The 115,343-nt window shown below is 61.7% G+C and carries 104 protein-coding genes, 1 tRNA gene and 1 other RNA gene (1 of these 106 cut by a window edge); 43 read left to right on the top strand and 63 right to left on the bottom strand.

Annotated elements, in window-relative coordinates:
* A protein-coding gene (locus tag LVD10_RS08695) for a TonB-dependent receptor (RefSeq protein ID WP_237063128.1) crosses the window boundary here: on the top strand, positions 1–457 show its final stretch. It extends 1,922 nt beyond the left edge of the window; the window shows 457 of its 2,379 coding nt (coding positions 1,923–2,379); the start codon falls outside the window, past its left edge; it ends in the stop codon at positions 455–457.
* Between the two features lie 69 nt (positions 458–526).
* Positions 527–1,996: a tetratricopeptide repeat-containing sulfotransferase family protein gene (locus LVD10_RS08690; RefSeq protein ID WP_233006642.1), complete on the top strand. Its 1,470-nt coding sequence runs from the start codon at positions 527–529 to the stop codon at positions 1,994–1,996.
* Positions 1,997–2,053: 57 nt separating this feature from the next.
* Here the strand turns inward: LVD10_RS08690 and LVD10_RS08685 are convergent, their stop codons facing one another.
* Positions 2,054–4,786 (bottom strand): M1 family metallopeptidase, encoded by a 2,733-nt coding sequence (locus LVD10_RS08685; protein ID WP_237063126.1) that lies wholly within the window; start codon positions 4,784–4,786, stop codon positions 2,054–2,056.
* Between the two features lie 255 nt (positions 4,787–5,041).
* On the opposite strand from LVD10_RS08685, the gene LVD10_RS08680 reads away from it, so the two are divergent.
* Positions 5,042–6,718: a serine hydrolase domain-containing protein gene (locus LVD10_RS08680; protein ID WP_237063118.1), complete on the top strand. Its 1,677-nt coding sequence runs from the start codon at positions 5,042–5,044 to the stop codon at positions 6,716–6,718.
* Positions 6,719–6,903: 185 nt separating this feature from the next.
* Here LVD10_RS08680 and LVD10_RS08675 read toward each other — a convergent pair whose 3' ends face one another.
* A complete protein-coding gene (locus LVD10_RS08675) occupies positions 6,904–8,454 on the bottom strand; it encodes an alpha/beta fold hydrolase (protein ID WP_237063116.1) in 1,551 nt (516 codons plus the stop codon).
* A 325-nt stretch (positions 8,455–8,779) separates the two neighbouring features.
* Here LVD10_RS08675 and LVD10_RS08670 point away from each other — a divergent pair, with 325 nt between their 5' ends.
* Positions 8,780–10,357 carry a collagenase gene (locus tag LVD10_RS08670; protein ID WP_237063114.1) on the top strand — a complete coding sequence of 526 codons (1,578 nt, stop codon included), beginning with the start codon at positions 8,780–8,782 and terminating at the stop codon, positions 10,355–10,357.
* A gap of 65 nt (positions 10,358–10,422) precedes the next feature.
* Here LVD10_RS08670 and LVD10_RS08665 read toward each other — a convergent pair whose 3' ends face one another.
* Positions 10,423–10,746, bottom strand: coding sequence for a DUF4242 domain-containing protein (locus tag LVD10_RS08665; RefSeq protein WP_233006637.1), 324 nt, complete (start codon positions 10,744–10,746; stop codon positions 10,423–10,425).
* Positions 10,747–11,298: 552 nt separating this feature from the next.
* On the opposite strand from LVD10_RS08665, the gene LVD10_RS08660 reads away from it, so the two are divergent.
* The 3 genes from LVD10_RS08660 to LVD10_RS08650 all read left to right on the top strand — a co-directional run bounded on the left by LVD10_RS08660 (position 11,299) and on the right by LVD10_RS08650 (position 15,533).
* A complete protein-coding gene (locus LVD10_RS08660) occupies positions 11,299–12,231 on the top strand; it encodes an alpha/beta fold hydrolase (protein WP_233006636.1) in 933 nt (310 codons plus the stop codon).
* Positions 12,232–12,275: 44 nt separating this feature from the next.
* Positions 12,276–13,139 carry a hypothetical protein gene (locus tag LVD10_RS08655; protein ID WP_233006635.1) on the top strand — a complete coding sequence of 288 codons (864 nt, stop codon included), beginning with the start codon at positions 12,276–12,278 and terminating at the stop codon, positions 13,137–13,139.
* Between the two features lie 171 nt (positions 13,140–13,310).
* Positions 13,311–15,533 carry an MltF family protein gene (locus LVD10_RS08650; protein ID WP_233006634.1) on the top strand — a complete coding sequence of 741 codons (2,223 nt, stop codon included), beginning with the start codon at positions 13,311–13,313 and terminating at the stop codon, positions 15,531–15,533.
* A gap of 15 nt (positions 15,534–15,548) precedes the next feature.
* Here the strand turns inward: LVD10_RS08650 and LVD10_RS08645 are convergent, their stop codons facing one another.
* From LVD10_RS08645 to aptA, 12 genes are all read right to left on the bottom strand, one after another.
* Complete coding sequence (locus tag LVD10_RS08645) at positions 15,549–16,445, bottom strand: Nmad3 family putative nucleotide modification protein (RefSeq protein ID WP_233006633.1); 897 nt, start codon at positions 16,443–16,445, stop codon at positions 15,549–15,551.
* Between the two features lie 209 nt (positions 16,446–16,654).
* Positions 16,655–17,521, bottom strand: coding sequence for a DUF4261 domain-containing protein (locus LVD10_RS18050; protein ID WP_237063112.1), 867 nt, complete (start codon positions 17,519–17,521; stop codon positions 16,655–16,657).
* 223 nt (positions 17,522–17,744) lie between these two features.
* The gene (locus tag LVD10_RS08635) at positions 17,745–18,635 is read right to left on the bottom strand and encodes a transglutaminase domain-containing protein (RefSeq protein ID WP_237063110.1); all 891 of its coding nucleotides are present in this window, start codon (positions 18,633–18,635) and stop codon (positions 17,745–17,747) included.
* A 302-nt stretch (positions 18,636–18,937) separates the two neighbouring features.
* On the bottom strand, positions 18,938–19,387 hold the full coding sequence (cynS, locus tag LVD10_RS08630) for a cyanase (protein WP_233006630.1): 450 nt from the start codon (positions 19,385–19,387) through the stop codon (positions 18,938–18,940).
* A 10-nt stretch (positions 19,388–19,397) separates the two neighbouring features.
* The gene (locus LVD10_RS08625; RefSeq protein WP_237063108.1) at positions 19,398–21,188 is read right to left on the bottom strand and encodes a bifunctional protein-serine/threonine kinase/phosphatase; all 1,791 of its coding nucleotides are present in this window, start codon (positions 21,186–21,188) and stop codon (positions 19,398–19,400) included.
* Between the two features lie 17 nt (positions 21,189–21,205).
* Positions 21,206–22,045, bottom strand: coding sequence for a formate/nitrite transporter family protein (locus tag LVD10_RS08620; protein WP_233006628.1), 840 nt, complete (start codon positions 22,043–22,045; stop codon positions 21,206–21,208).
* 393 nt (positions 22,046–22,438) lie between these two features.
* Positions 22,439–23,056 (bottom strand): hypothetical protein, encoded by a 618-nt coding sequence (locus LVD10_RS08615; protein WP_237063106.1) that lies wholly within the window; start codon positions 23,054–23,056, stop codon positions 22,439–22,441.
* A gap of 112 nt (positions 23,057–23,168) precedes the next feature.
* Positions 23,169–25,868, bottom strand: coding sequence for an aminopeptidase N (pepN, locus tag LVD10_RS08610; RefSeq protein WP_237063104.1), 2,700 nt, complete (start codon positions 25,866–25,868; stop codon positions 23,169–23,171).
* A 126-nt stretch (positions 25,869–25,994) separates the two neighbouring features.
* Positions 25,995–26,414: a GNAT family N-acetyltransferase gene (locus LVD10_RS08605; protein WP_233006625.1), complete on the bottom strand. Its 420-nt coding sequence runs from the start codon at positions 26,412–26,414 to the stop codon at positions 25,995–25,997.
* Between the two features lie 17 nt (positions 26,415–26,431).
* A complete protein-coding gene (locus LVD10_RS08600) occupies positions 26,432–26,887 on the bottom strand; it encodes a protein tyrosine phosphatase family protein (protein WP_255701178.1) in 456 nt (151 codons plus the stop codon).
* An 86-nt stretch (positions 26,888–26,973) separates the two neighbouring features.
* Positions 26,974–28,467 (bottom strand): CoA-acylating methylmalonate-semialdehyde dehydrogenase, encoded by a 1,494-nt coding sequence (locus tag LVD10_RS08595; protein ID WP_237063102.1) that lies wholly within the window; start codon positions 28,465–28,467, stop codon positions 26,974–26,976.
* 70 nt (positions 28,468–28,537) lie between these two features.
* Positions 28,538–29,878, bottom strand: a complete 1,341-nt coding sequence (aptA, locus tag LVD10_RS08590; RefSeq protein WP_237063100.1) for an omega-aminotransferase AptA — start codon at positions 29,876–29,878, stop codon at positions 28,538–28,540.
* 143 nt (positions 29,879–30,021) lie between these two features.
* On the opposite strand from aptA, the gene LVD10_RS08585 reads away from it, so the two are divergent.
* Complete coding sequence (locus tag LVD10_RS08585; protein WP_233006622.1) at positions 30,022–30,948, top strand: LysR family transcriptional regulator; 927 nt, start codon at positions 30,022–30,024, stop codon at positions 30,946–30,948.
* Positions 30,949–30,998: 50 nt separating this feature from the next.
* Positions 30,999–31,090, top strand: a tRNA-Ile gene (locus tag LVD10_RS08580).
* Between the two features lie 66 nt (positions 31,091–31,156).
* Here the strand turns inward: LVD10_RS08580 and LVD10_RS08575 are convergent.
* The 6 genes from LVD10_RS08575 to LVD10_RS08550 all read right to left on the bottom strand — a co-directional run bounded on the left by LVD10_RS08575 (position 31,157) and on the right by LVD10_RS08550 (position 38,354).
* Positions 31,157–32,632 (bottom strand): serine/threonine-protein kinase, encoded by a 1,476-nt coding sequence (locus LVD10_RS08575; RefSeq protein WP_237063098.1) that lies wholly within the window; start codon positions 32,630–32,632, stop codon positions 31,157–31,159.
* A gap of 539 nt (positions 32,633–33,171) precedes the next feature.
* The gene (locus tag LVD10_RS08570; protein WP_237063088.1) at positions 33,172–33,435 is read right to left on the bottom strand and encodes a hypothetical protein; all 264 of its coding nucleotides are present in this window, start codon (positions 33,433–33,435) and stop codon (positions 33,172–33,174) included.
* Positions 33,436–33,913: 478 nt separating this feature from the next.
* A complete protein-coding gene (locus LVD10_RS08565) occupies positions 33,914–34,495 on the bottom strand; it encodes a phosphoribosyltransferase (protein WP_233006619.1) in 582 nt (193 codons plus the stop codon).
* 14 nt (positions 34,496–34,509) lie between these two features.
* On the bottom strand, positions 34,510–35,865 hold the full coding sequence (locus LVD10_RS08560) for an NCS2 family permease (RefSeq protein ID WP_233006618.1): 1,356 nt from the start codon (positions 35,863–35,865) through the stop codon (positions 34,510–34,512).
* 27 nt (positions 35,866–35,892) lie between these two features.
* Positions 35,893–36,702 carry an outer membrane protein OmpK gene (locus tag LVD10_RS08555; protein WP_237063086.1) on the bottom strand — a complete coding sequence of 270 codons (810 nt, stop codon included), beginning with the start codon at positions 36,700–36,702 and terminating at the stop codon, positions 35,893–35,895.
* A gap of 248 nt (positions 36,703–36,950) precedes the next feature.
* Entirely contained in the window at positions 36,951–38,354 is a 1,404-nt protein-coding gene (locus LVD10_RS08550; RefSeq protein WP_237063084.1) for a MutS-related protein, read from the bottom strand.
* Positions 38,355–38,630: 276 nt separating this feature from the next.
* Here LVD10_RS08550 and gst point away from each other — a divergent pair, with 276 nt between their 5' ends.
* Positions 38,631–39,332 (top strand): glutathione transferase, Atu5508 family, encoded by a 702-nt coding sequence (gene gst / locus LVD10_RS08545; protein WP_233006615.1) that lies wholly within the window; start codon positions 38,631–38,633, stop codon positions 39,330–39,332.
* A gap of 110 nt (positions 39,333–39,442) precedes the next feature.
* Here the strand turns inward: gst and katG are convergent, their stop codons facing one another.
* Positions 39,443–41,662, bottom strand: coding sequence for a catalase/peroxidase HPI (gene katG, locus LVD10_RS08540; RefSeq protein ID WP_237063082.1), 2,220 nt, complete (start codon positions 41,660–41,662; stop codon positions 39,443–39,445).
* A 431-nt stretch (positions 41,663–42,093) separates the two neighbouring features.
* Between katG and LVD10_RS08535 the strand changes: the two genes are divergently transcribed.
* Positions 42,094–42,510 (top strand): VOC family protein, encoded by a 417-nt coding sequence (locus LVD10_RS08535; protein WP_233006613.1) that lies wholly within the window; start codon positions 42,094–42,096, stop codon positions 42,508–42,510.
* A 75-nt stretch (positions 42,511–42,585) separates the two neighbouring features.
* Here the strand turns inward: LVD10_RS08535 and LVD10_RS08530 are convergent, their stop codons facing one another.
* Together LVD10_RS08530 and LVD10_RS08525 are read right to left on the bottom strand one after the other, a co-directional pair.
* Positions 42,586–43,176 carry a YdeI/OmpD-associated family protein gene (locus tag LVD10_RS08530; protein WP_237063075.1) on the bottom strand — a complete coding sequence of 197 codons (591 nt, stop codon included), beginning with the start codon at positions 43,174–43,176 and terminating at the stop codon, positions 42,586–42,588.
* 170 nt (positions 43,177–43,346) lie between these two features.
* Positions 43,347–44,552, bottom strand: a complete 1,206-nt coding sequence (locus LVD10_RS08525; RefSeq protein WP_237063073.1) for an APC family permease — start codon at positions 44,550–44,552, stop codon at positions 43,347–43,349.
* A gap of 189 nt (positions 44,553–44,741) precedes the next feature.
* On the opposite strand from LVD10_RS08525, the gene LVD10_RS08520 reads away from it, so the two are divergent.
* Positions 44,742–45,107 carry a hypothetical protein gene (locus tag LVD10_RS08520; protein ID WP_233006610.1) on the top strand — a complete coding sequence of 122 codons (366 nt, stop codon included), beginning with the start codon at positions 44,742–44,744 and terminating at the stop codon, positions 45,105–45,107.
* 228 nt (positions 45,108–45,335) lie between these two features.
* On the opposite strand, the gene LVD10_RS08515 is transcribed toward LVD10_RS08520, so the two are convergent.
* Positions 45,336–45,806 (bottom strand): DUF6942 family protein, encoded by a 471-nt coding sequence (locus LVD10_RS08515; RefSeq protein ID WP_237063064.1) that lies wholly within the window; start codon positions 45,804–45,806, stop codon positions 45,336–45,338.
* Between the two features lie 92 nt (positions 45,807–45,898).
* Positions 45,899–46,360: a GFA family protein gene (locus LVD10_RS08510; protein WP_237063062.1), complete on the bottom strand. Its 462-nt coding sequence runs from the start codon at positions 46,358–46,360 to the stop codon at positions 45,899–45,901.
* A 299-nt stretch (positions 46,361–46,659) separates the two neighbouring features.
* On the opposite strand from LVD10_RS08510, the gene LVD10_RS08505 reads away from it, so the two are divergent.
* Positions 46,660–48,417 (top strand): ABC transporter transmembrane domain-containing protein, encoded by a 1,758-nt coding sequence (locus tag LVD10_RS08505; protein ID WP_439651228.1) that lies wholly within the window; start codon positions 46,660–46,662, stop codon positions 48,415–48,417.
* A gap of 23 nt (positions 48,418–48,440) precedes the next feature.
* On the opposite strand, the gene LVD10_RS08500 is transcribed toward LVD10_RS08505, so the two are convergent.
* From LVD10_RS08500 to LVD10_RS08480, 5 genes are all read right to left on the bottom strand, one after another.
* Positions 48,441–48,743 carry a putative quinol monooxygenase gene (locus LVD10_RS08500; protein ID WP_237063051.1) on the bottom strand — a complete coding sequence of 101 codons (303 nt, stop codon included), beginning with the start codon at positions 48,741–48,743 and terminating at the stop codon, positions 48,441–48,443.
* 344 nt (positions 48,744–49,087) lie between these two features.
* The gene (locus tag LVD10_RS08495; protein ID WP_233006605.1) at positions 49,088–49,297 is read right to left on the bottom strand and encodes a cold-shock protein; all 210 of its coding nucleotides are present in this window, start codon (positions 49,295–49,297) and stop codon (positions 49,088–49,090) included.
* Between the two features lie 259 nt (positions 49,298–49,556).
* Positions 49,557–51,164 carry an ABC-F family ATPase gene (locus tag LVD10_RS08490; RefSeq protein WP_237063049.1) on the bottom strand — a complete coding sequence of 536 codons (1,608 nt, stop codon included), beginning with the start codon at positions 51,162–51,164 and terminating at the stop codon, positions 49,557–49,559.
* Positions 51,165–51,346: 182 nt separating this feature from the next.
* Positions 51,347–52,075, bottom strand: a complete 729-nt coding sequence (locus LVD10_RS08485) for a polyamine aminopropyltransferase (protein WP_237063041.1) — start codon at positions 52,073–52,075, stop codon at positions 51,347–51,349.
* A gap of 65 nt (positions 52,076–52,140) precedes the next feature.
* Positions 52,141–52,509, bottom strand: a complete 369-nt coding sequence (locus LVD10_RS08480) for a PH domain-containing protein (RefSeq protein WP_237063039.1) — start codon at positions 52,507–52,509, stop codon at positions 52,141–52,143.
* Between the two features lie 555 nt (positions 52,510–53,064).
* Here LVD10_RS08480 and LVD10_RS08475 point away from each other — a divergent pair.
* On the top strand, positions 53,065–53,508 hold the full coding sequence (locus LVD10_RS08475) for an SRPBCC family protein (protein ID WP_233006597.1): 444 nt from the start codon (positions 53,065–53,067) through the stop codon (positions 53,506–53,508).
* Between the two features lie 49 nt (positions 53,509–53,557).
* The gene (locus tag LVD10_RS08470) at positions 53,558–53,908 is read left to right on the top strand and encodes a YciI family protein (protein ID WP_233006596.1); all 351 of its coding nucleotides are present in this window, start codon (positions 53,558–53,560) and stop codon (positions 53,906–53,908) included.
* Positions 53,909–53,999: 91 nt separating this feature from the next.
* On the opposite strand, the gene LVD10_RS08465 is transcribed toward LVD10_RS08470, so the two are convergent.
* The 9 genes from LVD10_RS08465 to LVD10_RS08425 form a co-directional block, all read right to left on the bottom strand.
* The gene (locus LVD10_RS08465; protein WP_237063037.1) at positions 54,000–54,539 is read right to left on the bottom strand and encodes an adenine phosphoribosyltransferase; all 540 of its coding nucleotides are present in this window, start codon (positions 54,537–54,539) and stop codon (positions 54,000–54,002) included.
* A 222-nt stretch (positions 54,540–54,761) separates the two neighbouring features.
* A complete protein-coding gene (locus tag LVD10_RS08460) occupies positions 54,762–55,004 on the bottom strand; it encodes a VF530 family protein (protein WP_237063035.1) in 243 nt (80 codons plus the stop codon).
* A gap of 97 nt (positions 55,005–55,101) precedes the next feature.
* The gene (locus LVD10_RS08455; RefSeq protein WP_237063033.1) at positions 55,102–56,637 is read right to left on the bottom strand and encodes a cryptochrome/photolyase family protein; all 1,536 of its coding nucleotides are present in this window, start codon (positions 56,635–56,637) and stop codon (positions 55,102–55,104) included.
* A gap of 17 nt (positions 56,638–56,654) precedes the next feature.
* Positions 56,655–57,959, bottom strand: a complete 1,305-nt coding sequence (locus tag LVD10_RS08450; protein WP_233006592.1) for a DASH family cryptochrome — start codon at positions 57,957–57,959, stop codon at positions 56,655–56,657.
* Positions 57,956–58,144, bottom strand: coding sequence for a DUF2256 domain-containing protein (locus LVD10_RS08445; protein WP_237063031.1), 189 nt, complete (start codon positions 58,142–58,144; stop codon positions 57,956–57,958). The genes LVD10_RS08450 and LVD10_RS08445 overlap by 4 nt, the downstream gene beginning before the upstream one ends.
* A gap of 16 nt (positions 58,145–58,160) precedes the next feature.
* Positions 58,161–59,366, bottom strand: coding sequence for a CaiB/BaiF CoA transferase family protein (locus LVD10_RS08440; protein ID WP_237063029.1), 1,206 nt, complete (start codon positions 59,364–59,366; stop codon positions 58,161–58,163).
* Positions 59,367–59,704: 338 nt separating this feature from the next.
* Positions 59,705–60,850: an acyl-CoA dehydrogenase family protein gene (locus LVD10_RS08435; RefSeq protein WP_237063027.1), complete on the bottom strand. Its 1,146-nt coding sequence runs from the start codon at positions 60,848–60,850 to the stop codon at positions 59,705–59,707.
* Positions 60,851–60,982: 132 nt separating this feature from the next.
* A complete protein-coding gene (locus LVD10_RS08430; RefSeq protein ID WP_237063019.1) occupies positions 60,983–63,136 on the bottom strand; it encodes a 3-hydroxyacyl-CoA dehydrogenase NAD-binding domain-containing protein in 2,154 nt (717 codons plus the stop codon).
* Positions 63,137–63,164: 28 nt separating this feature from the next.
* The gene (locus LVD10_RS08425) at positions 63,165–64,385 is read right to left on the bottom strand and encodes an acetyl-CoA C-acetyltransferase (RefSeq protein WP_237063017.1); all 1,221 of its coding nucleotides are present in this window, start codon (positions 64,383–64,385) and stop codon (positions 63,165–63,167) included.
* A gap of 258 nt (positions 64,386–64,643) precedes the next feature.
* Between LVD10_RS08425 and LVD10_RS08420 the strand changes: the two genes are divergently transcribed.
* Entirely contained in the window at positions 64,644–65,909 is a 1,266-nt protein-coding gene (locus LVD10_RS08420; RefSeq protein WP_237063014.1) for an OmpA family protein, read from the top strand.
* A gap of 96 nt (positions 65,910–66,005) precedes the next feature.
* Here the strand turns inward: LVD10_RS08420 and LVD10_RS08415 are convergent, their stop codons facing one another.
* The 3 genes from LVD10_RS08415 to LVD10_RS08405 all read right to left on the bottom strand — a co-directional run bounded on the left by LVD10_RS08415 (position 66,006) and on the right by LVD10_RS08405 (position 69,670).
* Positions 66,006–68,024: a DUF2939 domain-containing protein gene (locus LVD10_RS08415; protein WP_237063012.1), complete on the bottom strand. Its 2,019-nt coding sequence runs from the start codon at positions 68,022–68,024 to the stop codon at positions 66,006–66,008.
* 192 nt (positions 68,025–68,216) lie between these two features.
* Positions 68,217–69,251, bottom strand: a complete 1,035-nt coding sequence (locus tag LVD10_RS08410; RefSeq protein WP_233006584.1) for an AraC family transcriptional regulator — start codon at positions 69,249–69,251, stop codon at positions 68,217–68,219.
* Positions 69,252–69,475: 224 nt separating this feature from the next.
* Positions 69,476–69,670 (bottom strand): DUF2061 domain-containing protein, encoded by a 195-nt coding sequence (locus LVD10_RS08405; RefSeq protein WP_237063010.1) that lies wholly within the window; start codon positions 69,668–69,670, stop codon positions 69,476–69,478.
* Between the two features lie 217 nt (positions 69,671–69,887).
* Between LVD10_RS08405 and LVD10_RS08400 the strand changes: the two genes are divergently transcribed.
* Entirely contained in the window at positions 69,888–70,199 is a 312-nt protein-coding gene (locus LVD10_RS08400) for a helix-turn-helix domain-containing protein (RefSeq protein WP_233006582.1), read from the top strand.
* A 34-nt stretch (positions 70,200–70,233) separates the two neighbouring features.
* Here LVD10_RS08400 and LVD10_RS08395 read toward each other — a convergent pair whose 3' ends face one another.
* From LVD10_RS08395 to rpiA, 3 genes are all read right to left on the bottom strand, one after another.
* Entirely contained in the window at positions 70,234–70,611 is a 378-nt protein-coding gene (locus tag LVD10_RS08395) for a DUF4168 domain-containing protein (protein ID WP_233006581.1), read from the bottom strand.
* 233 nt (positions 70,612–70,844) lie between these two features.
* The gene (locus tag LVD10_RS08390) at positions 70,845–71,498 is read right to left on the bottom strand and encodes a transglycosylase SLT domain-containing protein (RefSeq protein ID WP_233006580.1); all 654 of its coding nucleotides are present in this window, start codon (positions 71,496–71,498) and stop codon (positions 70,845–70,847) included.
* Between the two features lie 8 nt (positions 71,499–71,506).
* On the bottom strand, positions 71,507–72,181 hold the full coding sequence (gene rpiA, locus LVD10_RS08385; protein WP_233006579.1) for a ribose-5-phosphate isomerase RpiA: 675 nt from the start codon (positions 72,179–72,181) through the stop codon (positions 71,507–71,509).
* 252 nt (positions 72,182–72,433) lie between these two features.
* Between rpiA and ilvA the strand changes: the two genes are divergently transcribed.
* Entirely contained in the window at positions 72,434–73,948 is a 1,515-nt protein-coding gene (gene ilvA / locus LVD10_RS08380) for a threonine ammonia-lyase, biosynthetic (RefSeq protein WP_233006698.1), read from the top strand.
* Between the two features lie 251 nt (positions 73,949–74,199).
* The gene (locus tag LVD10_RS08375) at positions 74,200–74,343 is read left to right on the top strand and encodes a hypothetical protein (protein ID WP_233006578.1); all 144 of its coding nucleotides are present in this window, start codon (positions 74,200–74,202) and stop codon (positions 74,341–74,343) included.
* An 88-nt stretch (positions 74,344–74,431) separates the two neighbouring features.
* On the opposite strand, the gene LVD10_RS08370 is transcribed toward LVD10_RS08375, so the two are convergent.
* From LVD10_RS08370 to LVD10_RS08355, 4 genes are all read right to left on the bottom strand, one after another.
* Positions 74,432–75,010: a 5-formyltetrahydrofolate cyclo-ligase gene (locus tag LVD10_RS08370; RefSeq protein WP_233006577.1), complete on the bottom strand. Its 579-nt coding sequence runs from the start codon at positions 75,008–75,010 to the stop codon at positions 74,432–74,434.
* Between the two features lie 26 nt (positions 75,011–75,036).
* Positions 75,037–75,216: non-coding RNA, 6S RNA (gene ssrS / locus LVD10_RS08365), on the bottom strand.
* A gap of 80 nt (positions 75,217–75,296) precedes the next feature.
* The gene (locus LVD10_RS08360; protein ID WP_233006576.1) at positions 75,297–75,617 is read right to left on the bottom strand and encodes a cell division protein ZapA; all 321 of its coding nucleotides are present in this window, start codon (positions 75,615–75,617) and stop codon (positions 75,297–75,299) included.
* Entirely contained in the window at positions 75,617–75,820 is a 204-nt protein-coding gene (locus LVD10_RS08355; RefSeq protein WP_233006575.1) for a TIGR02449 family protein, read from the bottom strand. The genes LVD10_RS08360 and LVD10_RS08355 overlap by 1 nt, the downstream gene beginning before the upstream one ends.
* 292 nt (positions 75,821–76,112) lie before the next feature.
* Between LVD10_RS08355 and LVD10_RS08350 the strand changes: the two genes are divergently transcribed.
* The 8 genes from LVD10_RS08350 (at position 76,113) to LVD10_RS08315 (ending at position 83,802) form a co-directional block, all read left to right on the top strand.
* Positions 76,113–76,694, top strand: coding sequence for a UPF0149 family protein (locus LVD10_RS08350; RefSeq protein ID WP_233006574.1), 582 nt, complete (start codon positions 76,113–76,115; stop codon positions 76,692–76,694).
* A complete protein-coding gene (locus tag LVD10_RS08345; RefSeq protein ID WP_237063008.1) occupies positions 76,694–78,025 on the top strand; it encodes an aminopeptidase P N-terminal domain-containing protein in 1,332 nt (443 codons plus the stop codon). Before LVD10_RS08350 ends, LVD10_RS08345 begins: the two co-directional genes overlap by 1 nt.
* Positions 78,022–79,263, top strand: a complete 1,242-nt coding sequence (ubiH, locus tag LVD10_RS08340; protein WP_237063006.1) for a 2-octaprenyl-6-methoxyphenyl hydroxylase — start codon at positions 78,022–78,024, stop codon at positions 79,261–79,263. Before LVD10_RS08345 ends, ubiH begins: the two co-directional genes overlap by 4 nt.
* 54 nt (positions 79,264–79,317) lie before the next feature.
* A complete protein-coding gene (locus LVD10_RS08335; protein WP_233006571.1) occupies positions 79,318–80,553 on the top strand; it encodes a UbiH/UbiF/VisC/COQ6 family ubiquinone biosynthesis hydroxylase in 1,236 nt (411 codons plus the stop codon).
* A 56-nt stretch (positions 80,554–80,609) separates the two neighbouring features.
* Positions 80,610–81,557 (top strand): rhomboid family intramembrane serine protease, encoded by a 948-nt coding sequence (locus tag LVD10_RS08330; protein WP_237062998.1) that lies wholly within the window; start codon positions 80,610–80,612, stop codon positions 81,555–81,557.
* A 6-nt stretch (positions 81,558–81,563) separates the two neighbouring features.
* Positions 81,564–82,718, top strand: coding sequence for a hemolysin family protein (locus tag LVD10_RS08325; RefSeq protein ID WP_237062989.1), 1,155 nt, complete (start codon positions 81,564–81,566; stop codon positions 82,716–82,718).
* Positions 82,719–82,835: 117 nt separating this feature from the next.
* Positions 82,836–83,135 carry a hypothetical protein gene (locus LVD10_RS08320; protein ID WP_237062987.1) on the top strand — a complete coding sequence of 100 codons (300 nt, stop codon included), beginning with the start codon at positions 82,836–82,838 and terminating at the stop codon, positions 83,133–83,135.
* Positions 83,136–83,235: 100 nt separating this feature from the next.
* On the top strand, positions 83,236–83,802 hold the full coding sequence (locus tag LVD10_RS08315) for a CBS domain-containing protein (RefSeq protein ID WP_233006568.1): 567 nt from the start codon (positions 83,236–83,238) through the stop codon (positions 83,800–83,802).
* A 41-nt stretch (positions 83,803–83,843) separates the two neighbouring features.
* On the opposite strand, the gene LVD10_RS08310 is transcribed toward LVD10_RS08315, so the two are convergent.
* On the bottom strand, positions 83,844–84,536 hold the full coding sequence (locus tag LVD10_RS08310; protein WP_233006567.1) for a 2OG-Fe(II) oxygenase: 693 nt from the start codon (positions 84,534–84,536) through the stop codon (positions 83,844–83,846).
* 267 nt (positions 84,537–84,803) lie between these two features.
* Here LVD10_RS08310 and gcvT point away from each other — a divergent pair, with 267 nt between their 5' ends.
* The gene (gcvT, locus tag LVD10_RS08305) at positions 84,804–85,898 is read left to right on the top strand and encodes a glycine cleavage system aminomethyltransferase GcvT (RefSeq protein WP_237062985.1); all 1,095 of its coding nucleotides are present in this window, start codon (positions 84,804–84,806) and stop codon (positions 85,896–85,898) included.
* Positions 85,899–85,991: 93 nt separating this feature from the next.
* On the top strand, positions 85,992–86,381 hold the full coding sequence (gene gcvH / locus LVD10_RS08300; protein ID WP_233006565.1) for a glycine cleavage system protein GcvH: 390 nt from the start codon (positions 85,992–85,994) through the stop codon (positions 86,379–86,381).
* Positions 86,382–86,467: 86 nt separating this feature from the next.
* On the opposite strand, the gene ptsP is transcribed toward gcvH, so the two are convergent.
* Together ptsP and LVD10_RS08290 are read right to left on the bottom strand one after the other, a co-directional pair.
* A complete protein-coding gene (gene ptsP, locus LVD10_RS08295) occupies positions 86,468–88,723 on the bottom strand; it encodes a phosphoenolpyruvate--protein phosphotransferase (protein WP_233006564.1) in 2,256 nt (751 codons plus the stop codon).
* Positions 88,724–88,800: 77 nt separating this feature from the next.
* A complete protein-coding gene (locus tag LVD10_RS08290) occupies positions 88,801–89,445 on the bottom strand; it encodes an RNA pyrophosphohydrolase (protein ID WP_369413275.1) in 645 nt (214 codons plus the stop codon).
* Between the two features lie 213 nt (positions 89,446–89,658).
* Here LVD10_RS08290 and LVD10_RS08285 point away from each other — a divergent pair, with 213 nt between their 5' ends.
* Together LVD10_RS08285 and LVD10_RS08280 are read left to right on the top strand one after the other, a co-directional pair.
* The gene (locus tag LVD10_RS08285; RefSeq protein ID WP_233006563.1) at positions 89,659–90,327 is read left to right on the top strand and encodes a histidinol-phosphatase; all 669 of its coding nucleotides are present in this window, start codon (positions 89,659–89,661) and stop codon (positions 90,325–90,327) included.
* 84 nt (positions 90,328–90,411) lie between these two features.
* Entirely contained in the window at positions 90,412–91,596 is a 1,185-nt protein-coding gene (locus LVD10_RS08280) for an imelysin family protein (protein WP_237062983.1), read from the top strand.
* A 111-nt stretch (positions 91,597–91,707) separates the two neighbouring features.
* Here the strand turns inward: LVD10_RS08280 and mepK are convergent, their stop codons facing one another.
* From mepK to LVD10_RS08255, 5 genes are all read right to left on the bottom strand, one after another.
* On the bottom strand, positions 91,708–92,241 hold the full coding sequence (gene mepK / locus LVD10_RS08275; RefSeq protein WP_233006561.1) for a peptidoglycan L,D-endopeptidase MepK: 534 nt from the start codon (positions 92,239–92,241) through the stop codon (positions 91,708–91,710).
* 377 nt (positions 92,242–92,618) lie between these two features.
* Positions 92,619–93,794 (bottom strand): L,D-transpeptidase family protein, encoded by a 1,176-nt coding sequence (locus LVD10_RS08270; RefSeq protein ID WP_233006560.1) that lies wholly within the window; start codon positions 93,792–93,794, stop codon positions 92,619–92,621.
* A gap of 2 nt (positions 93,795–93,796) precedes the next feature.
* Positions 93,797–95,032 carry a L,D-transpeptidase family protein gene (locus LVD10_RS08265; RefSeq protein ID WP_237062969.1) on the bottom strand — a complete coding sequence of 412 codons (1,236 nt, stop codon included), beginning with the start codon at positions 95,030–95,032 and terminating at the stop codon, positions 93,797–93,799.
* Between the two features lie 165 nt (positions 95,033–95,197).
* On the bottom strand, positions 95,198–97,102 hold the full coding sequence (locus tag LVD10_RS08260) for a L,D-transpeptidase family protein (protein WP_237062961.1): 1,905 nt from the start codon (positions 97,100–97,102) through the stop codon (positions 95,198–95,200).
* Positions 97,103–97,558: 456 nt separating this feature from the next.
* Positions 97,559–98,386, bottom strand: coding sequence for an NRDE family protein (locus LVD10_RS08255; protein WP_237062959.1), 828 nt, complete (start codon positions 98,384–98,386; stop codon positions 97,559–97,561).
* A gap of 129 nt (positions 98,387–98,515) precedes the next feature.
* Between LVD10_RS08255 and lgt the strand changes: the two genes are divergently transcribed.
* The 10 genes from lgt (at position 98,516) to LVD10_RS08205 (ending at position 107,058) form a co-directional block, all read left to right on the top strand.
* Positions 98,516–99,355 carry a prolipoprotein diacylglyceryl transferase gene (gene lgt, locus LVD10_RS08250; RefSeq protein WP_233006556.1) on the top strand — a complete coding sequence of 280 codons (840 nt, stop codon included), beginning with the start codon at positions 98,516–98,518 and terminating at the stop codon, positions 99,353–99,355.
* 30 nt (positions 99,356–99,385) lie between these two features.
* Positions 99,386–100,219: a thymidylate synthase gene (locus LVD10_RS08245; protein WP_237062957.1), complete on the top strand. Its 834-nt coding sequence runs from the start codon at positions 99,386–99,388 to the stop codon at positions 100,217–100,219.
* Positions 100,219–100,725 carry a type 3 dihydrofolate reductase gene (gene folA / locus LVD10_RS08240; RefSeq protein WP_233006554.1) on the top strand — a complete coding sequence of 169 codons (507 nt, stop codon included), beginning with the start codon at positions 100,219–100,221 and terminating at the stop codon, positions 100,723–100,725. The genes LVD10_RS08245 and folA overlap by 1 nt, the downstream gene beginning before the upstream one ends.
* A gap of 272 nt (positions 100,726–100,997) precedes the next feature.
* A complete protein-coding gene (locus tag LVD10_RS08235) occupies positions 100,998–101,780 on the top strand; it encodes a DUF3450 domain-containing protein (protein ID WP_233006553.1) in 783 nt (260 codons plus the stop codon).
* Entirely contained in the window at positions 101,777–103,147 is a 1,371-nt protein-coding gene (locus LVD10_RS08230; protein ID WP_233006552.1) for a MotA/TolQ/ExbB proton channel family protein, read from the top strand. Before LVD10_RS08235 ends, LVD10_RS08230 begins: the two co-directional genes overlap by 4 nt.
* A gap of 14 nt (positions 103,148–103,161) precedes the next feature.
* Positions 103,162–103,689 (top strand): MotA/TolQ/ExbB proton channel family protein, encoded by a 528-nt coding sequence (locus LVD10_RS08225; protein ID WP_233006551.1) that lies wholly within the window; start codon positions 103,162–103,164, stop codon positions 103,687–103,689.
* Between the two features lie 126 nt (positions 103,690–103,815).
* The gene (locus LVD10_RS08220) at positions 103,816–104,217 is read left to right on the top strand and encodes an ExbD/TolR family protein (protein ID WP_233006550.1); all 402 of its coding nucleotides are present in this window, start codon (positions 103,816–103,818) and stop codon (positions 104,215–104,217) included.
* 6 nt (positions 104,218–104,223) lie between these two features.
* On the top strand, positions 104,224–104,847 hold the full coding sequence (locus LVD10_RS08215; protein ID WP_233006549.1) for an energy transducer TonB: 624 nt from the start codon (positions 104,224–104,226) through the stop codon (positions 104,845–104,847).
* A gap of 11 nt (positions 104,848–104,858) precedes the next feature.
* Positions 104,859–106,196: a tetratricopeptide repeat protein gene (locus LVD10_RS08210; RefSeq protein WP_233006548.1), complete on the top strand. Its 1,338-nt coding sequence runs from the start codon at positions 104,859–104,861 to the stop codon at positions 106,194–106,196.
* Positions 106,197–106,473: 277 nt separating this feature from the next.
* Positions 106,474–107,058, top strand: coding sequence for an energy transducer TonB (locus LVD10_RS08205; protein ID WP_237062949.1), 585 nt, complete (start codon positions 106,474–106,476; stop codon positions 107,056–107,058).
* Positions 107,059–107,131: 73 nt separating this feature from the next.
* Here LVD10_RS08205 and ilvD read toward each other — a convergent pair whose 3' ends face one another.
* The 4 genes from ilvD to LVD10_RS08185 form a co-directional block, all read right to left on the bottom strand.
* Entirely contained in the window at positions 107,132–108,967 is a 1,836-nt protein-coding gene (ilvD, locus tag LVD10_RS08200) for a dihydroxy-acid dehydratase (RefSeq protein WP_237062947.1), read from the bottom strand.
* A gap of 142 nt (positions 108,968–109,109) precedes the next feature.
* Positions 109,110–110,423, bottom strand: a complete 1,314-nt coding sequence (gene argA, locus LVD10_RS08195) for an amino-acid N-acetyltransferase (RefSeq protein ID WP_233006545.1) — start codon at positions 110,421–110,423, stop codon at positions 109,110–109,112.
* A gap of 61 nt (positions 110,424–110,484) precedes the next feature.
* Positions 110,485–111,645, bottom strand: coding sequence for an acetylornithine deacetylase (argE, locus tag LVD10_RS08190; RefSeq protein WP_233006544.1), 1,161 nt, complete (start codon positions 111,643–111,645; stop codon positions 110,485–110,487).
* Between the two features lie 27 nt (positions 111,646–111,672).
* A complete protein-coding gene (locus LVD10_RS08185; RefSeq protein ID WP_237062945.1) occupies positions 111,673–112,554 on the bottom strand; it encodes a carboxylate/amino acid/amine transporter in 882 nt (293 codons plus the stop codon).
* Positions 112,555–112,596: 42 nt separating this feature from the next.
* Here LVD10_RS08185 and LVD10_RS08180 point away from each other — a divergent pair, with 42 nt between their 5' ends.
* Positions 112,597–113,061 (top strand): DUF6314 family protein, encoded by a 465-nt coding sequence (locus LVD10_RS08180; RefSeq protein WP_233006542.1) that lies wholly within the window; start codon positions 112,597–112,599, stop codon positions 113,059–113,061.
* A 161-nt stretch (positions 113,062–113,222) separates the two neighbouring features.
* Positions 113,223–114,494, top strand: a complete 1,272-nt coding sequence (locus LVD10_RS08175; RefSeq protein ID WP_233006541.1) for a M24 family metallopeptidase — start codon at positions 113,223–113,225, stop codon at positions 114,492–114,494.
* Between the two features lie 6 nt (positions 114,495–114,500).
* Here LVD10_RS08175 and LVD10_RS08170 read toward each other — a convergent pair whose 3' ends face one another.
* On the bottom strand, positions 114,501–115,298 hold the full coding sequence (locus tag LVD10_RS08170) for a PhzF family phenazine biosynthesis protein (RefSeq protein ID WP_237062943.1): 798 nt from the start codon (positions 115,296–115,298) through the stop codon (positions 114,501–114,503).
* Positions 115,299–115,343 lie beyond the last annotated feature (45 nt).

Below are 115,343 nucleotides of genomic sequence, written 5' to 3'. Positions count from 1 at the left end.
TTACGCCTACGTCAATGCGGAGCTGGATGCCGACCTGCTGGCCCCGGGTTACTCGACCCCGCTGGCCAGTGCCGGCACGCGCCTGCCGGGCACCCCGGAGAATACCCTGACCGCCGCACTGGATTACCGGGCGCCGCTGGGCAACGGCGGGCTGGAAATGATCGGGCGTATGGCTGCCTACTACCAGTCCTCCACCATGAACGCCGCCAGTGACAGCGAGCGGTTTGCCGCCGAACTCGATGGCTTCTCCCTGCTGGACGGTCATATCGGCGTTGCCGGCGACTGGTGGACTGCCACCCTGTTCGCCAAGAACCTTACGAACGAGGAAGGTACCACCGGCCTGTTCAAGGAAGAGTATATGGGGACGGATCCGTCGCAACAGTATTACGGCAACGGGGCCAAAAGCTTCCTGGTGCAGCCGCGCACAATCGGTGCCAACCTGAAGGTCAGCTTCTGATTTTATCCTTGATTGGGTACATTGGGGCGCATTGCGCCCCTTTTTTATGCCAGTAAAGCGAAACACATAGTGAATGCCAGTGAATCCGAAGCCGGAATACACGATGGAATAAAACGAGCCAATCACCTGCTTGGCCAGGGCCGGTTTCGTGAGGCTGATGGGGTTGTCGAACAACTTCGCTACAGCCATGCCGGCAATCTCGAGCTGTTTCCCCTGCAGGTACGCTGCCGGCTGTTCCTGGGCCAGCACCGTTCAGTGCGATCATTGCTGGCGGAATACCGCCATCATGCCGGACAGGATCGCCGGCACCTCGAACAGTGCGCTGAACTCTTTTCGCAGTGCCAGCGGCCCGCAGAAGCCGCGGAAATCTATCGCCGGCTGGCGCAGGCAGGTGACCGCAATGCGCGCTATAACCTGGCCGCAAACCTGCTGGCGCTGGGTGACCTGGAGCAGGCGGAGTCTATCCTCGGGAACCTCGTGCAGGAATCGCCAACCGATGGCCAGGCCCAGCAGGTACTGAGTGGTATCCGCCGCGTATCCCGTGATGCCAGCCATATCCCCACCCTGGAACAGCTGGTTACGCGAAGTGATCTCAGGCTCAATGACCGTATCCAGTTGCACTATGCGCTGGGTAAGGAATACGAGGATGTTGGTGAGTTCGACCGGGCATTCCAGCAGTTCAGCCGGGGGGCGGAGCTGCGTCGTGCGACGATGCGTTATCGCGTTGAGGGTGATCTCGAGGTGCTGCAGCTGATCGCCCGGGAACACGGGCAGCTGGAGGCTGGCGACGCGGATCGGCAGTGTGGTGAGCAGGCGGTTTTTGTCTTCGGCCTGCCCCGCTCGGGCACGACACTGGTGGACCGTATCCTGTCCAGCCACAGCCAGTGTGACAGTTTCGGCGAGATTACCGACCTGCCCCTTTCCCTGATGGTGGCTGCCGGTCGCAGCCTGCCGAAGGAAGAGTTGGTCAGGGCTACCGCACAATGGCCCGCCGGGAAAATTGCCGGCGGCTACCTGGCGCGTCTCGGGCAGTACGATTCACCCGCCCGCAAGCATATCGACAAGACACCGCAAAACTTTCTCTACGCCGGCCTGATCGCGCGCAGCATGCCCGGCGCCACCATGGTCTGGATGGATCGCCACCCGCTGGATGCCTGCTTCGCCATGTACAAGACCCTGTTCCGGATGGGGTATCCGTTCTCCTACAGCCTGCGGGACCTGGCGCGCTACTACATTGCCTACCACCGCTTGCGGGAAACCTGGCAGGAGTCGCTGGCTGGCCGCATACGCTTCCAGTCCTACGAGCAGTTGGTGGGGCAATTTGACCGGGAAGCCCCCGCCCTGGTCTCCGCTGCAGGACTTGAATGGGAAACCGCCTGTGGGGAATTCCACCGCAACAGCAGCCCGGTCGCCACCGCCAGTTCGGCCCAGGTGCGCCAGCCGCTGTATACACGCTCGGTGGGCCACTGGCAGCACTACCGCGAGCAGCTGGCACCGCTGGCGGAGGAACTGGAAAATGCGGGTATCGCCGTAGGGTAGGTCCGGCAGGGATAGCCGGGTCCCGTACAGTGCCGGGACCCGGTCATGCAGAGTGGGTCAGCGGGACAGGGCGCGGATAAACTCCGGTGCCTGCTCGCGCTGCGCCATGCACAGCTCGATGGTTTCTTCCGTCTGCTCCATGCTGCGCTGGTAACCCGGCGTCAGTGCACTGTGTTGCTCAAACAGTGCCTGAAGCTGGTCCAGCCGGTCGCTGGTGCAGAAGGTGCGGGCAAATGACGGGGTGCGGCGGCGCCACTGGCCCGGAATTTTCTCCACCACGGTGGGGAAGTTATCCCGCAGCCATTGCCAGTGTTGTTCCTGTACCGCCGGTTGTGCGATGGCGGTGGCGATCAGGCCGAAGGCCTCGCGCGGGCCCATTTCCTCACTCACCGCCAGGCGCTGGACATCCTGCACCTGTTCGGGATCGTTGGCCGCGCCGATGGCATTGGCGCTGGCATTCTCAAAGCGCGGGTCGTCCAGCTCGCCACGGACCTTCACCAGGTGCGGCAGGAACTCCCGGCCGGCATCCTGTACCGCCACTACCAGGGCCGCTTCATAGAGGTCGGAGTCCAGTGCCGCGGCATCGCGCTCACGCTTGAAGCCGGTAAAGGCAATGGCCTTGTCGGCGAGGGCCTTGCGTGCCTGCGGGTCCTCGGCCACCAGTGCCATAAAGGCCAGCAGCTCGCTGTACAGCAGCTTCTGCTCCGGGGCGTCGCTGCCGGCGGTGCGCTCCAGTACCGGCTGGTAGAGTCCCTGCAGGAAGCGGGTGAAGTCCGGCAGGGCTTTCTCCGGCAGGATGCTGCGACGGTATTTTCCCAGGTACTGCAGTGGCGCAGTGATTACCTGCCGCTGGCTGGCGACAGCGGATTCGCGCACCACGTCGAGCACCGTGGCGATGGGCAGTTCACCGGCCTCGAAGGCCGCAAAGGCGCTGTCGATAATGGAGAGCTGCTCGGTCGGGGTGAAGTCGGCGAATCTCTTCACCAGTGCCTGCCACTGTTCCCCGGCAAGGTTCCAGCGATAGTAGCCACTGCCGTCGGCATTGGGCAGCAGCCATTGCGGGCACTGTTCACTCTCCAGCTCGACGGTCTGCTCGCTGTCCGCCAGCATCAGGCACTGGCGGCCCTGGTCGCTGCGCAGGCACAGGGGAATGGTCCACTGCTGGCCGCTCAGCTGGATCGGTGAGCCCAGCGGCTTGTAGCGTCCCTGGCGGATGGTGACCCGGGGCTTGTCGCCGCTGTCACAGTCCAGGTTGACTGTCAGTTCCGGTACGCCTTTCTGCTCGACGAAGCTGCGGAAGGTGTCGGTCAGTTCCGGGGTGTTGGTCTCCTCGCCGATGACACGATAGAAGTCGTCCGAGTCTGCCACGCCGTCGGCAAACGTCTCGATATAGCGGCCCAGGGCGGGGCGGAAACGGTCCGCGCCGAAGTACTGGTCCACCATATGGATCACGCCCAGGCTCTTGGAGTAGGTGATGGAGTCGTAGGCGTTGCGGATATCGTCATTCTTGTCGATGGGTTCGCGAATGGCGCGGGTGCTCGCCAGTGAATCCAGCTGCATGGCGCTGATGGCGCGCACCGCGGCGTTGAGGTCGTGGCCACCCTCGGGCTCAAAGATTGTCAGGGTGAGCGGGGTGCCCCAGGTGGAGAAGCCTTCCTTCAGCCACAGGTCGTCCCACCAGGGCGGGGTGACCAGGTTGCCGAACCACATGTGTGCGATCTCGTGGGCATGCACACCCAGCAGTGCCAGCCGTGCCCCCGGTGCCGGCTCATCCCCTTCCACCAGGATACGCTGCTCGCGGTAGGTAATGGCCGCGGACAGCTCGGTGGCGCCACTGGGCCACTGTGGTGCGGCGATGATGTCCAGTTTCTTGAACGGGTAGGGACGCTGCAGTTCTGTCTCAAATATCTCCAGCATGCGCGGCGTGACATCGAGGATATAGTCCAGGTCATCTCCGCGGCCCTTGCGGGCAAAGCCGCGCAGCGGGATGGGTTCCTTGCGGTACTTGTTAGGCGGGATGGCGTCGCGCTCCACCACATCGAACGGCCCCACTGACAGGGACAGCAGGTAGGTGGGGGTAGGCCGGGTGGTGGCGAAGGTGACTTTTTCCAGCCCCTCGCCCGCCGGTTCGCGCTTCAGTTCCGCGCCATTGCTGATGGCGGCATAGCCCTCGGGCACCGTCAGGCTGATATCGAACGGTGCCTTCAGGCCGGGCTCATCGAAGCCGGGCAGGTACTTGCGCGCCTGGATCGACTCCGACTTGGCCAGGGCGTAGGAATCACCCTGTTCCTCCACCTTGAACAGCCCCGACAGGTTGCGATCGAAATCGGCGCTGTAGGCCAGGCTCAGGGTGAATTCGCCGGCAGGCAGCGGCTCGGCGAAGCTGACCCGCACCACGCCGCTGTCGAGCACCTGCTGGTAGTCGGCGGCAACCGTCTTTCCGTCGGCACTGGTGGCGGTAGCCTCGTTGACGCGGATGTCCTTGCCGTGCATCCAGATATGGTCGGCGGACTCGTCCAGCTCGATATCGATTTCCACGGTGCCGGAAAAGTCGTCACGGCGCGGGTCCAGCAGCAGGTCGAGGCGGTAGGCGGTGGGGCGGACGCCCTCCGGCAGGCGGCCGTCCGGTGCCTCTTTCTCCGCATCGCCGGAGATCTTCACCAGCTGGGAAGTGGGTGGCTTGCCGCTGGATTCGGCACGCTCGCCGTCCGCGGGCTTTTCTGACGGGCTGCAGGCGGCCAGGGCCAGAAGTGGCACTACCAGCAGGCTGCGCAGGGTTATCTTTCTCATAAGCTCCCGATGCTTGGCAAAACCGGCATTGTAACGGACCAGCGGCGGCTTGGCCCGTGGCTGGCCAGTGGTCGCCATTGATGGTTGCCGGAACAGCTGGCGCCACATTGCTCAGTAATGTGCCTACGTGTAATTGACGCCATTGCGGCACGCCGCCCGGGCCGTGGTAACGTGGATGCTCTGGGTATCGTGGTAGTGGTTTGCGTGGCTTGTTGATGGCCGCACGCAGGTTTGCAATCAACACAGGGAATCACCATGAATAAGGTCTTCGGTAACTGCATCGCCTTCTCCATCTCGCTGTGCGGGCCAGCCGCAATGGCTGGTGAGCCCACGCCAGCCGATATCGACGCAGTGTTCGCTGCATACGATAGTGAGGAGGCCCCGGGTTGTGCGCTGGGGATTTACCGCGGTGGCGAAATCGCCTATGCCCGCGGCTACGGCATGGCGAATCTGGAGTACGATATTCCGCTTACTCCCGATTCAGTATTCCGGATGGCATCCACATCGAAGCAGTTCGTGGCTACCGCCATTGCGCTGTTACATGAGTCGGGGGATCTCGACCTGGACGATCCGGTCCAGAAATACTTTCCACAAATGCCCGATTACGGCAGCCCGGTGACCCTGCGCCAACTGGTGCATCACACCAGCGGTATTCGCGATTACCTGGACCTCGCCGAGCTTGCCGATATGGGTGACTCGTACAGCACAGAATCAGCATTGCGACTGGTTACCGGGCAACAGGCATTGAACTTCGAGCCGGGGTCACAGCACCTGTATTCAAACTCGGGGTACCTGCTGCTGGCCCAGGTGGTAGAAAAAGTCACAGGACAATCCCTGCGCGAATGGACTCACGAGAATATGTTCGAGCCGCTGGGTATGGAGCAAACCCACTTCCATGATGATCACACCCACGTTGTCCCGCGCCGGGCCGATGGTTATGCGCCGGGAGAAGACGAGAAATGGCGGATCAGCATGACGCAGCTGGATATGGTGGGGGATGGTGGCCTCTATAGCACCATCGGGGACCTGAAGCGCTGGGATGACAACTTTAGTGAGAACCGGCTCGGAAAGAAGCGGCAGGAGTTGATTCATGAGCTGGAGAAACCGGGTCGCCTGGAAAATGGTGAGGAGCTGGATTACGCCTTTGGCCTTTTTGTCGACGAGTTTCACGGTGCGCGGGAAGTGGCCCACGGGGGGACTTTCGTGGGCTTTCGTACGGAAATTGCCCGTTACCCGGGGGCCGACCTGGGCCTGGCAGTGCTCTGCAATCGCGCCGATGCCGACCCGAGGTCCCTGGCGAGGCAGGTCGCTGCACTCTACCTGGCAGAGAAGCAAGCCACAGGAAGCCGGGCGCCATCTCCGGTGCAAGCGGATGGTAAATCTCCCGCTGCCGTAAAGCGGTTCAAGGACACTGACGAAAAGTTGCAGCAATATGCCGGCCATTACTGGCATGAGGATAAAATGATGGTGCAGGGTTCCATCACTGAAGAAGATGGGGATTATTACCTTGTATTCAGTGGCTGGGGCCGTTTCCAGCTGGATCCGGGCTCAGCTAGCAGTTTCCGTGCCTCAATTTTCGGCTCTCCCGCACAGGTGTCATTCACGGGCGCCGCCATGAAAGTGGCAATCCAGGGGTGGACCGAGATGGAGTTCGAGCGCTATGCCCCGGATTCTTTCGACACCGGGGAGATCAAGGCACTGGCCGGGAACTATTACAGCCCGGAGCTGGATCACTTCCAGCGACTTGAGCAAACCGGTGACCAACTGGTAGCAAGACGACGAACGGGGGATGAGGAGCTTTTGCCGGTGCCTGGTGATCGTTTTATCAGTGGGCGCGCAGTGATCGAATTCGAGCGCGATGCCAGGGGACGTGTCGTCGGGTTCTCAGCCAGTACTGAACGGGTGAAAAACCTGAAATACAAGCGTCTCTGATTCACCGTGCGAACCGGGGCGAATGGCCAGGAGCGCCGCGCAGCGGACCCGGCTATGCCCCGGGAGTTGCCATCACTTCCGGGGCAACTGGATCCCGGCCTGCCCGGGGTAACGAATCGCTGGGCGGAATCCCTGTGCTACCGGTCACCCGAGTGCCACGCGGAATATTGCCGGGTGGAAATGGCCTACAGCACGGGCACACTCAGCCTGGACACACGGCTGCCGCGGTAGGGAATCTCGACGGTGTAATTGCGGTCGTCGAGTTTCTGGTACAGCAGGCCCTCGGTGTCGATGGCCAGTGACAGGAAATGGCCGGCGGGCAGGTCGTAGCTGGTGGTGAAGAAGTCCACTTCCACCCGTTGCTCCTGGCCCACCTCCAGGCCCCGCAGGGTGATTGGTGCGTGGGTGACCAGCCGTCCCAGGCCGAGCATGTCGGTGTCGTAGAGGTGCAGGTGCAATTGCACGTCCGGTTTGCTGGGGCGGATCCAGAGCTCCAGGCTGGGGGTGCCGCGGATTCTCATTTTGCGCCACTGGATCGGCGAGTGGTATTCAATCGCGTGGTAACCGTTGATCCCCAGCATGTTGGTGTACACCGGGATACCCAGGCCCTCAAGTGCATCCGAGACCAGCGGGATACCGGTGCCGGCCCTGGTGTCGGCACCACCGTGGAACTCATTGCGCCAGCTCCAGCCGCCGTAGGCGTAACCCTTGAGGTCACCACTGTCGAGATAGCCGTAGCGCGGGTGCAGGTACCACTGCTGGCGCTGGTTGGTCACCGGGAAATCCTCGAATTGCTCCAGCCGGTTGTCGATGCGCACGGTCATATCCACCCGTGGTTCGCTGTCGATGCCATTGGCCGCACCCCTGAGATAGCGATCGAACCAGCGGAATGTGGTCTGCCAGATATGGCCGTTGTTGCCGCCCAGGAACTCGGTGATGGCGTGGGTGCCCGGGTTTAACAGCAGTTTTTTCGGGCCCTCGAGCAGCGTATACAGGTCAGTCATGCTGTTGGGCTTGAACAGGTAATCGGCGAAATTATTCGACATCAGCACCGCGGTGCCGTTGTCGTTCAGCGCGTCCACCATGGCGAGGGCCGAGCGCGCGGCACCGAATTCGCGTACACCATCGATGTTGACCCCGTTGCGCAGGTCCGACCAGACGTTGTCCACCACCGGCTCGCGGTGAAAGGCGGTGTTGACAAGCAGGGACCCCCAGACCAGGTTGACGGTCTCGTTGGGATACAGGGCCTCGACCACATCGGCCCAGCCGGATAGCGCCGCCACGGCATCCACGCGCGGATCGGCGGCAGCGGTCAGCAACGAGATGCCGGCGCCATAGGAAATACCCGAGAGCGCCAGCTTGCCCACCGGGTAATTGGCTTCCAGCCAGTCGATCAGTACCCGGGTGTCGCGGATACTGTTGTCCCCGGCAACATCCACCAGCCCGCCGGACTTGCCGAAGCCGCGGGTGGAGTAACTCATCACCAGGTAACCGTCTTCCGCCAGCGCCTCGGCCTGCAGCAGGTATTCGTTCTTGTCCAGCACCCAGCTGTTGGTGAACAGCACGGTGGGGTAGCCACCGGGCGGGGGCGCGCTATCCGGCACAAACAGGTTGGCATCCAGCTCGGTGCCATCAAAAGTGGTGATATCCAGGTCGGGAATAAACTGTGGCGCAGCCAGGCACTGGAACGACAGCAGCGCCCCGCCCAGCAGCCCCAGCAGGGGAGTGGTTTTCATAGATATCTCTCTCATCATCGCAAATTATTATTAGTTATCGTGACCGCTTTATTTTTATGGGTCACATGGAGACTTTAGCGCTGATTCGCAGCTTTTAGGGGTGCCTTGGCGGCAGTTTGCGAGCAGGTTCACCTGACTGGCGGTTCTATCTGCGAGTTTGGCGGCCAGGGCTGACCGGGAGTCGTTCCCGGGTCCCAATCAATCCGACGGATGCCCGGTTCTGGTCTAAAATTGTTCTTTTTTTGATCAATGAAAACCGGTAGGGTGTGAGGCTGTTATTCCCGCCACGGAGGGCCCGAGTAAAACTCACCAAGTGGCCAGAACTATGTTCCATCGCACACTCGCCCTGTTGGTAATATTTTCCAGTTTCGTGTTGTCCGCTTGCAGCGCCCAGCACAACCTGGGGGAGGAGACCTGGTACCAGGTAGACAGCACCAACTTCCGGATTGTCACCAATGGTGATCCGGAGGCAGTGGAAACCCTGGCGCGCGACCTGGAGCGCTATCGCGCGGTCGCCCTGAAGCTGCTGGGGACCGAGGGCGCCCGCCAGGAGCAGCACAAGCTTACTATTTACGCCACCGCTGACCGCCAGACCTACGCCGGCCTGGTTGGCCCGGAGCTGGCGGAAATGACCAATGGCCTGTTCGATACCACGGCCCAGGGCAGCTATGCGCTGGTAAACCTGGATGGCCGTACCGGCGAGCGCCAGCTGCAGGCGCGGGAATTCCTGTTCCACGAATACACCCACTTCCTCAGCTATAACCGCAACACCACGCACTACCCCTACTGGTACAGCGAGGGCTTTGCCGAGTTCATGTCCACCATGACATTCCCGACCCCGGGCCGTTACAAGCTGGGTGCCGTGCCGGAAGAGCGGGCCATGACGCTGATTTACACCAGCCCCATGCCGCTCGAGGAATTGCTGCGTGCCACGGTCATCAACACCCCCGATGAGGAGAAGCCGCGCGTGTACGCCAGTGGCTGGATGCTGGCCCACTGGCTGATCATGGAGAGCGGCAAGGTGGACCAGTTCCGGGATTACGTGCGGGCCTACAACAACGGTGCCGACCCGGTGGAGTCCCTCACCAGCACCTTCGGCGTCAAACTGGAAGACGTTCAGGAACGCTATGCGCAGCTGTTCCAGGAAGGCGAGTTTGAGATGGTGAGCGGCATTGTGCCGAAGGAGTTCCGCGAGGTGTCACCCGGCGTGCAGCAGCTCTCGCCGCAGCGTGCCATCGCCGAGGTGGGGCACTTCCTGGTGCTGTCCGGCTATAACCTGGGTGGACTGGGTTCCCTGCTGCAGTATGCGCACGCCAACGGCCTGATGAGCGCGGAGCTGATATCCGTACAGGCAGATGCAGAAACCCGTATGGGTAACTACGAGGCTGCCGAAGAGCTGCTGGCCTCGGTGCCGCTGCAGGACCGCAGCCAGTTCCGCTACCAGAATGTGGACGCCTGGCTGGGACTGACCCGGCAGGCCAACACTCCCGGGGCGGAGCGCGACCGGGAAGAACTGAAGAAGGTACGCGACAAGTTCGTGTACCTCGTCAACAACGATGAAGACACGGCCTCCCACTGGTACGGCCTGGCGATGAGCATGCAGATGCTGGACTACCCGCAGGAGAAGTACCTGGAGATGCTGGAGCAGGCTTACCTGCGCGCTCCGCGCCAGGTGCACATTGCCCAGTGGCTGGCCCAGGAGCTCTACAACAAGCGCGATGCCGAGTACTTCGCGCGCGTGGCACAGCCGCTGCTGATGGAACTGGATGATGAGGAACAGCACCAGCAGATGAAGCTGATGCTGGCGGAAATGAAGGCCGAGCAGGAGCCCGGCGTCAAGGCCCGGGTCAACAAGACCCTCGCCAGCAAGGAGCGTTCGGGCAACGAGAATAACGAGGGCTGACGCCTTACCGCCCGTGCAGCCAGGAAGCCCCCTCCGTCCGGAGGGGGCTTTTTTATGGGGCGGGATTAAATCGTGGCCCCGCCGGCGGCATCCAGTGACTCGCCGGAACCGGTGTGGTGCTCGGCGGTAGTGGGATCGATGATATTGCGGACTTCCGCCACCGAGTCGGCGGGGAAGCCACCCATCTCTGCGTGCTTGAGGATGGATTCCCGATCGGGCGCGATATACACGCAGTACACCTTGTCATCGGTGACATAACTCTGCACCCACTGCACCTGTGGCCCCAGCTGGTGCAGGACATCGCAAGATTTCTGTGAAATTCCCGCCAGCTCCTGCTGGGTGAGCTTGCCGGCATCGGGGATTTCCCGCTCGATAACAAATTTAGGCATAGCCTTTCTCCCTGCTTGTACCCCTTGCTCCATTGACGTTGTCTCTCCCGGGCGAGACATCCGCCGGGTATTCCCGAGAGCAGAACTATAGTCGCGTACGCGCTACTGAGGGTGACCGGTAGGGAAATTTACCGCAGAAATCCACCGTTGCCCGGTGGCTGCCCCAGCGGCGCTATAAATGGCTAAAAACTCGCGGCGGATACTGGCTACAGGTTCCCAGGGGGACAGCACGCCACAATCGCTCGGGCCGAGGTGCTCAGCGTGGGGCGGTCCCGGGCGGGTTAAGGCTGTTCTCCTGCAGGTGATCGCACGCTATAGCAGGCTACCTGTGGGGTTGGTGGCAATTGCTGGTAACCGGCCGGAGCCATTGCCTGCGGGTGATAATCGCGAACTAGTGCGAAGATGCATGGTCGTAGCGTCTGGAGCGTCGCGGAGTTACCCGGCTCGCCGGGGCTGCTGCCGGGTTTGTGGTGACAGCGTGGCGGGCTGATTGGATAATTTGGTCTTGGCGGGGTGCGCGCAGTAACCCCGGTAGTGAGTCAGGCCTGGCATATGATTAGTTTACAAGATTGGCGCAATGGCGCCGGCATTTTTGCGCACGGCGACTGGCCGGTGGTGACGCGCACCGGTGGCAATCCCGCGGGACCGGCGCTGTTGATGATCCACGGTTTTCCCACCTCTTCCTGGGACTGGAACCGGCTCTGGGATGCGCTGGCTGCAAATTTCAGCCTCTATACGCTGGATATGCTCGGCTTTGGTGATTCACCCAAGCCCCGGAGGTTTCGCTACCGTATCGCAGACCAGGCCGACCTGCTCGAGTCCTGGCTGAACCTGCAGGGTGTGGGTGAGTACCATATCCTCGCCCACGATTATGGTGATACGGTGGCCCAGGAACTGCTGGCACGGGATGCCGAGCGCCGGGCCGGTGTGCGTCCGGAGGATGATACCGGCCTGCGCATTGCCAGTGCCTGCCTGTTAAATGGCGGGTTGTTTCCCGAGAGTCATCGTGCAGCGGGAATCCAGAAACTGCTGCTATCGCCCCTGGGGCCACTGGTGGCGCGCTACAGTAACCGGGACAGGCTGGCGGAGAACATGCAGCGTATTTTCGGCCCGCAGACCCAGCCCAGTGAAGAGGAAATCGATAATTTCTGGAAGCTGCTGCAGTGGCGGGGCGGACGGCGGGTGATGCACCGGCTGATTCGCTATATGCCCGAGCGCAAGCGCCACCGGGCACGCTGGGTGGGTGCCCTGTGTGAAACACAGGTGCCAATAAAACTGATCAATGGCCTGCACGACCCCATTTCCGGTGCGCACATGGTGGATCGCTATCGGCAACTGGTTCCCGAACCGGACATTACCGGGCTCGAGGGAATCGGCCACTACCCACAGCTGGAGGCGCCGCAAGCAGTACTGGATGCGTTTCGGGCCTTTATGCACCGGCATGATTTCGCCCGCTATCCGGCCCAGGTCCTGGCCGGCGCCTGACCGGTGAAGCCGGGTAACTGAATTGAACTGAAACGGAGGCACCGATGGACTGGTTCAGCCGTCACTGGAAGCTGCTGCTGGTAGGCGCAGTGATCGCCGGCATGGTCGCGCTGCAGTGGCTGGGGCGGCGCGGGGAGAATCGTATAGCACCGCCTGGACCTGATTCCGCAGCAAAGACTATCGAGGGCCAGCAAAGTCCGGCCCGTTTTGTCGGTGCTGGTGCCGCAGGACGAAACCCGGCTGCGGCACCTTCCAGCGATGCCGCATCCACAGCGGTAACGGCTAGTGATATCGAGTCGCAGCAGCGTGCCTTCAAGGACTGGATGGCGGAGCGCGGCTTTTACTCTGCCGCTGACCTCCAGGCCTATGCCAGTTACGACCTGGCAACACTGCAGCAACTTGCCGCGGGTGGTGACCTGTTGGCAAACACGGTGCTGTATTCGCGCTATGTGAGGGATGGCGCGGAGGAAGCAGCCCTGGAGACCGCGTATAACGGTGCGGTAATGGGTTCCCTGCTGGACCTGCGTAACCTGGCCGGGCCACACCTGGGGCGGGCGCGGGAGTTCCGCGACAGCAACGGGCCAGCCACCGAGCGCGAGTTGCTGGATGTGCTCACCTGGTACCAGGTGGCACTCATGCGTGGTGACCAGTGGGCCCTGCGCGATGGGCTGCGTATGATTGAGGAATACGACCTGCAACTCGATGAGGGTGAGTTGCGGGTAATCGAGGGTCGTGCCGCGGCCATTTACGAGGGGCTGGAAAATGCGCGCATGGAGCGTGGCCTGGCACCCTTCGACAACAGTGCCCTGCCGGTGCAGTTTGTGGAATTTGGCGACGAACCCCCGTCAGGCTGGGGGCGTAGCTATTACCAGCAATTCAATTCTGGCGCGCAAAATAACGCCGATTGACCGGTCTTTTGCGCCCTAACAGTCCTTTCCTGATCTTTCCTGCCTTTTGCCGCCAGAGCAGAGTGGGTGTGACGTGTTTCTCAATCCGCTCGCTTGGTATAGTCGTAGCCGTGTATGAACGTTGACCAGAGTTCGGTCGCCGCAATCCATAACTACGCAAAAGGCCCCGTCGTGAAAACCAGACTCTACCGTGTAATCCCTGTCCTGCTGTTGCTGCTCACCCTGGGCGCCTGCGGGCCGGGAAAAGACCCGGGCAGCGAAACGGGTGCTGCGCCAGCGGAGGATGCTGCCGTGGCAGATACCGTGGATGCAACAGAGCCCGAGGTGCCGTCATTCCGCAATTACACTGAACGCGGTGACCTGCCCGCACTGGCCGAGCATGGCGTACTGCGCTTGCTGGCCCCGCGCGGGGAAACCAATAACGCCCTGCCGCGGGATGGCCTGCCGGGAAGTGCCTGGCGGCAGCTGGCAGAAAAGTTCGCCCACAGCCGGGGTTTGGATCCGCAGTGGGTGTACGTGGAATCTTTCTCCGACCTGGTACCGGCGCTGCTGGAGGGGCGGGGCGATGTAATTGCGATCAATTTCTCCCGCACCGACGGGCGCGCCGAGCAGGTGGCATTTACCCGGCCCCTGCAGTTTGTGCAGGAGCTCCTGGTCACCCGCAGTGACACCGCGGAAGGCGGGGCCGAACCGATGATGGTGGCGGTGCGCCGGGGCAGCGCTTTTGCGCGTACCCTCGAGGCGGAAAACGCGATGGTCGCCAGTGCTGCGGACCCGGTTCCGGGCGCGGGCACGGAAGCTGCCGGCGGTACACAAGCCCGTTTTGATATCACCTACCTGGATGAACCCGTCAATCACGACACGTTGCTCACTGCAGTGGTGGATGGCGAGTACCAGGCCACAGTGCTGGACAGCAACCTGGCGGATGCCCTGCTGCCAGATTACCCACAGTTGCAGGCCAGTGACAGCCTGGATTCGCAGCGCGCCATCGCCTGGGCGGTGCGCCAGGACAACCCGCAACTTGAGCGCGCGCTGAATGAGTTCCTGACCTCGGAACACGTAGTCGCGCGGCAGATGGAACAGCGTCCCCTGCGGGACTGGGCCGAGATCCAGTCCAGCCGCACACTGCGGGTGCTCACACGTAACCACCCCGCCTCGTATTTCATGTGGCAGGGTGAACTGATGGGATTCGACTACGACCTGCTCAAGCAGTTTGCCCGGGAAAATAACCTGCGCCTGAGCATGGTGGTGCCGGGGCCGGATGTGGACCTGGCCGAGGCGCTTGAATCCGGACTCGGCGATATGGTGGCGGCGTCGATGACTGTCACCGACAAGCGCCGTGAGCAGGGCATTGAGTTCACCCGCTACTACCTGAAGGTGACCGAGCAGCTCATTGCCGCCGAGCCGTTGCCGGAAAGCGAGGCCGACAAGCCGGTGGCCGAGCTGCTGGCGGGAAGCGAAGTGGCAGTCAACCCGCTGACCAGCTTTTACGCCAACCTGCGCACGCTGGCAGCCGGCCAGGAGCAGCCGATGAAGGTGATACCGGTGAAGGGCGCGGCCACCGAGCACCTGATCGACGCAGTAGTACAGGGCAAATATGCCTATACCATCGCAGACTCGCACCTGGTGGATATCGAGCGCACTTACCGGCGCGATTTCCATGTGGTGGGTGAACTACCGGGCGAGCAGGAGATTGCCTGGGGAGTGCGCCAGGACCAGCCCGTGTTGCTCAAACAGCTGAACAGTTTCCTCAACAAGCACTATCGTGGGCTGTTTTTCAACGTCACCTACAACAAGTACTTCAAGCAATCCAAGCGCACCAGAACCCAGATTGCCGAGCGGCTGCGCAGTACGGACCAGTTGTCGCCCTACGACTCACTGGTGAGAGAGCACGCCGCACGTTCGGACCGGGACTGGCGTATGGTGGTGGCGCAGATGTACCAGGAGAGCCAGTTCGATCCACAGGCACGCTCTTTCGCCGGCGCGCGCGGCCTGATGCAGGTGCTGCCGCGCACCGCAGGCCAGATGGGCATCAGCGACCTGTTTGTGCCGGAAAACAATATCCAGGCGGGCGTCACCTACCTGGACTGGCTGGAGGATCGCTTCCCGCGGGACCTGGATTTCGATGAGAAAATCTATTTCACCCTGGCCGCCTACAACGCCGGCCACGGCCATGTTCGCGATGCGCGCCGGCTGGCTGAGGCCATGGGTAAAGATCCGGATCGCTGGTTCGGTCATGTGGAAGAGGCCATGCTGAAGCTGTCCGAGCCGGAGTACTACCGCAAGGCGCGATTCGGTTATGTGCGCGGGCGGGAGCCGGTCAACTACGTGCGCCAGATCCGCAGTCGCTACCTGGGCTACCTGGCGGTAGCGCGCAACGACAGTGGTGAATGAGACTGGGATAATGTATTAACCCTGGCCCGGTGTGGGCATAAGCCCCGGGGCCAGGTCGCGAATCAATGTGGCAAGCCATTCGGTTACCCCCGGGTATTGCTGTGTATCCAGCACGAATTCCTGGCCGCGGGCGGCACTCTGCAGTTGGCAGTAGCCTGTCCCTGCTTCTGCCGCACGCTGCCAGCGGTCGCGGTTGGCGTGGTAGCTGAGCGGGCTGCGTCCCGGTTCCGGGTAGAAACTGGCCGGCAGGCGCCAGGCCGACGGGCGCGGTGAATCCGGCCGGGTCAGGACCAGCCGCTGGTCCAGTTGTGGGAATATACCGGCACCCGGGAGGGGGCCCTCAAGCCCGGGCAGCGACAGGCGCTTGCCGGAGATGTACAGGGTGTTATTGCTGTCCGGGCCGATATTGAAGTGGGGGTGGTAGCGCGCCCAGCCCAGCGCATCTTCTGCCAGGCTGTCCACCGGCGCTATCTCCCCGACCGACATCCAACCCCAGATTATATGCTGCGCCGGGGCATGCCTGACAAAGCGCCAGCGCCCACCGGAATTTTCCACCGGGCGGAATAACCCGAAGTAAAGGAACAGGTCCCCCTGGGTAACGCCCTGGCGCCGCAGGTGGCCCTGGGCCGACCCGGTCTGCCCCAGTAGCGGCCGCCAGTCCCGATGGCGTGGCAGTGCGTCGGCGTGCATGTCCGGGTCCAGGTGTGCGCCCTCATCGCCACTGTGCCGCCCCCTTGTCAGGTCCTCCACCAGGTTGCCGATATTCTGCCCGCCGAACGCCAGGGCATTGAAAGGAATCGAAGACTGGCGATCGGGTATCGGCAGTGCATACAGGGAGCCATCGGGAAAAATCGGGCTGGGACAGCCGCCGGCGGAGGAATCGAAGCCCTTGCGACTGAGGATCAGGCGCATGGTTCCACCTGTGGCTGGTGGAGGTGAAGTTCGTTGGGAACGCCAGGAGATTTGGGGGAGGTGAAGGAGTTATCCATGAGGCGGAGTGATTGGTTGTTGTATGCGTGTTTAAGGCCAGTTACGCGCGTTTTGCCTTTGCCCGTTACGGAGGGTTTTCCCCGGGGTCAGGCATGGCGTCAATCCAGCGATGTCGGTGCTGCCCGGGCTCTTTATCGCCACCCGGGGTACTCGAGCTGAAACACCCAGCCGCTGTTAACTGTCTCTGATGGCCGTTTACGCAGAAAGACTGTCTCCTCGCTATCTTTGCCTACGGTATCGCCATTTTGCAAGTCGCAGCCATTGACCAGTGCGTACCCGGCCAGGCCAATAAGGCGGCCGCGCAAAGCATCCGGTTCCTCCGGGGCATCCAGGGCTTCGAACTCGGTCCTGCCCAACAGGGCCAGTCCCTGTGTATAACCGACAGTTCGGCCATCGGTATCCCGGAATGCCTTGGCTGAGATCCACAGGCCCAGGGGCAGCTGTCGGTCAAAATCCTGGCTGAGTTCGCTCAGCAATGTTGCCCTCGATACAACATGGGAGGCCGTAGCCCAGAGAGCACCGATTACCTGGGGGCAGGTTGCCACCATTGCCCCGACCGCCTGCGATAATGCTATGGAGTGATCGAGCCCCATACCGCCCACCCGGGCTGAAACGACAATACACCACTCATGGGACCCCACCATCTCCCCCGCTTCAGGCCAGAGTGCGTTGTGTTCCAGGGCCTGACCAAGCCCTCCGGATATTGGTGTCGCGCGAGTCAGCTCAAACTGCAATTGCCCGGAGCTGGTAGCCAGCTTTTTTTCGCTGCCATAGCCTGGCGTCTCCGCCACAGGTTTCAAGTTGGGCCAGTGCCGTTCGAGATATGACTTGACCTCCTGGAGTGAAAGCCGGGGCGAACCGGTGCCGAACAGGATGGAAAATTGCGCACCCTGTTGTCCCAGCTCCTCGATGACGGTAGAACAATCCCGCAACAGGCTGAAGTCGACCGGGGGTGCGTGTTCCCGGTGTTCAGCCGGGACTGGCGTCGACCGTCTCACACCGGCAAAAACCAGTCCGAATAAGATTATCCCGCCGAGCAGATATACCAGGAGCATACCGATATCCGAATTTTCTGTCAGAACCAGCGAGTATAGCTGCCCTGCCGGAGGTGGCCATGGTGGGGGAGCGCCATGGGCACCATGGGTTCAACTGGTGAGCAGGCGCAGGAAGCCCCCGCTGTGAGAGTGGTGCCGGGATGCACCGCGGAATTGCGGGCCGGGCTCAAATGGGCGGCTGAACCCTGTCAGGTTTCACCTCCAGGGCGTAATCATCCGGCCCGCTTGCGCGTTGCCGGCGAAGGATGCGCAGGTTATTGCGTGCGACGCTGTCCTCCCCGTTAAGGGCCAGCGCATGCAGGTAACTCTCTTCAGCGAGTTCCAGCTGGCCGTTGCGACGGTACACTGTGCCCAGGCCTGCCCAGAGGTAGCTGGCATCCTCGTCGTGCAGGATTGCCTCACGGCTGTAGTGAAAGGCATCCCCATAGGCGTTGCGCCGCATCGCCTCCATGGCAAGGTTGTTGAGGTAGATAGCGTAGGCTTCCCGGTCACTGAGCTGGGAGAGCAACTTGCCGGCAAAGATGCGGAAATCCTCCTCGATGACATATGGCTTGTTGTCTGAAATAACGACGGCATTGATATGGCGGATATTCTGCACATAGCCCGCTTCTGCGCTGCCTGTCGCCAGTTGCTGTCGCACTGGAATGGTTGCCTGGTTAAGGCGTGCTTCTGCTCCCAGGTAGCGCGCCATGCTGACAATCATGGCAGCAAAAGAGACACAGTTACCCCGTCTTTGGGAAAAGGCCTGGGCTGCAGAGGCGGTCTGGTTCAGGTCATAGTGGAGGCGGAATTCTTTTTCCTTCAGGTCTTTCAGCACCGCGTTAAGCCGGTTGATTGGCGAGTTCCCTATCCCCACCCGGTCCAGGTAGCTACGCATTTCCTCGCTCACGATAAACAGGTCACGACCCGTGATCCGTTGCCCCTGCCGGTGTTCCGTCAGGGACGGGTGGCCCTGTAGCAGTCGGCTGGTGTTGATCCCGGGTCCGCTTTCCGGAGTGGTTGTCGTTTGTGTACAGCCCGTCGTTATGACCGCGAGCAGTAAAATCATCCATCGCATTGTTCACGCACCTCCCTGTTCCACACGTAATAGGATTACAGCGAGAGCGGAAATAGTTGCGCGGCTGAGATGAGCTACAGCGCTAGGGCGGTGAGTGGAAAACCGAGGGAATTACAGTGCCAGGCGGTTAAATACGACGAATAATCCATTCGTCCTGAAGCGCTGTTATTTCGTCGCGCCCCCGTGAGTTCCTGCCCTTTTAAGAGCCATAGGGGCGCACATCTTGCTTGATAAATGCTTGCGGCGTGCTAGCACGGTTGGTGTTCGGCCAGGCGGCCGTGATGCCAGCCTGGCTCGCTAACTCAGTACTCCTTGTAGGGCAGGAATTTTCCCGAAAGTACTACCTTCACCCGGTCGCCCTTCGGGTTTTCCTCCCGCTCGATATCAAGCGAGAAATCGATGGCGCTCATGATGCCGTCGCCGAACTCCTCGTGGATCAGTTCCTTGATCGTGGTTCCATAAACGTTGACCACTTCATACCAGCGGTAAATCAGCGGGTCGGTGGGAATGGCAGTGGGCAGGGAGCCCTTGTAGGGTACCGCCTGGAGCCAGGTAATGGCTTCATCGGGCAGGTCGAAGATCTCCGCAACCACCCTGGCCTGGGCTTCGGTCATTGCCATCTGCCCGAGACAGGCGGCGGTGGTCCACTCCCTGGACAGGCCGATGGCATTTGCCACCTGGGTCCATTGTATATCCTTGCGAACCTTTGCGGACTGGATCAGCCGGGTTACCTCTTCGCGACTGTTAATCATGGTTTTCTCCTTAAGTGGGCTGGTTGAGCAGGTACAGCAGGGTCAGGATCAGAACAAACTGCAGCGCGGCAAGGCCCCGCCAGAACGCGACTGGGTTTCGCTCGATCAGCGGCGGGCGCTGGCCGGACAGCAGGCTGTGGTTAGGGGTGCGCAGATCGTGGACGAATTCCGACAGGTGGGCATAGCGCCTGAATGGATCTGGGTGGACAGCCTGGCGGATAGCCGCATCCACCCAGCGGGGGACGGCGCTGTTGTCGCTAGCCAGGCTCCCGTAGCTGAGTCGCCTTTGCTCTGTGACTGTGCGCGCCCGTGCCATCCTGGGGCCATAGGGGAAGGCACCGGATAACATGTGATACGTGAGTACGCCGAGGGAGTAGAGGTCAGAGCGAGTGGTGGGGCACTCCCCAAGCAGGCACTCGGGGGCTGCGTACAGCGCAGTGCCCAGCAGCTCGTTGCCGCCACTGGCGCCGGCCAGCTCCTCCAGCCCGGAGATTCGCACGGCACCAAAATCAATGAGTTTTACTGTGCCACTGCGGTCGAGCATGATGTTCTCGGGTTTCAGGTCCCGGTGCAGCATTTCCATCCGGTGCAGGGCCCGCAGGCCGCGTGCCACCTGCTCGGTAATATCCCGCACACGCTCGAGGTCTGGCCGCTGGTTGTCCCGTAGCCACTGGGCCAGTGTCTGGCCGTCAATATACTCGCTGACGGTATAGAGATAGCGCCGCTGCCGGTCGATCGCTGCGGCGGCCAGCAGGTGCGTACTGCGCACCCGGCGCGCAACCCACTCTTCCATCAGCAGTCGCTCGAGATAAGCCCGATCCCCGCCAAGTTCCGTTGAGGGCGTCTTGAGGAATACGTGAGCGCCTGACTTGAGGTCTGTGGCCAGGTAGGCGTGACTACGCGCGGATATCTGCAGTTGGCGCTCGATGCGGAAGCCATCCAGTTGCTCCCCCGGTCCCAGTATGGGGGGTAATGGCAGTTGTTCTGCCTTTTCCCGTAACAGTCTGGCGCCCTCGCCGGGCAGTTGGTCGATACGGGCTATCTGGATGGTCAGGTTATCTGCGCTGCCATTGAGCTGCGCGGCGTCGACCAGCGCCTGCGCTACCTGGTCCAGGTTGGCCTGCGGGTCGGACAGCCGCTCGATAACCTGTTGTGGCGATATATGCTCATAGAGGCCGTCGGTGGCCAGGATGTAATGCTGGCCCTCCTGCAGCGGTAACTGCCGGTAGTCCGGCTGGTCCCGGTCTCGAGCCCCAAGGGCACGGCTCAGGTGGCGTTCCCCGCCAGCTGCCCACTTGCAGTGATCACTGGTGAGCAGTTCCAGGGAACCCTGGTGCAGGCGGTAAATCCGGCTGTCACCAAGGTGGAACAGGTGTGCCGACCGCCCTCGCAGTACCAGGGCGGCAAAAGTGCAGACATAGCCGTGGTCGCGTTGGTAGCGGAACTGCGTTGCACGGGTCTGGGCATCGAGCCACGCGTCAATGGCGGAGATCACGCGGGTCCCGGCTGCGCGCACAGACCAGGCCTCCGAGGTGCAGTAGTAGTCGGCCAGGAACGCTTTTACTGCGGTCTCGCTGGCAATACCACTTACTCGGCTGCTACTGATGCCATCCGCCAGGGCCAGTGCAATTCCCTTGACCACCAGTTGCGCGGCACGGGGAACGGTTGCGCCGTGGCAGTCCTGGTTATGCGCTTTCCTCCCGGCGCTGCTGTACTGGCCGATCGCGACCTGTAGTTGGCCGGGGGTATCCCTGTGGGAGTGCCCGGCCGCTGTTGGCGGCCGGGCTTTCAAGCTTTCCATAGTAGAGCAGCAGGGAATCAGCTGGCGGCGGCCGGCTCTGGACTGGAATCAAGGCTGCGAGCCGGGGCCGTGCGTACATGGGTGCTGTAAAGCGTGAGCCCGGTAAAGGCGAGGCCACCCACCAGGTTACCCAGTGCAGTGGGGATCTCGTTCCAGAGAAAATAGTCGGCTACAGAAAAGCCACCACCCATGATAATGGCCGATGGAAACAGGAACATGTTTACCACCGAGTGCTCGAAGGTCATAAAGAAGAACAGCATGATCGGCATCCACATTGCCAGCACCTTGCCGCTTACGTGGGTGGAGATCATCGCGCCCACCACGCCCATGGAGACCATCCAGTTACACAGCATGCCGCGCAGGAAGATTGTAAACCAGCCGGCGGCACCGTATTCCGCATAGCCCACGGTGCGGGACTCACCGATGCCGGCAATCTTCTGCCCTACTGCACCGGGCTCGACTGAGAAGCCGTAGGTAAACACGAAGGCCATCATAAATGCCACGGTCAGCGCCCCGCCAAAATTGCCCAGGAACACCAGTCCCCAGTTGCGCAGGATCCCATTGACGGTCACCCCGGGGCGCCGGTCCAGCCACGCCAGGGGGGTCAGCACAAACACCCCCGTCAGCAGGTCAAAGCCCATCAGGTAAAGCATGCAGAAGCCCACCGGGAACAGCACCGCGCCGATCAGCGGGTTGCCGGTCGTCACCGTAATGGTAATGGCGAACACCGCTGCAAGTGCCAGGATGGCCCCGGCCATATAGGCCCGGATCAGGGTGTCGCGGGTGGACATGAAAATTTTAGCCTCGCCAGCGTCGACCATTTTGGTCGCAAATTCGGTTGGAAGTAGATAAGCCATGTTTTTGCCCCTGGAATCTGGTTATGGGTGTTTCCACTTAAAGCCATGGGCTGATTCTGCAGGCCAAAAAAAACGGCGCCTTCACCCCGTGGGGCCAAGAGGCCCGGGGAGAAGACGCCGTCGTCTGTGGAAACTGGTTGTTACAGCAAGCCGCGGAATCACGGCGAGCCTGGCAATACCAAAGCAAGCTCTATGCCAATACCTTCCAGAAAGCGTGGCCGGCCAGGAAGTGCAATAGCTGATTTACGAACTCACTTGCCCCTGGCCGGTCTGTGCGTATTTATAGTGTTTCTGGCGCACCGAGTTGGTGCGCACCTGTCCTCTGAGATTCATTCAGTCCTTGCAGTCTTCAGAACAGGTTAGAGCCGAGGAGGTTCGATTTGGCTACAGGCACTAACTTACTGTGTAAAGTTGAGCCTTCTTCTTGGTAGAGAAGCTTTTCTTTACGCGGTCGAAAATCTCATTGGCCTCCTCTCCGGAAAGGGCATCGGTTGAGAGCAGAAGCTCCAGGGCTTGTTTACAGGCGAGAATCTTCTGCTCGGGACTCGCTTCCGGGTTTAGTTTCAGTTTATCTATCTCTGTCTCAAGGGACTCCAGGAAGTTTTCGCAGGCTTCCCTGCTGGGTGAGTTTTGCCACAATATAATTGCCGGTGCGCCATTATGCCTGTTTTTCACAATGACCAGATTTACCGTCTTGTAAAAGAATGCGGCCAAAAACATCGACGCGGGAAACAGTACCGAGAATAGCGCAATATACTCCCCGGTCAGGTCGTTGGGGGTGGTGTCTTTAGCAAGTATGAATATCCCCAATGCAAACAGGATCAAGCTCAGGACCAGGTAACGGTAGGGTCTTTGCATGTACCTGTCGTATTTTGTGTCAAGGTCGAAGAGGTTGAAGGTCTCCTCTTTACTTGCCCTGAGGGTTCTGTATTTAACCCGGACCCTGGATTTGTCCAGAATTTCAACTTCTCGACTTCCCTGTAAGAACTTGCGTTGTCTGATTTTTTTCATTATTTAATTCCTTGTATTCAGTGTGCAAAGTTTCCATTGATCATTATGGTGGGAGACCCCAGGCATGATCCATGGTGAGGGGGTCTCAGTATCATAAGCACTGTTGGGTATTCTAGAATTTCATCGCGATGCAGCGCTGGCTTTGTTGTTGGCGGTTCATTATTACCTTTTTCAGTGTTGGCATAAGACCGGGATTGCTGTCCAGCGCCCTGCGGTACTTCTCTGCGCCGGCTTCATTACAGAGTATCGGGAATACCTGGGCGAAGGCCTTGTTATACAGCGTATCCGCTTCCGCGTTCACTCCGGGGACTGCTCCGAGGACACGTTGGCTTAATCTGTCGAAGATTTCCAGCTGCTCTGCCGGGAAGAGTGCCCCCGTCGCGGCCTTGATCTGGCTCAACTTGTACTGGTCACGCTGCCCGAGGATATTATCCAGCCATCGCTGCTTTGTGTCTTCAGTGGGTCGTATGGCTTCCGCGGTAATCGCGCTATTGCGGGCCCGGTCCGTGTTGTCCCTTTCCAGTTCGGACTTAACCAATGCTTCGTAATTACCGTGCAGGTGGCGGTTCAGCAGTACGATGAGTTGCCAGCGCTTGTCCTGGTCGATGGTGAGCCCATCGATGGCCAGCTCGCCATCAAGGAGCTTGCGGGCGTTGTCGAGGGCGGCCTCGGTGTGGGCGACCCGGGTAAAGGTACCGAGCCAGGTTTTCTGTTCGTCGCTGCCGGCGGGAGCATCATTCAGTTGCTCCCAGGCGAAATCCTCGATTGCGGCAAGTTGCTGGTCACGTTCTTCGCGGGGAATATCGAGGCGATGCAAATAATCCCGGGCGGATGCCAGGTGGCCGCTGATGGCCCGGATCACATTGATATCCTGCTCGGCCGCGGCATTTTCCAGGGCGAAGCTGATCCACTCGCCCAGGGGCATCTTGCCGGACAGTACGCTGCCATAGAGGTTCTGCCACAGCATCAGGCGGGTGAAGGGGCTCTCTATCGCATTGATATGTTGTGAAAGCTGCCCGACAGACTGCGGGTCCAGCTCCACCTTTACATAGCCCCAGTCCTCGTCGTTGGGGTTGAGAATCTGCGGGCAGGGCAGGCCCTCGGCAGCCTCTACCCGGGTCGAGGCGCCGCTATAGGTTACGGGTATGGCTTCCACGCGGCTCATGGTGCCGTCCTGCATCCGGTAGATGCCCAGCTGGATGCGCTGGTCCCGCAGTACCGGGTACTCGTCCGGCGCTGTCTGTTCCAGGGTCAGCCCGGTGATCCTGTCGTTTTCGCACTGGAAGCTGGCGCTGAGGGTGTTAACCCCCGGCTGGTATAGCCAGGCGCGGGTCCAGTCCCCGAGGTCCTTGTCCGCCGCTTTGCCCAGGCTGCCCATAAAGTCCTGTAGCGTGGCATTGTCGTAGGCATATTCATTCAGGTAATTGCTCACTCCCTGCTGGAACTCTTCCTTGCCCAGGTAGAATGGCAGCTGCTTCAGGACCGAGCCGCCCTTGCCGTAGGTAATGCCATCGAAGTTGGAAAAGGCTTCTGCGGTGTTAGCCACTGGCAGCTCGATCGGGTGCGTGGTAACCAGCTCGTCCGAGTCGTAGGCCCATTGTTTGGTGCGCAGGTAGAAATTCTCCCACACGTCATCGAACTCACTGTTCTCCGCCAGCGCCAGGTAGGCCATATAAGTGGCGAAGCTTTCCTTCAGCCAGAGCCCGTTCCACCAGTCCATGGTGACCAGGTCACCAAACCACATATGGGCCATTTCGTGCGCGATCACATTGGCCAGGCGCTGTCGCTCGGCCTGGGTTTTCTCCCCGCGGGAAACATAGGCCTCGTTAAAGGTGACGGCGGCCACATTCTCCATGGCACCGATGGTGAAATCCGGCACGATTACCTGGTCGTATTTGCCGAATGGATAGTCGATGCCGTAGTAGTCCTGGAAGAAGTCGAATGACTGTCTGGTGAAGGTGAACCAGTCTTCCGGTTTTACATTCGGTGCCAGTGTCTGGCGTGCCATCAGGCGCAGGGGGATACCGTTCGCGTCGTCTTCCCAGACTTCGTAGGGGCCGGCATGCAGCGGGAAGATATAGGAGGAAAACTTCTTCGTCTGCGGGAAGTGCCAGAGCCTGTGGCCATCTGCGGTGTTCTCGACCTTGTCCTCGCGGGCAGTGGTCACCACCTGCCAGTCGGCCGGGGCTTTGACCTGCACGGTATAGCGCGCTTTCAGGTCGGGCTGGTCAAAGTGTGGGAAAAAGCGATTGGCCTTGTAGGGCTCAAAGTGGGTGTACAGGTAGACATTACCGTCTTCCGGGTCCTGGAAGCGGTGCAGGCCGGAACCATCGGTGGAGTATGGGTGGTTGTAAGTAATGGCGATGCTGTTCTCGCCAGCCTGCAGGCGCTCTGGGGCAATGCTGATAAAGTAGTCGTTGTAGTCGAAGGGAATTTCCTTACCTCCGACCGTCACTTTCTCCACGTTGCCACCGGTGAAGTCGATAGTCAGGGGCTGGTCCGGAACTTGCGCCAGCGTGGTGTCGGCTACCACGGTGCCGGTAAAAGTCTCTCCCTCGTTATCCAGTGCCACAGAGATGCTGTAGTCCACATCGGCAATCTGCTGTTTGCGCCACTTGGCATACTCGGCCGTCAGCTCCGGGCCATCAGCGCGCGAAACCGCATTACCATCGCTTTGCTGTGTGCTGGCTGCGGCGGGACGGTCCGGGGATTGACCGGACGCGACCGGGTCATTGCCCGCGCTGTCCTTTCCACAGGCGGTGAGTATGGCTGCGGATAACAGTGTTGCCGTAAACAGGGGTAGCTTTCTCATGGGGAACTCCGGTGTTCGCGCCGGTCGGGATCGCGGATTGTTATATATACATATCCAGGCGGGCTGTGCGCCGGGCTTTAAGTGAGTTATACCACGCCGACGCAGCCGCTTCGAGGAACAGGATATTCAGAGAGTGGTGGCAAAATGGTGGCTTGTGATATCGAACCCTTCGCGCAGGTAGAAGCGGTGTGCGGCGAAGCGTTGCACGCCGGAATCCAGGTGCAGTTGTTCGCAGTTGTTCTCCCGTCCGTAATGCTTCAGCCAGCTGACCAGAGCCTTGCCGGCTCCGCTGGAGCGGTGATTCTGGTCCGTAACCAGGTCGTCCACATAGATATGCTTACCCCAGGCGAGCTTGCGGTTGATGACGAACCCTGCAACGGCAACCGGTATGCCGTCGACCAGCGCGATGGCTACCTGGTAACCGTCCTCCTGCTGGGCCCTGATTTGACGGAGCAGGGCTGCGTGGCTGAATTGGGGCCGCAACTGCAGCAGTAGTTCCGCGGCAGCCGAGAGATCGGTGTCGCTGGTGGCCAGTCGGATTTCCATTGATGCATTTCTCCGGTTCAGTTGCCTGTGTTTGCCGCTTCATTCCTGGATTGCAGGACCTGTTCGATAAAGTCTGCCCAGACCGGGTCGGGCTCCCAGACCTGCAGCAAAAGTTCCCGCGCACGGCTCTCGGGCCAGTCCTGCTTCACGGTGTGATAGAGGTACATAAATGCAGAGACGCGCATATTCATGGCGCAGTGCACCCAGACCCGGCTGCCGGCCTGTTGGCGCAGTACAGCCGCGAAGAGTTCAAACTGGCTTACCTGTGGCCGGTCGAAACGCACCGGGATATGCACATAGCTCATGCCGTGCCCGGTCACGACATCGCCCTCGTGTTCGATGGCGTTACTGGCGGTACTGAGGGCAAGGTTGATTACGCTGGTATAGCCGAGTTCGGCGATCTGCCTGAAGTCATCGGCGCTGGGTTGGCCGGATGTGGCAATGTGGTCGGAGACCCGTAGGAAATTGGTGATATTGATAGCGATTCCCTCCGTGGAAGTGGGTCGCCTTTATAACATGCCCCGCCCGGCACTGTGGCCGGGCGGAAGCGGGCGGGGAATCAGTTGCTCGGGAACGAGAACTGGGCACCTTCGCGTACCCCGCTGGACGGCCAGCGCTGGGTGATGGTCTTGCGGTTGGTGTAGAAGCGCACACCGTCCGGGCCATAGGCGGACAGGTCGCCGAACAGGGAGCGCTTCCAGCCGCCGAAGCTGTGGTAAGCCACGGGTACCGGCAGCGGTACGTTGATGCCCACCATGCCGACCAGGATATTGTCGCTGAAGTAGCGCGCCGCTTCGCCGTCACGGGTGAAGATGCAGGTGCCGTTGCCGTACTCGTGGTCGTTGATCATCTGCATGGCCTCTTCCATGCTGTTGGCGCGCACCACCAGCAGTACCGGGCCGAAGATTTCCTCCTCGTAGCAGGTCATGCCCGGCTTGACGTTGTCGATCAGGGTGCCGCCGACAAAGAAGCCGTTCTCGCCGCCGTCCACTTTCGGGTTGCGGCCATCCACCACGATGCTGGCACCCTGCTCGGCGGCGCTGGTGATATAGCCGTTGACCTTGTGCATGTGTGCCTCGGTGATCACCGGGCCAAAGTCATTGCTGCTGTCGGTGTAGGCGCCGACCTTCAGCTTGCCCATCTCTGCGGTCATTTTCTCGACCAGGGCATCGGCGGCTTCATCGCCGACACACACGGCAACCGACAGGGCCATACAGCGCTCACCGGAAGAACCGAAGGCGGCACCGGTGAGGGCGGCCACGGCGTTGTCCATATCGGCGTCGGGCATGATGATGGCGTGGTTCTTGGCCCCGCCCAGGGCCTGGCAGCGTTTGCCGTGGGCGCTGGCTGTGGCGTAGACATATTCGGCGATCGGGGTGGAGCCCACGAAGCTGACCGCCTGTACGCGGTCATCGGTCAGCAGGGTGTCGACGGCTACCTTATCGCCGTTCACCACATTCATGACGCCGTCCGGGAGGCCGGCCTCCTGCAGCAGCTGGGCCAGGTATAGTGAGGCGGACGGGTCGCGCTCGGACGGCTTCAGTACGAATGTATTGCCGCAGACGATGGCCAGCGGGAACATCCACAGCGGCACCATGGCCGGGAAGTTGAACGGGGTGATACCGGCGCAGACGCCCAGCGGCTGCATCTCGCTCCAGGAGTCGATGCCCGGGCCCACGTTGCGGCTGTGCTCGCCCTTCAGCATCTGCGGGGCGCAGCAGGCGAAGTCCACATTCTCGATGCCGCGGGTCAGTTCGCCCATGGCGTCGTGGGAGATCTTGCCGTGCTCCTCGCCGATCATCGCGCAGATCTGTTCGGCATTCTCTTCCAGCAGCTGCTTGAACTTGAACATGACCCTGGCGCGCTTGGCCGGTGGCGTGTTTCGCCATTCCGGGTAGGCGGCCTGGGCGGCAGCGATGGCTTCCTCGACGGTGGATTTGGCCGCGATGGCCACCTGCCTGGTGACCTCACCGGTGGCCGGGTTGAATACGTCCTGGGTGCGCTCGGCGGCCTCGCTGACCTGGCCGTTGATGTAATGACCCACAATGCTCATGTGTCTTCCTCTCTATTTTTTTAACTATCAATTCTCTGGCCGTCATCCGGCGGGATGACGGCATTGTTTGTTATTGGCTGTCCGCCACTTGCTTGATGGCATCGCCCAGCGCGCTGACCAGGCTGTCGATCTCTTCCGGCTGGGCCACGAAGGGCATACCCAGCTGTACGGTGTCGCCACCGTAGCGCACATAGAAGCCTTTCTCCCACATTTTCATCGCAATCTGGAAGGGCCGCAGTAACGGTTCGCCAGGCGCCGCCTCGATGGTGAAGCCGGCGGCCACGCCGCAGTTGCGGATATCGGTGACCAGCGGCAGGCCCTGCAGCTGGTGCACCCGGTCCTCCAGCACGACGGCCAGCTCGCCGGCGCGGGCGAACAGGTTTTCCTTCTCGAGGATGTCCAGCGATGCCAGTGCCGCGGCGCAGGCGACCGGGTGGGCGGAGTAGGTATAGCCGTGGGGCAGCTCCAGCAGGTAGTCGGGGCCACCCTGTTCCATAAAGGTGTCGTAGATCTCCTGCCTGGCGATAACCGCACCCATGGGCACGGCGCCGTTGGTGAGCTGCTTGGCGGTGTTGATGATGTCCGGGGTCACGCCGAAGGCCTCGGCACCGGTGGCGGCCCCCATGCGGCCGAAGGCAGTGATCACCTCATCGAAGATCAGCAGGATATCGTGCTGGTCGCAGATCTCCCGCAGGCGCTGCAGGTAGCCCCTGGGCGGCGGCAGCACGCCGGCGGAACCAGCCATGGGCTCGACAATCACCGCGGCGATGTTGGAGGCATCGTGCAGCGCCACCAGCTCCAGCAGCTCGTCGGCCAGGTGGGCACCTTCCTCCGGCATGCCCCGGCTGAAGCGGTTCTCCGGCAGTACGGTATGGGCCAGGTGGTCAGCGTCCACCGCAGCGCCGTAGAGGGCGCGATTGGCCCCGATGCCGCCAACACTGATGCCGCCGAAGTTCACCCCATGGTAGCCCTTGGCACGGCCGATCAGCTTGGTCTTGGACGGCATGCCTTTCTTGCGCCAGTAGGCGCGGGCGATCTTCAGGGAGGTTTCTGCGGACTCGGAGCCGGAACCGGTAAAGAACACCCGGTTCAGGCCCTCGGGCATGAACCGGGTGATGCGCTCGGCCAGCTGGAATGCCTTGGGGTGGCCGAACTGGAAGGCCGGGGCGTAGTCCAGGGTGGTCAGCTGTTTGCTCACTGCCTCGGCGATCTCCGCCCGGTTGTGGCCCGCACCGCAGGTCCACAGGCCCGACAGGCCGTCGAAGATACGGCGGCCGTCGGCACTGGTGTAGTAGCAACCGTCGGCACCGGTGATGATGCGGGGGTCGCGCTTGAACTGGCGGTTGCCCGTGTAAGCCATCCAGTGGGCATCCAGCTGTGACTGGGTCAGCCCGGCGTAGTTGTCACTCATTGTTATTCTCCGGAAGACACGGATTGTTGATGTGGGATGCCAGGACTTTAGGTGAAGCTCAAAGTTGCATAAACTGCAATTTATCGATCTTTAGTTTCACTAATATGCAACTAAGGGGTGGCCGACTTTGAGTGAGGGTAACGATGGCGCGTAAACAGGCGGCCCTGCTGGGGCAGCTCTCCGATATCGACCTGCGCCTGTTGCGGGTATTCCGTGCCGTGGCCGAGGCCGGTGGCTTCTCGGCGGCGGAACTGGAGCTGAACGTGGGGCGCTCCACCATCAGCCGCCATATCAAGGACCTGGAGGTGCGCCTCGGGGTCACCCTGTGCCGGCGCGGTCGCGCCGGCTTTGCCCTGACCGATGAGGGCCGCCAGATCTACCAGGCCACGCTCAAGCTGCTGGCCTCCCTGGACGCCTTCCGGGGCGAGGTGGCGGACGTGCACCGGCGCATGACCGGCCATATTGCCATCGCCCTGTTCGACAAGATGGTCACCAACCCCGCCGCCCATATCGCCGACGCCCTGCGCCGCTTCGATGACCTGGCACCGGAGGTGAGCCTGGATATCCATATCGAGCCCATTAACGAGATCGAGCGCGGCGTGATGGAGGGGCGTTTCCAGCTGGGGGTGATCCCGGCGCACCGGGCTTCCCCCAGCCTCAGCTACCAGCACCTGTTTGATGAGCAGATGTACCTCTACTGCGGCTACCGTCATCCGCTGTTCGACACCGCGGATATCTCCATTGACGATACCGCGATCCGCGGCTGCAAATATGCCGGGCTGGGCTATCACTCCCCGAACATGGAGGTGGGCAACCGGCTGGGGCTGGAGCGGGATATCACCGTCAACGACCAGGAAGCCATCGTGCACTGCCTGCAGTCGGGCCGTTATATCGGCTACCTGCCGGATCATTATGCGGAGACGTTCGTGAAGAAAGGGGAAATCCGCGCGATCTGCCCGCTGCGCTACCAGTACCAGTGTGAGTTCGTGGCTATACAGCGGATCTCACCGAAGCCCTCGCGGATAGTGGCGACGCTGTGGGAATGTCTCGCTGACGTACATGACAGATAAGAAGGCAGGTGAGCATTGCCGCCATCATGGTGGCCCGGAAGGTGGTTGCCGGGGACGTAGCTCAACGGTATAGCAGCGGGTTTATACCCCGTAGCGCCAGATAAGCGGCAGGTTGTGGGTTCGATTCCCACCGTCCCTACCACAGGTTCCTGATATCCCCGCCGGCAATCGATATTTACCCCTGGGCGGATTTACCTGCGCGAAAGAATCAACCCTCTTCGCTGTCCACAGCCTCGCGCAGCTTGCCGAACACATCGCGAATAAATTTCTTTGCGGCCGGCATCCTCTTGTCCAGCTCTGATCGCATTGCCAGCAGCTCCCCGTTATCCGGACTGACGCGTAGGCCCCATTTCACGTTGTAGTCTGCACGCTCCAGGTCGTCTTCGAGCAGGCCGGCGCGGGCGCGGCGGATATATTCCGCGGTTACCTGCCCGATCCCGGCAGTGGCCTGGGGATTGTCCGGGTCCAGGGTCAGGGCCTCACGATAGTAGTGGATAGCATTGTCGTTCTTGGGGCGGTGCAGTCGATCATGCTCGATCGCCTCTGCGCCCATGATAACCAGGGCCTCGATACGTTTCTCTGTCACTGCCTGCAGTCCCCGGGCTGCTGCCGGGTTGTCGCCATCCAGCAGCAGGACCTGGCGGTAGTAGTAGCGCGCATTGTCCTCTTCCGGTGATATATAGCGGCCTTCCTGCAGGCCCCGCCCCGCGAGTTCCAGCAGTTTGCGAATCCGGCGGTCGGTCTCGCTCTCGTAAGTCAGCGCCATGATGACGGCGGCCAGTGCCAGCACGGCGGCGCCAGCGACGGGAGCTGCTTTCCCTTTCAGCCACTGGGGAGCCGTCAGTGCTGGCCCGCGGGCAGTGGCGATACGCGTTCCGGTCGGGCTATCGACCAATGTTGTAATGGCAGCAGCCAGTTCATGGCAGGACTGGAAGCGCTGCGCGGGTTGCTTTGCCAGCGTGCGTGACAGCAGCGGTGACAGGTAATCCAGCTCCGCGGGCAGGGTCGGGATCGGTTGCTGGATATGGTTGATGGCGGTGGAGGTGTGGCTGTCGCCCTTGAAGGGATTGTAGCCCAGCAGCAACTCCAGCAGGATCACGCCCAGGCCGTAAATATCGGTGGTGATATCCAGCGGCTGTCCCTGGGCCTGCTCCGGGCTGCTGTAGGACGGGCTGCCCAGACTGAAACCGGCCTGGGTCAGGTCCGAGTTGTTGTCGGCATCCTTGGCGATACCGAAATCCGTCAATACCGCCGTGCCATCGGCACGAAAGAGGATATTCGCCGGCTTCACGTCCCGGTGGATGATGCCCTTGTCGTGCACCACCGCCAGGCCCTCGGCAATTTGCCGGATCAGCTGCAGGATTGCACCGGGCTTCCGGAACCGTTCCTGGTTCTCGCTGAGATCACCACCGTCCAGGAGCTCCATGGCGATGTAGTAATCGCCGTTGGGGAGAGTCGAGATATCGTGGATGGTGATGATATGTGGGTTGGCCAGGCTGGCGATAAAGTGCGCTTCCCTGATAAAGCGCGCATTGAGCGACTCATCGGCACTTTTGCGCAGTACCTTGATGGCCACCTTGCGATTCAGGGATTCCTGGGTGGCCAGGTACACCGAGGCCATACCGCCATGGCCGATCTGGCCGTGGACCGTGTAACCGGGAATTTCGAGATCGGGATGACTCATCGGGGTGACTTACCAGGTGCGCGGATTTCCTGCCGTAGAACAGGGGCGCTTACTTTGTGAACACAGTCACAGGGCCCCATCACATTACCAGCTAGCGGCAAGGATACCGCTCCCGTGGGGCGAGATAAAGCTGGCCCGGAGCCTCGCGCTGGGGGTTTATGTCTTCAGTGCAACCAGCTGGCAGCGGTCGATGCCCTCGCCGACCTCACCCTCGCCGACCTCACCCTCGCCGAGGTCACATAGTGCCGAGAGATAAATATCACTGGCCGGGGAATAACCATTTTCGGACAGGTAATCGACGATTTAGGTAAAGAAGGAGGCATCAATATCCAGCGTATTCAGTGCGTAATCGAACATGGGCGCCAGCTTCTGGTGCTGTTCTGCCGATTGATATCCAGCTTAAACGGACGGCAAACAGCACTCAGTGAAGCCGTGACCAGCGGCAGCTGTTTGTATGTGAGAGTGGCCCGGCCGGGCAATATTAAAACGGTGCGGGTTCGGCGGGTGGGAAACTGGATCAGGCTGCGCCTGATAGAGGGTTAGCAGTCGCCACCATCACCACCACCACCACCGTCTGCACCATTGCTGGCGCTGGAGATGCCGGCTGCGTCGCCCCCGGAATACTGCCTGCTGCCACTGCGCTGGTCTTTACCGAAAGTGACAACCAGCCACAACAGGGACGAAACAAGAAAGAAGGTGAAAATCACCGGGGCAATACCCGACCGGAAAGTGCTTTCTGAAGAAATGTCTATCAGCTGCCAGGAGCCGAAAAGCCCCAGGGCGTTGATCAAAAATGCTTTCATCAATAATCCTTATCTTCGGTAGTGATAAACACTGCCCGGCAGCCCGATTCCCCGGGGACTGCTGCACTCCCAGCTCTCACTCTGGCGCGTTTTATAGCACCCGCTGGCGCCGCCTACGACCGGGTGTAAGATAATGTAATTGCAGTATGTACCAGAGTGCCATTTGGGTCGGAAAGCTATGTCGAACGTATTTTTTCTTTTCACGCAGAGCGGCATCGCTCTTATGGGAAGATAGTTGATTTTCAGGCAGGCGAAAGGCTGCGGCGAGAGTGTGAATCACACAGTGAGTTTGTGTGGGGTACTGCCCGGCTAAATCCTGGCTTACTGGGATTGCTCGCCAGAGCTATGACCATGGCGATTCATGCCTTGCAGGCCAGCTTGGGGATCTGGTGATGATGGTAAAGGGAGGAAAGAAGAGAGGGTCGGGCGTTGCCCTGAAAACAGGCGGGGGCATTCCTGCCCCCGATAATCATAAATGTCAGGCGGGGGCAGGCTCCGCATCGGCGGTGGCAATGCGGTCGATGTAGGGTGCCAGTTCCGGTTTGTTCTCCAGGATTTCCGCGCGGGTCAGGCCGTCGATCTCATGCGGGAACACCAGCCACTGGCTGGTCTTGTGGATAAAGTAATCCGGCTCGCGCTCGGTCTTGTTGTTCGCCGGCTTGTAGTATGGCGTCGCCACGCGGATCTGCGGGGTGTTCTTCTTGCAGGCCTTTTGCAGGTCCTTGATGGTCTGGTCGATGCTGAGGCCTGAGTCGTGCACGTCGTCCACGATCAGCAGGTTGTCGTGGGACTCCAGGCGCTTGATCAGGTAGGTCAGGCCATGCACCCGCACATGCTTGTCGCGCTGGCCAATACCGGTGTAGGACGAGGTGCGGATGGCAATATGGTCCGCGTCCACGCCCATCACGTGCAGCAGCTCCTGCACGGCGATACCCACGGGTGCGCCGCCACGCCAGACGCCGACAATGTAGTTGGGGCGGAAACCGCTCTGGAAAACCTGCTCTGCCAGTGCGTAGGAGTCTGCCAGCAGTTGCTGCGCGCTGATAAAATGCTTCTTCACGTTACTTCCCTACCTTAGAAAAATACAAACTTGGCAATGAACAGGGCCGCCAGCAGGTAAACACTGATGCTGACATCCCGCGAGCGACCGCTCAGGGTCTTGATGACCGCGTAAGCGATAAAGCCCAGGGCGATACCGTTGGCGATGGAGAATGACAGCGGCATCATTACCGCGGCGATGACCGCCGGAGCCGCCTCGGTAATGTCATCCCAGTCGATGGAGGACAGGCCCGAAGTCATCAGCACTGCCACGTACATCAGGGCACCGGCGGTGGCGTAGGCGGGCACCATACCCACCAGCGGCGAGAAAAACAGGGCCAGCAGGAACAGGCCGGCACAGACCACGGCGGTGAGGCCGGTGCGTCCGCCAGCGGCAACGCCCGCAGTGCTCTCGACATAAGTCGTGGTGGTGGAGGAACCCAGCAGGGAGCCCACGGCAGAGGCCGAGCTGTCGGCCATCAGCGCCTTGCCCATGCCCGGCAGCTTGCCCTCTTTATCCAGTAGCTTGGCCCGGTCGGCGGTGCTCAGCAGGGTGCCGGCGGTATCGAACAGGTCGACGAACAGGAAGGCGAAGATCACGCTGATCATGCCCACTTCAAAGGCGCCGGCAATATCCAGCTGCATGAATGTCGCTGCCATGCTCGGCGGGGCGGAAACCAGGCCGGCGTATTGCACCTTGCCCATCACCAGTGAAATCGCGGTGGTGACAAGAATGCCGATCATCACGGCACCCAGCATGCGCCGGAACGCCAGCGCGGTGATCAGGAAGAAGCTCAGCGCGGCCAGGATGGCATCGCTGGAGGTCATATCCCCCAGGGTTACCAGGGTGGCCGGGCTGGCGACCACAATGCCGGCGCTCTTCAGCGCGATAATGGCCAGGAACAGGCCCACGCCCGCCGCCAGTGCCTGCCGCAGGGACATGGGAATACTGTCGATAATCCACTGCCGCACCTTGAAGATACTCAGCAGCAGGAAAACCACACCGGAGATAAATACCGCCCCCAGGGCTACCTGCCAGCTGTAGCCCATCTCCCCGACGACCACGAAGCTGAAGAAGGCGTTCAGGCCCATGCCCGGTGCCAGTGCGAAGGGGTAGTTGGCGTAGAGCCCCATAATGAGGCAGCCGATGGCCGCGGCCAGGCAGGTGGCCGTGAACACCGCACCCTTGTCCATGCCGGCTGCGGCCATGATGTTCGGGTTAACAAAGATGATATAGGCCATCGTCAGGAAGGTGGTGACACCGGCAATTATTTCCTGGCGGACACTGCTCTGGCGCTCGGACAGCTTGAAGAGGCGCTCCAGCAGTGAGGCTTTCCCGGGCGACTGGGGTACTGCGGTCTTGTCGGTCGCAGAAGCGGGGGCTTGGTTCATGGTCTGGTTTAATCCCGAAAGTAATGCTTAAAAATGATACTTGAGCAGCAGGTTTATGTTGCGTTCATTGGAGTCGATACCGAAGGAGCCGTCCTTGATACCGAATTTATCGTTCCAATGCACGTACTCGATGCCTGCATACAGGGATTTCGGCTGGCCCCAGCGGGCGCCGACATCCCATTTCAGCTGGGATGCAAAATTCATGCTCGGGTGCGCGTCCGCCGACGCACTGGTCCAGTCGATAAAACCGTCGTAGAGGAAATCCGCGTTGCCAAGGGCAAACGGCAGTGCCCACACCAGGGTCAGCTGCTCGTTGTCCGCCCTGTCGTCATTGATGCGGTGGTAGATATTGGCCTGCACATAATTGAAGCCCGGCACTGCCAGGTCAAAGCCGATGCCCGCCAGCCTGTTGGTGAAGTGTGGGCCGGTGGCGGTGAGATGGTTGGGGTCGTCCATATTGCCGAACTCGAGTGTGCCGGCAGCCAGCACGTCCTTAACCGGCCCGAAGGACAGTTCGCGGCCACTGAGCTTGCCCAGGCTCAGGCGCGGTGACACCTCGGTGTAAAGCTCGTCGGAGCCCGCATCGGAGGCCAGGTAATCGGCGAACATGAACAGGTCGCCCCAGCTGTGGCCACTGGCGTGCTCGAAGGTCACCACGTTGCGGCTGGAATCGTCCGTGTCCAGGCTGTAGTCGACCTCGTAGTCATTGCCGTACAGATAGCTGAGGCTGTTGTCCTGCCACAGCATCTCGGCCTGGGCCAGGAACGGCAGTGATAGGGCAGCCAGGCCGGCGGCCAATCGGGAAGAAATTGACAGGGAAGACAGGGACAGCTGCATCGGGTACCTCTGGGTCAGCAAACCGCGGTAAAGCTCGCCCCGCGCTGGCGTCCGGCCGTCCTGTCCGGCATCTGGTTAAAAAATGAGCGCGGAATTTACCGGATTCATGACCGGATTTCCAACTTTTTACCGGGTGGATTGCATGCGTGGACATGCTGTGGGAATAGCGGTCCCGCATAAAGGGAAAAGCGGGAAAATAATTCCGGCATCGGGGTGGCTGGCCAGTCTGTAGGAGGCCGTTGCTGGACTCAGCTCTCCACAGTAGCGGCCCCGGGGGTATGGTTATCGACTGGAGTGGGAAGCGCGTCGAGCAATTCGAAAATGCCCTCTTCCCGCAGGACCCGCATGCCCAGCCGCTGTTCGGAAATGCCGCTACGCAACCGGTAGTCGAAGCGCAGGCGCCCCGCAGTCTCTTCCGCCTCGAAGTAACGGCAATCGACCTGGCCATTGGCGACGTGCAGGTGGTCCCTGAGCTCAATATGGTGGGAGGAGAACATAAACAGGCAGTTCTCCCTTGCCGACAGGCGCTCCAGGATGGCCAGCGAAGCATCGAAGGCATCCTTGACGTTGGTTCCCTTGAAAGGCTCGTCCATCAGCGCCACCACTTTGTGGCCGTCGGTCACTGCCTGTGCCACTGCCTTTACGCGCAGGGCCTCGGCACGGAAATAGCTGACGCCCTGGCGCAGGTCATCGGAGAGGGAGATGGAGCTGAACAGCCACTGTACCGGCACAAAGCGGAAACTGGTTGCCGGGACGCCCATGCCCAGCTGGGCCAGGTAGAGCGCGGTTGCGAATGCACGCAGGTAGGTTGTTTTACCGGCCATATTGGGACCGGTGAGGAAGAGCACGCGCTGGTCCTGGTTGAGTGCAACCGGGTTGGCCACCGGTCGCTCGAGATAGGGATGCACCAGTCCCTCCACATCCACCCGCGGCAGTCCCTGCTCTATAACCGGCATGTTGAATCCGTGCTTGCGAGTGGCCTCTGCTATGGCGAACAGGGCATCGATCTCATAGACCAGTTCCAGCAGCCGTGTGACGGTGTTTTTCTCCTGTGTCCGCAAGACCTGGTCCAGGCGCAGCATGCGCCACATGCCCCAGTGGCCGATTTCCTGGTCGGGAACGCGGGCCATGTGAGGGCGCCTAAGCAGTGAGCGCATCTCCCGGATAAGGGGAACCAGTTCGCCACGGAGCGACGCCAGCCCGGGCTGGACCAGGAAGGCGCGCAACGCCCGTATCATCCGGGCGGTGGCCTGCACGCCGCGCACAATACTGAAATAGTGGCTGTCCTGGTTGGTCCACATCTGCAGCGCACCCAGCGCGAACTCAAGCGGGTTGCGGTAATCCACGGCGGGCAGTATTTCGCGCATATAGGCCTCCGTGCTGACGATGACGTAGGCCGATGGCAATTTGGAAAATACCTGGGGGTGGGTGGCGATAAAGGTGACGGATTCCTGGGTGCTGCGAATCCGCACAGCAGTGGACCACGGTTGCTCCATGCGTCGGCGCAGTACCGCGGCACCGCCCTCGGTGCGCGACTGGTTGCAGAAATCGAACAGACTGGCCTGGCCGGCGCCGGCCTCAAAAATTTCCAGGTCCTTGAATGTATTGCTATCGAGGCCGAGGATTTCATCGGGGGCACAGCGATCGGTCATGGGCAGGATTCCCGTTCAGTAAGGAAGGCTGGCGTTACCTCGTGCCGGTATTATTGCCGTGTGTGGCAGAAGTGCGGGACCAGGGTTTCCTGCATCACCACAGGAAGCATCATGGCAAGTATTTATCCCGGCGTAAAATTATACGGAAAATTTACGCGCCATTATGGCCAGCAACTCTCGCCATGCACCACTTTGCTAAGCTTCAGGCTTCGAAGCGCATCGAGTGCTGGAAGCCGGTCATCCGTTTGCCGGATTCGTCCAGCCCGGGGAGGCACCTTGCTGGAATACAAACTCTATTACTGGGCGTTGCCGTTTCGCGGCAATTTTATCCAGCTGTTCCTCGAGGAGGTGGGGGCGCAGTATGAACGGCACGACGCCGGGGAGATTTACCCGGAACGCAGCCTGGGAATCCACAATCCCGGCATGGCGCCGCCCTATCTCTACGAATGCAAGAGCAAAACCTACTTTGCCCAGATGCCGGCCTGCCTGATGCACCTGGGCCGCGAATACGATTACCTGCCGAGGCGCGCCGAGACCCATACGCTGGCACTGAAGACAATCCTGGACTGCAACGACGTGTTGATGGAAATCACCAACAGCAACGGGCAGGTGATGTGGACAAAAAGCAACTGGGAGGCATTCCGCTACGCACGCCTGCCGGAATGGATGAAGGTATTCGAGAACACCGGCCTGCGACATGGGCTGAAAGATGGCGGCAGCAATGGCACGGGCTTCCTGCTGGGTTCCCGGCTGACGGTCGCCGATATTGCCACTGCAGCCCTGTTCGGCGCCATGGTGTATTCGTTCCCGGAGCTGCAAGGTGACCTGCAGGAGAACGCGCCCCATATCGCCGGCCTGTGCCAGCGGGTGGAGGCTCGCCCGAATATCAGGCGTTTCCTGGCGGAGCAGCGGGAGGAAATGGGCCGGGGCTACTGCGGGGGGCAGATCGAGGACTCCCTGCGCAAGATGATCGGGTAGCAGCTGCATGGCTGGGCATGCCGCCCGGTCAAGTCACATAAAAAAGGGGCGGCCAGTTGGCCGCCCCTTCTGGATTACCGCATTGTATTAGCGGTTCACCTTCGCCGGATTCAGGATTTCTCCAGGTCGAACCGGTCCAGGGTCATGACCTTGGTCCAGGCGTCGACGAAGTCCTGAACGAACTTTTCCTGGTTACCGTTCATGGCATACACCTCGGCCACTGCGCGCAGTTCCGAGTTGGAGCCGAAGATCAGGTCCACGGGAGTGGCGGTCCACTTCATTTTGCCGGTCTTGCGGTCATAGCCCTCGTAGAGGCCGTTCTCCTCGGCAGACTTCGACCACCTGGTGGACATGTCCAGCAGGTTCACGAAGAAGTCGTTGGTCAGTGCCCCCGGGCGGTCGGTAAATACACCGTGCTTCACATCATCGTGGTTGGCACCGATGGCACGCATACCGCCGACCAGTACCGTCATTTCCGGCACGCTCAGTGTCAGCAGGTTGGCACGGTCGACCAGCATATCCACCGGTGCGAAATGCGCATCCTCGGTGTAGTAGTTGCGGAAGCCGTCGGCCTTGCGCTCCAGGAAGCTGAAGGCCTGGACGTCAGTCTGCGCCTGGGTTGCATCGTTGCGGCCCGGGGTGAACGGCACCTCGATATCGTGGCCCGCTTTTTCTGCCGCCTGCTCAATGGCAGCTGCGCCACCGAGGACGATCAGGTCGGCCAGTGATACCTGCTTGTTACCGGATGCCTTGCGGTTGAAGTCTTTCTGGATGCGCTCGAGACGATCCAGTACCCGGTCCAGCTCCGCGGGATCGTTAACGGCCCAGTCGTTCTGCGGGGCCAGGCGGATCCGAGCACCATTGGCACCACCGCGCATATCGGTTCCGCGGAAGGTGGAGGCAGAAGCCCAGGCGGTGCGCACCAGTTCCGGTACGGACAGGCCGCTCTCCAGCACTTCGGCTTTCAGTTCACGGATATCGGCATCGTCTACCAGGGTGTAGTCCACCGCCGGGATCGGGTCCTGCCAGACCAGGGTTTCTTCCGGTACCTCGTCACCCAGGTACAGCGCCCGCGGGCCCAGGTCACGGTGAGTCAGCTTGAACCACGCCTTGGCGAAGGCCTGCTGGAATTCTTCCGGGTTGTTCTGGAAGCGCTTGGCGATCTTCTGGTATTCCGGGTCGAAGCGCAGCGACAGGTCGGTGGTAAACATCATCGGTGCGTGGCGCTTATTGGCGACGTGCGCGTCCGGGACGATTTTCACCTGTTCCGCATTTTCCGGCTCCCACTGGGTCGCACCGGCCGGGCTCTTGGTTTTCTTCCACTCGAAGCCAAACAGGTTATCCAGGAACTGTGAGCTCCAGGCGATGGGGTTGGCGGACCAGGCGCCTTCCAGGCCACTGGTTACGGTATCTTCCGCGTTACCCTTGCCGCACTTGTTCTTCCAGCCGAAGCCCTGTTCCTCGATGTCGGCACCGGCCGGGGCCGCGCCAACACACTCTTCCGGCTTGTGCGCACCGTGGGCCTTACCGAAGGTGTGGCCACCGGCGATCAGGGCTACCGTCTCCTCATCGCTCATTGCCATGCGACCGAAAGTCTCGCGAATGCGCTTGGCGGCAGCCTTCGGGTCCGGGTTGCCACCGGGGCCTTCCGGGTTTACGTAGATCAGGCCCATCTGCGAGGCGGCGAGGGGTTTTTCCAGCTTCTTGTCGCCCTGGTAACGCTTGTCGTTACCCAGCCATTCGCGCTCGGAACCCCAGTAGACCACGTCGGCTTCCCAGTCGTCCTCGCGGCCACCGGCGAAGCCGAAGGTTTCGAAGCCCATGGATTCCAGTGACACGTTACCGGCCAGTACCATCAGGTCGGCCCAGGAAATCTTGTTGCCATATTTCTGTTTAACCGGCCACAGCAGGCGACGGGCCTTGTCCAGGTTGCCGTTGTCGGGCCAGCTATTGAGCGGCTCAAAGCGCTGCTGGCCACCGCCGGCACCACCGCGACCGTCGTAAACACGGTAGGTGCCGGCACTGTGCCAGGCCATGCGGATAAAGAAGGGGCCATAGTGGCCGTAGTCTGCCGGCCACCAGTCCTGGGAGGTGGTCAGTACCTTCTCGATATCGCTCTTCACCGCATCCAGGTCGAGGCTCTGGAATGCTTCCGCGTAATCAAAGTCTTCGTCCATCGGGTTGGATTTGGCTGCGTGCAGGCGCAGCGGCTGCAGGTCGAGTTTCTCCGGCCACCAGTCCTGGTTGGACATGGGCGTGTCGTTGGCGCTGGCGCTGCCAGCAATGGCAACGGCAAGTGCCGCGGCTATGGGTAGGCTTTTCTTGAACATTGGGTTGCGTCCCTTATTGTCATCATCGATTACACGAGCGAAGGCTATAGAGGTACGCAATTCGAAGGAAATTAGACCTTGTTATCGCTTTGATAGAGGAGACCAATCTACAGTGATAGCGAAATTATATCTGGCTGATTGGTCCTTCCTATTAGTAGTAGCTGCTCCCAATCCGGATGCAGCGTAAAAGGCTTCCCGGCTTTTTGCCCGGCGCCGCTGCAGCGTCCCCTGCCAGCCGTGCGTACGCGTGAGCTCTATTTCCGGAGCAGGTTTGGCGCGTACATCATCTCGAGATGCGTTAACCGGCCTGAACTATGATTCGTGCGCCGACGAAGATATTATTAGGATGTTCATAACATTGTGATGATGTTTGGCGTGATTATTTATCTTCCGCCAAGCTATTCTAAAAAGAATAAAGTAATGGAGGCACCATGAAATCCAATTGTCTGCACCTGGCCATTCCCGCCGGTGACCTGGAAAAAGCCAAGGCCTTTTACTGCGACGTACTGGGATGCAAAACCGGTAACAGCGAGGAAGGCCGCTGGGTGGATATCGACTTCTGGGGCAACGAACTGACCCTGCACCAGAGTGAGGAGCAGCTGCCGAATGTGCGCCACGAAGTGGATATGGGTGCTGTCGCCGTCCCGCACTTCGGCATCCACCTGCCGGACGACGAGTTCCAGGCGCTGAAGGGCCGTATCGAGGAAGCCGGGCTCGAATACCTGGATAAACCTTACCGTCGTTTCGTCGGCGATGAGTACGAGCAGGAGACGTTCTTTATCAAGGACCCGAACGGCAATGTGCTGGAGATGAAGTCGATGGTGAACCCGGAATTGATGTTCAAGTAACTGTTACTGCCAACGCCCGGGGCCCTGTCCGGACGGCCCCTCTGTTACCCCTGCATCGCGCTGAGGGCGATCCTGTTACCGGTCATTCAGGCCCTTCCCGTCGAGTATATCCTGGATGCATTTCTCCACCCGGCTTGTCCGTGTCTCCGATTGCCTGGCGCCACCAAAGTGGAGCAGGTAGCCGCGCTGACGCCCGGGAGTCAGGGCCGCAAAGGCGGCCTTTAATTCAGGCATGGCGTCCAGTTTGTGCTGGAATTCCTCTGGCACGGGAAAGTCTTCTGTCTTCCTGAAGGCTACCTTTTTCCCGGACTTTTCAACCTCAATGGCATCCGCAATATAGCGACCGAGACTGCCTTTCATCCCATCAATCTGCTGCGCGCTGGTGAAAGGTATGCGGCGTGCCGATTGTGTGTTCTCACCGGGTTTTTCCAGTATGCGGTCCGGGTCCTGAAGCAGGGCGCCCTTCGTAAACAGGAGGGCGCAGAATCCCTTGAAGCCCTGCATGATGACTACATTACTGTCTCCCAGTGTGTAACAGGGCTTGCCCCACTTCAGCTGCTCGTCGAGCTCACTCTGCAGTAGCAAGGCGCGGAGGGCATTAAACTCCTCTTGCCATGATCTGGAAGACGTGAAGAAACGATCGGCGTGTGGGTTCTTTTTCGTCACAAGAGATGCCCCGGCAGTGAGAGATTCCAGGAAAGTGTTGCCAGTATATGGCGGCAACTTGCAGGCGGAATAGCGTTGCGCCTGCTTATTCACAGGTGTGTGACCTAAGCCTCACCGGGAGAAGGGGCAGCAGCACCGATTGGCTGCAGGAAAGCGTAACTGGAGCCTGCTCAGCCGAATGCGGAGAAGCTCATCAGGCCCAGGCAGGAAAGCAGGCCTACCACGGGTATCCAGGCGGGGTAGCAGATTACGCCTTCCTCGCGGCCGGCCCCGTGGGCCTTGATGGTGAGTAGCGCACTGTTCACCAGGCAAAACACCAGCAACATGATAAAGCTGGTGATCTTTGCCAGGGCGGTGAGCGGTAGCCACAGGGCGAAGGTGAGGATAAACGCCCCGATCAGCAGGGTGGCTATCACCGGCGTCCGTGTCCTGGGATTCACCTTGGCCAGGAACCCCGGTGCCATCTGCTTCTTTGCCATCCCGTACAGCAGGCGGGATGCCATGATGATCTGCACCAGTGCCCCATTAACCACCGCGAACAGGCTGATCACGCCGATAAATGCCGGTGAATAACCGGCATTGGTGACCATGGTGGCCAGGGGCGCTTCGCTCCGGGCCAGCTCTGCTACCGGCAGGGTGCGCACCGCCAGTGCGGCAATCACCATATACAGCACCGTCGACGTGCAGATGGCCAGCAGTATCGCCCGTGGCAGGGTTCTCCGTGGGTTCTTGACCTCCTCGGCAGTATTGACCATATCCTCGAAGCCGATAAATGCATAGAAGGCCAGGAAGCTGCCTACCAGTAGACCGGGCACGGCATCCCATTTGGGCAGCGCGGTAATCGAACTCCATGTATTGGCCGGGGTGGCATTGCGGCTGGCGTAAATCACAAACAGCAGGCCACCCACCTCGATCAGTGTGACCAGCATGACGGTGAGTGCGGACTCATTGATGCCCCACAGGGCAATCAGCGTCAGCAGTGTCACCAGCAGGGTGATGGCCAGTGCATCCGGAACCTGGACAAAGATCGCCAGGTAGCCGACAAAGCCGTTGGCAATTGTGGCCGCCGATACAATCCCGGTGAGTGCCACCAGCGCGGCCACAACCTGGGCCGGCCATCGCCGTTGCCACGCCTGCCAGATATAGGCAGCGGAGCCCGCGCTTACAGGGAATCGTGACGCCAGCTCCGCGTAAGACAGTGCCGTAAATCCGGCAATAATACCCGCCAGTAAAAACGCATACGGAAGTGCCATGCCCGCCGCCCCGCCCACTTTGCCTACCAGCACGTAGATGCCGGCACCGATAATGGTGCCGATGCCATAGAAGCTCACTACGGGCAGGGAAAGAGAGCGTTTTAGGGGAACTGTCCCGGGCATCTGTCTACATATCGGTTTGCATCAGGGTGGTCTAGGATTTTAGCGCGACTTGCCGGTAAGCGCGGTGTCTGCGGATAGGGCATGAAATGTAGGCCGGTGTTACCCGGGAGCAGTCCGGCGGGAATTTGGTTGAAACCAAGCCAAGCTATGTGTGAAGCCGTTCGATAACTGCAAGGAGAGGTGCGCCCGATGGGTAAATACCGGATATGTTTTGTAGCAGGATCTGCATTGGTTTTGGTCCTGGCGGCGATTCTCTTCAAGCCGCAGATTTCAACTGCGATTGAGAACCAGTATGTCCTCTGGCACCTGGATCGCTTGGATGCAGAGCGCTATCACGTGACGACTTTGCCAACCGTATTCCATGTGATACTGAATAAAGGCAGGCACAGGTTTGTCTTCTATTACCGGGGCGTGTCAGATATATCCCGGCAGGTTTCTGCGGCAAACGAATTTCTGTCGGGTTGGCCCGGCAATCGATCCCGGTGTGAAAACCGGGACTTGCCGGGGCAGGAGGCCTGCCTTATTGCGGGCAGTACGGCAGTGTTGGAGCACTGACCATAATTTATAGGGCCAATATCCGGGGTTTATTATCACAAACGGCGCAAACTTGTACCCGGGGATCAAGATGTAAGTTTGCCATTGTCCATATGGCTGTCGAATGATGGGCTACCTGCCGAGCAGCAAAGCTAGAAAAGAAACTGGTAAACGGCGCGCGTTGAGCAGTAAGGGGTGAGCGGGCAGGAGTTTGGGGCCGGTCCGCTGGCCGGACAAGGGAAAGCGGGGTCAGAATTGATAAAACCGGTAGCGCCCAAGCTCTGTGCGGATGTGGCTCACTACTTCGTTACTGAGCTGGCGGTAATCCGGGTAGGGCGTCAGTAACAATCGCTTCTCCGCATCAATGCGCACAGATGGACACCCGGGCAGCGGCTCCGCCGATTGCCCCAGGCTGCCAAAGCGCTGCAGGTTGTCCTTGCCGCCGATCCAGTGCCAGCAGGCGCTGTCAGATAATATGGACGTAAAGCAGAGTGCTGTATGGCGAAACAGCGCTTCATCCCTGAACTGGCGCCAGCCCTCGGCGTCCGGGCTCGCGACCTTGGCCAGCAGGTTGACAATCTTGCGCCAGTGGTTGGAGTTGGCGTCGATTAACCGCTGGCTGTCGGGGGCTGCAGCGAGTTGCGACAGGCCATTCGGGCGATGGGGCAGGTAAAGGGCGAGTCGCGGCTCGGGGCAACCCAGCGTATCTATTGATGTCATTTTTTTATCCCAGCAGCGATAGGTACCCAGGGGAGTCGACAGGTCTGTTTCACGGCCGGTATAGGCTTGCAGCTGGCTCGACAGTGCTGCAGTCATTCCCGGCGCGCGGCAAAGTAAGCCCGAATTGGATCGCGTACCACTCCCTCAGCAGGTCCCTCCGGCAGCTTGATGGTGTCCGGGTGGAATGGGTGCCAGGCCTCCGCGCGGGAAACCCATAGTTCATGGGTGGGGGCAAAGATACCCTGGTCATCGAGGCTGGCCACGGTCAGCATTTCCACCACCGGCGATGCGGGCCAGTGCGCCGATATCGGCGAACCGCACGCACTGCAGAACTGCCGGCGCAATTCGCGACCACTCTCCGCCTTTACATCGTAGTGATGCATCTTCCCGGAAAGGTAGGTGAGCCTGTCCCGCGGCACGAACACAAAGGCCGAAAAGGCACCGCCGCTGGCGTGCTGGCAATCGCGGCAGTGGCAGATAAACTGCACCAGGGGCCCTGCCGTGGATTCGTACCGCACCTGGCCGCAGGCGCAGCCACCTCGCAGTGGGGTCATTACCAACCTCCTCCAGGGAAAGTTTTATGGTTCAGTGCCCGGTTAACGGGGCGGCATCGCCAGTTCGGCGATTGACTCGGCCTGCGGTAACCGGCATTTTGTGCCGACTCATTGATCCCCACCGGGCGACTAAAGTCAATACCGCCACCGCCCGCCCCGATGGCAAGCCCTTCGTCCCGGCCGTGTGATTTGCCTTGTGGACTTGTCCGTGATCCAGCCAGCAGGAGCCTATGCCGAACACAGCAGAACCCAGCACCAGTGCACCAGTCGAGAAACCGGTAGTCCGGGGCTCATCCACGATGAGCTTCCGCGAGATGATGGCCGAGCTCTGGCAGTTTATGCGCCCGTATAAAAAGGTCCTGGTGGCTGCGGGGGTAGCGCTGGTGTTTACTGCGGGCATTACCCTCTCCATTGGCCAGGGAATCCGACTGCTGGTGGATGAGGGACTGGTGGAAAGCTCCGGTACCGCGTTGCGAACCGCGGTGCTGGTACTGATGAGCCTGGCCCTGCTGATGGCTGTGGGTACCTACGCGCGCCATTACCTGGTGTCCTGGCTGGGCGAGCGCGTGGTGGCGGACCTGCGCAAGGCGGTGTTCGACCATATCGTGACGCTGCATCCCAGTTATTTCGAGATGAACCGCAGTGGCGAGATCATGTCCCGGCTCACTACCGATACCACCCTGCTGCAACATATCATCGGTACCTCCTTCTCCATGGCACTGCGCAGCTCGCTGATGTTTGTCGGCGCGCTGGTACTGCTGTTGTTCACCAACCTCAAGCTGAGCCTGATGGTGCTGGTGGGCGTGCCGCTGGTGCTGCTGCCGATCGTGCTCTACGGCCGGCGGGTGCGGAAGCTGTCCAAGGCCAGCCAGGACTCGATTGCCGATGTGGGCAGCTACGCCGGTGAGATTATCCAGCATATAAAAACAGTGCAGAGCTACACCCGCGAGGAACACGAGAAACAGGCGTTCGGCCGCGAAGTGGAAACCGCATTCCGGGTGGCCAGGCGGCGCATACGCCAGCGGGCCCTGCTGATCGCGGTGGTGATACTGTTGATGTTCGGCGCGGTGAGCGCGCTGCTGTGGGTGGGGGGCAACGACATGATTGCCGGGCGCATCACCGCCGGGGACCTGGCCGCCTTTGTGTTCTACGCCATGCTGATGGGCTCGGCGCTGGCGACTATCTCCGAAGTCTACAGCGAGCTGCAGCGCGCCACCGGCGCCACCGAAAGGCTGGTGGACCTGTTGCAGGTGGAAGCGGAAATCCCGGTCAGTACGGGCGGTGACAGGCCAGTGCCAACTGTGGATGCCCGGGAAGGCCGGGTTGCCTTCGAAGGGGTCGACTTCAGCTACCCCTCCCGGCTCGAACAGCCCGCGATCCGGGCACTGGACCTGGTGGTGGAAGAGGGCAAGAGCCTGGCCCTGGTGGGCCCGTCCGGTGCCGGCAAATCCACCCTGCTGGAACTGCTGCAGCGCTTCTACGACCCGCAGGCGGGGCGCATCACTTTAGATGGCGTGGATATCCGGGAAATAGACACGAGCGTACTGCGTGGTGAAATGGCCGTGGTGCCGCAGCAGCCGGCCCTGTTCACCGCGGATGTCTGGTACAACATCCGCTATGGCAGGCCCGATGCCAGCGACGAGGAAGTGATTGCAGCGGCGAAGGCCGCCCATGCCCACGAGTTTATCCGGCAGCTACCGGCAGGCTATGACAGTCACCTGGGCGAGCAGGGCGCCCGGTTGTCCGGCGGGCAGAAGCAGCGCCTGGCAATTGCCCGCGCGATACTGAAAGACCCGAAAATCCTGCTGTTGGACGAGGCCACCAGTGCGCTGGATGCCGAGAGCGAGTACCACGTGCAGCAGGCGCTGCAGGAGCTGATGCAGGGCCGCACCACCATCATCATTGCCCATCGGCTGGCGACGATTCTGCATGCGGACAGGATTGCGGTATTAGACCAGGGCCAGGTGGTGGCACAGGGTAAGCACCTGGAGCTTATCGACACATCGCCGCTGTACAGGCGCCTGGCGGAACTGCAGTTCCAGGATTCCAGGGCCTAGGCTCCGGACGCCAAAAGACATTGTTATGGCTTGAGGTATTGCCAGTAACTCTCCGGTGCCGGTTTGACCAGGATACCTTTGGAGACAAAATCGGCTTCTGCTTTCTGTATATGTGGTGTGTTGACATGGGCCTGGAAGGCAGCCTCCGAGTCCCAGGTCATGAAAAGCAGAAAAGTTCTGGGGTCCTGGCGTGAGCGATACCAGCGATATTCCCGCATGCCGGATTCGCGGATGCTGGGCAAGTAGACATCTTTCACTACTTGTTCCATTTCTTCGACTTTGTCGCTACTTGCCTCAAAAACCACCGAAACCGTATAGCCGTCCATCCCGCTATCCTCTTCCGAAGTATACGTAACAAGGTCGTCCGGGCACTGCTCGTCGCACCATTTGGCGATTTTCCTTCGGCTGCCGGCGGGCACCCAGGCCATTCTAGACCAATATTCTGATCCGGGTTGTCCCGCAATACAGGCCTTGAGCTGCTCTCCGGGACGAAATCCGGGCCCCGCTGTATAAACAAGCGGAGGAGGTGCAGTTCTGACTATTTGGGAGGTCAGAAGCCCGTTGTGGGGTAGAGGGATAATGGGGAGGCGGCGGTGTTTCGAGGCGGGCTTCTACACGAAGCACAAACAAAAACGGGCCCCGCAGGGCCCGTTTTCACATCGATAGTGAGTTAGATCACTACGATGTTTTCAGCCTGGGGGCCTTTCTGGCCTTGAGTCACGGTGAACTCAACTTTCTGGCCTTCGATCAGGGTGCGGAAGCCGGAGCTGGAGATCGCGCTGAAGTGGGCGAAAACGTCCGGGCCGGACTGCTGCTCGATAAAGCCAAAGCCCTTGGATTCGTTGAACCACTTGACGGTGCCGGTAACTGTATTAGACATAACTAATTCCTGAAATTTAAACAGAGTATTGCCTACGGGAGGCGGGTGTTGCTTGGAGGTAAAGACTCTTGAAAACTGCAGGACGAGGTATTACGAGTAAAACAGCGAAGTAGCGGTATCAATAGAGGACTTTCTTTCTAGCAGCCGTCACATTACCCGCAAATGGCGGCGCTGTCTATAAATTGTTCAGCTTTTTTCCTGGCGCAGCTCACCGCCTGTGCCGGGGAGCCGCGCCAGTACTGTTAAGTCAGTCGAGCCGTCAGGCCGCGCGGGCTTCCGCTCGCGCCCGGTCCGCCAGGTACTCGTCGTAGGTGCCCTGGAAGTCATACAGCCGCTGGTCCTTGATCTCCAGCACCCGGGTCGCCAGCGAAGAGACAAACTGGCGGTCGTGACTGACGAAGATCAGGGTGCCCTCGTACTGGGACAGCGCTTTGTTCAGTGCCTCGATGGACTCCATATCCAGGTGGTTGGTGGGCTCGTCCATGACCAGCACATTGGTGTCCATCATCATCAGCTTGCCGAACAGCAGGCGGTTCTTTTCGCCACCGGAACAGACCCGGACCCTCTTGTTGGCGTCGTCTGCGGTAAACAGCAGGCGGCCGAGTATGCCGCGGACTATCAGGTCATCGTGCTTGGGTGTGCGCCACTGGGACATCCACTCGAAGATGGTGAGGTCGTTGTCAAAGTCCGCGCTGCTGTCCTGTGGGCAGTAACCAATGGCGGCATTCTCGGACCACTTCACCACGCCGTTGTTCGCCTGCAGTTCGTCCACCAGGCAGCGCAGCAGGGTGGTCTTGCCCACGCCGTTCTCGCCGATCACCGCCAGGCGAGCACCGGCTTCCAGCAGCATCTCACCGCCGGCAAACAGCTGTTCGCCGTCAAAGCCATGGCCGATGCCCTCCAGGGTCAATGCCTGCCGGTGCAGTTTCCTGCACTGCTGGAAGGTGATGTAGGGTTTCACCCGGCTGGAGGGTTTCACCTCGTCCAGCTTGATCTTTTCCATCTTCTTGGCCCGCGAGCTGGCCTGCTTGGCCTTGGACGCGTTGGCGGAGAAGCGGTTTACAAAACTCTGCAGCTCTTCCAGTTCCGCGGTCTTTTTTGCGTTCTCCGCGTGCAGCTGTTCCTGGATCAAGGTGGAAGCCGCGACAAAGTCCTCGTAGTTGCCCGGGAAGATGCGCAGCTCGCCGTAATCGATATCCGCCATATGGGTGCAGACGGAATTGAGGAAATGGCGGTCGTGGGAAATGATGATCATGGTGGAGCGGCGCTGGTTCAGCACTTCCGCCAGCCAATGGATCGTATGGATATCCAGGTTGTTGGTGGGCTCATCCAGCAGCAGGATATCCGGGTCTGCGAACAGTGCCTGGGCCAGCAGCACGCGCACCTTCCAGCCGGGTGCCACCTGCTTCATCAGGCCGAAATGCAGCGACTCCTCGATGCCCGCTTCCAGCAGGATCTCGCCGGCGCGGCTCTCGGCGCTGTAGCCGTCCAGTTCCGCGAACTGCACCTCCAGCTCCGCCACGCGCATGCCCTCTTCCTCGCTCATTTCCGGCAGCGAGTAGATGCGGTCGCGCTCCTGCTTGATCGCCCACAGGCGGGCATCGCCCATGATGACCGCGTCGACCACCGAGTACTCCTCGAACGCAAACTGGTCCTGGCTCAGGATGCCCAGGGTGCAGCCGGGTTCCATGGACACATTGCCAGAGGTCGGCGCCAGCGCGCCGCTCAGGATCTTCATAAAGGTGGACTTGCCACAACCATTGGCCCCGATCAGGCCATAGCGGTTGCCGTTGCCGAACTTGGCGGAGATGTTTTCAAACAGCGGCTGGGCACCAAACTGCATGGTGATGTTGGCGGTGGTGATCAAGAGCGTATTCCCGGGGGCTTGGAGGTGGGCGGTATCAGTGCGAGTCGCCATCGCGGATGCGTACGGCGGGCCGCGCACTATAGGGGGCCGGGGGCTGTCTGTCGAGGGATTTGGCTAAAAGGTATACAGTTGTTGTCAGGGCCCGGGCGACACCGTGCAGTCACTAATGCCCATGTCCCGCGTTAGGCCGCACCTTTCATGCAGACATAGACCGAATTGGTCGACTCGCCACTCAGGAACGGATTGTAGAAAGAGACCACATGAGAATTCACAGTCTCGAACACCGTCCGCAGCAACGCCTCAAATTTCTCCTCCGGCAGGTTCTGCGACCACATGGCGAAGACGCCCCCGGGCCTGAGCTGCTCTGCCATCAGCGCCAGGTTCCCGGTGGTGTAAAAGCCGGCATTGGCTTCATTCAGGTATTCGGTGGGGGAGTGGTCGATATCCAGCAGGATGGCGTCAAACTTCTTGCCCGGGGTGGCTGGGTCAAAGCCGGTCTGCGGGGCTGTGGCCAGGTCGAAGAAGCTGCCATGCACATAGCGATTGCGTGGGTCGGCGTTGAGGATCTTCCCCAGGGGCACCAGTTCATCCCTATGCCAGCCGATGACCGTCTCCAGGGCCTCCACCACCAGCAGCTCGGATATGCGCTCGTCCTTTAATGCCGCCACGGCTGTATAGCCGAGGCCCAGCCCACCCACTACCACATCGAGCCTGTCACCCCCCACCGCGGCCAGGCCAAGTGTAGACAGGGCCTCTTCGGCCTCAACAAACATGCTGGACATCAGGAATTCTTCGCCCAGCTTCACCTCATAGATGTCGCGGTCGCCCAGGGCGGGGATGCGGCGCCGGCGCAGGGATATTTCCCCGAGGGGGGAGGGCTGGCTGTCGATTTCTTCAAATAAGCGGGACATGGAAGCTGCGTCCTGAAGTTGCGAGTGGATTAGGGCCGTTACCCGATGCTTCGATTATATCGTGCCTAGAGTGCGTAGCGGCCTATATAGTGCGCGATATCCTTGATACGGGCCTTGCCGCTGAACTCAAACCTCACCCTGCCAACCTCGGAGAAATAGAGTTCCAGTTCGCTGTCGATATCGAGCGTACCCGAGGTCTCGATAGAGAAGGCGACGATATTCTTGTAAGGCAGGGACGTGAAGGCCTTCTTGCTGCCGGTAATGCCCTGGATATTGACCGCGATAATGCGTTTGCTGGTGAATACCACCCCGTCACGCATGGACTTGAACGCATCCAGCACTTCCTCGCCATCCATCAAAAGCTCGGATACTTTTTCAGCGTAGGAATGCTTCTGCTTGAGCTTGAAGATGGTCTTGTTTTCGAAATCGATCACGATGCCTTTCCCCCTTCTACATATGCTGACTGGCCAGGGGCCAGAATCTGGATGATTACATGGAATTGCGCCAATAGAAATGACCTGGGTCGCGGATATAACAGCCTGAAAATGAGGCTGCGCCAGACAGCGACTGCGCTTCCCCTTGGCGCACTCACCGACTACCGCCTGCCGCGCGCAAAGTCTGCCAGTTTCTACCGCCACTTGGAGTCGGAAAGATGAAATGCACGCCCCTGCCGGTGCATGCTGGAACCGGCACAGCAGGGCCCGGAACAGCGCTTCCGCGCACGGTGCCTGGCCGAACTGAAGGCCGGCTGAACCAGTCCGGAAAAAGCCAAAAAAAATTTCAGCCCATTGTCGAATACCAGCACTTCCGTTCGACTAACTATCAAGACGCATGAATTCAGCAGGGCAACCCGCAGTGCATCACAGTGGTCTGCTGCCCATTTGGGCACTATGGAGTTATTAATGAAAAGGCAAATAGATTGTTGACCCGCCTGCGCAAGCATGCACGCGACTGAGACAACCAACGGAACAAAGAACAGGGGAAACACCATGACTGGCACCGTAAATTTACATCGTATCCTGCGCGCCCCGACAGAGCGCGTGTATCGCGCCTTCCTGAATCCCCAGGCAATGGCCAAATGGCTGCCGCCGGATGGCTTTTACGCCAATTTCGACTACCTGGAGCCGGAGGTGGGCGGCACCTTCAGGGCCTCGTTTATCAACTTCAGCAATGGCCAGAGCCACTCTTTCGGCGGCGAATACCTGGAGTTGGTGGAGAACGAACGGATCCGCTACACCGACACCTTCGACAACCCGCATCTCCCCGGCACCATGCAGGTGACGGTGACCCTGAAGCCCGTGTCCTGTGGTACCGAGCTTAAGATCGTCGCGGAGGGCCTTCCCGCAATGATCCCGGTGGAAATGTGCTACCTGGGCTGGCAGGAGTCACTGCTGGCACTGGCCCGCCTGGTCGAACCGGAAATCAGTGAGTGATTTTTACCCGCTAAACATGCAATCGATACCACCAATGTAAGGAACGACAATGAAAAACTACCTCGCCATGTACCTCGGCACTCCCGGCTCAATGAAAGGATGGGAGCACCTGTCCGAAGAAGAGCGCCAGCAGCGCATCCAGGAAGGCATGGCCGCCTGGGGCGACTGGATGGAAACCCATAAGGACATCCTGGTGGAGTCCGGTGGACCGCTGGGCAAAACCAAGCGTATTGACTCCGCCGGCATCACCGACACCAGTAATAACATGACCGGCTATGTCATTATCAAGGCGGACAGCCACGACGCCGCGGCAAAGCTATTTGAGCACCACCCGCATTTCAGTATCTTTCCCGGTGACTGCGTGGAAGTGATGGAGTGTATGCCGATTCCGACCCCATAGAGCCTCCCGCTTTGGGGTCATGAGTTTAAAAGGGGCCACTGTTATTGCAGGAGTTCGAATGCGGTGGCCAGCCTGAAACCAGGCAAGGGGGTTATTCGCCCCGATACTGGCAAAGGGAAAAAACCTTCAATCCCTGTTGCCCGAGCTTTTCACTGCCCCCCAGGTCCGGCAAGTCAATAATCGCACAGGCCTCGACGACTTCCGCCCCCAGTCTGCTGATCAGGCTGCTGGCTGCCAGCAGGGTGCCGCCGGTGGCAATCAGGTCATCCACCAGGATAACCCGGTCCCCGGCCTGCAGGGCATCGGCATGCAGTTCAACTTCGGCAGTGCCGTATTCCAGCTGGTAGCTTTCGGTAATGGTGTCAAAGGGCAGCTTGCCCTTCTTGCGCACAGGAACAAAGCCGGTTTTCAGTTCATAGGCGAGTGGGGCACCCAGGATAAAGCCCCTGGCATCCACACCGACCACCGCGCTGATATCGGCGTCAAAATAACGCTGCACGAGGGTATCTATCACACAGCGGAAGGCCCGGGCATTTTCCAGCAGGGTAGTAATATCCCGGAACTGCACACCGGGTTCGGGCCAGTCGGGGATGGTGCGGATATACGATTTTGGGTCAAAGCCCTGGCTCATAAGTAACCTTCGATATGCAGAGAATGATCAGGGAAGGACTAACTGTACTGGCTTGGCGGGTAGGGTCAATATGGACGGGAATGTCCTGGCCCATTGCCTCGCCTGGCTTGCTATTATTGAGCCGGTTCTTGCGGGGGGAGTATTCAGGCCGGGATTGTGCCTATTTCGCCAGGGAGGCAGGCCGTTGATTTGGCCAGGTTAATTCTTTCCCCGGTGTTGTTGTCAGCTTTTTCCCCAGGGATTGTCGCGGCTGAAGGTGGCCAGGTAGAGCTGCTCCACTTTAGTCCGTGCCCAGGGGGTCCTGCGCAGGAACTTGAGGCTGGACTTCACCGACGGGTTACTCTTGAAGCAATTGATATCGATGCGTTCGGCCAGCCCCTCCCAGCCATAGTGCTCTTCCAGCTCCTCGACGATAGTGGCGAGCTTGATGCCGTGGAGGGGGTTGTTGGGCTGGGATTGCTGCATAGGGATTTGGTGACGATCCTAGCTTATCGGGTGGTTTGCCGTCTTTCGGGTAGAGTGCTCAGTATAGACAGCCGGGCCCTTAACGCGAAATACAAGGTCAGTAATCGTGCGGGCTGCGAATCACCTGACGGGCCCGGGAGCGCAGGCCTTCCAGGTCGTCCGGGTCCATTCTGTCCAGGGTACTCAACATCATCGCCATCCGCTGGTTCCCCGCAAAGTGTTCCCGCTTCTCAGCCAGGAAATTCCAGTACAGGCTGTTAAATGGGCAGGCGTCCTCGCCGGTCTTTTCCTTCACGTTATAGCGGCAGCCCTTGCAGTAGTTGCTCATCTTGTCGATATAGCTGCCGCTGCTGACGTAGGGCTTGGTGGCTACCAGGCCGCCATCAGCGAACTGGCTCATGCCGCGGGTATTGGTGATCTCCACCCACTCGATGGCATCGATATAGATGCCCAGGTACCAGGCGTCCACCTGGTCAGGGTGCACACCCAGCAGCAGGGCGAAGTTGCCGGTGATCATCAGGCGCTGGATATGGTGGGCGTAGGCGTGGTCCAGGCTGTTTTTGATGGCGTTGTGCAGGCAGTTCATGTCGGTCTCTGCTGTCCAATAGAACTCGGGCAGGTTCCGTTGGTTATCCAGCCGGTTGCAGCGGGCGTAACCGGGCATCTCTTTCCAGTAAATACCTCGCATATACTCGCGCCAGCCCAGGATCTGCCGCACGAAGCCCTCCACCTCGTTCAGCGAGACAGTGGACTTGTGGTTCTGCCAATGGTCGATCACCGCCTGGATCACTTCCATCGGATGCAGCAGCTTGCTGTTCATGGCGAAGCTGAGACGGCTGTGAAACAGATAGGTCTCGTGAGGGTCCATGGCATCCTGGTAGTCACCGAAGTGGACTAAAAGATGCTCGCAGAAGTAGCGCAGTACCTTGAGGCAGTCTGCGCGGGTTGTGGGCCAGTTGAAGTTCTGCGGGTCGATATTGCCGAAGGTTGTTACCCCGGCGGTCTCGATGCGCTTCAGGGTCTTGCGTACGTCCTTGCGAAAGCCCTTCTCGTGGGGGATCTGCGGCTGGCCCTTCCACTTCCTGCGGTTGCTCTGGTCGAAGTTCCACTTGCCACCTTCAGGCTTGCCGTTGTCCGTCATCAGCACATCGTGCTTCTTGCGCATATGCCGGTAGAAGCTCTCCATCAGCAGCGACTTTTTATCCTCGAAGAACTCCGCCAGCTCATTGCGGCCGGTGATGAAGTGCTCGGTATCGAAGGCTTCACACTCGATGCTCAGGTCGTCCGCCAGCTGTTTCAGTTGCTGGTCCAGGCGGTATTCGTCCGGCAGCTGGTATTCGAACTTTTCGATAGCGCGCTCCTCCACCAGCGCGGCGATATTGGTGCCCAGCTTCTGGGTATTGTTCTTGCCGTCCAGCTTGTAGTGCACCACCTTCTTGCCCTGGTCCCGCAACCGGTTGGCGAAGGCCTCCATGGCCTCGAAGAAGGCCACCACTTTCTGGATATGGTGCTTGGTGTAGTCGGTCTCCTGGCGCATCTCGGCGATGAAATACAGGGTGTCGTCATCGTCGTTCCTGTACCAGCTGTGTTTGTGATTGAGCTGGTCACCCAGGATCAGTCGCAGTCTTTTCATGCTTGCCCTGTGTGGGGTTAGTCGTTGCCGGGTAGCCACAGCCGGCGATAGTCCCCGTCCGGGTCGTAGCGGTCTGCCTGGCTGTCGATATTGAAGTGGCGGTCGCGCGGGTCGTTGCCAACGCCGCTGTTGTACATCCAGTTGCCGTAATTGCTGTGCACGTCGTAGTCCAGCAGCAGGCTCTCGAAGTAGGCGGCGCCGATGCGCCAGTCCTGCTGGCGCTCGCGGGCAAAGTAGCTGGCCACATTCTGCCGGCCGCGGTTACTCATCCAGCCGGTGGTGGCGATTTCGCGCATATTGGCATTGACGAAGTCGTACCCGGTCTCGCCGTTGATCCAACGCTGTACCTCTTCCGGGTCGCGGTGCCAGTCGTACTGTTCCTGCAGGATGCCGCCCTGCTGGAAGATGCGGTCGCCGTGCTTCAGGCTCACGTAGCGGAAGAAGTCCCGCCACAGCAGTTCGAATACCAGCCAGTAGGTATCCTCGTTGGCAGTTACGTCCCGTTCGAACTGTTGGACCTGTTGGTATACCTGCCGCGCCGACAAACTGCCGTTGGCGAGCCAGGGGGACAGCTTGGAGCTGTACTCGGTGCCGATCATGCCGTTGCGGGTGTGCTTGTAGCGGGCCAGGTTCTCGGTGTCCCAGAAGTATTCCTGGATGCGCTGGCGGGCGGCCAGCTCGCCGCCATCGAAGGGAAATGCGCTGCGCGGGTCGGGGGTAAAGTCCTCGAGGCCCAGGTCAGCCAGGGTGGGCAGCGGGGCCCCGGCGGCTGCCTGGTTTTCCCGGGGCATCGGCGTCGGGCGGGGCAGGCAGTCGCGCACCTGCCAGTCCGCTTCGCAGGCCTTGCGGAACCCGGTAAACACGCGAGGAAGTTCTTCCGTAGCGAAGGGCACGTCGTCCGGGTGCAGCAAGAACTGGTCGAAGTATCGGTGTGGCGTGACCAGGGCCATACCCTCGGCTCGCATCACTGCGGTTTCCACCCGCCGGTCGTCCCGGGTCCACTCATGCTGCAGGTACAGGTCGGAGACACCGGCCTTGCGTACCAGTGCCGGGATCACGGCTTCCGGGTAATCGTCGCGCACCAGCAGGGTGATATTCAGGCTGGCCAGCTGTGCGCGCAGTTCGGCCAGGGTCTGCAGGAGGAAGCGCGCGCGGAATTTTTCCGTGCGCCGGAAGCCATACCGGTCGCGCTGGAACTGGCGCGGGTCCAGGCAGTAGACGGCCCGCACCTGCCGGCCCCGCCGCCGGGCGTCGTTACAGGCGGCGGTCAGTGCGGCGTTATCCGCGGTACGCAGGTCGTTGCGGAACCAGACCAGGTTCACTCGGGGTCGGCCTCCCTGCCGTCGCTGTCTTGCCTCGTTCGCTGTCCCCGCTGGCGTTGGCGGCGACAGCGCTCACTGCAGTATTTCACCTGTTCCCAACAGTTGGCCCATTTCCTTCTCCAGCAGAACCGCAGCCCGCACACCGGGCAGGTCTTCTCCGGCAGGTGGGGTTTGCGGTGGGCCATGGCGATGTGCCCAGGCTCAGGCGATCACGCCCTGGCTGCGCAGCGCCTCGATCTCCTCACCATCGTAGCCCAGGTCACGCAGCAGCTCGCGGGTATGGCTGCCGAGCGGGGCGCCGGCTACATGCCGGCGGGGTTTGGCGCTGCCGAATGACAGTGGTGTATTGACCTGGTGCAGGGTCTCGCCGTTGGGGAGTTCCGCGTCGCACAGCATCTCGCGTTCCTGCATCAGGACGCTCTGGGATGCCTCGAGGAAACCCAGCACCGGCTCCACGCAGGCGTCACAGCCCTCAAACACCCGCATCCAGTGGTCCAGCGGGCGGCTGGCGATAACCTCGCTGATATCGCGTTTCAGGGCGTGCTGCTGGTCCGGCTGTAACACCCGCTCTATCCACTCCCCGTAGCCGATGCCGTGGAAGAACTGCTCGGCGAACTGGGGCTCGAGGCTGCCCACCGACAGGTAGCGGTCGTCGGCAGTGCGGTAGTAATCGTAGTAGCTGCCGCCATTGAGCAGCTCGCCACCCAGTTGTGGTTCACCGGCACCGGCAAGGGCATTGGCGGCGCTGATGGCATTCAGGGCGAAGGCGCAGTCGGTCATGCTGATATCCACATGGCTCCCCTTGCCGGTTTTCTCGCGCTGGTACACGGCGGCAAGGATGCCCATCACCGCGTGGTGCGAGCCGCCAGCGATATCCGCCAGCTGGGTACCGCTGAGCGTGGGGCCGCTGTCGGCGCGGCCCGAGTAGCTCGCCAGTCCCGACAGGGCCAGGTAGTTGATGTCGTGCCCGGCACGGCCCTTCATCGGGCCGGTCTGGCCGTAGCCGGTGACGGAGCAGTAAACCAGGTCCTTGCGCATCTTGCGCAGGGTACTGTAACCCAGGCCCAGTCGGTCCATCACGCCGGGGCGGAACTGTTCCAGCACCACGTCAAATTCGGTCAGCAGGCGCCGGATGATTTCACCGGCGCGCTCACTCTTCAGGTCCAGCGCCAGGGATTTCTTGTTGCGATTGATACTGGCATGGGCGGCAGAAACCTTTTCCGCTCCCGGGCCATTGCCCCCCACCATCGGAGGCAGTCCGCGCAGCATGTCGGGGCGGCTGGGTGACTCGATTCGCAGCACCTCGGCGCCCATGTCCGCCAGCAGCATGCTGGCGTAGGGGCCCGGCAGCAGGGTGGAGAAATCCAGGACTTTCAGGCCGTTCAGGGGGCCGTCAATTTTATGCATGGTTTTTCCCTTCGGGGGTTGCCCGGGCCGGTGTGTATTGATTCTCTGCGGAGAATTGGCTGTCGCTATTTCCAGCCTGGTCATTCGTGCGTCCGGTTCCGGTTTTCTTTCCGGGCAGGGCGAACACAAGGTTCGCCCCTACGGTGAATGGAAACCACCGGGATTTTCGGGTGGTATGTACGCCGTAGGGGCGGATCTTGTATCCGCCCGGTTCCGTCGTTCCTACCGGGCAGGGTGAACACAGGGTTGCCCCTACGGTGAGTGGAAACCACCGGGATTGCCCGGTGGTATGTGCGCCGCAGGGGCGGATCTTGTATCCGCCCGTTTTGCGATTCCCGTCAGTTTTTCACCAGGTCGCGGCCGATAATCAGTTTCATGATTTCGTTGGTGCCGGCGTAGATGCGCTGTACGCGGGCGTCGGCCCAGGCGCGCGCGATGGGATATTCCCACATATAGCCGTAGCCGCCGTGCAGCTGTACGCATTCGTCCAGCAGCTTGCACTGGAAATCCGTGGCCAGCAGCTTGGCCTTGGCAGCGGTGGGCACGTCGAGTTTTTTCTCGTAGTGCAGCTCCAGGCAGCGGTCCACGAATACCCGCAATGCAGTGAGTTCGCTGGACAGCTCCGCCAGCTTGAACTGGGTGTTCTGGAAGCTGGCAATGGGCCGGCCAAAGGCCTTGCGCTCACGTACATAGTCAATGGTCCACTGCAGCCCCGCCTCGGCATTGGCGATGGCGCCGATGGCCACGCCCAGGCGCTCCTGCGGCAGCTCCTGCATCAGGTAGATGAAGCCCTGGCCCTCGCCGCCCAGCAGGTCCTCTGCCGGCACACGCACATCGTCGAAGAACAGCTCCGAGGTGTCCTGGGCTTTCATGCCGATTTTTTCCAGGTTGGTGCCTTTCTTGAAGCCGGGCAGGCTGGTGTCCACCAGCAGCAGGCTGACGCCACTGGCACCCTCGTCGGGATTGGTCTTGGCCACCACGATCACCAGGTCGGCATGCTGGCCGTTGGTGATAAAGGTCTTGGAGCCGTTCAGCACATAGTGGTCGCCGTCGCGGATGGCGGTGGTGCGCACATTCTGCAGGTCGGAGCCGGTGCCGGGTTCGGTCATGGCAATGGCGGTAACAATTTCACCGCTGATGCACTTGGGCAGGTATTTCTGTTTCTGTTCCTCGGAACCGTAATTGGCGATGTAGGGCACGGCGATATCCGAGTGCAGGCCCCAGCCGATGCCGGTGAGGCCCAGGCGCGAGATCTCTTCGTCGATAATGGCGTTGTAGCCGAAGTCCAGTTCCAGGCCGCCGTAGGCCTCGGGCACCTGCGGGCACAGGAAGCCCATTTCGCCGGCCTTGTTCCACAGGACGCGGTCCACCTGACCTTCTTTTTCCCATTGGGCATGGTGGGGCACGGCCTCGTTTTCGAGGAATTTGCGCACGGTATCGCGGAACTGTTCGTGCTCGGTGTTGAAGACTGTTCTCGGGATCATTTTGTTTCTCCGCCTTTGTTAAGCGTGATCTGTCTCTTTGTGTAGGAGCGGCCGCTGGCCGCGATTAATCGTGCAACCTGCCTACCTATCGCGGCCATGGGCCGCTCCTACAACAAGGGAATCCTGTCTGGTTTATTCGTCGGTGATGGGCTGGTTGGATTGCGCCATTTCCCGTAGCAGGGCCGGCGGGGCAAAGCGATCGCCGTACTTTTCCGCCAGCGTGTCGGCCCGCTGGCAGAATTCTGTCGGCCCATACTGGTTGATGTACTGCAGCGCCCCGCCGGTCCAGGGGGGGAAGCCGATACCGAAGATGGAACCGATATTGGCATCGCGCACACTGCGCAGTACCTGCTCCTCGTAGCAGCGCAGTGTCTCGATGGCCATGATAAACAGCAGCCGCTCTTTCACGTCTTCATAGGGCGGCTGTTCGCCCTGGGGGTATTCGCCGGCCAGGCCGGTCCACAGGTGTTTCCTGCCCTCCTCGGGATAGGCATAGAAGCCCTTGCCCGCGGCCTTGCCGGCACGGCCCAGTTCCAGCATATGGTCGATCACCTTGTCCGCCGGGTGCGAAGGTGGTGTCTTGCCCTCGCGCTCCAGGTCGGCAATGGTCTGCTGGCGGATCTTGCCCATCAGGGTGAGCGACACCTCGTCGCTCACCGCCAGGGGGCCCACCGGGAAACCGGAGAAGCTGGCGGCGTTCTCGATGGTGGCCGGGTTCACACCCTCGCCCAGCATGGCGATACCCTCGTTGGTAAAGCAGCCGAATACCCGCGAGGTGAAAAAGCCGCGGCTGTCGTTGACCACGATGGGGGTCTTGCCGATCTGCAGCACGAACGCAAAAGCGCGGGCCAGGGTCTCGTCGCCGGTCCGCTCGCCGCAGATGATTTCCACCAGTGGCATCTTGTCCGCCGGCGAGAAGAAATGCAGGCCGATAAAGTTCTTCGGCCGTGCGGAGGCTTCCGCCAGCCCGGTGATGGGTAAGGTGGAAGTGTTGGAGGCAAAGACCGCGCTGTCTGCCAGTACGGATTCCGCCTCGGCGGTGACACTGGCTTTCAGTTCCCGGTTTTCGAAAACCGCCTCGATCACCAGCTCGCAGCCGTCCAGGTCGGCTGCCTTTGCTGTGGGATGGATGCGGTCGAGGATGTCAGTCATGCGCTGCTCATCCATACGGCCGCGCTCGACGCGCTTGCGCAGGGATTTTTCCGCGTAGCCCTTGCCCTTGTCGGCAGCCTCCTGCGAGACATCTTTCAGTACCACCTCGACGCCTTTCATCGCGCAGGCGTAGGCGATACCCGCTCCCATCATGCCGGCACCGAGGATGCCGACCTTTTTCACCGGTTCGGCCTTGATGTCGCGCGCCGCCGGCGGCAGGGATGCGCCGGCCTTGACCGCGTTGAGGCCGAACCAGAAGGTGCCAATCATGTTCTTGGCCACCTGGCCGCAGGTGAGCTCGACAAAATAGCGCGACTCGATGCGGGTGGCGGTGTCGAAATCCACCTGGGAGCCTTCGACCACCACCGACAGTATCGCCTCAGGCGCCGGGAAAACCCCCTTGGTTTTCTGTTCCAGCATCGCCGGTGCGACAACGAGCAGCTGCGCATTCTTCGGGTTTTTGGCGTCGCCGCCGGGCATACGGTAGCCGGGCTGGTCCCAGGGTTGCTGGACCGGCTCGTCGCGGTTGGCAAGGATAAAGTCGCGGGCGTGAGCCAGCAGCTGGTCGGGATTTTCGGCCAGCTGGTGCACCAGCCCGGCATCCAGCGCCTGTTGCGGTCCCACCTGCTTGCCTTCCATCAGGAATGGCAGGGCGGCCTGCATGCCGAGCAGGCGGGGCATGCGCACGCAGCCACCGCCGCCGGGCAGCAGGCCCAGGGTGACTTCCGGCAGGCCGATCTTCACCCTGCGGTCGTTGAGAGCAATACGGTGGTGACAGGCCAGGGCCAGTTCCCAGCCGCCGCCCAGCGCGGCGCCGTTGATGGCGGCCACGACCGGCTTGCCCTGGGTCTCCAGCCAGCGCAGGTCGGCCTTCAGCTGCTGGCAGCCATCGAAGAATTGCTGCGCCTCTTCCTGCCTGGCGGCGTAGAGGCCGTTCAGGTCGCCGCCCGCGAAGAAGGTGTTTTTTGCCGAGCGCAGGATGATGCCGGCGAAGTCCTCGCCATCCAGTTGCTGCACGGCTTCATGCAGCGAATCGGTGAAGTCCCCGTCCATCACGTTGGCGGATGCGTTGGGGTTATCCAGGACCAGGTGGACAATATTGTCGTTGTCTCTCTCGATGCGGATAGATTTCATTGTTCTTGTTCTCCCTTGTGTCCCAGGCTTAAACACGCTCGATGATGGTGGCCACACCCATACCGCCGCCCACGCACAGTGTGGTGAGGCCGTAGCGGAGCTGGCGCTGTTCCAGTTCGTCCAGCAGTGTGCCGATCAGCATCGCGCCGGTGGCACCCAACGGGTGACCCATGGCGATGGAGCCACCATTGACGTTGATTTTTCCCGGGTCGATATCCAGTTCGCGCTGGAAGCGCATCACCACTGCGGCGAAAGCCTCGTTCACCTCGAACAGGTCGATATCATCGGCCGACAACCCGGCTACCCGCAGGGCCTTGACCGTGGCCGGTGCCGGCCCGGTAAGCATGATGGTGGGATCGGTGCCCACCACGGCGGCGGACACGATGCGCGCGCGTGGCTTGAGCCCCAGGTTTTTACCCGCCTGCTCGCTGCCCACCAGTACGGCGGTGGCGCCGTCGACGATGCCGGAAGAATTACCCGCGGTGTGCACATGATTGATGGCTTCCACCTGTGGGTAGCGTGCCTTTGCCACCGTGTCGAAACCGAACTCGCCCATGCCGGCGAAGGAGGGTTTCAACTGGCCCAGGCCTTCCATGGAGGTGTCCGGGCGCACCAGCTGGTCGCGATCGAGGATAGTGAGGCCGTTCTGGTCCCGTACCGGGATCACGGATTTGCCGAAGGCGCCGCGTTCCCAGGCGGCAGCGGCTTTCTGCTGTGAGTGCAGCGCAAAGGCATCCACGTCCTCGCGGCTGAAGCCGCCCAGGGTGGCGATCAGGTCGGCGCCAATACCCTGCGGCGCGAAGCCGGTATCCAGTGCCGTGCGCGGATCCGCCGCCCATGCACCGCCGTCGCTGCCCATGGGCACCCGCGACATGGATTCCACCCCGCCTGCCACCACCAGCTCTTCCCAGCCGGAGCGCACCTTGGCCCCGGCCAGGTTGACGGCCTCGGCGCCGGAGGCGCAGAAGCGGTTCAGGGTCACGCCGCCAATATTCCAGTCCCAGCCGGCGGCCAGGGCGGCGGTCTTGGCGATATCCGCGCCCTGGTCGCCGACGGGGGTGACGCAGCCCATGACCACATCGTCCACGGCGGCGGTGTCCAGGTCGGTGCGTTGCTGCAGTTCCCGCAACAGGTCGGAAAGCAGGGTGACCGGCTTCACTTCGTAGAGTGCGCCGCCGGGCTTGCCCTTGCCGCGGGGGGTGCGGATGGCGTCGTAGATAAAAGCTTCGTTCATCGTTTCGCTGGGCATAGTGGGTGCCTCTTTATTATTGGACTGCCTCTTACATTAGCCCCATCCCGGTGGCGCGCAATGATAAAAAGCGTCAGGGGGCGTGACTGCCGCGACACCAGCGCCGGATTCTTCACCGCAGTCGGAATCGGCGGGCCGGGACCATGGGCGCACCTGGCGCTCCAGGCATTTTGTTATTCAAAATCGAACTAATGTAGAACGTTAGCTGCTTTACACTCATGGGAGACGTTAAGTTGTTTTTGACGACGAGGTTCTGCTATGGCTGACAACCTGCTGGATATGGCCGTGCGCCAGCTGGGCACTTCCGGGATCGATGCGCTCAGGGGGGCCCTGGGGCTACCGGAGGACCAGGGGGAGGCGGCGGTCAACACCGGAGTCTCGTCCGTGCTGGCGGGCATGCTGAACAAGGGTGAAAGCAAGACCGGTCTGACCAGCATGTTCAACCGGGTGACAGAAAGTACCGGGCTGGACCTGTCGGCCTTGCCGGATATCCTCCGTGACTCGTCGCAGATGGGCAGCCTGCTGGAGACCGGCGGTAACATGGCGGATTCCATCTTCGGCTCCAAGGCCGGGGATGTGGGTGGTGTACTCGGCAGCTCGCTGGGTGTCGGCGGCGACAAGGGCAGCAGCCTGCTGAAAATCGCCGCACCGATCGTGATGTCACTGATGGGCAAGCTGGTGAAGGGCAAGGGCCTGGATGTGGGTGGCCTGGCCGGGCTGCTGTTTGCGCAGAAATCCCATATCAAGGGCCACCTGCCGGATGGCCTGCTGAAAACCATCGGCGTGCACGATTTCGAGGACCTGGGCCAGCACCTGGAGAGCCACGGCCACGCCGAGCCCCAGACCTCACGCCCGCACCACAAGAAGGTCGAGAAAAAACGCGGTGGCTTCGCCAAGTGGTTCTGGCCGTTGCTGATCGCGCTGGCGGTGCTTTACACACTGAACATGTGCTCGAAGAAAGAGCAGATGGAGGAGTCCCCGGGCGAGGGCGTGCTGGATGAGGAGATCATCACTGAAGAGCCGGATACCTCCGGGCAACCGGAGGACCAGCCGGATACCACTCCGCCCGGAGCCGCTCCGCAGCAGGATGGTGACCAGGCTGGCACCATGGGAGCCGCTGCCGACGAGGACCTGGGTAGCAGCATGGAGCAGTACCTGGGCAATACCTCCCGCGACCCGAACCGGGAATTCCGCCTCAGGATCGAGTTCCAGCAGGACAGCGCCGAGGTCACCAGTGCCTCGGCACCGGATGTGCAGGCACTGGCTACCATCCTCACCAAAAACCCGGAACTGACCATCGCCATCGAGGGGCATACTTCCAGCGACGGCGATGAGAACCGCAACAAGGCGCTTTCGCAGCAGCGCGCCGATGCGGTGAAGCAGATGCTGGTGGAAAAGGGAATCGATGAGAGCCGTATTACCAGTATGGGCATGGGCTCCGCCAAGCCCCTGGCCGACAACGCCACCGAGGCGGGCAAGCAGCAGAACCGGCGTATCAGTGTACGGGTGGTGAAATTCGAGTAAGAATTCTTCCGTGTGCCTTATCAACACTGGCGCAAAGGTAAATCCCCGCTGCGGCGGGGATTTTTGCGTTTTGTTTTTGCAGGCAGAAAGTCACGGCTAGCCCTGTGAATCGTCGGCTCCCTTCAGGTCGTCCAGAGACAGGTTCACCGGTATCTCGGTTTCAATCCACTCGGTGACTGTTTTCAATTCCACATGGTCGGGCTCTCCCCAGAAGTAGAGCGAATATGAGTCGTCGCCCCAGGAATCGCTGCCGGGTAAGTAGGCGATACGGCGCCCCTCGCTATCGAAGGCGTTGGCGGATCGCGGGCTGAATACAGGGTTATAGCGCGGGAAATCGCCGTCGTTCGGGTAGCTCAATTGTGCGCCGTCCAGGGTCGCTCCCCGGATGCTCTCGCCCTGGTTGACGCGTAGCGTCCCGACCCTGGCCGGGTAGCTGAGCTTGATGGTGCCGGCAATGCGGTCGGGTGTCAGGTAGCCAGCGTTGGAGCCGTTGCCCTCCTGAAAGGTAACCTCGTAGTTGGTAGCACCTGAGCGGTTCTGCGAGGGTGTAAATTCAACCGCCTGCTCATCCCTGAAAACCTGGAGATCGCTGTAATCGACGCGGGCAAATACGCTGTTGCCAAGGTCTGGCAGGGTAAATTGCAGCGAGGTGCGTGGCTTGTTGTCCCAGCCAGTCTCCCTCACCAGTTCGGCCTCGATACTTTCCAGTACGCTGGCGTCGACCTGGGACAGCTCCCGTTCGGCGCCCGGCGCCGCATAGCGGGTCTGCTCTATCGGGGTTTGCAGCTCGCCGAAACTGACCTGTGGCTTCCGCGTCGCGGTGAACTCTACCTCCAGTTGCTCCATTTCCAGGGGGAAATAAATATCGACACTGGCTGGCGTGCCGGTTACGGAATAGCTGGTTTTGGTAACGCGCATGGGGCGCGAAAACTCGTCCTTCTTGACCGCTTCAGTGGGCGAGACGGAGGAGGCACGTGGTTTGCGTAGTGGCTGGCCCCCTGCATTGCGGATGTACACCATGGGCTCGACATCGGGCTGGTCGTGCGGCCGGTACAGGCTGAGGCCAACCCTGCCGTTTTCCATCTCGGTCACGCTTGCGGCGACATCGCCCTGCACCTGTAGCTGGTTCAGCTGGTTGGCATTCAGGGAAATATGCTCGACCCGCGCGGGCAGCATTAACTCCAGTTGCCCGGTTGCAGTGGCGACGCTGGCGTCCGCTGAGCTCTTTGGCAGCTTATCCTGCCATAGTCCCCGGAATGTACCTTTGCCGCTCCTGAACTTCTCCCGTTCCTGCTTCTCCTCCTCCGTGAAGCTTCCCAGCACCGGGTTGCCGTCTGGATCCCGTGCATCCAGCCAGGTCACTTCAACTTCCGTACCTGGGGTTAGGGGGACGTAGTGGAAGTCACCCTCGACCATTGCCCTGTCAGAGAAGTCGCCGGTGATGAAAAAGGACCGGGCCAGCTGCTCGCGGAGAGATTCCCGATCGATCCTGGTCTGGGGTGGTGGCGGGCTGTGGGTGTCGATTTCATCGGCGACAGGTTCGGTAGTAGCGGCGCCTGTGGTTGCCACAGCCTGTCCCCGCGGGGCGTCCATATCCAGTAGGCCGTCGATACCGATGGCGGTCAGCTGCCAGCGCCACTGGCGCATTTCCATGTACAGCGACAGGTCACCGGCTGAAATGCGGAAGCGATCCGGGCGGTCGAAAAAAGCATGCCAGTCGAGTTCGGCCTCAGTGTTCCCACGACCCTCTTCCGGGGCAGCAGCTGTTGCATCAGCGCGAGCCGGTGCGGGCTGCAATTTCCCGGACTGGATCAGCTCGGCCAGTTTATCCGGCTGTACCAGCTCATCGATCACTGAGTCCAGCGCCGGACGGATCATCGGCGCGAAGGCCGCGACCATGGGATCCTTCTCCGCCTGTACGGTAAAGGCAGTGTCCACCTGCTGGCGCAGGGAAGACTGCACACTGGGAAAATCGATATAGCGCTGCATTTGTGCGGGGGAGCCGGATGAGACCGACTGCATGATGCGCCAGGCGCTGTAGTAGGGGGAGGCCAGGTAAATAACGAGATTGATCCCGATAACCGCTGCAGCAGCTATCGCCATATTGTTTTTCATTTGGCACTTCCTGTGACTTATTGTTTTTTGTTGGAGAGGTGGTGTGGAATTTTATACTGGGTCGATTATGGCGCCTCCCGGAGCGACCTGTAAAGGCAGCGCCCAGGAGGCACCCGGTAGGGGAGGCGGGCAGGGGGAACAGCAATCGATGGGAGTGCAGCGGGCGACAGCGCAAACGCATGTCGCAGGAAATCAGCTGCGGAACTTGTCCCGGTAGGCACCCGGTGCCAGGCCGGTCCATTTCTTGAACGCGCGGTTAAAGGCGCTGGGTTCGGAGAAGCCCAGCCGCTCGGCGATTTCCGCCACCGCGGTTTCCTGCTGTTTCAGCTGGTAGACCGCCATATCCCGGCGCACGGAATCCTTGATGTCCTGCCAGCTGTTGCCCTCTTCTTTCAGGCGCCGGCGCAGGGTCTGCGGCGAGATATACAGGCGTGCGGCGACGTCATCCAGGGACAGGTTCTCGATCGCATTCTGTGCCTGCAGCATGCGCCGGATCCGGCCGGTGAAACTGTTGTCGGATTTGTACTGGGCCAGCAGGCACTCGGGCGCGCGGGAAAGGAATTCACTCAGTTGCTGCGGGTCGCGCACCAGGGGCATCTGCAGGAAGCGGGTATTGAAGACCAGGCAGGTCTCGCGCTGGTTGAAGTAGTGCCGGCACGGGAACATATCGCTGTAGTCCTCGTTGTAATCCGGCGGCGGGAAGGCGAGGTTGACCCGCTCCAGCAGGATGGTGCGGTCGATCAGCCAGCTGAAGAAGCGCAGCCAGATCAGTGCCAGTGACTCCACGAAAATCTGGTTGGGCAGCTGCCGGTCGTTGCCGTGGTGGAAGATCAGGCGCGCTTCCTCGCCGTCTTCCACCAGCCGGATATGCATGTCGTCGCTCACCATGGCGACGAAACGGGCCGAGCGCAGGAGGGCGCGGCGCAGGTTGGGACAGTGAATGCAGGCGTGCCCCATCATGGCAAAGGTGCCCGGTATCCAGGGGCGGGCCAGGAAGCCGCCGGATTCATCGCTCAGCAGGTCCCATTCGCGGCGCAGCAGGCCGGCCACCTGGTCGCGCCCCAGCCGCGCATCGGGTTCATCCAGCAATTGCGGCGCAATGCCGCAGTCCAGCAGCAGCCGGTCGCAGTCCAGCCCGGCAGCACGGGCGCCCGCCAGCTGTGCGCGAATGGCGGCGGCGGGGATACCGGGATCCTCTCCGGGGAGCTTGGGGGTCTCGCTGTCCACTCTGTCAGCCCTCGGCGTTATTGATTTGTCAGCGTGCATCGCAGGTGTGGAGCAGGGATTATGCGCAAACGGCAGCGGAAAGTCAGGTTTGCACTGAAAATGGGCAGGAAACGGGGGCTGGTTCAGTAGGCTGCGTTGGGCTGATTGCAGCGTTCAACGCCGCGTTAAAGCCAGGTAAACAGGGCGGCCCCTGCCCGGGGAGTGGTCCCACGATGCTGCAACGGTCACGCCGACAGGGCGGCGCTACGGTCGGCGCCCAGGCGGCTCCAGGCCCTCTCATGGAGGTAGTAGGCCACGGTGTTAACGGCAGGTTCCACCAGGGCCAGCGCACTGCCGACCCAGAGGCTGCCGGTCACCAGGAACCCCACCGAGAAAGCCACTGACATATGCACTGCTGCAAAGCTGAGCGTCTTTTTCATAGCGATCACCGCACCAAGTGAGTTTGATTTTCATTATTGCGGCAGGTGTGTGATTGTAGAAATTGAATAACGCTCTTGGATTGATTACCTGACGCTATGCACGAGGGTGCATTCCGGGGTGCACGGGTGTGTCACCGGTCGGTGGTACCGCCGGTATCGCGGCACTGGACCGGCAGCTGTGGTACAAACAGGGGCTGGACAGTCACGGAAACACACCATGCCCAATGACCCGGAGCTGCAGCTCAACCCCACCATCTGCCGCCGGATGCTGATTGCCTACCTGATCGAGTCGCTGGAGAAGCCCAATAACCCCGCGCTGGAGGCGGCAACCGGCTGGCCGCGGCGCACGGTGCAGGACATTATCGCCAAGGGATTGCCCGGCCACGGTACCCGGGTGGAGTTTGTTCAGGAGGGGGTGCGCAATAACGACGGGCACTACCTGCTGCACGACTGGGGGTCGTTTGACCGGGAATGGGTCCGGCGGCACCTGGCGCAGATCTGCGCGACGCTGGGGGTGTCGCTGGACTGACGGGCGCGGCCCCAGGTGGGGCGCGCCGCAGGGGTTACTCGCTGTCGGCGTGCTTCTGCAGCATGCCGTTGATGCGCTCGACCAGCTTGGGATCGTCCTTCAGGCTGGCGGCGATCTGCTGGTATTCCTCTTTGGTCAATCCCGCCTGCTGGATCGCGGCAACCATCTTGCCCTGCGCTTCCTTGTTCAGCGCTTCCGCCTGCTCGATATTCTCAGCGGCCTTCAGCTTGGGGGCATATTCCCGGCTGAGTATCACGATGGAGCGATAGGCGTTGGCGAAGCTCTCCAGCTTGGGCTCGGAGTAGGAGGCCGCCCGGGCCGAGGCAGCACCGGCTTCCCCGTTTTGAGCATGGGCGGCCGACAGTGCGAGAACGAGGGACAGCGCGGCGATACAGATGGCGGGAATTTTCATTGAACACCTCTAGTGGGTCTGAGAGGGACGCTTTTGCTTGGTGTCACGCGCCCAGCGTCGCAATGGGGCTACAGGCGTTGTTCTCTCGCTGCGGCAAAAGAAAGACTGGAGCTGTTCGTCCAGCTTAGTCGCTGTCACCACGCTCTTGTCTGATTTGCCGCCATCCGCGTGGTTTTTTTACCGCCGGCGCGGATGGATACAGCGCCTGTGGGGAGCTGTGACAGCCCCCGCCCCTAGAAGATCCCCAGGAATTTCTTGCGCCGTTGCAGCGAACTCTCGCAGCTGTTGAGCTGGCGCTGGTAAGTCCGCGCCTGGGCCGAGACTTTCTTTGCCACGTTCTTGAGCCACGGCTTGCGGTTGAAGCTGCGCCGGTTAAAGCCGCCGTGACCCTCGTGGTAGGCGAGGTACAGGTGGTAGGCATCGTCCGGGCGGATACGGCACTGCGCCTGGCTGGTGTTGTTGTACCAGCCGACAAAATCCACCGCATCGGCGAAATCGTCGCGGTCGGCGCCATAGTTGAAGGTGGTGCGCTGGTAGCTCCGCCAGGTGGTGCCCAGGGCCTGGGAGTAGCCATAGGCGTCAGAAGGGCGCGGCCCCGGGAAGATCCACAGGATTTTGGTCCGCGGCGGGCGGGCATCGTGCACGAAGCGGGATTCCTGGTGCAGGAAGGCCATCATGGTGGCCACCGGCGAGCCCCATTTTTCCTCGGCGTCCTTGGCGTCTGCGTACCAGTCATCCTTCTCCCGGAAAATACTGCAGATGTCCTCGGTGTTGCTGGGCGGGGTGGTGGCGCAGCCGGCCGCCAGCAATGGCAGGAACAGCAGGCCCAGGCACCGCTGGAGGCGGCGCGATACTTTCTTGTTATTCGGCATGGCGATCGATTTCATTCTCACAATTATCCGGCGGTGTACGTCTTCACGCCCGCGGCTGTGCCCAACAGCAGGATGTCAGCGGGACGCATGGCGAAGATACCATTGGTCACCACCCCGGTGATGTTGTTGATCGCCTGTTCCAGCGCCACTGGCTGGGCGATCTCCAGATTGTGCACATCGAGGATCACGTTGCCGTTGTCGGTGGTCACACCCTGGCGGTAGACCGGGTCGCCGCCCAGCTTGACCAGCTCGCGGGCGACGAGGGAGCGGGCCATGGGGATGACTTCCACCGGCAGGGGGAAGTTGCCCAGCATCGGTACCCACTTGCTCTCGTCGGCAATACAGACGAACTCCTCGGCACAGGCGGCGACGATCTTCTCCCGCGTGAGGGCGGCACCGCCGCCCTTGACCAGCTGCAGGGCGGCGTTGGCCTCGTCGGCACCGTCCACGTACACCTGCATCCCATCTACCGCGTTCAGGTCGTATACCGGGATACCGTGGCTCTTCAGGCGCTCGGCAGAGGCCTCCGAGCTGGCCACGGCGCCGTCGAACCGCCCCTTGATTTCCGCCAGGTAGTCGATAAAGAAGTTGGCCGTGGAGCCGGTGCCCACACCGACGATCGAGTCCGCCTCCAGCTTCGGGGCAATATGCTCGACGGCAGCGCGGGCGGTGGCCTGTTTGAGTTCATCCTGGTTCATGGTGATGGGTGGGTCCTTTGCAATGATTTTTACTGTTGTGGCTTTTTGGGGCTAAAAATTCGCGCCGAATTGTCATTATGGTGGCAAAAATGCCGTGTGGCGTTTAGACTGGCCAGCCTGTGATGCGTTTCCCGTATCGGTCACCGGGATGCCGGCGGCCACTGGCGCGATTCGGGAGGCGCGATGTCCATGTAGTCGATTTCGATGTACTGGATGTACAAGTATCAAACGCCACGGCCGCCCGATTTCACCATGCCCCATTCCTATATCAAGCGCATTTTAGACGCGCGGATTTACGATGTCGCCACCGAGACGCCACTCGAGGGAATGCGGCAGCTGTCGCACCGCTTCAATAACCGCATCCTGCTCAAGCGGGAGGACCTGCAGCCGGTCTTTTCCTTCAAGATCCGCGGTGCCTACAACAAGCTGTTGCAGCTTCCCGCGGAGCAGCGCGCCCGCGGCGTGATCGCCGCCTCGGCGGGCAATCACGCCCAGGGCCTGGCGATGGGCGCGGCCCAGTTGGGGGTGCGCGCCACCATCGTAATGCCCACCACCACCCCGCAGATCAAGGTGAATGCAGTGCGTATGCGCGGCGCCGAGGTGGTGCTGCACGGCGATACCTTTGACGAGGCCAAGACCCGCGCCCAGCAGCTGGTGGAGGAGCGCGGCCTGGTGTTCGTGCACCCCTATGACGACCCCGATGTGATTGCCGGCCAGGGTACGGTGGCGATGGAGTTGCTGCGCCAGCACTCCGGCAACCTGGATGCGGTGTTCATCCCGGTGGGTGGCGGTGGCCTGGCGGCGGGCATGGCCGCCTATATCAAGTACGTGCGGCCGGAGATCAAGGTCTATGCGGTCGAGCCCGAGGAGGCCGCCTGCCTGCAGGCGGCGCTGGCTGCCGGGGAGCGGGTATGCCTGCCGCAGGTGGGGTTGTTTGCCGACGGCGTGGCGGTGGCGCAGATCGGCGAGGAGACTTTCCGCGTGCTGCGCGAGACCGTGGACGGCGTCATTACCGTGTCCACTGATGAGGTCTGCGCGGCGATCAAGGACATCTTCGAGGATACCCGGTCGATCGCCGAGCCCGCCGGCGCCGTGGGGCTGGCCGGCCTGAAGAAGTACATCGAGCAGAGTGGCAGCCGCAACGCCACCCTGGCCACCGTATGCAGCGGCGCCAATACCAATTTCGACCGGCTGCGCTACATCAGTGAACGCACCGAAATTGGCGAAAAGCGCGAGGCGGTGCTGGCGGTGACCATTCCCGAGCGGCCCGGCAGCTACCTGCAGTTCTGCCGCGACCTGGGCGACCGTGCCATCACCGAGTTCAATTACCGCTATGCCAACAGTGGCGAGGCACATATCTTCGTCGGCCTGCAGGTGGCGGCGGATGCCGACCGGCACCAGCTGGTGGACGCCCTGCAGGGCGGTGGCTACCAGGTCACCGACCTGACCGACAACGAGATGGCCAAACTGCATATCCGCCACCTGGTGGGTGGCCGCGCCCAGGGCCTACAGGACGAGGTGGTCTATCGCTTTGAGTTTCCCGAGCGCCCCGGAGCGCTGCGGAAGTTCCTGGAACAGCTGGCCGGGCGCTGGAATATCACCCTGTTTCACTACCGCAACCACGGTGCGGCCTATGGCCGGGTGCTTGTGGGTATGGAAGTGGTGCCCGCCGAGCGGGAGCAGCTGCTGGAACTGCTCAACCAGCTGCAGTTCCCCTACTGGGATGAGACCGGCAACCCGGCCTATCGCTTCTTCCTGTCAAGCTGAGCTCGGCCAGTTGGGAATATCGGGGCAGTTATGGGAGCCTGTTTTCAGGCGCGGGTAGGCCAGGAAAATGCTTTTGTCCAACGCGGCAGGCTAAAAATGAGACATTTATCTCAAAATTTGTACGGCGATCGGTTACTATTTGTTCGCTATTAAAGTATCTTCTCACCCGCGGAACTTTTGCGTTAAAGCGAATCTAACGCGGGGTGAAGTGCTCATAACAAAAATACAGTCGAACTTACAGGATGGTCCCCATGAAACCCGATGCACTGACAATCGCAGTGGTTGTCTTTGTTGCGGGCGTGCTGTTGAGCAGCACCGGCCTCACCGAGGTGTTTGCCTCGGATGAAGAGTCGGAGCCGCCGGCGGCATTGCAGCAAGGAGTGGTAACGCGCTGAGTGTGCCCCCATGCCCGCAGGCAAAACACAAAAAAGGCCGGACGCGAGAGCGTCCGGCCTTTTTTGTTGTGGGTGCCAGGGGGCGGGGTCAGCGGCAGCGATACAGCTGGTGGTCCGTGATCACTGCATCCAGCGGGATATCCCAGCTGTCAGTGGGTAGGTGGTCGACACACTGTAGCTGGTGGGCTGCGCCGATCATTGCCGGCCCGGTGCCGGGCAGCTGGCGCTTGAAAGCGAATGTCCGGTCATAAAAGCCGGCTCCCATGCCCAGCCGCGCGCCGCTCGGGTCAAAGGCCACCAGCGGCACCAGCACCAGGTCGAGGCGCATGGGAGAATGGCTGTCCCCCCGTACCGGTTCCGGGATGCCGTATCGGTTGCGGTAGGTCAGGGCCCTGCCCCGCCAGTGACAGAAGCGCAGGTGCGGATGGGGCTCTGCCGGTAGTCGCGGCAGGTAGAAGCGCTTGTCGGGAAAGCGGCGTGGCAGGCCCAGCAGGTCCAGCTCGCCGTCCATCGGCCAGTAGATGCCGATGTGCCTGGCCACCCGGAACTCGGGGGTGCGCCCCAGGCGTGTCAGTGCGGCGCGGGCGGCGAGTCGCTGGTGATGGGCGGACAGTGCGCGGCGGGCGGTGCGCATGGCGCGGCGCAGTTCCGCTTTGCTCTCGCTCATGGTAAGTCGCCACCGGGAAGGAAATTAAGAGCCCCAAAGTGCGGCTGATGACGTAGCCTTGAACCGTAAAGTTCAAGGTGGCGGTTCCCGGGATGTATCAGGCTTTCCGCTGCGAGGCGGACTTGCTCAACAACACCCTCTGGCAACCACCCGGGTCAGATTATCGGCTCGAGGACATAGTCAACTGGCCAACACTCCAGGGTATGTGAAGTATAACAATGGCCGGGGAAAAAGGCTAAGCGCGTAGTGCGCGCCGGATGTCTCCGGCGGCAAAAGTCAAGGCTGCTCAGGCGTCGTGGGAATCAATCTTGCTGAGGGCGGACTGGACCTTGTCCTGCAGGCGGTCAAGCATGTCCTGCTCCAGCGGGACGCGGGTCAGGTCCGCTTTTGCCTGGATCAGTTCGTGGGCAATATTCAGCGCGGCCATAACCGCGATGCGCTCGAGGCCGATCACCGAGCCGCTGGCACGAATACGCGACATGCGCTCGTTCAGCAGGCGTGCGGACGCCTGCAGTTCTGCGCTCTCGTCTTCTGTGCAGGCAACGCGGTATTCCTTGTCGAGGATGGTTACCGTTACCGTTTCCTGCGTTGCTGCTGAATCACCCATCAGGATTCTTGTGCTAGCCCCTTGAGGCGGTTGATCATGGCTTCCACCCGGTTGCGGGCGGCTTCATTATTCTTTACCAGGCGCTGGCGCTCGCGTTGCCATTCAGCCTCCAGCTGACGTAGCTCGCGGTTCTGCTCCGCCAGCTGCTGGCAGCGGGCGATCAGCGAGTCCACCGTGCTTTCTAACGCTTCAATTCTGTCCATAATTCCTGCGTTTCAGGCGTGCGCCCTGAATAGACTCCCACCACGACAGACCGCGCGGGATTCCGCTACTATATTGCCGGTGTCATGGTGGGTCAATTATCCCGCCCGAGCACGCAATCACAAATTTGCGTGCGGCCTGCCCACGCCCGTGGTGAAGTGTGTGCAGTTGCGGCATAAAGCGACGAACTGCGCAAACTCTGAGCACCCCGGGGCCGGGAGCAGATTGCCGGGCGATAATCTGCAAAACTGTAAGCACAAACCGTTCAATCCAATAAAGTACCGAGCCGTCTGTATGACAAGTCCCGCAAACGATTTTCACTCCCTCGCCAACGCCATCATGGCTGCCGGTGGCCGGGCCGACCCCAGCGAATTGCACGGGTTCGTCTGTGGCATGTTGTCGGCGGGCGCGCGCCCGGACAAAAAACGCTGGCAATCAGAGCTTGCGGGCCTGCTCGACCTGGAAGCGGTCCCCGCCGACCTGGACAAGGCACTGGTGGAAATGGCACAGCAAAGCCAGGCGCAGCTGGAAGACAGTGACTTTGATTTCCAGCTGTTGCTGACTGATGACCCGGACCTGGCAGCCCGTACCCTGACGCTGGGACACTGGTGCCAGGGCTTCCTGCATGGTTTCGGTATCGGCCAGTTCAAGGGCAAGCTGCAGGAAACCAGTGAAGAGGCACTGCGTGACCTGGGCGCGGTGGCCCAGGTGGATGAAACCGAGCTGGGGGATTCCGAGGAGACTGAAAACCAGCTGTTGCAGGTGGAGGAATATGTGCGGGTGGCCGTGCTGAATATTTTCACCGAAGTGGCTGCCGCGCAGGCGGCGAGCCGCCCGGGCAGTGCAGGGGGCAAGGGCGGTCCCACGGTTCACTGATGGCAATTGGCAAGGCGGAATATGCCCGGCGCCGCGCGCGCCTGGTGGCGGCACTGGATTCGGATGGCCTGGCAATTGTGCCGGCGGCAAGGGAGCAGTTGCGTTCACGGGATACCTATTTCCCGTTCCGGCAGGACAGTGATTTTCTATACCTGACGGGGTTCCGCGAGCCGGAGGCACTGCTGGTGCTGGTCCCCGGCAGGGCGCAGGGGGAATCGATCCTGTTCTGCCGTGACCGCGACGCGGAAAAGGAAATGTGGGATGGGCCCAGGCTGGGCCCGGAGCGCGCCGCCGACGAGTGCGGCCTCTGTGATGCCTTCCCGATCGGCGACCTGGACGACATCCTGCCGGGCCTGCTCGAGGGGCGCAGCCGTATTTATTACACCCTGGGCCGCTTCCCGCAGCTGGACCGGCGCCTGCAGGGATACCTGCGCGTGCTCGACGGTGCGCCCGGCAGTGACGGTGCGCCGGAGCTGGTGGACCTGGACCGGCACCTGCACGACCTGCGCCTGTACAAGAGCGCGCAGGAAATACGCCTGATGCGCCGCGCGGCAGAAATCACCGCAGCGGCACACAAACGGGCCATGGCGGCTTGCCGGCCGGGGCTGTATGAGCACCACCTGGAGGCAGAATTGCTGCACGGTTTTGTTGCCGCGGGTGCGCGGGAGCCGGCCTATCCCAGTATTGTTGCCGCGGGTCACAATGCGCTGGTGATGCACTATTGCGAAAACAATGCGCCCCTGAAAAACGGTGACCTGGTGCTGGTGGATGCCGGTTGTGAATACCGCGGGTACGCGGCCGATGTGACCCGCACCTATCCGGTCAATGGGCGTTTCAGTGGTGCGCAGAAAGCAATTTACGAAATCGTGCTTGAAGCGCAGGAAGCGGCGATCGCACAGCTGCAGGTAGGCAATGACTGGAATGTGCCGCATATGGCCAGCGTGGAAGTGATCGCACAGGGCTTGCTTGACCTGGGGCTGTTGCAGGGCGATCTCAGTGGCATTATCGAGTCCGGTGCCTATCGCCGGTTTTACATGCATCGGGCCGGGCACTGGCTGGGAATGGATGTGCATGATGTGGGCGACTATCGCGTGCACGGCCAGTGGCGCCTGTTGGAGGCGGGAATGGCGATGACAGTGGAGCCCGGTATTTATATCGCTGCCGAAGATGAGCAGGTGCCGGAAAAATTCCGCGGTATCGGTATCCGTATCGAAGACGATGTCGCACTGCTGAAGAATGGGCCCGAAGTGTTGTCGGCGGATGCGCCCAAGGGGGTGGCCGATATCGAATACCTGATCCGTTGTGGGGATGTACAGGAGGCGTTGCTGTGAGCCAGCCGCAAGATTTCGTGGATGTTGCCATTGTTGGTGGCGGCATGGCCGGGGTGAGCCTGGCGCTGATGTTACAGCAGTCCTGCCCGCACCTGTCGGTGGCACTGCTGGAGCAGCACCCGTTGCCGGAAGCTGCGGCCAGTGTCGAATTGCCCAGTTTCGATGCCCGCGCCACCGCGCTGGCATCGGGCAGCCTGCAGTTGTTCGACCGCCTGGGTGTGTGGTCGCAATTGCGTGAGTACGCAGCGCCAATCCGGCGGGTGCAGGTCAGCGACCGGGGGCGCCCGCTGGGGGTTTCCCTGCGCGCGCAGACCGAGGCGCGTGCCAGCTATGACGGTATGCTGGGTGCAGTGATTGAAAATGCCGCGCTGGGCCCGGTCCTGCACGGCGCGCTCAGCGGGACCGATGTGCGCCTGCTGGCGCCGGCGCGGGTCCTGGACGTGCAGATGGAGGAAGCCGGTGCGCAACTGCAGTGGAGTGCCGGCGAGGACAGCCCGATACAGTTGCTGCGTGCTGGCCTGCTGGTAGTGGCGGATGGCGTGAACTCACCGCTCTGTCGCCGGCTCGGGATCGAGACCGAGCAGGTCTCTTACAGCCAGCGCGCACTGGTGACAACGGTAGGGTTGCAGCGCGACCACGGGGGGGTGGCCTACGAGCGATTTACCCCGGATGGCCCCATGGCGCTGTTGCCGCTGCCACGCCGCCACGGCCAGCACCGTATGGCACTGGTGTGGACCAGTCCCGAAGAGGACGCGGCAGAAATAGAATCACTGTCGGCCGATTCATTCGTCCGGCGCCTGCAGCGAACCTTCGGCTGGCGGGCCGGGCGGATCGAGTGCGCGGGCGAAGTGAGCAGTTACCCACTGAGTCTGTCTCTGGCGCGGGAGCAGTGGCGCCGCGACCTGGTTCTGGTGGGTAACTGCGCGCATTTCCTGCACCCGGTGGCCGGCCAGGGCTTCAACCTGACCCTGCGCGACTGCCATGGCCTGGCGCAGAGCCTCGCCCGGGGCGGTTTGGCGCAAAATTCATCTGAGCGGCTAGACTTGTTACAGGAATATGCGCGGTCGCGGCAGCTGGACCAACAGCTGACCATCGGTTTCAGTGATCGCGTACCGGCCCTGTTTGCCGCCCCCGGCCCGCTGGCCCGGGGCCTGCGCCAGTTCGGCCTGCTGGGCCTGGCGCTGGCGCCGCCCCTGCGGGCAGAGTTTGCCGGCCAGGCGGCTGGATTTGGGCTTTAATTGAGCGCACCCGACCGGTATGGCGCCGGCGCGGAATTAGCTGGAATGGCACCTATGAACAGACAACGTCTCGATATTGCGGTGGTTGGCGCCGGTATGGTGGGGCTCGCCCAGGCAGCGCTGCTGGCCGTGCGCCATCCGCAGTTGCAGGTGGCGGTGCTGGAAGCCTCCACGGAGCTGCCGGAGGTGTCACCGGACACCTACGATCCGCGGGTGGTCGCACTGACCCAGGCCTCCCGCGAGTTGCTGGAGGAGGTGGGCGCCTGGGCGCTGATTGAGAACAATCGCGCCTGCCCCTACACCGAGATGCGGGTATGGGATGCCGAGGGTACCGGCTCGGTCTGCTTCAACAGCCGCGATGTGCAGTTGCCGAACCTCGGCCATATTGTCGAGAACAATGTGGTGGTGGATGCACTGCGCCGGCGTATCGATGAGCTGCCCAATGCGGAGTTGATCAGCGGTTTCCGCCTCGAGAGCTGGTGGCGGGATTGCGGCCTGTGGCACCTGCAGCCGCGTTCCGACCGGCTGGCAGATGTGGAGGGCGGTGAGCGCAATCCCGAGACCCTGCGCGCACGGTTGCTGATCGGTGCCGACGGTGTGCGTTCGCGGGTGCGCGACCTGCTGCATATCCGCTGTCACGAGACCAATTACCACCAGACTGCGATGGTGTGCGTGGCCCGCTGCAGTGAGCCCCATCGCCACACTGCATGGCAGCGCTTCCTCAAGGAGGGGCCGCTGGCCTTCCTGCCGCTCAGTGGGCTCGGTGACGAGAATCACTGCGCGGTGGTGTGGTCCGCGGACGATGCCCTGGCGCGCGAGCTGCTCGAGCTGGACGATGCCGCCTTTGCCCTGAATATGGAGAAGGCCTTCGAGAGTCGCCTGGGCGAGGTGGAGGCGGTGGGTGAGCGTTACGCCTTCCCGCTGCGCGCGCGCCATGCGGAATCCTATTTCGGCCCGGGCGCCGTACTGGTCGGTGATGCCGCACACAGTATCCACCCGCTGGCCGGGCAGGGCGCCAACCTGGGATTGCAGGACGTGCGCGTGCTGAGCGAGGAAATCGGGCGCGCACTGAAACGCGACCTGGACCCATCAGATAACTCGGTACTGGCGCGCTACCAGCGCCGCCGCCGCGGCGACAACGCGGCCACACTCAAGGCGATGAGTGCCTTCAAGTCCCTGTTCGGGGCCGGCGACCTGCACTGGCGCTGGCTGCGCAACACCGGATTGAGTATGGTGGACGCCAGCCCGCTACTGAAAAAACGAATTATCCTGCGCGCGATGGCGGTTTGACCGGGTTCCTGTCCGGTGACCCGCGCACAGGCCTATAGGGAAGACACAGGCACACCTTGAGCGACTGGATTACCGTCCGGGAATTTCCCCCGCAGCAGGATCTCTCCGAACTGGCGCAGTTTATACGGCGCAGCGGCTTGCCCCTGCGCATTACCGAAGAGCGCAACTGCCAGCGCCTGGCCACGCCCGATCCCCGCCTGAATGAGCTGTTGCAGCCGTTGCTGGACCGCTGGAGCGCCGGTGAAATCGATCTGTCACAGATCCAGGTTACCGCTCAGCACAGTGAGACCGGCAGTGACACCGGGCAGGCACCGGGGGCACCGGGGGAAACCGGGGGCGACTACCAGGCAACCGTTGCGGCATTGCCCAGCTGGCCGCTGGATCGCACACCGGTAAGCCTGATACTGATTCTGCTGTGTTTCGTCGGCTGGTTCCTGGCCAGTGACAGTTTTGCGCGGCAGCTGATCATCCTGCCCGATCGCGGCGCGGACTTTTCCCTCGCCACGTCCTCTCTCGCCTGGCACTTCGCCAATGGTGAATACTGGCGGCTGTGGACGCCGGCTATCCTGCATTTCTCCCTGCCCCACGCGCTGTTCAATGCGTTGGGCATATGGATCGTCGGCCGGCCGCTGGAAGCGCGTGCCGGCAGCGGGGTTTTCACTGTTGCGGTGCTGGTGAGTGCTGCGGTGGCCAACCTGGCACAGTACTGGTGGTCGCCGGGAACGATTTTCGGCGGCATGTCGGGCGTGGTGTATGCACTGGTGGGCTGCGTGTTTGTCCTGCAACGGCGGCACCCGGAGTGGCTGGAAGTCCCCCGTGGTATCGTTGCGGTGGCAGTGGGCTGGCTGTTAATTTGCGCCACCGGCCTGGTCACACTGCTGGTCGGTGTCGGTGTGGCCAATGCGGCGCACATGGGCGGGTTTGCCTGCGGCGTTGCGCTCGCGGCAGTCTATTGCCTCGCCGGCGGGGACCGCCATTTCACCAATGACGACGGGGCTGCCTGATCCAAAATGATTCTGTTGATCGTCTATGTGCTGATCGCGCTGGGTTTTTCCTTCCTGTGCTCGATCGCGGAGTCCGTGATTCTCAGTGTCAGTACGCCCTATGTGAGCCTGCTCGAGCGTGAGGGGCACCGCTCGGGGCGAGTGCTGCGGGAGCTGAAGCAGGATATCAACGCGCCGCTCGCCGCTATCCTCACCCTGAACACCGTTGCCCACACCGCCGGCGCCGCCGGTGCCGGTGCCCAGGCGGCAGCGGTATTCGGCAGCCAGTACCTGGGGATTGCCTCGGCCATCCTTACGCTGCTGATCCTGGTTTTTTCCGAGATCATCCCCAAGACCCTGGGGGCCTTTTACTGGCGCCAGCTGGCGCCGGCTACGGCCTATGCCCTGCGCGGCCTGGTGTGGCTGCTGTACCCGTTTGTGAAGATGTCCGAGTGGCTGACCCGTGGACTCTCCCACGGCCCCACCCTGACCGGTTTCAGCCGCGAGGAATTTGCGGTGATGGCGCAGCTGGGAGAGGAAGAGGGACAGCTCGAGGCCCAGGAGTCCAGCATCCTGCGCAACCTGTTTTTCACCCTGCGCGACCACTCGGTGCGGGAAGTGATGACACCCCGTACGGTGGTGTTCTCCCTGTCCCAGGATGCCACCGTGGGGGAATCCTATGACGAGGTGGAAAAAAGCCGCTTCTCCCGGCTTCCCATATACGAGCAGCAGGACCCGGATTGCGTGGTGGGCTTCGTCCTCAAGCAGGACCTGCTGCTGGCCTACGCCCGCGGTGGGGAGAAGGAAAAACTGTCGACTTTTCGCCGCGACATGTTGATGTTGCCGGAGACCGCCACCATCTACCAGGTATTCCAGAAGATGATGCGCCGGCGCGTACAGATCAGCGCGGTGGTGGATGAGTACGGCAGCCTGGAAGGGCTGGTGACGCTGGAAGACATTCTCGAGACCCTGCTGGGCGAGGAAATCGTCGACGAGGCAGACAAGACCGCCGACCGCCAGGAAGTGGCCAAGCGACTGTGGCGCTGGCGCTCCAAGCGATACGGGCTCAAGGTGGACGAGGAGGCGGACCGCGATGCGGAACCGGAGGCCGAGGGGGGTAGCCCCGCGGATGACGAGGAAGCCTCGCGGGGCGATGACCCGGACCAGCAGTCGCGGGGATGAGTCGATCCGGCGGTGCGGAACCCGTTACCGGGATTCCGGTCAAAATTTGTAGTCGGCAGTAAACCGCTTCGCGGTACTGCCGGCATTTTTACCCGAGGGCACCGCAGGTGTGTGAGCGTGCGTAAGAACCTGGCGTTTATTCTGCTGCAATCGGTACTGCTGTGTTCGGCGGTGCTGGCAGGGCCCGTTGCGCCGGGAACTGATCGCATCGACCTGGCGGGCCAGCCCCCAGGCGATACCCAGTACGCCCCGCTTCTCTCTCCCGACGGCGATACCGACTCGCTACCGCCGCGCAGCAGCGGCCCACTCTCTGCAACTCCCTTTCCCCGCGCCGTAACCTCTGCGCGGAAGATCGGCCGGGCACAGCCCCGGACGCGAGCCGCCAATGCCATCCGGGCACCCCCGTTCACGGCTTAACTTTCCTGCCACCAAGTAACCGGGCGCCAGTGCGGCCGCCCGACCGATTTTGCAGGCACGGGCCACCGCCCGGCGATTGCCCGTGCAAGAGAGTTATGCCATGAAAAATCTGGATTTCGTTCCGCTCGAAACGGCGGACAAACTCGTCTTTCCCGAGGAGTTCTGTGAACTGCACCTGGACTCCCCGGCCCTGAGCTTCATTACTGACTTCAAGGATCACCACCCGGCAATCCTGACCCCCTCGGTGCCGGCCCTGGAAGCATCCCGGCTGATGCGGGCCGGTCACCTGGGGGCCGTGCTGGTGCTGGACCGGCAGGGGGAATTTGTCGGCCTGTTGAGCGACGACGATATTTCCTACCAGCGGGTGATGCAGCGCGTGGCTGCGGGGCAACTGCGCCAGGAGCTGACGGTGGGCGACCTGATGCGCCCGCGCCGGGAGCTGCAGTTGCTCAGTTACCCACAGGTGGAAAGCTGCACCATCCGGGAAGTCCTCCAGGCCATGCGCCGGGAGGGGCAGCCCTGCTGCCTGGTGGTGGACCGCGACCTGCACCATGTGCGCGGCCTGGTCAGTGCGATGGATGTGGCCCGGCGGCTGCACGCCGATATCCATATCGAGGCACAGCCCACCGTGGCGGGCATGCTGCGCTCGGTATCGGCCACCAGCTGAGTCTGTAGCCAGTGGTGCGCGGCCGGGGGCCGCGCACCCTGTCAGGAAGCCGGGTCGACGATGTCGCCCAGGCTGTTATTGACCCGGTACCAGCCGGTGACGCTATAGCGTGGCCGGTTAACGGTGAGCACCTCGTGGGGAAATTCCTCGCTCAGGAAAATCACCATCTGGCCAAAGCGCGGTGCCACTTTCAGCAGGGGTGGCGCGTCTGCAGCAGAACCTTCCTCACCCGCGGGATAGATCGCCAGCTCGCCGCCATCGCGGGGCTGCCAGTTCGGGGTCAGGTAGAGCACGGTGCTCAGGACCCGGTTGGTGCTGCCCTGGAAGGAGTCCAGGTGTTTTTTGTAAAAGGTGCCGCGGTCGTAGTAGGCGTAATGGCACTCGTAATCGAACAGGCCCAGGAACAGCCGCCGGTTGAGTCCCTCGCGCAGGGTTTCCATCCACGACAGGTAGGTGTTGACCGAGGGGTTGGTGTTATCGAGCCAGTAAATCTCGTCGCTGCGCACGAAGCGGTTCAGCTGGTGTTCCTCTTCCCGGCCGATACCGGCACGGCGGAAATGCTCGCGGTCGATGGAGCGGAAATGGCGCAACAGGCCCCCCAACGCGGCGGGTGGCAGCGGCGCGGGCAGTACGACATAGCCGTCGGCGCGCAGTGCCGCGGCGATCCGGTCAATGGGGTCGCCGTCCCGGGGGCCGCAGGGGCGGTCGTCGGTGGCGCGCAAGGCAATGTTCAATAGGGGAGGCTCCGGGCTGGTGGCGAACGGGTGTCGCTGCGAGGGACTTATACACCCAAACCCCCGGGTTGCAAAGCTTTCCCTTCCCCATATCGGGCTCCCCGCCCGGCGGCGCCCCGCCTCACGGAATCTTTGTCGGTGAGCGGGCCGTGGTACAGGTTTAAGTCCCGTTGCCTGCTAGGCTTGCAGAAGATCGCCATCTGGTAACGGCGGCGGCGCGGCCGGTAGAATACGCGGCTTTCTAACAGACAGATTCGAGAACAAAAGATGGGAAACAGAACGCCTCTGTATGACGCGCATGTCGCCATGGGCGGCAAAATGGTCGACTTCGGTGGCTGGGATATGCCGCTGCACTATGGTTCGCAGCTGGAAGAGCACAACAAGGTGCGCACCGCGGCGGGCATGTTCGATGTGTCCCACATGACCGTCGTGGATATCGACGGCGACGGCGCCCGCGCCCGCGATTACCTGCGCTACCTGCTGGCCAACGACGTGGCCAAGCTGGACGGCAAGCCGGGCAAAGCCCTCTACACCGGTATGCTGAATGAGCGCGGTGGGGTGATCGATGACCTGATCGTGTACCTGCGCGACCCGGGCTACCGGGTGGTGGTCAACTGTGCCACCCGCGAGAAAGACCTGGCCTGGATGCAGGAGCAGGCGCAGCAGTTTGATGTCACCCTGACCGAGCGCCCGGAGCTGGCCATGGTGGCGATCCAGGGCCCCGAGGCCCTGGACAAGGCCAAGGAGGTGCTGGGCATCGAGTGGACCGCGGCCATTGACGATCTCAAGCCGTTCCAGAGTGTCGCCCGCGGCGAGTGGTTCGTGGCCCGCACCGGCTATACCGGGGAAGACGGCCTGGAAATCATGCTGCCGGCGGAAGACGCCGACGGTTTCTGGCGCGCCCTGGAAAAGGCCGGCGTGGCTCCCTGTGGCCTCGGCGCCCGCGATACCCTGCGTCTCGAGGCGGGCATGAACCTGTACGGCCACGAGATGGACGATGACACCTCGCCGCTGGCGGCGAACATGGGCTGGACCATTGCCTGGGAGCCGGAAGAGCGCAAGTTTATCGGCCGCGAGCCGCTGGAAGCGGAAAAAGCCGCGGGCCGGAAGCAGAAGCTGGTAGGCCTGGTGCTGGAAGAGCGCGGCGTGCTGCGCGCCGGCCAGGTGGTAAAAGTGGACGGCAGCGACGAGGCCGGTATCATCACCAGCGGTACTTTTTCGCCGACCCTGGGTCACTCCATCGCCATGGCCCGCGTGCCGGCGAGTACCGGTGACCGGGCCCAGGTGGAAATCCGTAAGAAGCTGGTGCCGGTGAAAGTGGTCAAGGCCAGCTTTGTGCGCAACGGCAAGTCGGTTATCTGACGCCGGGAAAATGACAAGCGACCGGCGCGGTGCCAGGCAGGCATCCCGCGCCGGGTTTACCGAATGAGAAATGCTTAATCGAGGGATCACAGCATGAGCGAAATCCGCAACGAACTGAAATACCTCTCCAGCCACGAGTGGGCGCGCCTGGAGGAAGACGGCACCGTGACCATCGGCATCAGCGATCACGCCCAGGATGCGCTGGGCGATGTGGTCTTTGTCGAGACCCCGGAAGTGGGCACCAACCTGGCTGCCGGCGACGAGGCCGGTGTGGTGGAGTCGGTAAAGGCCGCCAGCGATATCTACGCGCCGGTCTCCGGTGAGGTGGTCGAGGTAAACGAGGCGCTGGAAGACGCCCCGGAAACCGTCAACTCCTCACCTTACGACGAGGGCTGGTTCTTCCGCGTCAAGCCCAGCGATACCAGTGAGCTGGACAACATGCTGGACGCCGATGCCTACCGTGCCGAGTCCGAAGAGGGCTGATCACCGGCAGGGCAGCAAAAAGCCGCAACGGGAAACCGGTGCGGCTTTTTTTGTGCCTGCTTTTGCGCCCGCAACCCTGCCGGCGGTTACTGGGGCTGTAACAGTGCCTTCAGGCCGATGCCCTTGAGGTACCCGGCCAGGGTCTCCTCGATTTCCTCCGGGCACTGCATATCCAGTACACGTTCCAGCAGGCGCTCGGTATCGGCCCGGGTCACCGCGCGCAGGGCTGCCTTGACCCGCGGCAGGTTGGTGGCATTCATCGACAGCACGTCATAGCCCATGGCGAGCAACAACAGGGCCCCGCCGGGATCGCCGGCCAGCTCGCCGCAGATGCCCACCTTGGTGCCGGCCTCGTGACCGGCGGTGATGACATCCCGCAGTGCCCGCAGCACTGCCGGGTGCAGGGAGTGGTAGATTCCCGCCACGCGGCTGTTGTTGCGGTCCACCGCCAGCAGGTACTGGGTGAGGTCGTTGCTGCCCACGGACATGAAGTCGACCCGTTCGGCCAGTTCGCGCGCCTGGTACACGGCCGAGGGAACCTCGATCATGATGCCCAGCGGCGGCATGGCAATATCGAAACCCTCGTCGACCAGTTCCCCGTGGGCCCGCTCCACCAGCTTGCGCGCAGCCTCCACCTCGGCCACGCCGCTGATCATCGGCAGCATGATGCGCAGGTTATCCAGGCCCAGGCTGGCCTTCATCATCGCGCGCACCTGGGCCAGGAAGATTTCCGGGTGGTCCAGGGTCACGCGGATACCGCGCCAGCCCAGGAAGGGGTTGGTTTCCTCGATGGGGAAATAGGCCAGGGCCTTGTCGCCGCCGATATCCAGGGTGCGCATGGTGACCGGTCGCGGGGCGAAGGCCTCCAGCTGTTCCCGGTAGATTTCCCGCTGTTCCTCCTCGGACGGGAAGCGGTCGCGCAGCAGGAAGGGAACCTCGGTGCGGTAGAGCCCCACGCCCTCGGCACCGCGCTCCAGCGAGCGCACCACGTCCGCCATCAGGCCGGTATTGACCCACAGGCGCACCCGGTGGCCGTCGGCGGTTTCGCCGGGGAGGCTGGCCAGGTGATCCAGGTTGCGCGCCAGCTCCCGCTCTTCCTCGACGATACTGTCGTAGCGGCGCCGCAGCTCCGGGCTGGGGTGCACGAACAGCTCGCCGCGGTAGCCGTCCACCACCAGGTCCTCGCCGTCGATGCGCTCGAACGGCAGTTCCTGGGCCCCCATGACAGCGGGCAGGCCCATGGCGCGGGCAATGATGGCCACGTGGCTGTTACCCGAGCCCCTCACAGAAACCAGGCCGATCAACCTGTCCCGGGGCACCTGCGCCAGTGCCGCGGCGGTGAGCTCCTCTCCCACCAGGATGGTGTTTTCGGGATAGTCCCGCTCGATCTGCTGTTGCTGGCGCAGGTGCATGAGCACGCGGGCGCCAAGATCCCGCACGTCGGCGGCGCGGTCGCGGAAGTAGGAATCGGACATGGCCTCGAAGCGGCGCACATGCTCCAGCATTACCTCTGCCCAGGCGCGGCTGGCGGTAAGCTGCTGGCGGATGCGCTCGGAGACCTCGACCGCGATGGAACTGTCATCGAGCATGCTGATATAGGCATCGAACAGTGCCCGCTCCTCGCGGTTGAGATCCCCCTTGAGCCGCTCGCCCACCTCGCGGATCTCCGCGCGGGCATTGGCCAGCGCCTGGTGGAACAGCTCCAGTTCGGCGTCCACGTCCATGCAGCAGGCGAAGGGCACCGTTGCCAGGTTGGCGGGGGGCGCGACGATATGCGCGCGGCCGATCGCCACCCCGGGTGAGGCGGCGAGGCCGCTGAACTTGGCCTCCCGCCGCTGCTGGCCAATGGCGGCCAGGGCGCCGGTGGCCTCCGCGTGGGCGATGACACCGGCCAGCTGGGCTGACAGGGTGACCAGGAAGGCCTCTTCACCCTCATCGAAGCGCCGCTGTTCGGCCTGCTGCACGACCAGTACCCCCAGGACCTGCCGGTGGTGAATGATGGGGGTGCCCAGGAAAGCGCTGAAACGCTCCTCGCCGGTGGCCGGGAAGTAATGGTAGGCGGGGTGGGCCTCGGCGCGCTCGAGGTTGATCGGCTCCTCGCGGGTGACCACGTTGCCCACCAGGCCCTCACCGGGGGCCAGGTGCACATTGCCCACGGCATCGGGGTTGAGGCCACGGGTCGCCATCAGCACGTAGGTGCCGGACTGGTTATCGCGCAGGTATACGGAGCAGACCCGGGTGTGCATGACCTCGCGCACGCGCCGCACGATAATATCCAGCACCGCGGGCAGGTCGCGTGCCGCGTTGACTTCCTGAACGATACTGCGCAGAGATCCGAGCAAAGGCCTGTCCTCGCCGTGAAGCGGAAGTGTCGGCCGGCCATTCCCGGGCCGGGACGATCGGGGCCGGGCGGGCAGGACTATTCCCGCTCGCCCAGCCAGCGTTTCTCCAATTGTATTTGCTGTGGCGCCAGTTCGGTAAGCGCGCGGCGGTACACCTCGCGCTTGAAGGCCACCACCTTGTCCAGGGGGTGCCAGTAGCTGACCCAGCGCCAGTGGTCGAACTCGGGCTTGTAGCCGTTGTTGAAGCTGATGACATTTTCCGGGGCCCGCAGCTGCAGCAGGTACCACTTCTGCTTCTGGCCGATACACAGCGGTTCCGATCGCCGGCGCACCAGGCGCTTGGGCAACCGGTAGCGCAACCAACCCCTGGTACAGGCGATCATGCTCACCTGGTCACGGGTAAGCCCGATTTCCTCGTATAGCTCCCGGTACAACGCATGTTCCGCGGACTCGCCCGGGTTGATGCCGCCCTGCGGAAACTGCCACGCGTCCTTGCCGCCCACCCGCCGTGCCCAGAGCGCCTGGCCGCGCTCGTTCAGCACAATGATGCCGACATTGGGGCGGAAGCCCTCCGCGTCGATATTACTGCTGTTGTCGCCGCCCGAGCCGTGCGCCTTGCGGTTACCGGCGCTGTTGCCGGTGGCGGGGCTATTGGTGCGGTTGGACTTGGCGGATCTGCGGCGGTTTTTTCGCCCGGCTTGCTTTGGCTTGCCGTCGCCCAAATTCCCGTCCTCTAAACTGTGTCTGCGCGGCCCAGACGCCGCGCAATCTTGCCCAGCATTGTTCCACAGCGGGGGACATTACTGCAATTCAGTGAAACGGATCCTGTGAACAGCTCCCGGGACGGGTAAAATTGCCCGCCGCAATGGTCCGAAGTGTGGGCTGTGTGGCGGCGAATTAATCTATGCCGACTATATTTGAATAGGGAGTGCGCGGTGCACCTGGCTATTTTTGACCTGGATAACACCCTGATTGGAGGGGACAGCGACTACGCCTGGGGCGAGTTCCTGGTAGAGCGTGAGCACGTCGACAGTGATCGCTATCGCTCCGCCAATGATCGTTTCTACCGGGATTACCAGCGCGGTGAACTGGATATCTTCGCCTACCTCGAGTTCGCGCTCGAGCCGCTGGCGCAAATCTCGCGGGCGCAGCTGGCCAACCTGCAGCGGGAGTTCATGGAGGAGGTGGTCAGCGAGATCTGGCTGCCGCAGGCGGAGGAGCTGATCGCCCGGCACCGGCGCCAGGGTCATCACATCATGATCATTACCGCCACCAACCGGTTTGTGGTGGAGCCGATCGCCGCGCGCCTGGGGGTGGACACCCTGCTGGCCACCGAACCCGAGGAGGTGGAGGGGCGCTTTACCGGTAAGGTGGTGGGCGAGCCCTGCTACCAGAACGGCAAGGTGCTGCGGCTCGAACAGTGGCTGGCCGGCAACCCCGACTACCGCCGCGGGGAAAAGTGGTTTTACAGCGACTCGATCAATGACCTGCCGCTGTTGAAGACGGTCGAGCACCCGGTAGCGGTGGACCCGGATGCAACGCTGCGTGCCGAGGCAGAGCAGCGCGGCTGGCCGATAATCAGCCTGCGCGAACCGCTGGAATAACCGGCAGGCGCAGCGAAATTTTGACAAGCCGGGGCCCCGGGCGCCGGAACCGAAGCTTTGCAATTGCTTGACGTGGGGATTTGTGTGACTGGATCAATCGTTCTCAAGCGTGTCTCAGCGGCCCTCGCCATCCTGCTGGGCCTGGGCCTGGCTGGCTGTGACAGCCGCCGGGCGGAAGAGCCGCAGCAGGAGGCGCCGGCGGTGAAGACACCGCCAGCCATCGACCGCAAGGTGGCCGAACGTTTTTCGCATACGATGTGGCAGGCGGGGGAGGCCCAGCTGATTGATGTGCGTGCCTCCGTGGAGGCCCTGAACCGGGCGCTCACCACCCTGTTGGACAGGCCCAGTGAAGACCACCTGGAGTCCGCCAAGCTGGCGTGGCTGGATGCCCACCGTGAATTCGCCGCCGCACTGCCCTACATCCAGCTGGCCTTTGCACCGGCTGAATTGCGCGATGAGGGCCGCGAGCTGGTACTTTCCATGGACAGCTGGCCGGTGCAGCCCGGCTACCTGGACACGGTACCCGGCTATTCGGAGAGCGGTATCGTCAATGACACCGCAGTGGAGCTTACCCTGGCCAACCTGCGCCGGCAGCATCGACTGACTGCCCACGAGGAGGCCAGCACCGGCTTCCATGCCCTGGAGATCATGCTCTGGGGCCCCACCAGCGAGCGCAGTGCGGACCAGTTCCAGGCCGCGTCCGCGGGTGAGGAGCCAGAGGCACTGGCTGCCAACCGCCGGCGCCAGCTCACGCGGCTCATGGGCGAGGCGCTGGCAGAGGACCTGGCGGGGCTGGAGCGCCGCTGGCCGTTTACAATGAATGACCTGTCGCGCCACTTCCTGGCCCTGGACCCGGTGGCGCGCCTGCAGCAGGTACGGGCCTCACACCTGCGCACGCTGGATGAGGAGCTGTTGCGGCGGCTGCCGGAAAGCTCTGAGAGCGATGTGGAGAGCGGTCGTGCGGCGGACTCCAAGCAGGCGATCCTGGCCATGCTGGGAAGCCTGGAAGCCGCCTGGGTGCCCAACGAGGGGCCCGGCCTGGCAGACCTGTTGCTCGACCCGCGCCAGCGCGAGGCACTGGCCGAGCGATTTGAGGTGCTGGAGGAGTTGCTGCTGAAAATGGAGGACCCGGTGGAGCTGGCCGAGCTGGGGCAGCTTGCCAGGGCACGGGAGCTGCTGGAGGAAATTGCCAGCCTGATGTCCGGCCGCGCGGAGATTCCCGCGGGTGAGGACGAGGTCACCCCGGTTTCCCTCACGACTGAACAGTGAACCCCGGATTCCCGGTGCCCCTGCCTGCGCCGGAAGCGATGATTCTGCTACCCCGGAAACGACAAACCCCGGCCTGGGCCGGGGTTTGCTTTATGGGCTGCGTGCGCCGTATTACCAGCTACGAACCGGACCGGTATCGACGTGCACAAAGCCGCTCTTCGGGTAGTGGCCTACACCACCGGCCTTGAGGTCCATGGCCGCCCGGCGCAGTTTGGAGGTGCTGATACCCGGGAAACGGATATCGAGCGCCATGCCGCGGGTGTGGTAGCTGCGTCGTGCAACACCGCGGCCCTGTGCGCGCAGTTTGGCGTTGGTCTTGGGTGAACGGTAGCCGGAGATAATCTCCACGGTGCCGTTAAAGCCCAGTTTTTCCTTCAGCTTGTAGACAATGTCGAACAGCTCCGGGTCCATGCGCGTAACTTCGTTGGCGCGGTGGTCGCGCAGCAGACGGTTGAACTGCTTCAGGCCGCTGCTATCGTACTTACCATTCGACCAGAAGGCGGTGTTCAACGTCTCACCGGTGTGCAGGTTGCGCATTTTCAGAGTGCGGGCATTGCCCACTTTTGCGAATGTCGGTCCGGCAGTGACCGCAGCCGCTGTAGCACAGGTAACTGCCAGGAATCGACGTCTGGATGGATTGTTCATACCCTGTTTCCGCCTCGTCATGTGTTTCTCTTCAGTCGCTCGCGGCTCCCTGCAGTTAGTTGCTTTGGGCGCCATCGAGCACGGGAATAACTGTACGAAAAATAACCAGGCGTTACAAACCTTTTACGGGTCATTACAAAAGGATCGTAAAACAGGTTTGGCAATATTGTTCCAATAGGCTAATGGCGCAGGGGATTTTTCCGGCTTCATTGGCCATGCAGCCCCTAAAAAATGAGACAGCGTTGTCATCTGGCGGTTTTGCACTGAAAAATAATTTTTTTGTGACCGCAGGGTGCCAGTTTGGGCCCATCGCGGAATGACTGCCTGCTGTGGCGGAAATCAGCGGAATACCAGTTGCGTACAGCTGAACCGACCGGTCAATGGGTGACGTTTGCGGGCTGGTCGCGGTGGTAGATGTCCCGCCGGAACTGGGGGCGGCCGTCCTTGTCGATCCAGGCCGTGAGGTAGGTAATGAAGAGGCGTGCCGGCTTCTTCACGCGGATGTTCATGATTTCGGTGCCGGTGGTGACCTGGGCGATACGGGTGCGGTCCCAGCCCTGCTTGCGCAACAGGGCGTAGGCCAGTTCCTCGGGATGTTCGAGGCGCACACACCCGTGGCTGAATGCCCGCTGGTGCTCCTCGAACAGGCTCTGGGCCTGGGTGTCGTGCAGGAAGATCGATTGCTTGTTGGGCAGCACGAACTTGACCCGGCCCAGGGTATTGCCGGGACCGCTTATCTGGCGCAGGGTGGCGTGGCCATGTGCTGCGCGGTCAATACTGTCCGGGGATATGGTGGTGGTGTTGCCACTGCGGTAGGACACTACCCGGTAACCGCGATTGTGCATCGCCTCGGGATTGTTGCGTGCCTTGGGCAGGAGGTCGGTGAGCAGGATACTGCGCGGCACCGTCCACGTGGGATTGAAGACCACATTGGTGATACGGCTGGTGATCGGCGGGGTGCGGGTGCTGCTCTTGCCCACTACGGTGCGCATGCCCAGCACCTCGCGGCCGTCCTCGATCAGTTGCAGGCGGTAGTCGGGAATATTGACCAGCACATAGCGATCCCGGTCCGGCAGCGGCAGTTTCTCCCAGCGCTCTGCATTCAACTCCAGCTGGTGTGCCCGAACGGCGGGGCTGATTGCGAGTTCGGCCAGGGTTGCCTCGCCTGCGTCACCGGTTACCTCGAGCCCGTGGCGTCGCTGGAAGCGCTCCACCGCACTCTGCACTGCACTGTCATAGCGGCTCGCATCCGGCGGTAACAGGGTGATGGGGCCGGGCAGGCCGCGGTAGTCGCCCAGCAGCTGCAGCAGTTCCCGCAGCTGTTCGACACGGCGATCGCGATCACCGGGCTGTAGTGCTGCGCCCTCGCCGACAGGCTGCCAGCGATCCTGCATTTCCCGGTAGCGCGACGCCTCGGCGCGCAGCTGTTCGGCGGCGCGGCGGGAATCGGCTGGCGGGCTGATGGCGATGGCGGATGCGGCGAGAGCACCGGTCAGGGCGATTGCCACGAAGCCGGAGAGGCAGCGTCGCCAGTAACTCATGGAAATGGCCATGTTTACTCAGCCGCCCGGGCGGCATCCTCCGGATCCCGGTCGTAGATGTCGCGCCGGAACTGCAGCAGGCCCTCTTCATCCACCCATGCAGTCCAGTACACGATGTAAACCGGCAACGGCTGTTCCAGTGGCACGCCACGGGTACGGCGGGTGTTCAGGTAGTGCTGGATCCGGTTTTCGCTCCAGTTATTCTGCTCCGCGAGCATCAGGCGGGCGAATTCCAGCGGTTTTTCCAGCCGGATACAGCCGTGGCTGAAGGCGCGCTCATTTTTCTTGAACAGGTGCTTGCTGTTCGTGTCGTGCAGGAAAATGGCCTCGCGGTTGGGGATTAAAAACTTGACCCGCCCCAGGGCATTACCCGGGCCCCCCTTCTGGTGCAGCATCACCTTGCCCCGGCGGATCGCGGCGATATTGCCGCGGGTAAAGGGGACGGAACGGCCGCGGTGGTTGACCAGGCGGTAACCGTTGGCGGTGAGGTTGGCGCTGCCCTTGGGCAGCAGCTCGCGCAGGGCGATATTCTGGGGCACGCGCCAGACCGGGTTGAAGATCACCCGGGTCATGCGGGTCGCAATCTGCGGGGTGGCATGCTTGGGTTTGCCCACTACCACCCGCATGCGGAAAGCCTCCCGCTCACCGTCCATCAGGCGCAGCTGGTAGTCCGGGATATTGACCAGGATAAAGCGCGGACCCAGTTCCCGCGGCATCTGTTGTAGGCGCACCAGGTTCGCAGTGAGGGTCTCCACCCTCTTTGCCGGGGCCACGTTCAGGTGGCTGCGGGTGGCATCATCCACCAGCCCGTTATCCCGCAGGCCGTGGCGGCGCTGGAAGCGCTGGGTGGCCTGTTGCAGGCGCGGGTCATATTCGTCCGGGTTGTGTGCCGGGCCGTCGTGGTCCTCCAGGGTGTAATCCCCATACTGCATAAGCAGGCTCCGCAGCTGTACGACCCGCGGGTCGCGCGCTCCCGGTGCCAGTGCCGGGCCGTCGGCAAGCGGCTGCCAGTCATCGCCCGCCGCCAGCGAGCGATAGCGTTCCAGCTCTTCGCGGAGCAGGGTGTGTTGGCGGCCGTAAGGGGCAAACGGGTCGGAGAGGTCGGCAATGGCGCTGGCAACGGGTGTGTCAGCGGTGCTGCCGATCAGTGGCTGGGGCGCAGTAAGGCCCAGGGCCAGTGCGAGCGCCAGGGCGCTACAGTGGCGAATTGACGCAAATGTGCGGGAACGGAACGGATTGTCGGCACCCATGACTTACCCCTGTGAGACGGAAACGGTCAGGCGGACTGAACGCCGTGCTCACAGTGATAATTAATGCATGGGCCCGAACCAATACCTATGGGGAATGCGCCGGGAGCCCTCTTCGCTCAAAAAGGCATATGCATGGCCCGGCGGGGGCTCCGCCGGGCACTGGGGTCAGAACTGGTTGGCTGCAAGCCCGTCTTTGCCGTAGATATCCGGCCGGAAGTGCAGCTCGCCCTGGCCATCGACCCAGGCTGTCCAGTAAGTCACGTAGACCTTCACATTGTCCTCCATCTTCACCTCGGTGGTTTCATCACCGGTGGTGAGCTGGTTGATGCGCCACTGATCCCAGTCACCCTGGGGCCGCAACAGGGCCTCGGCGAGGTGGCGGGGCTTTTCCAGCCGGATACAGCCGTGGCTGTAATCGCGGTCGGTGAGGGAGAACAGGCTGCGCGCGCGGGTGTCGTGCAGGTAGATATCATCGGTGTTGGGGATCTCGAACTTCACCCGGCCGAGGATGTTCTGCTCGCCACCCAGCTGGCGCATCAGGTAGGACCCGGCACCGGCCGCGGACAGGTTCTTGGAGGTCAGGGGCAGGTGCTCACCGCTGCCGCTGACCACCCGGTACCCCATGTTTTCCATTCCCTGGGGGTTGGCCCGGGCCTTGGGCAGGATCTCGTTGACCAGGATGCTGCGCGGTACCGTCCAGGTGGGGTTGAACACCACGCGGCTGACACGGGTCTTGATCTCCGGTGTGGCGTGCTTCTTCTTGCCCACCACCACATTCATGGACAGGCGAATGCGGTCGTCCTCGACGTAATAGAGTTCGTAGGCGGGCACATTGACCTGGATAAAGCGGTCCCCCAGGGTTGCCGGGAGTTCCCGCCGGCGGCGGATGTTCTTCTCGATGATATGTGCCCGGGCAGTCGGCGACAGGTTGAGGCGCTTGCGGGTCTCACGACCGACGATACCGTCGGACTTGAGCCCGTGCCGGCGCTGGAAGCGCAGCACGGCCTCGTGCAGGCGCCGGTCAAAGTGATTGCTGTTGGCCTCGCCGTAATAGCTGCGGTAGTCGCCGTACAGGGAAAGCAGGTTGCGCAGGTGGGCGACATGCGGGTGCTTGGCGCCGATGGTCATGGCGGGTCCCGCCGGGATCGGGCGCCAGCGGCCACTGGCGGCAATGTTGCGGTAGAGCGCGAGCTGCTCGCGCAGGGCCTGTTCGTCACCGCCATAGGGGGTATTTTCCTCGATGAAGGGCCCCTCGCTGTGATCCGGCACGCGGCCCACCTGGGGCTGTCCGTCACTGTTGCCGTAGCTGCGCTGGCCATTGCGCGGGGGCAGGCCACCGGGGGCAAAACGCGATGTGCGGGGCTGGCTGTAGTGGCGCGAGCGGTCGATATTGCGGCTGCGGGTGTAGTGTCGATAGCGGTCGATGCCCGTGCCGCGGCGAGTCTCGGCGCTGCGGTCATAACCACGGAAATACTTGCGACCGTCGGTGCTGGCCTGGCGGGGCGCAGTGTAAGCCACCAGCGCGAAGCCGCCTTCACCGTTGTGCACCGGGGTGATGTCGCGCTGCTGGCGCGTGCGCGGCTTCATCTTGTCCAGCTGCGTGTCCTGGGCGTAGGAGACGAAGGCATCGGTTAGCAGGACATCGAGCACTGCCGCCATCTGCAGGCGCTGTGGGGTGTCGCGCAGGGTGCGGTCGAAGTAGCCCAGGTGGTAGCGGTAATCCACCATGCTGCTGGGATTGCCGGAACTGGAGGCCGTGAGCTGCTTGAGCAGGTCATTGGCGGTATCGCTGAGGCTGTAGTTGTCGAACCACAGCAGCCGATAATCGGTGCGCTCGTAGATGCGGCGCACCGCCACGGGATTGAAAATGGGATCCTGGGCTGGCCAGGAGTCGGGATTTTCAACCAGCCAGCGAATCAGGTGCGGGCGCACGGCATTTTCCGGTAGCACCGGTACCGTCTTCTGGTTCGCGGTAAAGGCGTAATAAAGGGCAACAAGGCACAGACTGCCAAGCATTAACAGTGGCAGTAAAGACTTGCGTTTGTGGCGCTCAGGGTTGAAATACGACATGGTACCTCAGCGATGCTGCAGGGCCCGGTGCTCTGTCATGTTGAGACGCCGGGCGCCAGATCGTTCATACCTTCCCAACCTGCGGCGAGCCCGTCCTGTTGTTCGTCGATAGTGACTTATCGACGGCCCGCCTTTGTCTTGCGTCCCGCGCGACGTTCCTTTTTATGGGCCAGCCAGTGCGCGCTGTTGCGCGTATATCAACATTGGCCGGCCCGTGAAATTAAGTATGGCAACAAATCCGGGATTTGCTTGGCGCCTGGTTCATTTCACCTTATGTGACAGCGCTATTTGGGACTAACAGGTCAAATATTGACCGGGGTTCAGCCGTGAGCGCTGTCTCCGGGGTGGGCGGTAATGATCGCGACGGCAGGGATGGGCGCGGGACAGGGGGGGCAGGCACCGCAGGAATGCGGGTAGCTGTTGGGGGTGATGGGGGAGCCACAGCAGCTTCCCCCGTCAGTGGGGGGACAGGGTGAAGTGCCGCAGTGGGCCCGACTGGCCGGTCTCGGTGAAAGTCTGTTCCCAGAACTGTGTGACGCCGTCCCGGTCGACCGCCACCAGCGTGCTGGCGCGGGTGCCATAGACGTCCGGCGGAGTCTTGTCGCCATCGCGGGGAACAGCAAGTTCGCCGCGCTCGATATGCACAAACATCGGCGACAGGGCCCGTTCGAGCGCCCTTCCCACGCCGGTATCCGGTAGCTCTTGCACAGAGGCTGGCTGCCGGTCGCCGAGCAGCGCCAGGGCCGGGGTGACGAAATTGTCCTGCCCGAGGCCCGTACCCAGTCCTGCCACCAGCTGCGCCAGTTGCGCCCGGCCCCTGACCACCTTGGGCCAGGGCGCATCCGGTGCGCCGTTGGAGATACCGTGCACCCCGGGGGCGAAAGCAAAAGCCGGGTGCCGGTTGCCGGCGCAGACCAGTTCCGGCTGTTCCCCGAGCTGGAACAGCAGCGCGTTGTAGCCACGGTAGCGCTCTGCCGCAAGTTGTGCGGCAAATTCGCGCGGCTTGTCCGGGCCCAGCAGGAAGTCGCGCGGGATATCCCCGCGGGAGAGCGGCGCGGTGGGTGAGGGCACCTGGGGTTCACGGATGTTGGTCACCGCCGCCACCCGCCCGGCTGCCGCGCCGGCCCAGGTGCCGCCGGCCTCCAGGTCGCGGCCGGCGACGACCCCGGAGTCTCCCCAGTGGTCCGCGGCTGCCGTGGGACGGGCGAAAAACTCATCGCGGTTGGCCGCCAGCAGCAGCGGGTAATGGGGGTGGGTACGGTATGCGAACAGCAGCAGGCACATGCGCGGGCTTTTCCTTCTTGCTTCTCGGCCTGGTTGACATGCCCCGGGCACCGGGCGAGGCGGTGACATTTTGGCAGCAGGCGCGTTTACGCCCATAATACGCCCTTTGCCAACTGAGCCGATTTACCCATGCTGACTTACCCCGAACTCGACCCGGTGGCCGTGGCCATCGGGCCCCTCAAGGTGCACTGGTACGGACTCATGTACCTGGCCGGCTTTGTGGCCGCCTGGTGGCTGGCGCTGCGCCGTGCGGCCAAGCCCTGGACGCCGCTGGTCAAGTCGGAGGTGGAAGACCTGATCCTCTACTGCGCCATCGGTGTCGTAGTGGGCGGGCGCCTCGGTTACATGTTCTTTTATAACTTCCCGCAGTTGCAGGAGGAACCTTTGTCGATCCTGCGGGTGTGGGAAGGCGGCATGAGTTTCCATGGCGGCCTGGTCGGGGTGATGCTCGCGACCACCATCTATGCCCGCAAGATTGGTACAACTTTTATCGACCTGATCGACTTTGTTGCCCCGCTGGTGCCCATCGGGCTGGGGCTGGGGCGGATCGGTAACTTTATCGGCCAGGAACTGTGGGGGCGCCCCACCGACGGGCCCTGGGGCATGGTGTTCCCGCGGGACCCGGAGCTGCTGGCCCGGCACCCGTCGCAGTTGTACCAGGCGTTCCTGGAAGGGCTGGTGCTGTTCGCGGTCCTGTGGTGGTTCTCCCGCAAGCCCCGGCCGCGCCTGGCGGTGGGTGGAGTCTTCCTTCTTTTATACGGGTTCTTCCGCTTCCTGGTGGAGTTCGTGCGGGAGCCCGATGGCCATATTGGTTTCGACCTGTTCGGCTGGATGACCCGTGGCCAGCTGCTGAGCATACCGATGATCCTGGCGGGTATCGCCATTCTGGTATGGAGTTACCGCACCCAGCCACTGGCGGGGGAGCAGAACTCGGTAAAGCCCGGCTCTCAGGCCAAGGGTGGCGCGTAAGAAGCCCTACTGTTTAATTAGGTGTAATAGATGAAGCAATACCTTGAGCTGATGCGCCATGTGCGCGATCACGGCACCCGCAAGGATGATCGTACTGGCACCGGCACCGTCAGCGTGTTTGGTTACCAGATGCGGTTCGACCTGGCCGCCGGCTTTCCGCTGGTGACCACCAAGAAGTGCCACCTGCGCTCAATCATCCACGAGCTGCTCTGGTTCCTGAAGGGCGATACCAATATCGCCTACCTGAAAGAGAACGGCGTCCGCATCTGGGATGAGTGGGCCACGCCGGAGGGAGACCTGGGGCCTGTGTATGGGCACCAGTGGCGCTCCTGGCCCACCGCTGACGGCCGCCACATCGACCAGATCGGGCAGCTGCTGGAGCAGTTGCGGACCCGCCCGGATTCGCGCCGGTTGCTGGTCAGTGCCTGGAACCCGGCCGACCTGCCGGACGAGGGGACCTCCCCGGCCGCCAATGCGGCAGCTGGCCGCATGGCCCTGGCTCCCTGCCACGCGCTGTTCCAGTTCTACGTTGCCGACGGCAAGCTGTCCTGCCAGCTTTACCAGCGCAGCGCAGATATCTTCCTGGGCGTGCCGTTCAATATCGCCTCTTACAGCCTGCTGACACTGATGATCGCCCAGGTCTGTGGCCTGCAGCCGGGGGAGTTTATCCATACGCTGGGTGACGCCCATCTCTATTCCAACCACATGGAGCAGGTGGAGGAGCAGCTCTCCCGCACACCGCTGCCGCAGCCGCAGATGCACTTGAATCCGGAAGTCACCGACCTGTTTGCCTTCCGCTTCGAGGACTTCGAGTTGCGCGGTTACGAGGCGCACCCGCATATCCCGGCACCGGTGGCTGTCTGATGGCGCCGGTAGCACTGATTGCGGCCGTGGCGCGCAATGGCGCCATCGGCATGGGTAACCGCCTGCCCTGGCGTATTTCCGGCGACCTGCAGTACTTCAAGCGCACCACCCTGGGGAAGCCGGTGGTCATGGGGCGCAAAACCTATGAATCCATCGGTCGGCCCCTGCCGGGGCGCGACAATATCGTGATCTCCCGCAACCCGGAGTGGCGTGCGGACGGTGTAATCTGTGTGGCGTCGCTGGATGAGGCGCTGGCGACCGCCTCGGCATCGGCGGCTGCCAGCGGTGCGGAAGAGGTCATGGTCATCGGCGGTGCCGAGATCTACCGGCAGGCGCTGCCACTGGCACGGCGTTTGTATCTGACTGAAGTGGATGCCGAGGTCGAGGGGGATGCGTTTTTTCCGGACCTGGGTGACTCTTGGGTCGAGTCTTATCGCGAGTGCTACCCGGCCTCGGAAAAGGACGAATACAACTACTGCTTAGTCCGTTTGGACAGGTCGAAATAGCAGTGGGTTGCACAAAAACTGTACAATCTGTTACTTTTCCTGTCTTCGCACATTGGATTCGCCGCCGCAAATGAGTGCACACGACTCGCAGGTGTTACCTGTTTGTTACTGTGCTACACATGCGGGCTGATACTGTTAAACGGCATTTGAATAATCAAATCGGCTGTTTACAATGTGCGGCTCTTAGCTGTCTTCAAGCCTAAAACTACCGCGTTGTGGCAGCTAACTCATCGCGACCATGTTGTGAAATATTGAACCCACTGGGGGGTCTAATGAAAACCAAGCGATTCATGGCTGTGGCGCTGACCACTGCGCTGTCTGCCGGCGCGCTCTACGGCAGCGTAGCCACTGCGGATACACTCGACAATGTGCTCGCCGTTGGCCAGCAGAAAACTACTGCGGCTCAGGCTTCACAGAAGCGCATTGACAAGATTGCCGAAGAAACCAGCAGCCTGCTGCAGGATTTCAAGGTAGTGAACAAGGAAATTGACGGCCTGCGTGTCTACAACCGTCAATTGGAAAAGCAGCTGGCCAACCAGCTGGCCGTGATCAAGGACCTGGAAGAGTCCATTGAGAACGTTACTGTTATCGAGCGCCAGATCCAGCCGCTGATCCTGCGCATGCTCGATGCCCTTGAGCAGTTCATCAAGCTGGACGCCCCGTTCAAGCTGGAAGAGCGCCTGGCCAACCTCGAAGGCGTTAAGAACAACATGGACCGTTCCGATATCACCGTTGCGGAGAAATTCCGCCAGGTGCTGGAACTGTACAACTTCGAAGCCGAGTACGCGCGTGGTATCGATGCTTACGGCACCACCCTGAACGTGAACGGCCAGGACCGCGAAGTTAACGTCCTGCAGATCGGTCGTATCGCCCTGGTGGCGCAGACCACCGACTCCAAGATCTCCCTTGCCTACGACAAAGAGCAGAAAGGTTGGGTTGAGATCGATGCCGGCGACTACCGTCGCGCCATCATGGAAGGCCTGAAGATCGCCAAGAAGCAGGCTACCACTGACATCATGACCATGCCGATTGCGGCTCCGGAGGCAGCGCAATGAAAACCTCTATCGCCAAACGCGTAATTGCAGTAGCAGCGGCAGGCCTGATCAGCGCTTCCGCCGTTGCACAGGAAAAGGCTGGCTCCCTGGATGAGCTGCTGCAGATGGTCCGTAACTCCAAGATTGCGGAGTCCAAGGAACACAAGCAGCGCGAAGCCCAGTTCCGTCGCCAGAAGGCCAACCAGCAGTCCCTGCTGACCCAGGCCAAGAACACCCGTACCGCCGAGGAAGAGCGTTCCGCGCGCCTGGAAGCCAAGTACCAGGAGCAGGAACTGCAGGTTCAGCAGAAGCGTGAGCAGCTGGACGAGCGTATGGGCTCCCTGAAAGAGCTGTTCGGTCACATGACCTCCACCGCCGGCGACCTGCGCGCCACCCTGGAAACCTCCATTGTTTCCGCGCAGTACCCGGGCCGTGGCGAGTTCCTCGACCAGCTGATCGAGAAGATGAACTCCCAGACCAAGCTGCCGACCATCGAAGAGATCGAGCGCCTGTGGTTCGAACTGCAGCGCGAGACTGTCGAGTCCGGCAAGGTCGTGAAGTTCGCTGGTACCGTAATCAAGCCCGACGGTGAGCAGGTTGAACAGGAAGTTGTCCGTGTAGGTAACTTCAACCTGGTTTCCAATGGCAAGTACCTGGAAATGAACGACGCCCAGAAAATGGCCGAGCTGATTCGCCAGCCCGACGGCGAGTACCTGGCTATGGCGGAAGAGCTGCAGGCAGCCACCTCCGGCTTCACCGCGTTCGGTGTTGACCCGACTGGCCCGACTGGCGGTTCCTACCTGAAAGCCATGATCAACAGCCCGGACATCGTCGAGCGCTGGCACCAGGGTAAGCTGGTTGGTTACATCATCACTGCCGTTGGTGTATTCGCCATGCTGCTGGCCATCTGGCGCCTGATCGTGCTGTCTGGTGTGAACGCCAAGGTTAACGCCCAGCTGCGCGACTCCACCCCGAACACCAACAACCCGCTGGGTCGTGTTCTGGCTGTGGCAGACGAGAACAAGGGTATCGACGGCGAGACCCTGGAGCTGAAGATGGAAGAGGCGGTTCTGAAAGAGCGTCCGGCCATCGAATCCGGCCTGAACCTGCTGAAGATCATTGCCATGGTTGCCCCGCTGCTGGGTCTGCTGGGTACCGTTACCGGTATGATCATCACCTTCCAGGCGATCACCATCTTCGGTGCAGGCGATCCTAAAGCCATGGCCGGTGGTATCTCCTCCGCCCTGGTAACTACCGTACTGGGTCTGTGTGTGGCGATCCCGACCGTGCTGATGCACACCATCGTTAACGGCCGCGCCCAGCGTATCCTGCACATCCTTGATGAGCAGAGCGCAGGTATCGTTGCTGAAAACGCCGAGCGTAAATAAGAGGAGGCGGCAACATGCACGCATTGTATGACGCATGGGCCGCCGTCAACGCCTTTATGGCGTCGGGCGGGCCAGTACTATTTCTGATCGCCGGCCTGACCTTCTTTATGTGGACGCTGATTTTCGAGCGCATCTTCTTCTTCAACAAAAGCTTGAAGGGAGATGTCCAGGCTGCGATGGACCAGTGGGAAGGGCGTGCCGAGCGCAAATCCTGGAATGCCCATCGCATCCGCGAAGCGCTGATTTCCCGGGTATCCGAGAAGATCAAGAGCAATATGGACATGATCCAGGCCTGTGTATCCCTGGCGCCCCTGTTCGGGCTGCTGGGTACGGTCTGGGGCATGATCAACGTGTTCGAGGTCCTCGCGATCACCGGCGGCGGCGACGCCAAGCAGATGGCGAGTGGTGTATCAATGGCGACAATCCCGACGATGGCAGGCATGGTAACTGCCCTGTCCGGAGTGTTCGCCAATACCTATCTCACCCGTAAGGCGGAGCGCGAAACCCAGCTGCTTGAAGACCATCTGACGATGGATCACTAAGGCACCACAACTAGCAAAGAGCCTGGCCAATATGTGCGGTGATTTGCTGTGAAGGTTTAGCCAAGCCAGAAACTCTCGCGGGGCCCCTGCGGGGCCCTGTTGAGGAAGTTCGCTGAGAGAGTTGCTATGAGCAGAAAACAAAATACGGCCCAGGAAGAACAGGGCGCGATCGACCTCACGCCCATGTTGGACGTGGTGTTCATCATGCTGATCTTCTTTATCGTCACCGCGACCTTTATCAAGGAGCCGGGTGAAGAAGTGGTCAAGCCGGAAGCGACAACCGCTGAACTCAAAGCCGCCTCTATTCTGGTTGCGATCAACGAGAACGATGAGATCTGGATTGCCAAGGAAGAAGTAGACGATCGCATGGTGAAAGTCACCCTCGAGCGACTCTACGCGGAAAACCCCAAGGGGTGGTTGGTGATTCAGCCCGATAAGAAGGCCAGTATCGAGAAGATTGCCCTGATTGCCGATGCAGCCAGGAAAATCGGTATTGAGAAAGTTTCGGTCGCGACAGAAAAGAGTTAACAGCTTATGAACCCGGTAAGATTATTAGGGGCGGGTGCGCTGGCGGTAGCCACCACCTTTGGCCTGATCTTCACCATGCATGCGCTGATTGAGGCAAACCTGGGCTCTCCCGAAGAGGAGGAGCAGATCAAGGTTGCTGACGTCGTGATGCCGGAACAGAAGATCGAAACCAAGTACGACACCAGTAAACCGGACAAGCCCGACGAGCCGGAGACCCCGCCGCCGGAAATGCCGGAGCCTGAGTTCGACGATCCCAATATGGATAACGCCCTCAACATGTCAGCGCCGAGTGCGAGTGCAGACCTGAAAGTAGGCGGTATCGGCGGCTTTGCCAGTGAGGGTGACTACCTGCCGATCGTGAAGGTTGCTCCCCAGTACCCGCGTCGCGCCCTGCAGCGTGGTATCGAGGGCTACGCAATCGTCGAGTACACCGTGACCAAAAACGGCTCTGTACGGGATGCGCGAGTGGTTGAAGCCTTCACTGCGGATGGCAACCCCACCACGATCTTCAACCGTGCAGCGGTGAAGTCGGCGCTGAAGTACAAGTACAAGCCGCGTGTGGTCGATGGTGAGCCGATCGAAGTGCCGGGTGTGCGCACCAAGATCAGCTTTAACATGGCCAGTAACTAAGGGGAAGCACTATGAAGTTGACGACCATGACGAAAGGTTTGTCCAAGTTCGTCTTGCGCACGTCCGTGGCGCTGCCCCTGGTAATGGCACCCGCGGTGAGCGTGACCGTGCTTGAGGCAATGGGCGTATCCGCGCCCTTCGCACAGGCCGAGGCGCAGAGCGAGCAGAAGACACGTAAGGTCCCGGCGATGCGGGAAAACGTGTTCAAGAAGCTGGGCAAGGTGCAGGAAGCTGCTGACGCGCAGGACTGGAATGCTGCCATGGCGGCGCTGCGCGAGATGGAAGCCGGCAAGAGCAAGTACAATGCGTATGAAACCGCGCAGATGTACTTCTTCTACGGCTTTGTCTACTACAGCATGGAGCGCTATCGCGACGCCATCAACGCCTATAAGAAAGTACTGGCCCAGGGGGTGGAGAACATCCCGGTGGGTGTTGAGCTGAACACACTCAAGACCATCGCCCAGCTGTACTTTGTCACCGAGGACTACAACAACGCCCTGACTTACCTGAACAAATGGTTCAAGGCGTCTGAAAAGGTTGGTGCCGAAGACTACGCGATGCGTGGCCAGGTGTACTACCAGAAAGGTGACGAGGCCAAGGCCCTGCAGGACATCAATCGTGCGGTGTCCATGTATGAGAAGGAAGGCAAGATTCCGAAGGAGAACTGGCTGAGCCTGCAGCGTTTCCTCTACTTCGAGAAGAACGACTACAAGAAGGTCACCAGCATCCTGGAAAAGCTCGTCAAGCACTACCCCAAAGCTGACTACTACAAGCAGCTGGCAGGTATGTACGGTGAGCTGAAGCGTGAGAAAGACCAGCTTCACATGATGGAAGCGGCCTATATCGCCGGTGCCCTGCAGAAAGAGAAAGAGCTGTTGAACATGGCTTATCTCTTTATGGGACACGAGATGCCTTACAAAGGGGCCAAGGTAATCAAGAAGGGCCTCGACGAGAAAAAGATCGAGCGCACTTCCAAGAACCTGGAAACCCTGGCGCAGGCTTACCAGATGGCGCAGGAACTGCAGAAGTCTATTCCTGAGCTGGAAGGTGCGGCCAAGCTGTCCGACAAGGGTGATCTCTATTCTCGCCTGGCCGGTATTTACCTGGACCTGGACAAGAATGAGAAAGCCATCACCATGGGCAAACGCGCCCTGGCGAAGGGTGACGTCAAGCGTCCGGACCAGCTCTACATCGTACTGGGGATGGCCAACGCCAACCTGAAGCAGTACGACGCAGCGCTGGAGCAGTTCAAGAAGGCCCTGAAAGACGATCGATCCAAGAAGTTCGCCGAACAGTGGATGGATTTTGTCGAGAAGGAGAAAAAGCGCGAGGAGCAACTGGCGATCTGATTTGCCGGTCCTGCCGCTTGAAAAGCCGCACAGCAATGTGCGGCTTTTTTTATGCCCGGGATAAAGAGCATCCCCCGCGCCCATCCTTCGCGATTAAGAATAGTTTGCATTTGTGACCAGATAAGCTATAAGTGTACATAGCTGATCAGCTTTTCCAGACCCGGCCGGAGTGCCGGCCAAGATCGACACCAGAATAATAAGGAGTGGTGTTATGGATAGAGCTTGTTCAGTCAATACCCCTGTTCTCAATCCCGCCCTACCAGGATTTGCCGGATCCGTGCGAAGCCTGGCTCCCGCCGCCCTGGTCACATTGCTACTGCTGCTGGTGATGAGCCGGCTGGTGGCCACGAACTATGAGGAGCCTGTGGGGCCCGACCCGATCCAGATAAAACCCATCCATATTCCGGATACCCGTCCCACGGTCCACAGGGAGCCAGTGCCGGAAAGGCCGGTGACCCCGCCCGCCCAGCCGCCTGTAACCGAGGTAAATCGTGAGGTTGATCCGACCAAGCTGACCACGGTAATGGCACCCCCGGGACCGACCGTGAAGCGACAGGGCCCGGTTGTGGTTAACGGAGATCCGGTACCGGTCTTCAAGCCGGCGCCCCGCTACCCGTCGGCAGCACTGCGGCGCGGGCTTGAGGGTTATGTGGTGGTGGAGTTCACCATCAGTGAAACCGGCAGTGTGCTCTCACCGCAGGTGGTGGCTGGTTATGACAGTGCCGGCAACGAGACGCGTGTGTTCAACAGGGCGGCGCTGAGTGCAGTAAGCCGGTTCAAGTACCAGCCACAGATGGACGATGGCAAGCCCGTCCGGCGCCACGGGGTGCGCAACCGGATTTCCTTCAGGCTGGCGGAGTAGCGTTAGGCCCGCTAATGGCAAGCTGCCGGGGGCGGAATGCCCGCCCCCGCTAGCTGCCTGCTGGCCGGAGGTGTCAGTCGATCTCGCGAACCGCGCCCCGGTCGGCGCTGGTGGCCAGCAGGGCGTAGGCTTTCAGTGCCCGGCTGACCTTGCGCGGTCGCTGTTCCACTGGTTGCCACGCGTCCTTGCCGCGGGCCTCCATGGCCGTGCGCCGCTTGCCGAGCTCCTCGTCGCTGATGGCGATTTCAATCGTCCGCGCCGGGATGTCGATGCGGATGGGGTCGCCGTCCTGCACCAGGGCAATATTGCCGCCCGCGGCAGCCTCCGGTGATACATGGCCGATCGACAGGCCCGAGGTGCCGCCGGAAAAGCGCCCGTCGGTGATGAGGGCACAGGACTTGCCCAGCCCACGGGACTTCAGGTAGCTGGTTGGGTAGAGCATTTCCTGCATCCCGGGGCCGCCCTTGGGGCCCTCATAGCGCACGATCACCGCTTTCCCTTCGGTTACCCGCCCCTCGAGGATATCCGCCACGGCGGCTTCCTGGCTTTCGACAATATGGGCCGGGCCCTCGAACTGCCACAGGGATTCTTCCACCCCGGAGGTTTTCACCACACAGCCATTGGGGGCAAGGTTGCCAAACAGCACCGCCAGCCCGCCCTCGGCGGAGTAGGCACTTTCCACCGAGCGGATGCAGCCGTGGGTGCGGTCGCCGTCCAGGTTGTTCCAGCGGCAGTCCTGGCTGAATGCCGTCTGGGTGGGTATGCCCGCGGGGCCCGCGCGGAAAAATTTATGTACCTTCGGATCGTCGGTGCGCCGGATGTCCCACCGATCGAGGGCCTCGCGCATGGAGCTGGAATGCACGGTGGGCAGCGATGCGTCGATCAGCCCGGCGGCTTCAAGCTCCCCCAGGATGGCCATCACCCCGCCAGCGCGGTGCACGTCCTCGATGTGGTATTTCTGCGTATTGGGGGCCACCTTGCACAGCTGGGGGATTTGTCGTGACAGCCTGTCGATGTCATCCAGCCCGAACTCAACCTCGCCCTCCTGGGCTGCCGCCAGCAGGTGCAGGATGGTATTTGTGGAGCCGCCCATGGCGATATCCAGTGCCATGGCGTTCTCGAATGCCGCCCGGTTGGCAATGCTGCGGGGCAGGGCCCGGTCGTCATCGCCCTCGTAGTAGCGCTTGGCCAGCGCCACGATTTCGCGGCCGGCGCGCAGGAACAGCTCCTCGCGATCCGCGTGGGTGGCCAGCAGCGTACCGTTGCCGGGCAGGGAGAGCCCCAGGGCCTCGGTCAGGCAGTTCATGGAGTTGGCCGTGAACATGCCGGAACAGGAACCGCAGGTGGGGCAGGCGGAGCGCTCGTACTCGGCCACGGTCTCGTCACTGGCCGAGTCGGTGGCGGCAATCACCATCGCGTCCACCAGGTCGAGCTTGTGCTCGGCCAGCTTGGTCTTGCCCGCCTCCATGGGGCCCCCGGATACGAAGATCACCGGGATATTGAGGCGCATCGCCGCCATAAGCATGCCGGGCGTGATCTTGTCGCAATTGGAAATGCACACCAGGGCGTCGGCACAGTGGGCATTGACCATGTATTCCACCGAATCGGCAATGATTTCGCGGCTGGGCAGGCTGTAGAGCATGCCGTCGTGGCCCATGGCGATGCCGTCATCCACGGCAATGGTGTTGAACTCCTTGGCTACGCCGCCGGCGCGCTCGATTTCACGCGCCACCAGCTGGCCCATGTCCTTCAGGTGGACATGGCCGGGCACGAACTGGGTGAAGGAGTTCGCCACCGCGATGATGGGTTTCTGGAAATCGTCGTCCTTCATGCCCGTGGCACGCCACAGGGCCCGGGCACCGGCCATATTGCGGCCGGCCGTAGTGGTGCGGGAGCGGTATTCTGGCATAAATCTGGGTCCGGCTGTCCTGCGGTAAATGGAGCGACAGCTTAACAAAAAACAGCCTGATTCGGGATGGTTTTCCCCGGCTGCTGGCAATTCCCCACCCTGCTAGGATGGTTATTTCGCTGCGAGAGGACCGAGACTGAGTTTATTGCGCGGTGAGCCCCTTGCGCAGTACACGGGAATTCCGCTGGATGTTGTACAGGGACTGCCTGGGCGCGGGCAGGTCGCCCACCGCCACCTGGCGGAAGCCCTGCTCGATAAACCAGTGCTCCGCCTGCGTGGTGAGCACGTACAGCTCGGGGATGTCCAGTGCCCGTGCCTGCCGCTCCAGGTGGTGCAACAGCTTGGCGCCACGGCCACCGCCACGGAACTCCGGGTGGATGGCCACGCAGGCCAGCTCGGCCGCCAGCGTATTGCCTTCGTCGTCCTGGATCGGGTACAGGGCGGCACAGGCCACGGCGGTACCGTCCACTTCCACCAGCGTGAAGTGATCGATTTCCGCCTCCAGTTTTTCCCGCGAGCGGCGCACCAGGATGCCCTGCTTTTCCAGTGGCCGGATCAGCCCGAGGATACCGCCCACGTCGGTGATGCGCGCGCGGCGGATCACCTCGTAGCTGTCGCGGTAGATCATGGTGCCTGTGCCCTCGCGGCGGAACAGCTCCTGCACCAGGGCGCCGTCGTCGGTATAGCTGAGCAGGTGGGTACGGGGAGTACCGGCATTGCAGGCACTGATGGCACAGCGCAGGGACTCACTGTCGGTCTGGGTCACCGACTGTTCCGCCTGCAGGATACTGAGTTCGCGTACCGGCTCGCCGTCCACGAGCAATTGCGGCTCCTCGCGAAACAATACCAGCTTCTCCGCCTGCAGGGCGCGGGCCGCCTCCGCCGCAAGGTCGAGGAAATTGAGATTGAACAGCTCGCCGGTGAGCGAGGTTCCCAGCGGCGACAGGAGCACCAGCGCGCCCTGTTCCAGCGCACTGTTGATGGTGTTGACCTCCATCCGCCGCACCTGCCCGGTCCAGCGCAGGTCGACGCCGTCGAGCACGCCGATCGGGCGGGCTGTCACCAGGTTGCCGGAAATCACCTTCAGGGATGAACGGGCCATGGGCGAATCCGGCAGGCCCTGGCTGAAAGCCGCCTCGATATCGAATCGCAGTTTGCCCACCGCGGCCTTGATGACCTCGAGTGTTTCCCGGTCGGTCACCCGGGCGTTGGCGTGGAACTGGTTATCGATGCCGCGCTCGGCCAGGGCGCGATTGATCTGGGGGCGCGCCCCGTGCACCACCACCAGGCGGATGCCGAGGCTGGCCAGCAGTGCCAGGTCATGCACCAGGTTGCGGAAATTGCCGTGCTCCAGGGCATCGCCGGGAATGGCGATGACCAGGGTGCGTTCGCGCAGGTCGTTGATGTAGGGCGCGGCGTGGCGAAACCAGTTGAGAGAGGCGTTGTTGGCACTCACGAGCAGACTTCCGTGTATTCCCGGGATTCAGGCGCAATATACCGCAATTCCGGCCGCCTGATCACAGGCAGAACCTGGCGATCAGTCCGCGCAGTACATCCAGCATCGGCTCGATACGGTCGAGGCCCAGGTACTCATCCGGCTGGTGGGCCTGGTCGATATCGCCCGGGCCCAGCACGATGGTGTCCATGCCCATTTCGCGGAAAAATGGCGCCTCGGTGGCAAAGGCCACGCTCTCGGCACTGTGGCCGGTGAGCTTCTCTGCCGCTGCCACCAGTTCCGACGTGGCCGGTTGTTCAAAGGCCTCTACCCCGGCAAACAACGGGCCGTAATCCAGGTGCAGCCGTTCCCCGTGCACTGATGCGGCCAGCCGTTGCTGTAACTCGCTGCGCAGGTCGTCCAGTGCCATGCCGGGCAGGGGGCGTATATCGAATTGCAGCTCGGTAAAGCCGCATATGCGGTTGGGGTTATCGCCACCGTGGATGCAGCCCAGGTTCATGGTGGGCACGGGGACGGCGAAGCCGGGATTGTTATAGCGCTGCTGCCACTCTGACCGCAGCGACAGCAGTTCCCCGATCGCGCCATGCATTGCCTCCAGCGCGCTGGCGCCCAGTGACGGGTCAGAGGAGTGCCCGGCCTGCCCGGTGATTCGCACGGCCTCCATCATCATGCCCTTGTGCATGCGCACTGGCCTGAGCCCGGTGGGCTCACCCACCACGGCGAAGCGTGCGCGTGGCCGCCCGGCGTCAACCAGCGCCCGCGCGCCGGCCATGGAGGTTTCCTCGTCAGCCGTGGCGAGGATGGTCAGCGGCTGCTTCAGGGGGCTGCCGGCAATGGCCCGGGCGGCCTCGATGGCCAGCGGGAAAAAGCCTTTCATATCGGTACTGCCGAGGCCGTACCAGCGGTTGTCCCGCTCTTCCAGCTTGAACGGGTCGGACTGCCAGCGGCCCTCGTCGTAGGGGACCGTGTCGGTATGCCCGGCCAGCACCAGCCCGCCGTCCGCAGGGCCCCCGCTGCTGAGAGTGGCGATCATGTTGGCCTTGTGCGGCTGGCCGGGCAGTGGCATCAGTTCCACCGCAAAGCCCAGCGCCTCAAGCCACTCGCCCAGTAGTTCCACCACCGCGCGGTTGCCCATATCCAGCTTTGGGTTTGTGGCGCTGACACTGGGGATGGCCACCAGCTGCTGCAATTGCTGCCTGATATCCGGTACCGCGTTGTCCATAACCCTGCTCCTGGATGTGTCTGGGCGCTAGCGCGCTGGCACCGGCGACCCGCTGCGCCGTTGCCGCCATTCATTGAGTGCGACCGCACCGACGATGATACAGCCGCCCAGCGCCAGCCGGGGGAGGTCCGCATCACGGTTCCAGATTAACAGATTCACCAGCAGGCCTGCCGGGATCAGGGCATTATTCATCGCCGCCAGGGTGCCAGCTGAAACCTGTGTCGCGCCTTTGTTCCAGAGGAAGTAGCCCAGCCCCGAGGCCACCAGCCCGAGCCATACCAGGATGCCCCACTGCAGGCCGCTGCGGGGGTAGGCCGGCTCCCCCAGCACCAGCCAGGCGGCGGTCACCACCAGCAGGGCACCCAGGTAAAACCAGGCAAAGACCTGCCGGCCCGGCAGGGCCGGTCCCCGCTGTGTGAATTGTTGCATAAACTGCTTGTAGGCCACCTGGCCCAGGGCAAAGCAGAGGTTGGCACCCTGGACCACCAGGAACCCCAGCCAGAAGTCCCCATGCGGCCGGCCCCAGCGAATCACCGCGGCCCCGGCCACGGCGAGCAGGGCAACCAGCAGGTTCCAGGGGGAGAAGCGCCACTCCAGCAGGTCGTACAGCAGGGCGATGTACACCGGCGTGAAGATGGTGAACAGCAGCACTTCCGGCACGCTGAGTAGCAGGAACGACTGGTAGTAAAACAGGTACATGATGCCCAGCTGCACGGCACCGATGGCCATCAGTGCCAGGGCGGTGCGGGGACTGCAGGCGCGCCAGCGTAGCAGCGGCAGGAACAGCAGTGCGGCCAGCAACACGCGAGTGAATACGGCAAAATAGCTGTCCACGGACCCGGCCAGGTAAACGCCGATCAGGCTGAAGGAAAAGGCCCAGAGGAGGGTGACGAAAATCAACAGTGGCATGGCATCGACCGGGTAAATAGCATTGTTATTGAAAGGTGAATTTTGTCAGTAAATAACGGGGCGTCCCGGGCCATCGACAGCCTGTGGGAGCGCCTGGCCAAAATATCCGAATTCAGTTTCACCGCCAGTAATGGTCCCGGCTCGGCAACCGACTGGCGCGGCCACGCGCGCGGCAGTGTGGCCGCCGAACGCGACGATAGCCGGATATTGTTTCGCGAGCGGGCCCGATTTACCAGCAGCGACGGCCGTGAACTGGATATGCAAAACTGTTATCGCTGGACGCGGTTGCCCGGTTCCCTGCGGCTGGAGCACCTCCGCCGCAGCGAGCCGGTGCTGCTGTTCGAGTTGCAACCGGTCACCGAACATGGATTCCGTGAGGTGCAGCCACACCTGTGCGGCGCGGACACCTATACCGCGCAGCTGTTGCTGAGGAAAGGCCAGCTGGAATTGATCTGGCAGATCCACGGTCCCCACAAAAATGAACAGCTGCACTACCACTACTGGTAGTGCGGTTGCCGGGGGTGAACCGGAAACTGGCGTTCCAATGTTTTTCGGGGCCGAAAAGGGCTAAAGTGTTTTCCTGATCCCAAGGGCGATTACGCCGTACTGGCTTTGCGATAAAAGCAGTGGTCAGGGCCCCGTCGCCGACTCTGTCAGGAAATATCCCCATGCCGACAAAACGCCAGTTACTGAAATCCGCCGCAATGCTCGCAGTGGCACCGGCCCTGCCACTGCGCGCGGCCAGCCAATCCACAAGCAGTTCCCCGAAAGATAAGATTGAGCCCCTGACCGGTGATGTCCAGCCGATCACCGTCGCCGAGCGCCGCGCCCGCATAGCGCGGGCCCAGGAGTTGATGGGCAAGTTCAAAATTGATGCGGTTATCCTCGAGCCGGGCGCGGCCATGCGCTATTTCACCGGCATCCGCTGGTGGCGCTCGGAGCGGCTGACCTGTGTGATCATTCCCCGCGATGGCGAGATCGGTGTGGTCACGCCGTTTTTCGAAGAGCCTTCGGTTCGGGAATCCATGACCTTCGGCGAGGACGTGCGCACCTGGCACGAGCACGAGAGCCCGTTTGTGCAGGTGGCAGGCTTCCTCCGGGATCGCAAACTGAAGTCCGGCCGCATCGGTATGGAGGCCTCGGTGCGCTGGTTCGTGGCGGATGGTATCCGTGCGGCAGCGCCGGGTTTCGCCCTGGCCAGTGCCGACCCGGTGACGCGCGGCTGTCGCATGATCAAGAGCCCCGCTGAGCTGGCCCTGATGAAAAAGGCCAACGAGATTACCCTGGCGGCCTATGGCCAGGTTTACCGCCAGCTGGAGCCGGGCATGACGCCGGCCGACGTCAATCGCCTGATGCGCGAGGCACAGGCGGCCTATGGCGGCACCGATGCCTGGACCATGGCCCTGTTTGGCGAGGCCAGCGCCTATCCCCACGGTACCGACCAGCCCCAGAAAATCCGCGAGGGACAGATCGTGCTGATGGACTGCGGTTGCAGTGTCGAGGGCTACCAGTCAGATATCTCCCGCACCTTCGTCTACGGCGAGCCCGGTAAAAAGGAGCAGCGCATCTGGCAACTGGTGCGCGAGGGCCAGGATGTGGCGTTTGCCGCGGCCAGGATCGGCGAGCCGGCCGGACGGGTGGATGACGCTGTGCGCGACTTCTACCGCAAAAGCGGCTTCGGCCCCGACTACCGCCTGCCGGGGCTTTCCCACCGCACCGGGCACGGCATCGGCATGGAAGGCCATGAGCCGATCAATTTCGTGCGCGGGGAGTCCACACCGCTGGCACCGGGAATGTGCTTTTCCAATGAGCCGGGCCTGTACCTGCCGGGTGAATTCGGTGTGCGCCTCGAGGACTGCCTGTACATGACAGAGGACGGCCCGGCCTGGTTCACCCGTCCCCCCGAGAGCATTGCCTCCCCGCTGGGCGAGCTGGCCTGAAGCCGGTTACAGGCTGATCTGGCCGCGCAGGTAGGTCACTGCCGCGCCCCGTAACAGCACCCGGTCCCCGTTCAGCTCGCACTCCAGCTCGCCGCCCCGGGGGGATAGCTGCAGGGCGCGGAAGCGGGTCTGGTCGAGCCTCTCCGCCCAGTAGGGGGTGAGGACCGTGTGTGCCGAACCCGTGACCGGGTCCTCGTCAATACCGATTCCCGGGGCAAAAAAGCGACTGGCGAAATCACAGCCGAGCGGCTCTCCCACGGCCGTGCAGATCACCCCGTCCGCGGACAGGGGCACTACCCTGGCAAAGTCCGGTGACAGGCTCGCCACCTGCTCGGCGCTGTCAAACTCCAGCACCAGCTTGCCGCCCTCCCGGGTCTCGGTTGCGGCACGGCGGGGGCCGATGCCGACAGCCTCGGCAAAAGACTGCTGTACTTCGACCGGCCGGGTGCCCTGGGCGGGAAAATCCATCGCAATCAGCTCGCCCTCACGACGCACGCGCAGTTCGCCACTGCGGGTGAAAAAGCGGATCTCCTCCTCCAGGCAGCCCAGCTCGGTCCACAGCAGGTGGGCGCTGGCCAGGGTGGCGTGGCCGCACAGGGACACCTCCACGGCGGGGGTAAACCAGCGCAGCTCGTAGCCGCGCCCGCTGGGTACGGTAAAGGCGGTCTCCGCCAGGTTGTTTTCCGCGGCGATGGCCTGCAGGACATCGTCGGCGAGCCATTGCTGCAGCGGCACCAGTGCCGCGGGGTTGCCGCCAAACAGCTGGGAGGTGAAGGCATCTGCCTGGTAGATGGGGAGTTGCATCGAAATTCCTTTCTCGATTATTGGTTCAGTGGGCGCGGTACCGGC

This window comes from Microbulbifer zhoushanensis (assembly GCF_021729055.1).
Classification (GTDB): domain Bacteria; phylum Pseudomonadota; class Gammaproteobacteria; order Pseudomonadales; family Cellvibrionaceae; genus Microbulbifer; species Microbulbifer zhoushanensis.
Note: the sequence above shows the minus strand (reverse complement) of the source record. Positions and strands in the feature narration are given on the sequence as shown.

Bases quoted from the DNA above. Each gene is read 5' to 3' on its own strand.
- LVD10_RS08685 (WP_237063126.1), bottom strand. From the start codon at position 4,786: ATGAGAAAGATAACCCTGCGCAGCCTGCTGGTAGTGCCACTTCTGGCC.
- LVD10_RS08680 (WP_237063118.1), top strand. From the start codon at position 5,042: ATGAATAAGGTCTTCGGTAACTGCATCGCCTTCTCCATCTCGCTGTGC.
- LVD10_RS08675 (WP_237063116.1), bottom strand. From the start codon at position 8,454: ATGAAAACCACTCCCCTGCTGGGGCTGCTGGGCGGGGCGCTGCTGTCG.
- LVD10_RS08670 (WP_237063114.1), top strand. From the start codon at position 8,780: ATGTTCCATCGCACACTCGCCCTGTTGGTAATATTTTCCAGTTTCGTG.
- LVD10_RS08665 (WP_233006637.1), bottom strand. From the start codon at position 10,746: ATGCCTAAATTTGTTATCGAGCGGGAAATCCCCGATGCCGGCAAGCTC.
- LVD10_RS08660 (WP_233006636.1), top strand. From the start codon at position 11,299: ATGATTAGTTTACAAGATTGGCGCAATGGCGCCGGCATTTTTGCGCAC.
- LVD10_RS08655 (WP_233006635.1), top strand. From the start codon at position 12,276: ATGGACTGGTTCAGCCGTCACTGGAAGCTGCTGCTGGTAGGCGCAGTG.
- LVD10_RS08645 (WP_233006633.1), bottom strand. From the start codon at position 16,445: ATGCGCCTGATCCTCAGTCGCAAGGGCTTCGATTCCTCCGCCGGCGGC.
- LVD10_RS08635 (WP_237063110.1), bottom strand. From the start codon at position 18,635: ATGCGATGGATGATTTTACTGCTCGCGGTCATAACGACGGGCTGTACA.
- cynS (WP_233006630.1), bottom strand. From the start codon at position 19,387: ATGATTAACAGTCGCGAAGAGGTAACCCGGCTGATCCAGTCCGCAAAG.
- LVD10_RS08625 (WP_237063108.1), bottom strand. From the start codon at position 21,188: ATGGAAAGCTTGAAAGCCCGGCCGCCAACAGCGGCCGGGCACTCCCAC.
- LVD10_RS08620 (WP_233006628.1), bottom strand. From the start codon at position 22,045: ATGGCTTATCTACTTCCAACCGAATTTGCGACCAAAATGGTCGACGCT.
- LVD10_RS08615 (WP_237063106.1), bottom strand. From the start codon at position 23,056: ATGAAAAAAATCAGACAACGCAAGTTCTTACAGGGAAGTCGAGAAGTT.
- pepN (WP_237063104.1), bottom strand. From the start codon at position 25,868: ATGAGAAAGCTACCCCTGTTTACGGCAACACTGTTATCCGCAGCCATA.
- LVD10_RS08605 (WP_233006625.1), bottom strand. From the start codon at position 26,414: ATGGAAATCCGACTGGCCACCAGCGACACCGATCTCTCGGCTGCCGCG.
- LVD10_RS08595 (WP_237063102.1), bottom strand. From the start codon at position 28,467: ATGAGCATTGTGGGTCATTACATCAACGGCCAGGTCAGCGAGGCCGCC.
- aptA (WP_237063100.1), bottom strand. From the start codon at position 29,878: ATGAGTGACAACTACGCCGGGCTGACCCAGTCACAGCTGGATGCCCAC.
- LVD10_RS08585 (WP_233006622.1), top strand. From the start codon at position 30,022: ATGGCGCGTAAACAGGCGGCCCTGCTGGGGCAGCTCTCCGATATCGAC.
- LVD10_RS08575 (WP_237063098.1), bottom strand. From the start codon at position 32,632: ATGAGTCATCCCGATCTCGAAATTCCCGGTTACACGGTCCACGGCCAG.
- LVD10_RS08570 (WP_237063088.1), bottom strand. From the start codon at position 33,435: ATGAAAGCATTTTTGATCAACGCCCTGGGGCTTTTCGGCTCCTGGCAG.
- LVD10_RS08560 (WP_233006618.1), bottom strand. From the start codon at position 35,865: ATGAACCAAGCCCCCGCTTCTGCGACCGACAAGACCGCAGTACCCCAG.
- LVD10_RS08555 (WP_237063086.1), bottom strand. From the start codon at position 36,702: ATGCAGCTGTCCCTGTCTTCCCTGTCAATTTCTTCCCGATTGGCCGCC.
- LVD10_RS08550 (WP_237063084.1), bottom strand. From the start codon at position 38,354: ATGACCGATCGCTGTGCCCCCGATGAAATCCTCGGCCTCGATAGCAAT.
- katG (WP_237063082.1), bottom strand. From the start codon at position 41,662: ATGTTCAAGAAAAGCCTACCCATAGCCGCGGCACTTGCCGTTGCCATT.
- LVD10_RS08535 (WP_233006613.1), top strand. From the start codon at position 42,094: ATGAAATCCAATTGTCTGCACCTGGCCATTCCCGCCGGTGACCTGGAA.
- LVD10_RS08525 (WP_237063073.1), bottom strand. From the start codon at position 44,552: ATGCCCGGGACAGTTCCCCTAAAACGCTCTCTTTCCCTGCCCGTAGTG.
- LVD10_RS08520 (WP_233006610.1), top strand. From the start codon at position 44,742: ATGGGTAAATACCGGATATGTTTTGTAGCAGGATCTGCATTGGTTTTG.
- LVD10_RS08515 (WP_237063064.1), bottom strand. From the start codon at position 45,806: ATGACATCAATAGATACGCTGGGTTGCCCCGAGCCGCGACTCGCCCTT.
- LVD10_RS08510 (WP_237063062.1), bottom strand. From the start codon at position 46,360: ATGACCCCACTGCGAGGTGGCTGCGCCTGCGGCCAGGTGCGGTACGAA.
- LVD10_RS08505 (WP_439651228.1), top strand. From the start codon at position 46,660: ATGAGCTTCCGCGAGATGATGGCCGAGCTCTGGCAGTTTATGCGCCCG.
- LVD10_RS08500 (WP_237063051.1), bottom strand. From the start codon at position 48,743: ATGGACGGCTATACGGTTTCGGTGGTTTTTGAGGCAAGTAGCGACAAA.
- LVD10_RS08495 (WP_233006605.1), bottom strand. From the start codon at position 49,297: ATGTCTAATACAGTTACCGGCACCGTCAAGTGGTTCAACGAATCCAAG.
- LVD10_RS08485 (WP_237063041.1), bottom strand. From the start codon at position 52,075: ATGTCCCGCTTATTTGAAGAAATCGACAGCCAGCCCTCCCCCCTCGGG.
- LVD10_RS08475 (WP_233006597.1), top strand. From the start codon at position 53,065: ATGACTGGCACCGTAAATTTACATCGTATCCTGCGCGCCCCGACAGAG.
- LVD10_RS08470 (WP_233006596.1), top strand. From the start codon at position 53,558: ATGAAAAACTACCTCGCCATGTACCTCGGCACTCCCGGCTCAATGAAA.
- LVD10_RS08465 (WP_237063037.1), bottom strand. From the start codon at position 54,539: ATGAGCCAGGGCTTTGACCCAAAATCGTATATCCGCACCATCCCCGAC.
- LVD10_RS08460 (WP_237063035.1), bottom strand. From the start codon at position 55,004: ATGCAGCAATCCCAGCCCAACAACCCCCTCCACGGCATCAAGCTCGCC.
- LVD10_RS08455 (WP_237063033.1), bottom strand. From the start codon at position 56,637: ATGAAAAGACTGCGACTGATCCTGGGTGACCAGCTCAATCACAAACAC.
- LVD10_RS08445 (WP_237063031.1), bottom strand. From the start codon at position 58,144: ATGGCCCACCGCAAACCCCACCTGCCGGAGAAGACCTGCCCGGTGTGC.
- LVD10_RS08440 (WP_237063029.1), bottom strand. From the start codon at position 59,366: ATGCATAAAATTGACGGCCCCCTGAACGGCCTGAAAGTCCTGGATTTC.
- LVD10_RS08435 (WP_237063027.1), bottom strand. From the start codon at position 60,850: ATGATCCCGAGAACAGTCTTCAACACCGAGCACGAACAGTTCCGCGAT.
- LVD10_RS08430 (WP_237063019.1), bottom strand. From the start codon at position 63,136: ATGAAATCTATCCGCATCGAGAGAGACAACGACAATATTGTCCACCTG.
- LVD10_RS08425 (WP_237063017.1), bottom strand. From the start codon at position 64,385: ATGCCCAGCGAAACGATGAACGAAGCTTTTATCTACGACGCCATCCGC.
- LVD10_RS08420 (WP_237063014.1), top strand. From the start codon at position 64,644: ATGGCTGACAACCTGCTGGATATGGCCGTGCGCCAGCTGGGCACTTCC.
- LVD10_RS08415 (WP_237063012.1), bottom strand. From the start codon at position 68,024: ATGAAAAACAATATGGCGATAGCTGCTGCAGCGGTTATCGGGATCAAT.
- LVD10_RS08405 (WP_237063010.1), bottom strand. From the start codon at position 69,670: ATGAAAAAGACGCTCAGCTTTGCAGCAGTGCATATGTCAGTGGCTTTC.
- LVD10_RS08400 (WP_233006582.1), top strand. From the start codon at position 69,888: ATGCCCAATGACCCGGAGCTGCAGCTCAACCCCACCATCTGCCGCCGG.
- LVD10_RS08395 (WP_233006581.1), bottom strand. From the start codon at position 70,611: ATGAAAATTCCCGCCATCTGTATCGCCGCGCTGTCCCTCGTTCTCGCA.
- LVD10_RS08390 (WP_233006580.1), bottom strand. From the start codon at position 71,498: ATGAAATCGATCGCCATGCCGAATAACAAGAAAGTATCGCGCCGCCTC.
- rpiA (WP_233006579.1), bottom strand. From the start codon at position 72,181: ATGAACCAGGATGAACTCAAACAGGCCACCGCCCGCGCTGCCGTCGAG.
- ilvA (WP_233006698.1), top strand. From the start codon at position 72,434: ATGCCCCATTCCTATATCAAGCGCATTTTAGACGCGCGGATTTACGAT.
- LVD10_RS08375 (WP_233006578.1), top strand. From the start codon at position 74,200: ATGAAACCCGATGCACTGACAATCGCAGTGGTTGTCTTTGTTGCGGGC.
- LVD10_RS08370 (WP_233006577.1), bottom strand. From the start codon at position 75,010: ATGAGCGAGAGCAAAGCGGAACTGCGCCGCGCCATGCGCACCGCCCGC.
- LVD10_RS08360 (WP_233006576.1), bottom strand. From the start codon at position 75,617: ATGGGTGATTCAGCAGCAACGCAGGAAACGGTAACGGTAACCATCCTC.
- LVD10_RS08355 (WP_233006575.1), bottom strand. From the start codon at position 75,820: ATGGACAGAATTGAAGCGTTAGAAAGCACGGTGGACTCGCTGATCGCC.
- LVD10_RS08350 (WP_233006574.1), top strand. From the start codon at position 76,113: ATGACAAGTCCCGCAAACGATTTTCACTCCCTCGCCAACGCCATCATG.
- LVD10_RS08345 (WP_237063008.1), top strand. From the start codon at position 76,694: ATGGCAATTGGCAAGGCGGAATATGCCCGGCGCCGCGCGCGCCTGGTG.
- LVD10_RS08335 (WP_233006571.1), top strand. From the start codon at position 79,318: ATGAACAGACAACGTCTCGATATTGCGGTGGTTGGCGCCGGTATGGTG.
- LVD10_RS08325 (WP_237062989.1), top strand. From the start codon at position 81,564: ATGATTCTGTTGATCGTCTATGTGCTGATCGCGCTGGGTTTTTCCTTC.
- LVD10_RS08315 (WP_233006568.1), top strand. From the start codon at position 83,236: ATGAAAAATCTGGATTTCGTTCCGCTCGAAACGGCGGACAAACTCGTC.
- gcvT (WP_237062985.1), top strand. From the start codon at position 84,804: ATGGGAAACAGAACGCCTCTGTATGACGCGCATGTCGCCATGGGCGGC.
- gcvH (WP_233006565.1), top strand. From the start codon at position 85,992: ATGAGCGAAATCCGCAACGAACTGAAATACCTCTCCAGCCACGAGTGG.
- mepK (WP_233006561.1), bottom strand. From the start codon at position 92,241: ATGAACAATCCATCCAGACGTCGATTCCTGGCAGTTACCTGTGCTACA.
- LVD10_RS08270 (WP_233006560.1), bottom strand. From the start codon at position 93,794: ATGGCCATTTCCATGAGTTACTGGCGACGCTGCCTCTCCGGCTTCGTG.
- LVD10_RS08265 (WP_237062969.1), bottom strand. From the start codon at position 95,032: ATGGGTGCCGACAATCCGTTCCGTTCCCGCACATTTGCGTCAATTCGC.
- LVD10_RS08260 (WP_237062961.1), bottom strand. From the start codon at position 97,102: ATGTCGTATTTCAACCCTGAGCGCCACAAACGCAAGTCTTTACTGCCA.
- LVD10_RS08255 (WP_237062959.1), bottom strand. From the start codon at position 98,386: ATGTGCCTGCTGCTGTTCGCATACCGTACCCACCCCCATTACCCGCTG.
- lgt (WP_233006556.1), top strand. From the start codon at position 98,516: ATGCTGACTTACCCCGAACTCGACCCGGTGGCCGTGGCCATCGGGCCC.
- LVD10_RS08245 (WP_237062957.1), top strand. From the start codon at position 99,386: ATGAAGCAATACCTTGAGCTGATGCGCCATGTGCGCGATCACGGCACC.
- folA (WP_233006554.1), top strand. From the start codon at position 100,219: ATGGCGCCGGTAGCACTGATTGCGGCCGTGGCGCGCAATGGCGCCATC.
- LVD10_RS08235 (WP_233006553.1), top strand. From the start codon at position 100,998: ATGAAAACCAAGCGATTCATGGCTGTGGCGCTGACCACTGCGCTGTCT.
- LVD10_RS08230 (WP_233006552.1), top strand. From the start codon at position 101,777: ATGAAAACCTCTATCGCCAAACGCGTAATTGCAGTAGCAGCGGCAGGC.
- LVD10_RS08225 (WP_233006551.1), top strand. From the start codon at position 103,162: ATGCACGCATTGTATGACGCATGGGCCGCCGTCAACGCCTTTATGGCG.
- LVD10_RS08220 (WP_233006550.1), top strand. From the start codon at position 103,816: ATGAGCAGAAAACAAAATACGGCCCAGGAAGAACAGGGCGCGATCGAC.
- LVD10_RS08215 (WP_233006549.1), top strand. From the start codon at position 104,224: ATGAACCCGGTAAGATTATTAGGGGCGGGTGCGCTGGCGGTAGCCACC.
- LVD10_RS08210 (WP_233006548.1), top strand. From the start codon at position 104,859: ATGAAGTTGACGACCATGACGAAAGGTTTGTCCAAGTTCGTCTTGCGC.
- ilvD (WP_237062947.1), bottom strand. From the start codon at position 108,967: ATGCCAGAATACCGCTCCCGCACCACTACGGCCGGCCGCAATATGGCC.
- argE (WP_233006544.1), bottom strand. From the start codon at position 111,645: ATGGACAACGCGGTACCGGATATCAGGCAGCAATTGCAGCAGCTGGTG.
- LVD10_RS08185 (WP_237062945.1), bottom strand. From the start codon at position 112,554: ATGCCACTGTTGATTTTCGTCACCCTCCTCTGGGCCTTTTCCTTCAGC.
- LVD10_RS08175 (WP_233006541.1), top strand. From the start codon at position 113,223: ATGCCGACAAAACGCCAGTTACTGAAATCCGCCGCAATGCTCGCAGTG.
- LVD10_RS08170 (WP_237062943.1), bottom strand. From the start codon at position 115,298: ATGCAACTCCCCATCTACCAGGCAGATGCCTTCACCTCCCAGCTGTTT.